Origin of the sequence: Pseudomonas sp. MWU13-2105, assembly GCF_023242315.1 — a bacterium.
Lineage (GTDB): Bacteria > Pseudomonadota > Gammaproteobacteria > Pseudomonadales > Pseudomonadaceae > Aquipseudomonas.
This window is the reverse complement of record NZ_JALLIY010000006.1, coordinates 285,663-369,992: the sequence shown is the minus strand read 5'-3', so window position 1 is coordinate 369,992 and position 84,330 is coordinate 285,663. Positions and strand designations below refer to the sequence as shown.

General features: G+C 60.8%; 83 protein-coding genes, 1 tRNA gene and 3 pseudogenes (1 of these 87 cut by a window edge). 50 read left to right on the top strand and 37 right to left on the bottom strand.

Features of this window, described 5'->3' with window-relative positions:
- From M5B96_RS11460 to M5B96_RS11400, 13 genes and pseudogenes are all read left to right on the top strand, one after another.
- Positions 1–104 (top strand): annotated as a pseudogene (locus tag M5B96_RS11460) (electron transfer flavoprotein subunit alpha/FixB family protein); the annotation flags it as partial.
- A gap of 184 nt (positions 105–288) precedes the next feature.
- Entirely contained in the window at positions 289–1,110 is an 822-nt protein-coding gene (locus M5B96_RS11455) for a substrate-binding periplasmic protein (RefSeq protein ID WP_248796813.1), read from the top strand.
- Positions 1,111–1,119: 9 nt separating this feature from the next.
- Positions 1,120–1,476, top strand: a complete 357-nt coding sequence (locus M5B96_RS11450) for a DUF4398 domain-containing protein (RefSeq protein WP_248796812.1) — start codon at positions 1,120–1,122, stop codon at positions 1,474–1,476.
- Complete coding sequence (locus M5B96_RS11445; RefSeq protein ID WP_248796811.1) at positions 1,473–2,288, top strand: OmpA family protein; 816 nt, start codon at positions 1,473–1,475, stop codon at positions 2,286–2,288. Before M5B96_RS11450 ends, M5B96_RS11445 begins: the two co-directional genes overlap by 4 nt.
- A gap of 319 nt (positions 2,289–2,607) precedes the next feature.
- A complete protein-coding gene (locus tag M5B96_RS11440) occupies positions 2,608–4,050 on the top strand; it encodes a PLP-dependent aminotransferase family protein (RefSeq protein ID WP_100940706.1) in 1,443 nt (480 codons plus the stop codon).
- Between the two features lie 103 nt (positions 4,051–4,153).
- Positions 4,154–4,672 (top strand): hypothetical protein, encoded by a 519-nt coding sequence (locus M5B96_RS11435; RefSeq protein ID WP_248796810.1) that lies wholly within the window; start codon positions 4,154–4,156, stop codon positions 4,670–4,672.
- 148 nt (positions 4,673–4,820) lie between these two features.
- The gene (locus M5B96_RS11430) at positions 4,821–5,075 is read left to right on the top strand and encodes a YkgJ family cysteine cluster protein (RefSeq protein ID WP_248796809.1); all 255 of its coding nucleotides are present in this window, start codon (positions 4,821–4,823) and stop codon (positions 5,073–5,075) included.
- A 43-nt stretch (positions 5,076–5,118) separates the two neighbouring features.
- On the top strand, positions 5,119–5,724 hold the full coding sequence (locus tag M5B96_RS11425) for an START domain-containing protein (protein ID WP_248796808.1): 606 nt from the start codon (positions 5,119–5,121) through the stop codon (positions 5,722–5,724).
- A gap of 219 nt (positions 5,725–5,943) precedes the next feature.
- Complete coding sequence (locus M5B96_RS11420) at positions 5,944–6,180, top strand: hypothetical protein (protein ID WP_248796807.1); 237 nt, start codon at positions 5,944–5,946, stop codon at positions 6,178–6,180.
- A gap of 199 nt (positions 6,181–6,379) precedes the next feature.
- Positions 6,380–6,718 (top strand): ribonuclease E inhibitor RraB, encoded by a 339-nt coding sequence (locus M5B96_RS11415; protein WP_100940701.1) that lies wholly within the window; start codon positions 6,380–6,382, stop codon positions 6,716–6,718.
- A gap of 279 nt (positions 6,719–6,997) precedes the next feature.
- Complete coding sequence (locus M5B96_RS11410; protein WP_248796806.1) at positions 6,998–8,407, top strand: circularly permuted type 2 ATP-grasp protein; 1,410 nt, start codon at positions 6,998–7,000, stop codon at positions 8,405–8,407.
- 11 nt (positions 8,408–8,418) lie between these two features.
- Positions 8,419–9,369 carry an alpha-E domain-containing protein gene (locus M5B96_RS11405; protein ID WP_100940699.1) on the top strand — a complete coding sequence of 317 codons (951 nt, stop codon included), beginning with the start codon at positions 8,419–8,421 and terminating at the stop codon, positions 9,367–9,369.
- Complete coding sequence (locus M5B96_RS11400; RefSeq protein WP_248796805.1) at positions 9,366–10,169, top strand: transglutaminase family protein; 804 nt, start codon at positions 9,366–9,368, stop codon at positions 10,167–10,169. Before M5B96_RS11405 ends, M5B96_RS11400 begins: the two co-directional genes overlap by 4 nt.
- Before the next feature lie 4 nt (positions 10,170–10,173).
- On the opposite strand, the gene M5B96_RS11395 is transcribed toward M5B96_RS11400, so the two are convergent.
- Complete coding sequence (locus M5B96_RS11395) at positions 10,174–10,974, bottom strand: cytochrome c (RefSeq protein ID WP_248796804.1); 801 nt, start codon at positions 10,972–10,974, stop codon at positions 10,174–10,176.
- A gap of 151 nt (positions 10,975–11,125) precedes the next feature.
- Entirely contained in the window at positions 11,126–11,248 is a 123-nt protein-coding gene (locus M5B96_RS32510; RefSeq protein WP_263859513.1) for a hypothetical protein, read from the bottom strand.
- Positions 11,249–11,877: 629 nt separating this feature from the next.
- On the opposite strand from M5B96_RS32510, the gene M5B96_RS11390 reads away from it, so the two are divergent.
- Positions 11,878–12,606, top strand: coding sequence for an amidotransferase (locus M5B96_RS11390; RefSeq protein WP_248796803.1), 729 nt, complete (start codon positions 11,878–11,880; stop codon positions 12,604–12,606).
- Positions 12,607–12,658: 52 nt separating this feature from the next.
- Here the strand turns inward: M5B96_RS11390 and M5B96_RS11385 are convergent, their stop codons facing one another.
- The 3 genes from M5B96_RS11385 to M5B96_RS11375 form a co-directional block, all read right to left on the bottom strand.
- Entirely contained in the window at positions 12,659–13,630 is a 972-nt protein-coding gene (locus M5B96_RS11385) for a magnesium and cobalt transport protein CorA (protein ID WP_248796802.1), read from the bottom strand.
- Between the two features lie 69 nt (positions 13,631–13,699).
- Positions 13,700–14,437, bottom strand: a complete 738-nt coding sequence (locus M5B96_RS11380; protein WP_248796801.1) for a lysophospholipid acyltransferase family protein — start codon at positions 14,435–14,437, stop codon at positions 13,700–13,702.
- Positions 14,438–14,560: 123 nt separating this feature from the next.
- Positions 14,561–15,250: a crotonase/enoyl-CoA hydratase family protein gene (locus M5B96_RS11375; protein ID WP_248796800.1), complete on the bottom strand. Its 690-nt coding sequence runs from the start codon at positions 15,248–15,250 to the stop codon at positions 14,561–14,563.
- Between the two features lie 319 nt (positions 15,251–15,569).
- Between M5B96_RS11375 and M5B96_RS11370 the strand changes: the two genes are divergently transcribed.
- Positions 15,570–15,659: transfer RNA gene (locus M5B96_RS11370), tRNA-Ser, on the top strand.
- 232 nt (positions 15,660–15,891) lie between these two features.
- On the opposite strand, the pseudogene M5B96_RS11365 reads toward M5B96_RS11370, so the two are convergent.
- A pseudogene (locus M5B96_RS11365) lies at positions 15,892–16,026 on the bottom strand (phage antirepressor protein); the annotation flags it as partial.
- 609 nt (positions 16,027–16,635) lie between these two features.
- Here M5B96_RS11365 and M5B96_RS11360 point away from each other — a divergent pair.
- Positions 16,636–18,558, top strand: coding sequence for a methyl-accepting chemotaxis protein (locus M5B96_RS11360; protein WP_248796799.1), 1,923 nt, complete (start codon positions 16,636–16,638; stop codon positions 18,556–18,558).
- Between the two features lie 178 nt (positions 18,559–18,736).
- Here the strand turns inward: M5B96_RS11360 and M5B96_RS11355 are convergent, their stop codons facing one another.
- A complete protein-coding gene (locus M5B96_RS11355) occupies positions 18,737–19,606 on the bottom strand; it encodes a DNA-binding response regulator (RefSeq protein WP_248796798.1) in 870 nt (289 codons plus the stop codon).
- Positions 19,607–20,021: 415 nt separating this feature from the next.
- Here M5B96_RS11355 and M5B96_RS11350 point away from each other — a divergent pair, with 415 nt between their 5' ends.
- The 12 genes from M5B96_RS11350 (at position 20,022) to M5B96_RS11295 (ending at position 30,297) form a co-directional block, all read left to right on the top strand.
- Positions 20,022–20,213 carry a Flp family type IVb pilin gene (locus M5B96_RS11350; protein ID WP_152737077.1) on the top strand — a complete coding sequence of 64 codons (192 nt, stop codon included), beginning with the start codon at positions 20,022–20,024 and terminating at the stop codon, positions 20,211–20,213.
- Positions 20,214–20,370: 157 nt separating this feature from the next.
- Positions 20,371–20,565, top strand: a complete 195-nt coding sequence (locus M5B96_RS11345) for a Flp family type IVb pilin (RefSeq protein ID WP_248796797.1) — start codon at positions 20,371–20,373, stop codon at positions 20,563–20,565.
- A gap of 28 nt (positions 20,566–20,593) precedes the next feature.
- Positions 20,594–21,124, top strand: coding sequence for a prepilin peptidase (locus M5B96_RS11340; protein WP_248796796.1), 531 nt, complete (start codon positions 20,594–20,596; stop codon positions 21,122–21,124).
- Between the two features lie 2 nt (positions 21,125–21,126).
- The gene (locus tag M5B96_RS11335; RefSeq protein WP_248796795.1) at positions 21,127–22,455 is read left to right on the top strand and encodes an AAA family ATPase; all 1,329 of its coding nucleotides are present in this window, start codon (positions 21,127–21,129) and stop codon (positions 22,453–22,455) included.
- 15 nt (positions 22,456–22,470) lie between these two features.
- Positions 22,471–23,277, top strand: a complete 807-nt coding sequence (gene cpaB, locus M5B96_RS11330) for a Flp pilus assembly protein CpaB (protein ID WP_248796794.1) — start codon at positions 22,471–22,473, stop codon at positions 23,275–23,277.
- A gap of 56 nt (positions 23,278–23,333) precedes the next feature.
- Positions 23,334–24,674, top strand: coding sequence for a TadE/TadG family type IV pilus assembly protein (locus tag M5B96_RS11325; protein WP_248796793.1), 1,341 nt, complete (start codon positions 23,334–23,336; stop codon positions 24,672–24,674).
- An 8-nt stretch (positions 24,675–24,682) separates the two neighbouring features.
- Positions 24,683–25,162 carry a TadE/TadG family type IV pilus assembly protein gene (locus M5B96_RS11320; protein WP_248796792.1) on the top strand — a complete coding sequence of 160 codons (480 nt, stop codon included), beginning with the start codon at positions 24,683–24,685 and terminating at the stop codon, positions 25,160–25,162.
- A complete protein-coding gene (locus M5B96_RS11315; protein WP_248796791.1) occupies positions 25,162–25,656 on the top strand; it encodes a TadE/TadG family type IV pilus assembly protein in 495 nt (164 codons plus the stop codon). Before M5B96_RS11320 ends, M5B96_RS11315 begins: the two co-directional genes overlap by 1 nt.
- Positions 25,650–26,870 carry an AAA family ATPase gene (locus M5B96_RS11310; RefSeq protein WP_248796790.1) on the top strand — a complete coding sequence of 407 codons (1,221 nt, stop codon included), beginning with the start codon at positions 25,650–25,652 and terminating at the stop codon, positions 26,868–26,870. The genes M5B96_RS11315 and M5B96_RS11310 overlap by 7 nt, the downstream gene beginning before the upstream one ends.
- 3 nt (positions 26,871–26,873) lie before the next feature.
- Positions 26,874–28,316, top strand: coding sequence for a CpaF family protein (locus M5B96_RS11305; RefSeq protein WP_248796789.1), 1,443 nt, complete (start codon positions 26,874–26,876; stop codon positions 28,314–28,316).
- A complete protein-coding gene (locus M5B96_RS11300) occupies positions 28,313–29,299 on the top strand; it encodes a type II secretion system F family protein (RefSeq protein WP_248796788.1) in 987 nt (328 codons plus the stop codon). Before M5B96_RS11305 ends, M5B96_RS11300 begins: the two co-directional genes overlap by 4 nt.
- A 29-nt stretch (positions 29,300–29,328) precedes the next feature.
- Positions 29,329–30,297, top strand: a complete 969-nt coding sequence (locus M5B96_RS11295; RefSeq protein WP_248796787.1) for a type II secretion system F family protein — start codon at positions 29,329–29,331, stop codon at positions 30,295–30,297.
- A 29-nt stretch (positions 30,298–30,326) separates the two neighbouring features.
- Here the strand turns inward: M5B96_RS11295 and M5B96_RS11290 are convergent, their stop codons facing one another.
- The 7 genes from M5B96_RS11290 to M5B96_RS11260 all read right to left on the bottom strand — a co-directional run bounded on the left by M5B96_RS11290 (position 30,327) and on the right by M5B96_RS11260 (position 40,299).
- Positions 30,327–30,593 carry a DUF3613 domain-containing protein gene (locus M5B96_RS11290; protein ID WP_248796786.1) on the bottom strand — a complete coding sequence of 89 codons (267 nt, stop codon included), beginning with the start codon at positions 30,591–30,593 and terminating at the stop codon, positions 30,327–30,329.
- A gap of 18 nt (positions 30,594–30,611) precedes the next feature.
- Positions 30,612–31,322, bottom strand: a complete 711-nt coding sequence (locus M5B96_RS11285) for a tetratricopeptide repeat protein (protein ID WP_248796785.1) — start codon at positions 31,320–31,322, stop codon at positions 30,612–30,614.
- Positions 31,323–31,446: 124 nt separating this feature from the next.
- Positions 31,447–32,688, bottom strand: coding sequence for a type II and III secretion system protein family protein (locus M5B96_RS11280; RefSeq protein WP_248796784.1), 1,242 nt, complete (start codon positions 32,686–32,688; stop codon positions 31,447–31,449).
- Positions 32,689–32,996: 308 nt separating this feature from the next.
- The gene (locus tag M5B96_RS11275) at positions 32,997–33,938 is read right to left on the bottom strand and encodes a diguanylate cyclase domain-containing protein (protein ID WP_248796783.1); all 942 of its coding nucleotides are present in this window, start codon (positions 33,936–33,938) and stop codon (positions 32,997–32,999) included.
- Between the two features lie 3 nt (positions 33,939–33,941).
- Complete coding sequence (locus tag M5B96_RS11270; RefSeq protein WP_248796782.1) at positions 33,942–37,997, bottom strand: response regulator; 4,056 nt, start codon at positions 37,995–37,997, stop codon at positions 33,942–33,944.
- A 610-nt stretch (positions 37,998–38,607) separates the two neighbouring features.
- Positions 38,608–39,567, bottom strand: coding sequence for an alpha/beta fold hydrolase (locus M5B96_RS11265; protein ID WP_248796781.1), 960 nt, complete (start codon positions 39,565–39,567; stop codon positions 38,608–38,610).
- A gap of 96 nt (positions 39,568–39,663) precedes the next feature.
- Positions 39,664–40,299, bottom strand: a complete 636-nt coding sequence (locus tag M5B96_RS11260) for a LysE family translocator (RefSeq protein WP_248796780.1) — start codon at positions 40,297–40,299, stop codon at positions 39,664–39,666.
- 115 nt (positions 40,300–40,414) lie between these two features.
- On the opposite strand from M5B96_RS11260, the gene M5B96_RS11255 reads away from it, so the two are divergent.
- On the top strand, positions 40,415–41,332 hold the full coding sequence (locus M5B96_RS11255) for a LysR substrate-binding domain-containing protein (RefSeq protein ID WP_248796779.1): 918 nt from the start codon (positions 40,415–40,417) through the stop codon (positions 41,330–41,332).
- A 17-nt stretch (positions 41,333–41,349) separates the two neighbouring features.
- Here the strand turns inward: M5B96_RS11255 and M5B96_RS11250 are convergent, their stop codons facing one another.
- A complete protein-coding gene (locus M5B96_RS11250) occupies positions 41,350–41,844 on the bottom strand; it encodes a DUF1543 domain-containing protein (RefSeq protein ID WP_248796778.1) in 495 nt (164 codons plus the stop codon).
- A 554-nt stretch (positions 41,845–42,398) separates the two neighbouring features.
- On the opposite strand from M5B96_RS11250, the gene M5B96_RS11245 reads away from it, so the two are divergent.
- Positions 42,399–42,686: a DUF1652 domain-containing protein gene (locus tag M5B96_RS11245; RefSeq protein WP_248796777.1), complete on the top strand. Its 288-nt coding sequence runs from the start codon at positions 42,399–42,401 to the stop codon at positions 42,684–42,686.
- A 51-nt stretch (positions 42,687–42,737) separates the two neighbouring features.
- Here the strand turns inward: M5B96_RS11245 and M5B96_RS11240 are convergent, their stop codons facing one another.
- Positions 42,738–43,103, bottom strand: coding sequence for a hypothetical protein (locus tag M5B96_RS11240; protein WP_248796776.1), 366 nt, complete (start codon positions 43,101–43,103; stop codon positions 42,738–42,740).
- A gap of 84 nt (positions 43,104–43,187) precedes the next feature.
- Complete coding sequence (locus M5B96_RS11235; RefSeq protein ID WP_248796775.1) at positions 43,188–43,487, bottom strand: DUF6388 family protein; 300 nt, start codon at positions 43,485–43,487, stop codon at positions 43,188–43,190.
- A 156-nt stretch (positions 43,488–43,643) separates the two neighbouring features.
- Between M5B96_RS11235 and M5B96_RS11230 the strand changes: the two genes are divergently transcribed.
- Entirely contained in the window at positions 43,644–44,345 is a 702-nt protein-coding gene (locus M5B96_RS11230) for an HAD-IA family hydrolase (protein ID WP_248796774.1), read from the top strand.
- A 12-nt stretch (positions 44,346–44,357) separates the two neighbouring features.
- On the opposite strand, the gene M5B96_RS11225 is transcribed toward M5B96_RS11230, so the two are convergent.
- Positions 44,358–45,560 carry an MFS transporter gene (locus tag M5B96_RS11225; RefSeq protein WP_248796773.1) on the bottom strand — a complete coding sequence of 401 codons (1,203 nt, stop codon included), beginning with the start codon at positions 45,558–45,560 and terminating at the stop codon, positions 44,358–44,360.
- A 105-nt stretch (positions 45,561–45,665) separates the two neighbouring features.
- Between M5B96_RS11225 and M5B96_RS11220 the strand changes: the two genes are divergently transcribed.
- Positions 45,666–46,556 (top strand): LysR family transcriptional regulator, encoded by an 891-nt coding sequence (locus tag M5B96_RS11220; RefSeq protein ID WP_248796772.1) that lies wholly within the window; start codon positions 45,666–45,668, stop codon positions 46,554–46,556.
- A 126-nt stretch (positions 46,557–46,682) separates the two neighbouring features.
- Here M5B96_RS11220 and M5B96_RS11215 read toward each other — a convergent pair whose 3' ends face one another.
- Positions 46,683–47,429 carry a 3-oxoacyl-ACP reductase family protein gene (locus tag M5B96_RS11215; protein ID WP_248796771.1) on the bottom strand — a complete coding sequence of 249 codons (747 nt, stop codon included), beginning with the start codon at positions 47,427–47,429 and terminating at the stop codon, positions 46,683–46,685.
- A gap of 138 nt (positions 47,430–47,567) precedes the next feature.
- On the opposite strand from M5B96_RS11215, the gene M5B96_RS11210 reads away from it, so the two are divergent.
- Positions 47,568–48,518, top strand: a complete 951-nt coding sequence (locus tag M5B96_RS11210) for a LysR family transcriptional regulator (RefSeq protein WP_248796770.1) — start codon at positions 47,568–47,570, stop codon at positions 48,516–48,518.
- A gap of 73 nt (positions 48,519–48,591) precedes the next feature.
- Positions 48,592–49,620, top strand: a complete 1,029-nt coding sequence (locus M5B96_RS11205) for an Ldh family oxidoreductase (RefSeq protein WP_248796769.1) — start codon at positions 48,592–48,594, stop codon at positions 49,618–49,620.
- Here the strand turns inward: M5B96_RS11205 and M5B96_RS11200 are convergent.
- From M5B96_RS11200 to M5B96_RS11185, 4 genes are all read right to left on the bottom strand, one after another.
- Positions 49,614–50,582, bottom strand: a complete 969-nt coding sequence (locus tag M5B96_RS11200; protein ID WP_248796768.1) for a hypothetical protein — start codon at positions 50,580–50,582, stop codon at positions 49,614–49,616. The genes M5B96_RS11205 and M5B96_RS11200 overlap by 7 nt on opposite strands.
- Entirely contained in the window at positions 50,579–54,826 is a 4,248-nt protein-coding gene (locus M5B96_RS11195; protein ID WP_248796767.1) for a hypothetical protein, read from the bottom strand. Before M5B96_RS11195 ends, M5B96_RS11200 begins: the two co-directional genes overlap by 4 nt.
- 163 nt (positions 54,827–54,989) lie before the next feature.
- Positions 54,990–60,185 carry a dermonecrotic toxin domain-containing protein gene (locus M5B96_RS11190; RefSeq protein WP_248796766.1) on the bottom strand — a complete coding sequence of 1,732 codons (5,196 nt, stop codon included), beginning with the start codon at positions 60,183–60,185 and terminating at the stop codon, positions 54,990–54,992.
- A 165-nt stretch (positions 60,186–60,350) separates the two neighbouring features.
- A complete protein-coding gene (locus tag M5B96_RS11185; RefSeq protein WP_248796765.1) occupies positions 60,351–60,671 on the bottom strand; it encodes a DUF883 family protein in 321 nt (106 codons plus the stop codon).
- 166 nt (positions 60,672–60,837) lie between these two features.
- Between M5B96_RS11185 and M5B96_RS11180 the strand changes: the two genes are divergently transcribed.
- Positions 60,838–61,092 (top strand): hypothetical protein, encoded by a 255-nt coding sequence (locus M5B96_RS11180; RefSeq protein ID WP_248796764.1) that lies wholly within the window; start codon positions 60,838–60,840, stop codon positions 61,090–61,092.
- 8 nt (positions 61,093–61,100) lie between these two features.
- Here the strand turns inward: M5B96_RS11180 and M5B96_RS11175 are convergent, their stop codons facing one another.
- Together M5B96_RS11175 and M5B96_RS11170 are read right to left on the bottom strand one after the other, a co-directional pair.
- The gene (locus tag M5B96_RS11175; protein ID WP_248796820.1) at positions 61,101–61,583 is read right to left on the bottom strand and encodes a GreA/GreB family elongation factor; all 483 of its coding nucleotides are present in this window, start codon (positions 61,581–61,583) and stop codon (positions 61,101–61,103) included.
- A gap of 14 nt (positions 61,584–61,597) precedes the next feature.
- Positions 61,598–62,017, bottom strand: a complete 420-nt coding sequence (locus M5B96_RS11170) for a hypothetical protein (protein WP_248796763.1) — start codon at positions 62,015–62,017, stop codon at positions 61,598–61,600.
- Between the two features lie 125 nt (positions 62,018–62,142).
- On the opposite strand from M5B96_RS11170, the gene earP reads away from it, so the two are divergent.
- Positions 62,143–63,276, top strand: coding sequence for an elongation factor P maturation arginine rhamnosyltransferase EarP (gene earP, locus M5B96_RS11165; protein ID WP_248796762.1), 1,134 nt, complete (start codon positions 62,143–62,145; stop codon positions 63,274–63,276).
- 48 nt (positions 63,277–63,324) lie between these two features.
- A complete protein-coding gene (locus M5B96_RS11160; RefSeq protein WP_100940667.1) occupies positions 63,325–63,894 on the top strand; it encodes an elongation factor P in 570 nt (189 codons plus the stop codon).
- A gap of 100 nt (positions 63,895–63,994) precedes the next feature.
- On the opposite strand, the gene M5B96_RS11155 is transcribed toward M5B96_RS11160, so the two are convergent.
- From M5B96_RS11155 to M5B96_RS11140, 4 genes are all read right to left on the bottom strand, one after another.
- Positions 63,995–65,005: an alpha/beta hydrolase gene (locus M5B96_RS11155; RefSeq protein ID WP_248796761.1), complete on the bottom strand. Its 1,011-nt coding sequence runs from the start codon at positions 65,003–65,005 to the stop codon at positions 63,995–63,997.
- 26 nt (positions 65,006–65,031) lie between these two features.
- Complete coding sequence (locus tag M5B96_RS11150; RefSeq protein WP_248796760.1) at positions 65,032–65,451, bottom strand: organic hydroperoxide resistance protein; 420 nt, start codon at positions 65,449–65,451, stop codon at positions 65,032–65,034.
- A 334-nt stretch (positions 65,452–65,785) separates the two neighbouring features.
- Positions 65,786–66,238: a MarR family winged helix-turn-helix transcriptional regulator gene (locus M5B96_RS11145; RefSeq protein ID WP_248796759.1), complete on the bottom strand. Its 453-nt coding sequence runs from the start codon at positions 66,236–66,238 to the stop codon at positions 65,786–65,788.
- A gap of 73 nt (positions 66,239–66,311) precedes the next feature.
- Entirely contained in the window at positions 66,312–67,268 is a 957-nt protein-coding gene (locus M5B96_RS11140; protein WP_248796758.1) for a LysR family transcriptional regulator, read from the bottom strand.
- Between the two features lie 104 nt (positions 67,269–67,372).
- Here M5B96_RS11140 and M5B96_RS11135 point away from each other — a divergent pair, with 104 nt between their 5' ends.
- Positions 67,373–68,122 (top strand): sulfite exporter TauE/SafE family protein, encoded by a 750-nt coding sequence (locus tag M5B96_RS11135; protein WP_248796757.1) that lies wholly within the window; start codon positions 67,373–67,375, stop codon positions 68,120–68,122.
- On the opposite strand, the gene M5B96_RS11130 is transcribed toward M5B96_RS11135, so the two are convergent.
- Positions 68,112–68,966, bottom strand: coding sequence for a LysR family transcriptional regulator (locus M5B96_RS11130; protein WP_177101648.1), 855 nt, complete (start codon positions 68,964–68,966; stop codon positions 68,112–68,114). The two genes, M5B96_RS11135 and M5B96_RS11130, sit on opposite strands and share 11 nt — an antisense overlap.
- Before the next feature lie 98 nt (positions 68,967–69,064).
- Here M5B96_RS11130 and M5B96_RS11125 point away from each other — a divergent pair, with 98 nt between their 5' ends.
- Entirely contained in the window at positions 69,065–69,292 is a 228-nt protein-coding gene (locus tag M5B96_RS11125) for a DUF1127 domain-containing protein (protein WP_248796756.1), read from the top strand.
- Between the two features lie 58 nt (positions 69,293–69,350).
- The gene (locus tag M5B96_RS11120; protein WP_248796755.1) at positions 69,351–70,562 is read left to right on the top strand and encodes a winged helix-turn-helix domain-containing protein; all 1,212 of its coding nucleotides are present in this window, start codon (positions 69,351–69,353) and stop codon (positions 70,560–70,562) included.
- Between the two features lie 83 nt (positions 70,563–70,645).
- On the opposite strand, the gene M5B96_RS11115 is transcribed toward M5B96_RS11120, so the two are convergent.
- Positions 70,646–71,992: a class II 3-deoxy-7-phosphoheptulonate synthase gene (locus M5B96_RS11115; RefSeq protein ID WP_248796754.1), complete on the bottom strand. Its 1,347-nt coding sequence runs from the start codon at positions 71,990–71,992 to the stop codon at positions 70,646–70,648.
- A gap of 110 nt (positions 71,993–72,102) precedes the next feature.
- Here M5B96_RS11115 and M5B96_RS11110 point away from each other — a divergent pair, with 110 nt between their 5' ends.
- Complete coding sequence (locus M5B96_RS11110) at positions 72,103–72,858, top strand: spermidine synthase (protein ID WP_103499669.1); 756 nt, start codon at positions 72,103–72,105, stop codon at positions 72,856–72,858.
- Positions 72,859–72,957: 99 nt separating this feature from the next.
- Here M5B96_RS11110 and M5B96_RS11105 read toward each other — a convergent pair whose 3' ends face one another.
- The 4 genes and pseudogenes from M5B96_RS11105 to M5B96_RS11090 form a co-directional block, all read right to left on the bottom strand.
- Positions 72,958–73,362 carry a lysozyme inhibitor LprI family protein gene (locus M5B96_RS11105; RefSeq protein WP_248796753.1) on the bottom strand — a complete coding sequence of 135 codons (405 nt, stop codon included), beginning with the start codon at positions 73,360–73,362 and terminating at the stop codon, positions 72,958–72,960.
- Positions 73,359–73,820 carry a hypothetical protein gene (locus M5B96_RS11100; RefSeq protein WP_248796752.1) on the bottom strand — a complete coding sequence of 154 codons (462 nt, stop codon included), beginning with the start codon at positions 73,818–73,820 and terminating at the stop codon, positions 73,359–73,361. The genes M5B96_RS11105 and M5B96_RS11100 overlap by 4 nt, the downstream gene beginning before the upstream one ends.
- A gap of 3 nt (positions 73,821–73,823) precedes the next feature.
- A complete protein-coding gene (locus M5B96_RS11095) occupies positions 73,824–74,495 on the bottom strand; it encodes a hypothetical protein (RefSeq protein WP_248796751.1) in 672 nt (223 codons plus the stop codon).
- 46 nt (positions 74,496–74,541) lie between these two features.
- A pseudogene (locus M5B96_RS11090) lies at positions 74,542–75,575 on the bottom strand (type VI secretion system Vgr family protein); the annotation flags it as partial.
- Positions 75,576–76,131: 556 nt separating this feature from the next.
- Between M5B96_RS11090 and M5B96_RS11085 the strand changes: the two are divergent.
- From M5B96_RS11085 to M5B96_RS11075, 3 genes are all read left to right on the top strand, one after another.
- On the top strand, positions 76,132–76,764 hold the full coding sequence (locus tag M5B96_RS11085; protein WP_248796750.1) for a hypothetical protein: 633 nt from the start codon (positions 76,132–76,134) through the stop codon (positions 76,762–76,764).
- A complete protein-coding gene (locus tag M5B96_RS11080) occupies positions 76,751–77,044 on the top strand; it encodes a hypothetical protein (RefSeq protein ID WP_248796749.1) in 294 nt (97 codons plus the stop codon). The genes M5B96_RS11085 and M5B96_RS11080 overlap by 14 nt, the downstream gene beginning before the upstream one ends.
- Positions 77,045–77,319: 275 nt before the next feature.
- Positions 77,320–78,087: a sulfite exporter TauE/SafE family protein gene (locus M5B96_RS11075; RefSeq protein WP_248796748.1), complete on the top strand. Its 768-nt coding sequence runs from the start codon at positions 77,320–77,322 to the stop codon at positions 78,085–78,087.
- 64 nt (positions 78,088–78,151) lie between these two features.
- Here M5B96_RS11075 and M5B96_RS11070 read toward each other — a convergent pair whose 3' ends face one another.
- Both M5B96_RS11070 and M5B96_RS11065 read right to left on the bottom strand, forming a co-directional pair.
- Positions 78,152–78,481, bottom strand: coding sequence for an EscU/YscU/HrcU family type III secretion system export apparatus switch protein (locus M5B96_RS11070; RefSeq protein ID WP_103499449.1), 330 nt, complete (start codon positions 78,479–78,481; stop codon positions 78,152–78,154).
- On the bottom strand, positions 78,478–80,049 hold the full coding sequence (locus M5B96_RS11065) for a flagellar hook-length control protein FliK (protein ID WP_248796747.1): 1,572 nt from the start codon (positions 80,047–80,049) through the stop codon (positions 78,478–78,480). Before M5B96_RS11065 ends, M5B96_RS11070 begins: the two co-directional genes overlap by 4 nt.
- Before the next feature lie 193 nt (positions 80,050–80,242).
- Here M5B96_RS11065 and ccmA point away from each other — a divergent pair, with 193 nt between their 5' ends.
- The 6 genes in view from ccmA to M5B96_RS11035 are tightly spaced (at most 45 nt apart) and all read left to right on the top strand, a layout consistent with a single transcriptional unit that may run on beyond the window.
- Positions 80,243–80,878, top strand: a complete 636-nt coding sequence (ccmA, locus tag M5B96_RS11060; RefSeq protein ID WP_248796746.1) for a cytochrome c biogenesis heme-transporting ATPase CcmA — start codon at positions 80,243–80,245, stop codon at positions 80,876–80,878.
- Complete coding sequence (gene ccmB / locus M5B96_RS11055) at positions 80,875–81,543, top strand: heme exporter protein CcmB (protein ID WP_248796745.1); 669 nt, start codon at positions 80,875–80,877, stop codon at positions 81,541–81,543. The genes ccmA and ccmB overlap by 4 nt, the downstream gene beginning before the upstream one ends.
- A 45-nt stretch (positions 81,544–81,588) precedes the next feature.
- A complete protein-coding gene (locus tag M5B96_RS11050) occupies positions 81,589–82,347 on the top strand; it encodes a heme ABC transporter permease (protein ID WP_177145196.1) in 759 nt (252 codons plus the stop codon).
- Positions 82,344–82,520, top strand: a complete 177-nt coding sequence (gene ccmD, locus M5B96_RS11045) for a heme exporter protein CcmD (RefSeq protein ID WP_248796744.1) — start codon at positions 82,344–82,346, stop codon at positions 82,518–82,520. Before M5B96_RS11050 ends, ccmD begins: the two co-directional genes overlap by 4 nt.
- Complete coding sequence (gene ccmE / locus M5B96_RS11040) at positions 82,517–82,972, top strand: cytochrome c maturation protein CcmE (protein WP_248796743.1); 456 nt, start codon at positions 82,517–82,519, stop codon at positions 82,970–82,972. The genes ccmD and ccmE overlap by 4 nt, the downstream gene beginning before the upstream one ends.
- 3 nt (positions 82,973–82,975) lie before the next feature.
- Positions 82,976–84,330 carry the 5' portion of a heme lyase CcmF/NrfE family subunit gene (locus tag M5B96_RS11035; RefSeq protein ID WP_248796742.1) on the top strand. The gene runs 619 nt beyond the window's last position, so the window shows 1,355 of its 1,974 coding nt (coding positions 1–1,355); it begins with the start codon at positions 82,976–82,978; the stop codon falls past the right edge of the window.

Sequence of the window (84,330 nt, the reverse complement as noted above, 5' to 3'; positions counted from 1 at the left end):
GATCTATCAACAAGGACGAAGAGGCGCCGATCTTCCAGGTCGCCGATTACGGCCTGGTGGCGGACTTGTTCGAGGCTGTGCCTGAGTTCGAGAAGCTGGTCTGATCCAGCGGCTTGGCTTATAAAAGAACCCGGCTATTTGGCCGGGTTTTTTTTGGCGAGTTATTTATCGAACGCTTCGTATCCCTTGTAGGAGCCAGCTTGCTGGCTCCCAGTGTCGAGCGATGCCAGGTGTTATCAGCGTGGCGTGTCTCGGCGCTGGATGAGTTTTGAGAGGGAGATTCGGATCATGGACAGGCTTCGCGCCGTTGCGCTGTCACTGCTGCTGGGCTTGCCCGTATTGGCCCCGCCGGCCCAGGCGCTGGGCAAGTGCGAGCGCCTGATCGTCACCGGCAGCCCGGATGCGCCGCCGTACCTGTGGCGCGATCCGCAGGACCCGGTGCACCTGATCGGCGCCAGCGCCGACCTGCTGCGCCAGGTGGCGGGGGAGTTGGGGCTCAAGGTCGAGGTGCTCTACGGCGGCAAGCGCTCCGAGGCCCAGGAGGAGGTGCGCAGCGGGCGCATGGACCTGCTGGTGGATGCGCCGATCACCCTCGACGAACTGGATTCGCTGGACTATATCCCCCCGGCACTGCTGCACAACGACTTCCTGGTCTGGACCCGCAAGGATTCGCCGCTGCTCTACAACAGCGCCGAGGACCTGTCCGGGCACGCCGGGGCGGTCTCGGAAAAGGCCCGGATGACCCAGCCGTTCAACGACTTCAGCAAGGCGCGCCTGACCCTGCAGCGCACGCCGGCCCTGACCCCGGCCTTGCACAAGCTGCTGCTGGGCGAGGTCGAATATGTGCTGGCCGGGCGTTATGCCGGCATGGTCACGGCCCAGGCCCTGGGCATGGCCAACGACCTCAAGGCCTATCCGCAACCGGTCGACCAGCCGGGACTGTTTCTCGCGGTTTCCCACAACTCGGCCTGCAATGACCCCTGGTTGCGCGGACAGTTGGCGAAAAAGATGACAGAATTGCCCGCCTCCGGCCTGACCGAAGCCGCGCTGCAGCGCAATCTGGAGCGTTGGAAGGCGCAATTGCAACCGGTCAGCGCCCCCAAACCGTAGGGATTTTTTGTGAGTATTCGACCTCTATTTGCGGCCCTGGCCGTGCTGGCGCTGGCGGGCTGCGCCACCGACCCGGCGCCGAACGAGCAGATGCGTCTGACCGAGCGCGCCATCGCCCAGGCCCATGCCGTCGGGGCCAATGCCAATGCTGTCCCGGAGCTGAAACAGGCCGAGGACAAGTTCCGCCGGGCCAAGGCCAATATGGCCGAACAGGCTTACCGTGGTGCCCGGCGCAAGTCCGAGCAGGCCGAGCTGGATGCACGCCTGGCCGAGGCGCGGGTGCTGACCGAGAAGAGCCAGGAGCAGGTCACCCTGCTCAACACCCGTATCACGCGCCTGCACAAGCAACTGGAGATGGCTCAATGATCTATTCGAGCGCGAGGGCGGGCGGCCTGTTGTTGCTGGCCTGTGTCGGCTTGTACGGTTGCGCCGGCCAGAACGATAGCGAGGCGGCCTTGCAGGCGGCATCGGCGAGCTTTCAGAAGGTCAAGGAAGACACCAATGTGTTGCGCTATGCGCCCAAGGACGTGATCCGCGCCGGTGAGTCGCTGGCCCGTGCCGAGCGCCTGTCCGGTTATTTGGGCAGCGCCGGTGACGTCGAGCATTACGCCTATCTGAGCGAGCGCTACGCCGATATCGCCCGTGAGCACACCGAGACTGCGTTGAACCAGGAGCGGGCGGCCAAGCTTGAGCTGGAGCGTCAGCGCCTGCAACTGGCGTTGCGCGAAAGCAAATTGCTCAGCGTGCAGCAGCAGGGCAAGTGGGTGGAGGAACAGATCGCCAGCCTGACCAGCAACCAGAAAGATCGCGGCCTGGTGATGACCCTCGGCGATGTACTGTTCGACACCGGTGAGGCGGAGCTGAAGAACTCGGCCAATCGCACGGTGCTCAAGCTGGTGCAGTTTCTCCAGCTCAATCCGCGGCGCGTGGTGCGCATCGAGGGCTATACCGACAGCACCGGTGATAGCGACGGTAACCTGAAGCTGTCCCGTGAGCGCGCGCAGTCGGTGGCCGATATGCTGGTTGACCTGGGGATCGACGAGAAGCGTATCCAGGTCGAGGGTTATGGCGACCAGTACCCGGTGGACGTGAATGCCAGCGAGCGCGGGCGGGCGCAGAACCGTCGGGTCGAGATTGTCTTTTCCGACGAGAAGGGCCGGCTGGGCGCGGCGCGCTGACGGCGGTCGGTCTCTAGCAAAAACCCGGCACCTTCAAAGGCGCCGGGTTTTTTATGGCCTCTACATCCTCGAAAACACCAGCAACCCGCTAGGAACCCGGCTTGCCGGCGATGGGGCCCCTGAGTCTTGCGCGCCATCGCCGACAAGCCGGGCTGTTACAGGAGATGCGGTGTTGGGGAGATCGTACGCGCCCATACAGTTTTACTTCTCCTGGCACTGTATTGTCGACTATTGTAGAAACTGTGCCAGTACACTTTTGAACTGTTCCGGTATTGTTGCCTCCAAGAATAAAAATGCCGTCGAAACCGAGTGCCGCTTCATGACCAATCTATTGCTCTACCAACGTATTGCTCAGCAGCTCGCCGAGGATATCCGGCGGGGGGTCTATCAGCCGGGCGAGCGCGTGCCCTCGGTGCGCAAGATGAGCTCGCAGCTCAATGTCAGCCACGCCACGGTGCTGCAGGCCTATGCCAACCTGGAAGACCAGGGGCTGATCCGTGCGCGTCCGCAATCGGGCTACTACGTGCACCAGACCCCGGCCCTGACCGCGCCCACGCCGGACATCGCCCGGGTCGAACGACCGGGTCTGGTGACCCGCAGCAGCATTATCCAGCAGGTGTTGGTCGAGTCCCGCCGTGAAGGTGTGTTTCCCTTCGGCGCGGCGGTGCCGTCGGTGGATTACCTGCCGGTGCGGGCGTTGCACCAGCAATTGGCCAAGGTCACGCGCTTCCACAGCCCGCGGGCCTTCAGCTACATGTTCAGTCCCGGTTTCGAGCCGTTGCGTCGCCAGGTGGCGATCCGCATGCGCGACGCCGGGGTGGTGATCGACCCCTCGGAAGTGGTGATCACCCACGGTTGCGTGGATGCCCTGCAAATGTCGCTGCGGGTGCTGACCCGGCCGGGCGACCTGATCGCCGCCGAGTCGCCGACCTACTACGGCTTGTTGCAACTGGCCGACCTGCTGGGCCTGAAAGTCATCGAGATTCCCAGCGACCCGTCCACCGGGATGAGCCTGGAAGCCCTGCAACTGGCGGCCAACCAATGGTCGATCAAGGCCCTGGTGCTGACCACGCGCCTGAGCAACCCGCTGGGCGGGACCATGCCGGAAGAACGGCAGAAGCAGTTGCTGCGCCTGGCCTCGGACTTCGATATCCAGATCGTCGAAGACGATATCTACGGCGAGCTGATGTTCGAGGTCGGCCGGACCAAGGCCCTCAAGGCCTATGACCGCCTGGACCGGGTGATCTACTGTTCGAGCTTTTCCAAGACCCTCTCGCCCGGCGTGCGCATCGGCTGGATGATCGCCGGCAAGTTCCAGCAGGAAATCCAGCGCTTGCAGACCTTCAGCACCCACTCGGCGTGCAGCGTGACGCAGATGGCGGTGGCGGCCTACCTGGAAAACGGTGGCTACGACCGGCACCTGCGCTATATCCGCCAGGAGTACCGCAAGAACCTCAGCGCCTTCCAGCTGGCGGTGCAGCAGTTCTTTCCGGAAGGGACGCAGATGACCCGACCTACCGGCGGTTTCATCCTGTGGGTCAGCCTGCCGGGGCGGGTCAACACCCAGGAGTTGCACGTGCGGGCACTGCAGCAGGGCATCAGTATTGCCCCGGGGCTGATCTTCAGTAACACCGAACAGTTCAATCACTGTATCCGGCTCAACTGCGGAATCCCCTGGAATCGCGAGGCCGAGCGGGCGTTGATGACCCTCGGCATGCTGGCCAGCCAGCTGTGCCAGGAAACGGCGGCCGGGCTTCTGTGACGGGCCGGGGACAAGCCTGGGCGGTCCTGGATGATCGCCCGCTTGTCAGGAGACGCTCAACAGGCGAGCATATGCCCCCCCCGTGGTCCGTGCCGTAGAGCCTATGAAAGCGACTCTTTCCATTCGTTTGCTGTTGATTTTCGTGCTGACAGGCGTGGCCTCGGGAGTTGCTGTGACGGCGCGGGCCCAGGACACAAACGTAGCCGCGACGACGGCGAAAAAGCCGCTCGGGAGCCCGGCCAGCAGCGTCAAGCTGGTGAAGAAAAAACACCCGCCGAGTAAACGGACAACTGCCCAGAAGGCGTCGCCGGGCAAGGCCAGGCAGCGTGCGCCGATGGCCGCCAAGGCCGTGCCGGCCAGTGACGCGCTGAACACCAGGCTGCCACTGCCCCAGCTGGATCTGAGCCTGCCCCAGGACATGGTCAAGCGCCTTGAGCCGCCAGGCACGGTACCCTTGTCGAAAAGTCGGCCGCTGTTGCCGCAACTGTTCGAAAAAGCCCCTGAACAGACACCTTTCCAGCTCAACGGGCGCTTGCTCAAGAATGAAATGGATCTACAGTTGCGTAACGAGGGGCGCAAGGAAGTCGACGGCGCGGCCCTGGATTTTGAATTCAAACAGTAAAACGGCCTGCCCGGCACGACGTTTCGTCGGTGACTGGGCGGTCATGGGCCTGATCCGTGAAAAACAATTGTGCGACCAATTTTAAACAGCCGTTTTAGCGGTTACTCTGTCCTCCACACACCTTTTCCCCTATCAGGAGCTTGTCGTCATGAAGTGCCGTGAGGGCTGTGGCGCTTGTTGCATCGCCCCTTCCATCAGTACGCCGATTCCAGGCATGCCCAACGGCAAGCCGGCGGGAGAACGTTGCGTGCAACTCTCGGTCGAAGGATTGTGCGATCTGTTTGGCAAACCCGAGCGGCCCGCGGTGTGCGGGGCTTTCCAGGCTGATCCCGAGGTTTGCGGCAGCAGCCGCGAAGAGGCGATCCGCCTGATCGGCTGGTGGGAGCAAATGACAGCGGCGTGAGGTGTGTTCAATGAACGGAACTTCAACAATAAGGAATAAAACAATGAGTTCGCTGCATCGAATGGCTGTAGTTTGTGGTTTGACTGTCCTGTTGAGCGGTACCGCCTACGCGGAGACCTGGGAAACGGCCAAGGACCAGGACGGTATCAAGGTCTCCCTGAGTGAGGTGTCCAACTCCAAGTACAAGGCCTACCGTGGTGTGACCCTGATCAAGGCGCCGGTGGCGAAGATCCAGGCGTTGCAGGAAGACGTGGTCGGCGCCTGTGCCTGGATTCACGAGTGCAAGTCGCAGAAGCTGTTGAAGAAAGAGGGGGACCTGAGCTGGACCTACACCCAGTTCAAGGCACCGTTCCCGGTTACCGATCGCGATTCCATCCTGCAGATCACCACCACCAAGGCCGCTGACGGCAGCCTGACCCGTGCGCTCAAGGAAGTGCCGACCTATCTGCCGGAAGAGAACGGTTATGTCCGTGTCGCCCAGGTGGACGGCTTCTGGAAGCTGGTGCCCAAGGATGGCGGCATGACCGAAGTGACTTACCAGGTGCATACCGAGCCAGGTGGCAGCGTGCCTTCGTGGTTGGCCAACAAGTTTGTGGTCGATGCACCGTTCAATACCCTCAAGGCCTTGAAGGAGCGCGCCGAGAAGTGAGGGGCTGATCTACTCGGCTTGTCAGACATTGTGGGAGCCGGATTTATCCGCGAAGAGGCCCTTGAGGTCGCAAAAAGCCTCGCGGGCAAGCACCGCTCCCACATCAGGTTATTGGGCGTTCTCCAGGGGCAATGCCTTTCACATCCGGTTGAACGATCACCCATGCTCTACAGTCCAGATACTGTAAGCCCCTTCCTGGGCTTTACCGAGGAGGCACCGATGAGCAAGTGGGCAGTTACCTTCGTCGACGATCATGGCGTGCAGGACACGGAGCACTTCGAATGTGCCGACGAGCCGGACCTGGAGCAGGCCGCGCGGTTGATTCGTGCCAAGCTGTTGCCGGTTCCCGCCACGCTGGACCTCAATGACCTGGAGGGCCGTACCCCGGAGCCGACGGTCAAGAGCCTGAAGGATCAGAACAGCATCCAGATCCTCAGTATCACGCCTTTACCCTGACCGCGTTTTTCCTCTGCACTGCCTCTGGCAGAGGCGATGTCATCGCGCTACTCTGCAAGGGAGATCAGCGAATGATTCGCTATAGGTCTGGTCTTGTCAGCTACATGCTTGTTTCCCGGTTGTCGTATCGCCAGTGCCGTTCGGTGTCTGGTTCGGGAGTACGGAAAGTCTATCCAACGCTTGCTGAGGAGGACGTTTCATGAGCACAGCCTATCAAGAAGACATCAGCAGCAACGTGCTGCGCCGCATGAAAGAAGGCGGTTTCGATTTCGCACGCATCCATCCCATCGAGTTCTATGCCGTTTTCCCGGACGAGGAGCGGGCGCGCAGGGCGGCAGGCAAATTTCGCGGTGAATCCTTGAATGCCCAGGTCAGTGTCCGCGACGACGGGGCCTGGTACCTGGAGCTGAGCAAGGTGATGTACGCCACCTATGGCGGTATCGGCGACTTCGAACAGAACTTCGGGGCGGTGGTCGAGCCCCTGGGCGGCACCATCGAAGGTTGGGGCGTCAAGCACCCGGTCCGGGCGCTCAATTGAGAGACTTCTTTCCACCAGCAGCGGCTGACCCCAGGGTCGGCCGTTTTTGTTCACACGCACAAAAAAGGACCGCCCGGGCAGGCGATCAAACTCTGGCTATGCTGGTGATAGGCCAAGCCTGCTTCGCAATGAGGCGCGGCTGATCGCATTGGGGCATTTACTGCACAGTGATGGTGCGGCGCAGCTTGGATGATTATCCAATCTGTTGATATTAAAGCGTTTATGCCGATGGCACGGGCCTTGCGAAGGCCCTTGTGACCGGGTGACAAGGAGCACGGCATGATCCGCACCTATTTTGACGAGATGTACGATGCCGGCGGCCAGGTCCGCCCGCATTACCGGGAGTTTGCTCGTTGGCTGGCCGATACTCCCGAGGAGTTATTGGCACAACGGCGACGTGAGGCCGATCTGCTGTTTCATCGCGCCGGGATTACCTTCACCCTTTATGGCGACGAACAGGGTACCGAACGCCTGATTCCATTCGACACCATTCCCCGCAGTATTCCCGCCAGTGAATGGCGCGTCGTGGAGCGCGGCTGCATCCAGCGGGTCAAGGCGTTGAACATGTTTCTCGCCGACCTCTACCACGAACAACGCATCATCAAGGCCGGGATCATCCCCGCCGAACAGGTCCTGGCCAACGAGCAGTACCAACTGGCCATGCAGGGCCTGAACCTGCACCGCGATATCTACTCGCACATTTCCGGGGTCGACCTGGTCCGTGATGGCGACGGCACCTACTACGTCCTGGAAGACAACCTGCGGACTCCCAGCGGTGTGAGCTACATGCTCGAAGACCGCAAGATGATGATGCGCCTGTTCCCCGAACTGTTCGCCGCCCAGCGCATCGCGCCCATCGACCATTACCCCAACCTGCTGCTCGACACGCTGAAAAGCTCCAGTCCGCTGGACAACCCGAGCGTGGTGGTACTGACGCCCGGCCGCTTCAACAGTGCGTTCTTCGAGCACGCGTTCCTGGCCCGGGAAATGGGCGTGGAACTGGTGGAGGGCGCGGACCTGTTCGTGCGTGACGACAAGGTTTTCATGCGTACCACCGACGGCCCGAAACAGGTGGATGTGATCTATCGTCGCCTCGACGATGCGTTCCTCGATCCGCTGGCCTTCAACCCCGACTCGATGCTCGGCGTGCCCGGCCTGTTGTCGTCCTACCGGTCCGGCAATGTGGTACTGGCCAATGCCATCGGCACCGGGGTGGCGGACGACAAGTCGGTGTACCCATTCGTCACCGACATGATCCGTTTTTACCTCGACGAAGAGCCGATTCTGCAGAACGTGCCGACCTGGCAATGTCGCAAGCCCGAGGAACTCTCCCACGTGCTGGCGCATCTACCGGAATTGGTGGTCAAGGAAACCCAGGGCTCGGGTGGCTACGGCATGCTGGTGGGACCGGCGGCGAGCGCGGCGGAAATCGAGAATTTCCGCGCTCGGCTCAAGGCCAAGCCGCATGCCTATATCGCCCAGCCGACGTTGTCCTTGTCGACCTGCCCGACCTTTGTCGAGAGCGGCATTGCCCCGCGCCATATCGATCTGCGTCCATTTGTCCTCTCCGGTCGTGAGACCCGCGTCGTGCCGGGCGGGCTGACCCGTGTCGCACTGCGCGAAGGCTCCCTGGTGGTGAACTCGTCCCAGGGCGGCGGCACCAAGGACACCTGGGTGGTCGAGGATTAAGGAAGCCTGACATGCTAAGTAGAACTGCCTCGGATTTGTATTGGATGTCGCGTTATCTGGAGCGCGTGGAAAACCTCGCGCGGATGCTCGACGTGAGTTATTCGTTGTCGTTGATGCCGCAGGACGGTCGCGGCGACGGCCTGCATGAAATGGCCATGCCATTGCTGATCACCGGCACCCTGGACGATTACCTGGAGCGTCATGGCGAGCTGCACGCCGACCGACTGCTGCACTTCTTCGCCCTGGACGCGGCCAACCCGGCGAGCATCTTCAGCTGCCTGCGGGCGGCGCGGGCCAGTGCCCACGCGGTGCGTGGGCGGATTACCGCGGATATGTGGGAAAACATCAACGCCACCTGGCTGGAGATTCGCGGCATTGCCGACCAGGGTTTGGGGCGCTATGGCATGAGCCGTTTCTGCGAGTGGATCAAGGAGCGTTCCCACCTGTTCCGCGGGGCGTCCTACGGCACCATCATGCGTAACGATGCCTTTCGCTTCATTCGCCTGGGCACCTTTATCGAACGGGCCGACAACACCCTGCGCCTGCTGGATGCGCGCTACGACATGGCCGGCGACCAGGCCGACGCAGTGAGCGACGGCACGGCCCACGCTTATTACCAGTGGAGTGCGTTGCTGCGGGCCTTGTCGTCGTTCGAGGCCTACACCGAGATCTACCGTGATGCCCCGGGCGCACGGCAGGTCGCCGAACTGCTGTTGTTGCGTGCCGATGTGCCGCGCTCATTGCGCGCCTGCACCGAAGAAATCGACCAGATCCTCGCCAGCCTGCCGGGTATCAACGGCCGGCCGGCCCAGCGCCTGGCCGCCGAGATGGATGCGCGGCTGCGCTACACCGGTATCGATGAGATCCTCGACGAAGGCCTGCACACCTGGCTGATCGAGTTCATTCCCCTGGTTGCCGAACTGGGCAACGCCATACACAGTTCCTACCTGGAGGCTGCATGAGACTTTCCATTAGCCACGAGACCACCTATCACTATGAGGATCAGGTGCGGGCGAGCATCCAGTATTTGCGTCTGACCCCTCACGACAGTGAGCGCCAACACGTACTCAGTTGGCAACTGACCCTGCCGCGTCCGGTGCGTGCGCAGCTCGACCCGTTCGGCAATATCCTTCATGTGCTGACCCTCGACGAGCCCCACGAAGCCATTATCATCGGCGCCCGCGGCCAGGTGGATATCGACGAGCAGCGCGAGGCCGAGCACGAGAGCCAGTCGGCCTTGCCGTTCCTGCGCATGACCCGCCTGACCGAGCCGGACGATGCCCTGCGTGGTTTCGCCGACAAGCAATGTCGCAAGCGCCGGGACCGCAGCGCGTTGATCGACCTGATGCACGCGCTGAACCAGCACATGGCCTACACGCCGGGTGCCACCGAGGTCGACACCAGCGCCGCCCAGGCCTTTGCCCGGCGGGCCGGGGTGTGCCAGGACCATACCCATGCGTTCCTGGCCTGCGCGCGCAGCCTGGGGATTCCGGCGCGTTATGTGTCGGGGTATCTGTACAGCGAGAACAGCGAGCACCTGGCCAGCCATGCCTGGGCCGAAGCCTGGCTGGACGACGCCTGGTACAGTTTCGATGTGACCAACCAGTTGTCCCGGCCGGAGCGCCATCTGAAGCTGGCCGTGGGCCTGGATTACCTCGACGCCTGCCCGGTGCGCGGGATGCGCCGGGGCGGCGGCTGTGAGCAGATGCACGCCAAGGTGCTGGTATCGCCGACGCCGATCCTGTCGGTGCAGCAGCAGTAAGGTCCTAGATCGGCTGTTTACGTTTGGCCATGTGCTTCAAGTACGCCAGCAACTGATCCAGTTCGCCATCCGGCAGCACCGCCGGGGCGAACGCCGGCATCTTCGCCTGCGGCCAGTGCCGCAGGCTCTGCGGGTCACGGATATAACGCTTGAGATAGCCGACGGCGAAGTATTCGGTGGGGTTGTAGGGCAGGTTCAGGTCCGGCCCGACCTGGGCATCGCCGGCGCCGTTGAGCCGATGGCAGGCCAGGCAGTTTTTCTGAAACAGCGCGAAGCCCTTGTTCACTGGATCGTTGGTCGCCAGCTTCGGGTCCGGGCGCAGGGCCGGGAAGCGTTCGGCCACAGGCGCCAGGCGCTTGATGCTCGCCATCTGATAGGGCCATTGTTCGGGGCTGATATGGCCCGCCTGTGGGTCTGTCCAGACCAGGTAAAAGGGGCCGGCACTGGGTTTGCCTTCAGCCAGTGGCGGCCAGGGCTTGGCCGGATCCTCGATCGCCAGCCAGGCCTGGGCGCCTTTGCGATTCAACAGCGGGGCGGCGGCCATCTCGGCGGCAAAACCATCCAGCGCCACCGCCTGCAGGTGATCGTCGGCCTTGATGCCTTCCAGCAGCAGCGCCATCGGCACCGCGCGATAGGTCATGTCGCGCTTGTAGGAGACATCATCCTTGACGCTGAGGTCCTGGGCCCGGCCCAGCAGTTCCTCGGTTTGCCAGGTCCGGCTGCCACTGCCCTGGGGCAGTTCCAGTTGCGCGGCGTAAAGGGTGGGGCAGAACAGCAGGGTCGTGAACAGTATCAGCGGCTTCATTCGCTAGGGGGACCTGTCGTGGCGGCCTCGTCGGCCGTGTTGTCGTCGTTTTCGAAGACCCAGCCCGGGGTGTCTTCGACATGGTCGAACGGCGCGTCGCGCAATTCTTCGTAGTTACCGCCGTGGACGATACCGAGGTGGTCATGCTTGATCAGCGTGTCTTCGGCGTCAGTGCTCCGTCGCGGATCTCGTCCACCGCGCGATTCACATCGATGATGCCTGCCCGGGCAGAACGGCTGATGAGCAGCGCGATAGTGACGATCCAGTGGCGCATGAGCCTCCCTCCATCGAGTCATGGCTCAAGATTGGCACACAAAACCGCACTTCGGTAGTGAACCGATGAAGGTCGCGGTGGGGGTGCCGGGAAACACGCCACGGGGCGTCTAGCCGATCACTTTGGTGAGGTTCGGCAGGATCAACAGTAATGTGGTGGCGATGACGATGAGACCGGCTTGACGGATTTTCGAATGCTTGAACATGGCTGACTGCCTTTTGTTGTTATTCCTGACGACGACTACTGACAACAATACTGATGCTTACATAGGGATGCCCCGGCAAAACCCGACGGCCATCACTACAGGCTTAACCTTAGAGCCCGCGTCACACTTGGCTTAGAACCATTTCGTATCAACTAATCAAAAAATCTTTTAAAGAAGGCATGAGGCATATCGCCAGCCGCTTAGCGGGCCTTTTGCTAGACACGTGCAAGGGTAAAAAGCGCCTGTCCCTTAGCAGACTACCGTTCGTCCGAGTCTGAGGATCAGGGCCGTTTGGTCGCCCGTTCGCCGGTTTGCCGGCAAGCTGAACCTCAGCTTGCGAGAGTGTCTTCTGTGCTTGCCTTGAACGCGGGTTTCAGGGCAGGCTCGGGTTTCACTTATTGCCTTTTTCGTGTCAGGTACTTTTATGTCGTTACACATCTGCATTCTGGAAACCGATGTCCTGCGCCCGGAACTGGTCGATCAATATCAGGGCTATGGGCAGATGTTCGAGCGCCTGTTCTCCCGTCAACCGATCGCGGCCGAGTTCAGTGTCTACAACGTGATGCAGGGCAACTATCCGAGTGACGAACTGAGCTTTGACGCCTACCTGGTGACCGGCAGCAAGGCCGACTCCTTTGGCAGCGATCCGTGGATCCAGGTTCTCAAGGCCTACCTGCTCGACCGCTACCAGCGTGGTGACAAGCTGTTGGGCATCTGTTTCGGCCATCAATTGCTGGCGCTGCTGCTGGGCGGCAAGACCGAGCGTGCGACCCAGGGCTGGGGCGTGGGCACCCATCAATACAAGATGGCCGCCAAGGCGCCGTGGATGAGCCCGGTGCGTGAAGAACTGACCCTGCTGATCAGCCACCAGGACCAGGTCACCGCGCTGCCGGAAAACGCCACGGTCATTGCCTCCAGCGATTTCTGTCCGTATGCGGCGTACCACATCAACGACCAGGTGCTGTGCTTCCAGGGGCATCCGGAATTTATCCACGACTACTCCCGGGCGTTGCTGGATATTCGCCAGGAGTTTCTCGGCGAGCAGATCTATTCCAGCGGCGTGGCCAGCCTGGTGCACGAGCACCACGGCACCACGGTTGCGGAATGGATGATGCGCTTCGTCGCGCATAAACCGGAGGCGGCATCGGCCTGAAGGGGCGAGGCTGGCGAGAGGATTTCCAGGAGCCTTGCCGGCCCCTGTGGGTTTATAGCCAGCCGGATCTCTTGAAGCTGGCCCACAACCCCGTGCAACCTACCGCGATAAATCCCAGCACGGTGAAATAGCCATAGTGCCAGCTCAGTTCCGGCATGTTCTGGAAGTTCATCCCGTAGATCCCGGCCACTGCCGTCGGAAACGCCAGGATTGCCGCCCAGGCGGCGAACTTGCGTTGCACCACGCTCTGGCGCGCGGCCTCCAGCAGTACACCGATCTCGATGGTCTGGCTGGCGATATCGCGTAGGGTCGCCAGGTCTTCCATCTGCCGGGTGACATGGATCTGCACGTCACGGAAATACGGGCGCATGTTCTTGTCGATAAACGGGAAGTCCAGGCGCGAGACCTCCTCGCTGATCTCCACCATCGGCGCCACATAGCGGCGCAGGCGCAACACATCACGGCGCAGGTAATGGATGCGTTGGATATCGCCCTCGTTCAGGGCGCTGGTGAGCACATTCTTTTCCAGCTCGTCGATTTCGGCGTGGATGGCTTCGGTGACGGGCTGGTAGCTCTCGGTGACGAAGTCGAGCAGGGCATACAGCACAAAGTCCTCACCGTGCTCGAGCAGCAGCGGCCGTGCTTCGCAGCGTTGTCGGACGTGGGCGTAGGACTTCGAGTGGCCGTTACGGCAGGTGATGATGTAGCCATTGCCGGCAAAGATGTGGGTTTCGATGAACTGCAGCTTGCCTTCGTTGCGTACCGGCGAATAAGTGACGATAAACAGCGCATCGCCGAAGCTTTCCAGCTTGGGCCGGCTGTGCTTTTCCAGGGCGTCTTCAATGGCCAGTTCGTGGAGATTGAACTGCTTTTGCAGGTTGGCCAGTTCCTCGGCGTTGGGTTCTTCCAGGCCTATCCAGACAAAGTGGTCCGGCTTGGCGGCCCAGGCACTGCCTTCATCGAGTGTGATATCCCGGACTTTCCTGCCGGCACTGTAAACCGCCGAGGCAACGACTCTACCCATAGTGCTGATCACTTCTTCTTTTTTGAGGGAGGGGCGGGGTACAGCTTATCTTGCCCCGCCTGTTCAGAGTCAGCAAACGCGCGGGAGTTCGGGGAAAAGTTGGTGATCCATGGCCGCGATGCAGGCGCGCATCTGCTCCCGGCATTCGGCCATCAGCCTGGGCATGTCGTCCAGCGTCAGCCCGGCGGTAGGAATCGCCGGCAGCGAGCGGATCAGGATCTTGCCGCTGCGCCAGCGGTTCAGGCGCATGTGCTTGATATAGCTGCTGACACACACCGGCACGATCGGCACCCCGGCGGCGATGGCCATCTGGAACGCGCCCTTCTTGAACGGCAGCAGCTCTTCACCCAGATTGCGCGTGCCTTCCGGGAAGACCCAGATCGAGGTGTCCTTGTGCTGCAGGGTCTCGGTGGTGCTCAACATGGAGCGCCGGGCCTTGTGGGCGTTGCCGCGGTCGATCAGCACATTGCCGGCCAGCCAGAACAGTTGGCCGAACAGCGGCACCCACTTCAGGCTTTTCTTGCCGATGCATACGGTGCGCCGTGGAACCACGTTGCCGAAGACGAACAGGTCATAGTTGGATTGATGATTGGCGACGATCACGCAGCTGTGTGGCTTGTCCGTCAACGCACCGACCTCGGCCTTGACCCGCAGGCGCAGGATGCACATCGCAGGCAAAGCATAAAGGCGGGCGCAGAGCCGGCTGTTGTCCGGATTGAAGGGACGACATAGCCCGAGCAACACACCCAGCACACCGGCCAGCACAAAATGCAGCCCCATCAACAACATACGTACCAGAAACAGCATCTACAGGGCCCGCCCGGACAAAAGGTGGCGCAGTGTACGGATGTGCACTGTTTTCGGCAATTGCCGTCTGTAGCCGGGAGATGGCGATGTTTTAGCGTATGTTTCCGCTTGCTGGCGCCAGGCTCAGCCCAAATGTTCCTGATCGAGAATGATCGCGTTATCCAGGGTCTCCAGCAGCGCCTTGCGCACTTTCAGCTTGGTGTTCTTGTGGGCGGTCATATTGATCTTCTTCAGCGCCTGTGCGGCGGCCAGTGCGGCGTCCTTCAGCGCATCGGCGGCCACCACCTTGTCGAGGAAGCCGGCGTCCACGGCATCCTGCGGATTGAACATCTCGCCATTGATCACCGAGCGGTGGAATGCCGAACGGCGCAGGCGATCGCGGGCCAGTTCGATCCCGGCGTGGTGCATGGTCATGCCGATCTGCACTTCATTCAGGCCGATGCTGAACGGCCCCTCGACGCCGATCCGGTAATCGGCCGAGAGCAACAGGAACGCACCCTTGGCAACCGCGTGCCCCGGGCAGGCGACGATCACCGGGAAGGGATGGGACAGCAGGCGGCGGGCGAGGGTGGAACCGGCGGTTACCAGGCTTACGGCTTCCTTGGGACCGGCGGTCATCACTTTCAGATCGTAGCCGCCGGACAGGATGCCGGGCTGGCCGGTGATGATGACGATGGCGCGGTCGGCGGTGGCCTGGTCCAGGGCGGCGTTGAACGCGGCAATCACGTCCGGGGAAATGGCATTGACCTTGCCATTGCTCAAGGTCAGGGTCGCGATACCGTCGTCGAGATGGTAAGAGATCAATTCACTCATGACGCAATTCCTTATATAGAAGTGGAGCAGACGTTACCCAGCCGCCGGGGTCAGGTAAAGCGCCGTGACTGACTGGTGAGTCAGGCTTTTCCGCCTTCGGGCCGGGCCGGTGGCTTGCGGTGGGCCTGCGGGGAGAGGATAGAGCGCTGCATGCTGGGCCGGAAATTGGCGGTTTTGCCTTGATTCGCGGGGCGGGTGGCTAGGGGAGTACGGCTGATCGACTTAAGCGCATGAAAATTCTGAAAAAAACCTTTGCCATCGGAAAAGCTTTCGACTACATTAGCGCGCCTCGACAGACTGAATAGGTTTGACGAGATACGGTGAAGTGTCCGAGTGGCTTAAGGAGCACGCCTGGAAAGTGTGTATACAGGAAACTGTATCGAGAGTTCGAATCTCTCCTTCACCGCCAAATTCGATGTACACAAAACCCCTGGTTTTCTTCGGAGAACCAGGGGTTTTGTGGTTTTTGGGTACATATTTTTTCTCCTCCATACTAGCAGACTGACCGCATGACCTGCCCAGTGTAGCGAACTAAGGCTAGGACCTTGATCGGGGATGCTTGTCTGGATATTTCTCAATGCAGGAACGACTTCATGCGTCAGCCATTGCCGCAGGTTTTGGTTTTCCGGGATGTGATGGTGACCCATCAAGGCGTAGACGCCCGACTCGCTGACCATCAGGGCTTCCTGGATTTTTCCGTGGTAGTTCAGCCAGAGCAAGCGGCGCTGATCGCTGTCGAGCTTGCGAGCCAGACGCTCGTGCAGTGGGCGGTCCATCAGGCGACCAAGGTCAGTCAGCCTGAACCAGGCTTGTGATTCCAGTATCAGGGCATGGATAAAACGGTTATGGCGGGTGAAACGAGTGGGTTCGAAGTGCTCGGTCATGACCAGGTGTGTGCTGTGCCATGTGCTGGACGAGGGGGAGTTGCAGGAGCGCAATGGCCTGTAACCAACCGGCGGACCCGCTGACGGACTCCGGGATTCCGGGGGCGCGTTGCACCTCTGCGAAACCTCGTTGGTGATGATGGCTTAGTGCTATTATCCGGCTCCGGTTCTGAGTATCCTGGGCAAAAGTCCTTATCCCAGCGGGGCTCGCCTTGCTCTCGACCTATCTGAGAGTGGTTTCTGAGTATCCCGAATAACGCGCCTCGGCAACTCCATCCGTATGGATCTGTATCCCCATTCGTCTGGATCTGTTCGGGACAAGTAACGGTTGCTGTTATCGCCACCAAACCAGATGTGGATAACATCGAGAAAAAACCAATAGAGATGTTCCTTCGGAGCAATATTGCGCCTGTACCTGCCATGGAAAAATCACCGGTGGTCCCCGGGAGCAGCTCCCTGTTACCCCGAAAACCAAAAACAGAATGCATTGTGGGGGATTGAATGAACAAATGGTTCGGCAATATCAGCGTCAACCTCAAGCTGGCCCTGGGCTTCGGCCTGGTATTGGCACTGACCACCGTCCTTGCCCTGACCGGCTGGAACAGCCTGGACAAGTTGATTTGGCGTAGTGATCGGATGGGCGATATCACCTTGCTAAATACCTTGCTGAACAAGGTGCGTGTGGCTCGCCTGCAGTACATGCTGAGTGGTGGCGATGAAGCTGCCGCACAGAACGTACAGACCAGCCTGGACGCATTCAGCGCCCAGGATCAAAAACTGACCCAGACCTTCAAGAACCCGGAGTTTGTGAAACTGCTTGGCGAACAGGCGGGCATTATCGGCAAATTCCAGCAGTCCCTGAATAAAATGCATGACGCCTATCGCGCCCGCAACAGTGCCCGGCAAACCTTCAGCGACAGCGGCGCGACGGCCTTGAAGCTGATTGATGCGGTCAGTGCTGGCGTGCTGCAAATACCCCCAGGCGACGCAGACCGTATCGAACGCTTCCAGGCCATCACCCAAACCAAGGACCAGTTCCTGCTCAGCCGTTTCGAAGTTCGCGGTTACATTGTCGATGGCACAGCGGATGCCGAGCGCAAGGCCATCAACCAATTGAATGAAACTGTTGATAGCCTGAAACAGCTTGGCGAACATTTCGGCTCGCCCCTGCCGGATGCACTGCGCCAGCTGGAAACCGCCCTGGGCAATTACCGAACCGCCTTCCTGGGCTACAAAACGGCCAGCGATGTCGTTACTCAGACGGGCAAGGAACTGGCCGATCAAGTGACCGAGATATCGGCTCGTAGCGAGGCCCTTTACCAGGGGCAGGTGGACAGTCGCAATAGCGAAGTCACCCAGACGCGCACGCTGCAATTGGGCTGCACCCTGTTGAGCTTGCTGTTCGGCATCCTGGCCGCCGTGATCATCACCCGCCAGATTACCCGGCCGATCCGCGAAACCCTCGGCGTCGTCGAACGTATTGCCGGTGGCGACCTCACGCACAACCAGGTGGTCACCCGCCGTGATGAACTGGGCGCGCTGCAACAAGGCATCCAGCTCATGGGCGAGACCCTGCGCAATCTGATCAGCGGTATTCGCGATGGTGTCACGCAGATCGCCAGTGCCGCCGAGGAACTGTCGGCCGTGACCGAACAGACCAGCATCGGGGCTAACAGTCAGAAGGTCGAGACCGATCAGGTCGCCACCGCCATGCACGAAATGAGCGCCACCGTGCAGGCCGTCGCGCGCAACGCCGAACAAGCCTCGCAAGCCGCCGCGGACGCCGACGGCCAAGCCCGTGAAGGTGACAAGGTGGTGGCCGAGGCCATCGCGCAGATCGAGCGCCTGGCGGCAGAGGTGCTGCGCTCCACCGAGGCCATGACCGTCCTGCAACAGGAAAGCAACAAGATCGGTAGCGTCATGGATGTGATCAAGGCCGTGGCCGAGCAGACCAACCTGTTGGCGCTCAATGCCGCCATTGAAGCTGCTCGCGCCGGTGAGGCCGGTCGTGGTTTCGCCGTGGTCGCCGACGAGGTGCGTAGCCTGGCCCAGCGCACGCAGAAATCTACCGAGGAAATCGAAGGGCTGGTCGCCGGCTTGCAGAGCGGTACCCAGCAGGTGGCCAACGTCATGAGCAACAGTCGTAGCCTGACCGATAACAGCGTCGCGCTGACGCGCAAGGCCGGTGTCTCACTGGGCAATATCACCCGCACGGTGTCTGACATCCAGTCGATGAACCAGCAGATCGCCGCCGCCGCCGAGCAACAAAGCAGCGTGGCCGATGAGATCAGCCGCAGCATCATCAATGTCCGCGACATTTCCGAGCAGACCGCCGCCGCCAGCGACGAAACCGCCGCCTCCAGCGTCGAGTTGGCACGCCTGGGCAACCAGTTGCAGATGATGGTCAGCCATTTCAAGGTTTGACGGAGCAAGGTGGCGTGGGGGACCGGCATATCCCAACAGCTAACCCACGCCTCGCTCAGCCCATGCCGCCGACTGACCGGATGACCCGCCCAGTGCAGTGAACCGCGGCGGGTTCCGGCCCGGCCTCGAGATTGTCCGTTCGCCAGGGCCTCGCCGATGTACAGGAATCGCAAACGTCTCAGCCGCCGAGACTCTGAACCAGGTTATCGAGCATTTCAATGGTCGCGGTGTCCTGCATCGGTTCCGCGACTACAGGCACCTCGCGCTGGCGCATCAGGCGGTATTCGCTGGGTGTGCAGTTGGCGAACTGCTTGAAGGCGCGGGCGAAGTAGGAAGGATCCTTGAAGCCGGCTTCATAGCCGATGCTGGTAATCGGCATCTGGCTGTTGTCGAGCAGTTCCTTGGCGAAGTTCATGCGCTTGTTCAAAATGTAATCCGTGAAGCCGAGCCCGTAGGCTTCCTTGAACAGGCGGCTGAAGCGAAAGGCGGTCATGCCGCAGCGCTGCGCCAGTTCCTTCTGGTCGATGCTGTCCCGAAAGTGCTGGTCGATATACAGCAGTACATTGCTGAGCGCCTGGTGTTTCTGGTGGCCCGGGGTCATCCGGATACTGCCCGGCAGGGTCGGGGAATGGTCGATCTGTAGTGTCTTGCGCTGGTCTTTGACATGGCGGCGCAGCTTGTGGAGCTGGACTACAGCGGCCAGGTAGCGATTCTTCTCGGAGACCGAAAGGGGCAACACCAGGTACTCCCAGACACAGGAACGCATGGCCCATACGGCCAGTTCTTCGGAGTGCTGCACGGTGAACATGGTGATCGGGATGGTGGGGGCGCTGCGTTTGGTCTCCAGCAGCATCCTCAGGCCTGGTGTGTCCGGGCGATCGTAATGGATGCAGATCATGTCGGCCTGCATCTGGCTGGAGAATACCGACTCTTTCGCCAGTTTACAGTCGCAGGCGTGCTCAAACTGCGTGATGAGCTCGCTTGTGGAGTGATCGTGGGTCCGATCGAACCACAGTAGTGATGGTTTCCTGGTCACGTTAGACGTCATGTGCTGGGCTCTGAGGTGCGTGCCGCCATCCACTGAGTAGTATTGTCAATTTGATATCATTTTTCAGACTGAATCATGCTAAGGAAATTTTGTTTTAGTTCTATATGAACCATATCTTGCCTGGTGGTCGGGGCCGGACAGTTGTTTATCGGCGTGTTGGCGTTGCACTCAGGATTAACCGTTCGTCGCTTGTGAATCACGGAAGTGCTATTGGCGAGCCACTTCTTGTTTCAACCTTTGCTTTCCCTTCCGCTGGGGCCAATAACCCGCTCATTGGCCATGCCCGCAAAAAAGTCCTAGCGATACGCAAAATCCTCCTAACCCTCTTGGTGTTGCCCTGACTAAGGTAGCCACAAGCAGTGCAAAAAGAGCTGCTTTCCCCGGAAGAGCAACTATCGAAAATGAGGTGTGCAAAATGACTCTGCAAACAATCAAAACTTCGGTAATGAAGTTCGCCAAAGATGAAAACGGCCTGACCATCGTGGAGTACGCAGTGGCTGGTGGGTTAATCACAGTGGCTGTTGCGGCTATATTCGTGAAGTTGGGTGGCGCGGTGAATACCCAAATTACAGCGCTGTGTGCCGCGGTCAAAGGTGCTGCCTGCTGACAGGCAATGGCCGTTGGCTGGCACGGCGATGCCCATGGAACAGGCGGCTGTTTTTATCTTTGCTGATGAGGCTGCCGGGCAACTTTATCAATGGGCTTCGCGTCACCTCTACCAACCTATGTTCTGAGCGGTTTTACTGCTGGAGTAGGAGAGAAACATGACTCTGCAAACAATAGGAACTTCACTGCGCAAGTTCGTCAAAGATGAGGATGGCCTGACCATTGTGGAATACGCGGTGGCGGGTGGGTTGATTACAGTCGCGGTGGCTGTCGCCTTCACACTACTTGGCGGCAGCGTGAATGCCAAGATCACGGCACTGTGCCAAATCGTCAATAGCAACCTTGCCTGCTGACGATTAATCCCTTGTAGGGAGAAGCCCCATGTCCACGGAAATGCTGATTTCGACTGTTTTGCTGATAGGACTGCTGGGCGTGGCGGTGGTGAGCGATCTGCTGCACCACCGTATTCCCAACACCCTGGTCCTGTTGGGACTTGCCTTGGGATTGGTCGGTCAGATGTATACAGGGGGGGTAAGCGGATTGGGCGACAGCCTGTCAGGCATCTTGATCTGTTTTGCGCTGTTCCTGCCCATGTACGCGCTCGGTGGCATGGCCGCTGGCGACGTCAAATTGATGGCCGTGGTCGGTAGTTTTTTACCCTTCCATTACGCGATATGGGCCGCGTTATTCAGCCTGATCGCCGGTGGCGTGTGCGGTTTTCTGATAGTGCTGGTTCGCGGTCAATTGTTTAAGACCCTGGGGCGCTATTGGCTGATTCTGAGGGCGCAGGCCTACCTGGCGCCGACTTCGGATGAAGTGGCCGGCAAGCCGTTCCCTTATTCGATTGCCATTTTGCTCGGTACTTTAAACACCGTCCATTGGCAACTCTTTGCCAATGGCTTGGGAGGTTAGTCATGCACGTCGTCGAGAGTGATGCCTACCACAGTGAGCGAGAAGCGGTGCAGCGACTGGCCCCCCAGCCGTGCACTATCAGCGAGACGGGCCTGACGGATAGTTTTCTCGGCGAGTTGGTGTGCAAGCACTTGTACGACGCCGGCGTGCTGGACATGTCGCGGCTGGTGGAACGCCTGGCGCTGACCGGTGCGGTCATGGAAGAGATCCTGGCGTTTCTACGCAAGGATGGGCGGGTCGAGGTGCTGGGTCAGCTGGGCGCACAAACGGGCGGGCAATCGCTGCGTTATGGCCTGACTGAGCGCGGTCGCGGTGCCGCTCGCGATGCCCTGTCGCGCAGCGGTTATATCGGTGCGGCACCGTTCCCGGTGAGCACCTATCGCTCCCTGCTCAAGATCCAGACCATTCACCACGGACACATCAATGCCCACGATATGCGCACGGCGCTGACCGGCATAGTGCTCTCCGAGGGGATGCTTGATCAACTCGGTGTGGCGTTGAACTCCGGGCGCGCGATCATGATTTATGGCCCCGCGGGTACCGGCAAGACCTATGTCAGCAGTCGCTTGATTCGCCTGTTTGCCGAAGCCATCTGGGTGCCCCAGGCCATCGTGATCAATGAGTCGGTGATCGAGATTTATGACCCTCAGGTGCATCAGCGCCTGGATGACCACGGTCAACAGAACAATCTGATGCTCAACGAGGGGATCGACCGTCGCCTGCTTTGCTGCAAACGCCCTATCGTCATCACCGGCGGTGAGTTGAGCATGGAGCAACTGGACGTCCGTTATGACCCCTTCACCCGCCAGTACCAGGCCGCCTTGCAGCTCAAGGCCAGCAATGGCCTGTTCATCATCGATGACATGGGCCGCCAGCGCATGGCGCCCGCCGAGCTGTTGAATCGCTGGATCGTCCCGATGGAGGAGAAGCGCGATTTCCTCAACCTCGGCGGCGGCCGGCATTGCGAGCTGCCGTTCGATCTGATTCTGGTGTTCTCCACCAACCTCAATCCCCTGGAGTTGGCCGACGAGGCCTTCCTGCGGCGGATTGGCTACAAGCTGCAATTCGGCTACCTGAAGCCCGATGAGTACGAACGGATCTGGCAGCAGGAGTCCGAGCGCCTGGGCATTCGCTATGACCCGACGCTGGTGCGTTATGCCCTGCAGAAACTTTACGCCGTTGAAGGCATGCCCCTGGTGCCTTGCCATCCCCGTGATCTCCTGAGCATGGCGCTCGATCGCCAGCGTTACCAGGGCGGTTCCGGACCACTGTCGCCGCAGGAACTGGAATGGGCCTGGCGCAACTACTTCGTCCAGCTCGACTTTCTTTGAGTAGGAGATACAGATATGAGCTCTCGTACCGCAACCCTGATTGGTATTTCCCTGGTCATGGGCCTGGGAGCCGCCTGGATGGCCAACTCCTGGCTGAGCGCACGGCTCAATGCCAGCCCGGATGATCACCTGCGCAGCGTGGTCGTCGCCACGGTCGAGATTCCTTTCGGGCAGATGGTCGAGGCCCAACAGGTCACGACCGTACGCATGCCCATGGACACGATCCCGGACGATGCCTTCGATTCCAGCGACAAGGCGGTGGGCAAGATCGCCACGTTCGACATTCTGCGCGGTGACATCGTGCGCGGTGCACGACTGAGCGAGCACTTGGGTGGCAGCACATTGGCTTCGCTGATTGCACCCGACAAACGCGCCATTTCGGTACGGGTGGACGATGTGGTCGGTGTCGGCGGGTTCCTGTTGCCAGGTAACCGGGTCGATGTGCTGGCAACCAAGCACGCCGATGGCAATGGCAACAATGCCGTGTCCAGGACCATCCTCGAGAACTTGCGAGTGTTGGCGGTGGATCAGACCGCGGGCACCGACAAGACGCAGCCGGTGGTGGTGCGTGCGGTAACACTGGAAATGACCGCCGCCGAGGCGGAATCCCTGGTCACGGCGCAGACCGAAGGAAAGTTGCAACTGGCCCTGCGCAATCCGCTGAACAGCGAGAAAAAGCCGACGACTGTCGCGCCAGTTGTGCAGACCGTCGCAATGGTCACTGAAACGGCGCCAAGACACGTGGTGCACCGCAGCAACGGTGGCGGCGGCACTATCACCGTTATCCGTGGCACCGAAGCCCATGTAGTCAACGTGCACTGACAGGACGTAATAGGTGCCTGGACCGCCAGGCGATGCTATCGGCAAGTGAGGGATTGATGATGTGTCCTCGAATTCAACAGCCGTTTTTGGTAACGCCCAGGCGCCAGCGGGGATCGGTGACCGTACTGATGGTGATTGCGTTGGCGGCGATCGGCATCATGGCGGCATTGGCGCTGGACGGCGGCCACCTGCTGCTGAACAAGACCCGCCTGCAAAATGCGGTGGACGCCGCGGCCCTGAGTGGCGCCAAAACCCTGAGTCAGGTCACCGGCGGTACCGGCATTGCCAGCACCACCCGCACTGCCGCGCTGAATACGCTGACGTTGAATGCCAATGCCACCGGTAACAGCGAATTGGCCACGGCCATCGGCGGCAGCGCCGGCAGCTTCGCGGTGGTGGAACTGGCCAACAGCGTCTATGGGCCGTTCTCCTATCCGGGGCCGGCGAATGCCACTTATGTCCGGGTAACGGTATCGAACTATCGCCTGAGCGGGTTTTTCTGGAGATTCGCCCAGCTATTCGGCGGTGGCGGCCTGGGCAGCAAGGCGGTGGCGGCGATGGCCACCGCTGGACCCAGCCCCACCAGCCCCTGTGATCTCGCACCGCTGATGGTCTGTGGTGACCCGACCAAGTACAGCCCGAGCACCGGTATGTTCTGGGGCTATCACTTCGGTGATTTGCAGGATATGAAAACGGCCTCTGGCACTTCGTCCGCGATTGGCCCAGGCAACTTTCAACTGCTCGATTTTGGGTCGGGTGGCAGTACGGTCAGGGATGACCTGGCCGGAGGCGGCTTGGAGTGTCCCAGCGTCGGAAAAAATGTCACGACCGCGCCGGGCAACAAGGTCGGCCCGACGGCCCAGGGTTTGAATACCCGTTTCGGTCAGTACAACGGACCGGTCAGCGCCACGGACTATCCGCCAGACCTGATCGTTAGCTACAGCACGCCCGTGATCACCTGGAACAGTGCAAACAACCGCGCGGAATACCAGGGCCAGCCCGTCATATCGAACAACGGCACGCTCACCGCTGGCGGCAAGGCGGTGCTTGGCTATAACGACTGGCTGGCGAGTTCGGCCGGGTGTGTCGCCGGCGTTGGCACGGGTTGCCAGAGCGGTGGGGTCTATGAGCGACGGATGCTGAAAGTCGTGATTGGCAACTGCACTGGGCAGAACAATGGCGCTACCTCGATTCCGGTCTTGGGCTTTGGCTGCTATTTCGTGGTGCAGCCGGCCGGTAGCACGGGAAGTACTTCGGAGATCTTTGGCCAGTTCGTCCAGGAGTGCGAAGGCGACAACGTACCAGGTCCCAATCCTTCGGGTGATTCCGGTCCGCAGATCATTCAGCTCTACAAAACCTATATCAATGGCAGCGGCACTCCGAGCAACGACTCGTAGGGGGCGTCATGGCACTTCATGCATTTAAACAAGCAAGGGGCCAACAAGGAGTGGCCTTGGTCGAATTCACTTTGCTCCTGCCGTTGCTGTTGCTGCTGTTACTGGCCCTCGGTGAGTTTGGCCGAATGCTGTTTCAGTACAACACCCTGCTACAGGCCAGCCGCGATGCCAGCCGTTACGTGGCCAGCCAGGCCTGGAACTCGACACTCGGCACCGTTGCGCTGAGCAGCACGCTGCTGACCCAAACGAAAAACGTGGCGGTCTATGGCGTGCCCGCCAGTACCGGGACCGCGGTGGTGTCGGGGCTGACGAGCGCAAATGTGGCGGTCTCCGCACTGGGCACCGACCATGTGCAGGTCACCATTACCTATACCTTCTGCCCGGTGATCGGCGCAGGCAATTGTACCGGCTCGATCAGAGGACTGTTTCCCACTCCGATTGCGCTGAGTATTCCGCTGGTCGCCACGACTGTCATGAGGGTTCTGTGATGAATTGCAGACAGATGCGCGGGGTATATGTGGTGGAGTTCGCCTTCATCGGCTTGCTGGTGTTCATTCTGTTGTTCGGCGTGCTGGAAATGGGCCGCCTGTACTTCACCGTGAATGCCCTTGATGAATCCGTGCGGCGCGGCGCGCGCCTGGCGGCGGTGTGCAATATCAGCGATCCGATCGTCTTGCAGCGGGCGATCTTCAATGCTGCGGGCAACACCGGTTCGAGCCCGCTGATCAGCAATCTGAACACCGGCAACCTGACGCTGACCTATCTGGACAGCAACGGTGCCGTGGTGGCCAACCCCACCGACACCACCAGTGCCACGGGCTTCCGTGCCATCCGTTATGTCCAACTGAGCCTGCAGGGCTACGTATTCAATATGTTCATTCCCGGGTTTGGCGTACCTATTACCTTGCCCACCTTCAGGGCGACCTTGCCACGCGAAGCCCTTGGGCATCATTCCGAATCAGGGGAGGTCACTCCATGCTGAATACAAAGGAAACTCCGTTAACCTTCGCGACCGGCAAACCCGGGCTGCGATTGCTGATCAGCAGCCGTGATGCCACGGCGTTGCGTGATCTGCAAAGCGTTTGCCAGCGCGTAGCGAGCCTGGAAGTGAGCACTCGCCTGGTGAGCAATGGGCATGTCGACCCGCTCTATGGTCTGGAACGGATGCCCGATCTGTTGTTGGTACGTGTCAGCCACTTGTGGCGTGAGGAACTGGCGGCACTGCTCGAGCGTCCGGCCCATGAGCGTCCGCCGCTGTTGGTATGCGGCTCGCTGAGTGATCAGGAGGGCATGCGCCTGGCGATGCAGGCCGGTGCTCGGGATGTCTTGCCGGAGCCGATCGTCGAGACGGAATTGGTGGCGGCCTTGAGTCGTCTGGTCGCGGAGGTCCGGGTCAGCAGTGGGGTCGAAGGCAAGCTGGTCGCCGTGATGAGCGCCAAGGGCGGCTCCGGCGCAACCTTGCTGGCCTGCAACCTGGCCCATCAGCTCAGTGTCAAGGGCGGCAATACCCTGTTGCTGGATATGGACCTGCAATTTGGCAGTGTGACGCATTACCTGGATGTAGCGCAGTCGCATAGCCATCTGGAGGTATTGCAGCAGGTCGAGGCAATGGACGGTGTCGCCTTACGCGGATTTTGCAGCCACTTCAGCCCGACCTTGCATGTGCTCGGTGGCCGGGCCGGCGAGCTGTACCTGCCGCAGGATGCCCAGTCCGAACAACTCGATACCTTGCTGCAGTTGGCCCGCTCAAGCTATGACTGGGTGGTGGTCGACCTGCCGCGACAGATCGACCACCTGACCAGCTCCGTGCTGGAGCAGGCGGATCGGGTCTATGTCGTGGTGCAACAGAGCGTCAGCCATCTTCGTGATGCCAGTTCCCTGTTGCGGATTCTTCGCGAAGACCTGGGCGTGCGTGGCGATCAATTGCAGGTGGTGGTCAATCGCTATGACAAAGCGGCAGCGATCAGTCTCAAGGACATCGGCGAGGCGCTGCGTTGCGCGAATCTGTTGCAATTGCCCAACGACTTCAATCTGGTCAGCCAGAGCCAGAACTCTGGCGTGCCGTTGGGGCTACAAGCACCGCGGGCTCCAATCACCGTCGCCATGCGCGAGATGACCGAGCAGTTGGCCGGTAACCGGATGACCGGGGACACAGGCTTGCTCAAACGCGCCTTCAACCGTTTTTTCAGGGGATAACCCATGATCAGCGACTTTCGTAACCGCTTGCGCAAACAGTCCGGCAAACCCGCCGTATCGTTGGTCGGGCAGCAGGGCGACGACCTGCTGGATCCCGCTGAGGCGTTGATGGCGTGGGAGCGTGCAGCGCCGGACATTCTTTATGAGACCAAGAGCCAGGTCACTCCGGTGGAGGCCGAGTGGCGGGAAAAGATCTATCAGCAATTGCTTAAAGTCATGGACCTGTCCTTGCTCGACTCGCTTGAGCCGGCCGAAGCGACCCGGCAGATTCGTGATATTTGCCAGCGTCTGCTGGATGAGCATTCGGCACCGGTGAGTTCGGTCAGCCGCCAGTTGATCATCAAGCAGATCACCGACGAGGTGCTCGGTCTTGGCCCGCTGGAGCCGTTGCTGGCGGATCAGAGCGTGTCCGATATCCTGGTCAACGGCCATGCCTCGGTCTATGTCGAGCGCTTCGGCAAGTTGCAGCGGACCGATGTGCGCTTTCGCGACGATCAGCATTTGCTGAACATCATCGACCGTATTGTTTCCAGCCTGGGACGGCGCATCGACGAGTCCTCGCCATTGGTGGATGCCCGGCTCAAGGATGGTTCGCGGGTCAACGCGATTATCCCGCCGCTGGCCATTGACGGACCGAGCATGTCGATCCGGCGCTTTGCCGTGGACTTGCTCAACACCGACAGCCTCATCCAGGTGGGAACCTTGACCCCGGCCATTGCTTTGCTGCTCAAGGCGATTGTGCGTGGACGCTTGAACGTATTGATCTCCGGCGGCACCGGTAGCGGCAAGACCACCATGCTCAATGTGCTGTCCAGCTTTATTCCGCAAAACGAGCGGATCGTCACCATTGAAGATTCGGCCGAGCTGCAGCTGCAGCAACCCCATGTGGTGCGTCTGGAAACCCGTCCTTCGAATATCGAGGGGCGTGGCGAGGTGAGCCAGCGCGAATTGGTGCGCAACAGTCTGCGGATGCGCCCGGACCGTATTGTCATCGGCGAAGTACGTGGCGCCGAGGCGCTGGACATGCTGACGGCGATGAACACCGGCCACGACGGCTCATTGACCACGATCCATGCCAATACCGCGCGCGATGCGTTGGGGCGGATCGAGAACATGGTATCGATGACCGGTGCGACTTTCCCGATCAAGGCCATGCGCCAACAGATTGCTTCGGCCATTGATGTGGTGATTCAGTTGGAGCGTCAGGAGGATGGCAAGCGGCGCCTGGTCAGCGTGCAGGAGATCAATGGCATGGAGGGCGAGATCATCACCATGACCGAGATTTTTTCGTTTGCGCGCAGTGGCATTGGCGAACACGGCGAAGTGCTCGGTGATTATCGGCCCAGCGGCATGATTCCGGCCTTTCGCGATGTGCTGGCCAAGCGTGGTATCGAGTTGCCGCTCGACCTGTTCAGGCCTGAATGGATGGAGGGACGGCAGTCATGAACGCTATATCCGGTGAATTCATTCTGATCTTTCTCGGCATGGTGTTTATCGCCGTCTTCCTCCTGGCCCAGGGGGTGACGGTGCCGGTGTTCGGTGAGGCGGGCAAGATGCGCAAGCGCATTCGCGGGCGCTTGCACGTGCTGGAGCAAGCCAACAATCTGCCGAATATGCAGACCGTGCTGCGGCAGAAATACCTGACCCGCTTGTCGCCACTGGAGGCCGGGCTTGAGCAACTGCCGTTCATGGCCGATCTGACACAGCTCATCGAGCAGTCCGGACATGAATATCGGGCCTATCGGGTGCTATTGCTCGGGATCGCCCTGGGAGTGGGGGGCGCAACCCTGGTCTGGTTGCTTGCGCCACCCTGGTGGGTGGTACTGGCGGTGGCTGTGGTGTTGGCCTCGCTGCCGTTGCTGAAAATCCTCCGTGACCGTAACAAACGCTTTGCGGCGTTCGAAGAGGGCTTGCCGGATGCGTTGGATGCCATGTGCCGGGCGCTACGTGCCGGGCATCCCTTCAACGAAACCCTGCGTCTGGTCGCCGAAGAGCACAAGGGGCCGGTGGCTCATGAGTTTGGCCTGACCTTTGCCGATATCAACTATGGCAATGATGTACGCCGGGCCATGCTCGGTCTGCTGGAACGTATGCCGAGCATGACGGTGATGATGCTGGTGACGTCGATTCTCATTCATCGCGAGACCGGCGGTAATCTGACCGAGGTGCTGGAGCGTTTGAGTCGGCTGATTCGCGGGCGCTTCCGCTTTCAGCGCAAGGTCAAGACCTTGTCGGCTGAAGGACGCATGTCGGCCTGGGTGCTGGTATCCATTCCTTTTGTACTGGCAACGGCGATCCTGGTCACGACCCCTAGTTATCTGCCGGTACTGACCAATGATCCGCTCGGCCATAAGCTGATCATCGGAGCTTTCTGCGCCATGTTGGTCGGGATTCTCTGGATCCGCAAAATCATCCGGATTCAGGTTTAAGCGGTTTTCGCTACGCGGAGGTGCAGGTCATGGACTATATACTCGGGTTGTTCAGTCGGGTGACGAGTAATGAGGCGCTGGCACGCCTGTTGTTCGTCAGTGCGATCGGTTTGAGTGCGGTGCTGGCGGTGGTTACCCTGATGCTCCTGTTGCTCGGTCTTCAGGATCCGATGCGGCGGCGTCTTGCGCTGATCAAGCGCGGGCATTTTGGCAGCGCGGCGGGAGCTGATGCGCCAGGTAATTTGCAACTGTTGCTGGAGCGGGTCGGTCAGCGCTTTGGTTCAACCGAAACTGCTCAGGCGTCGGCAACCCAGCTGCTGTTGATACACGCGGGGTATCGCTCGTCTTCGGCGGTGCAGATGTACTGGGCGGTGCGCTTGCTGCTGCCGCTGATATTGGTCGGTCTTGCGCTGCTGGTGTTACCCCTGATTCCCAAGCTTTCCCTGGCCCCGGGCATGCTGCTGTTGATCCTGGTAGCGGGTATCGGTTGGTTGGTACCTGGACTGTATGTCAGCAAGCGCAAGCAGTGGCGACAAGGCCGGCTGCGCGCGGCCTTTCCGGATGCGCTGGATCTGATGGTGGTCTGCGTCGAGTCGGGTCTGGCCTTGCCGACGACCATTGAGCGGGTGGCTGAAGAGATGTCGGTCAGTCAGGTCGAGCTGGCCGAGGAACTGGCCCTGGTCAATGCGCAAATCCGTGCCGGGATCAGCAGTACCGAGGCATTGAAGCAACTGGCCGTGCGTACCGGGCTGGAAGATGTGCAAGGCTTGGTCAGTCTGTTGGGGCAGAGCATCCGTTTCGGCACCAGCGTGGCCGACACCCTGCGCATCTATGCCGATGAGTTCCGTGACCGGCGTACGCAGGCGGCCGAAGAAATGGGCGCGAAAATCGGTACCAAGCTGATCTTCCCGCTGATTTTCTGTCTATGGCCGAGTTTCTTCCTGATCGCGATCGGCCCGGCCATGATCGGCGTGCTCAACGCTTTCGGGACGCCGTGAGGCAGGCGCGACCCAGCCACTGAGGTGGCTCATTTGCTGCTCATGTTTCCCGATGCCTTTTGATCAAAATGCTCGGGAATCGGATAGGTGAAGCTATTCAGCCAGCGCTGCATGGCCAGATCACGTTCGGTGGCCGAAACGCTTTGCAGTCGGGGCGAGGCCACCACGCCGCGAATCTGTAGTTGCATCCACTGTTCAGTGCCTTGTTGCGGCGCTGAAGAGGGACCCGGCTCAATCGCCCAGGCAGTCGTGGACAGGCAAGCCATGGACACTAGCAACAGCCTCTTGGTATTCATCTCGATTCCTCGTTTTTTCTACTTGATCGCATTGGTTGAGGCATCGACTACCTCGGCCGTGCGACTGCCCTCTGAAGCCAGTGCTTTGTTGCCTGGGGTCTTGAGTCTTGCCGCGCGAGTTTGAGCGTCGGTGACCTGTTTGGGGCTCAGATTGGCGCGGTTCGCCAGTTCGGCGGCCTGCTTCCAGTTATCCTGATAGATCAGCAGTGTCACCATATTCAATGCCGCCAGTGAATCGGACTGCTTGAGTTCCATGGCGGTCAGAAACTCGAAACGTGCTTCATTGATCCGTTGCTGATTGAGATAGACGACCCCCAGGTCATTGCGGATTTTTTCGTCGGTGGGGGCCATCTTCTTCGCCCGCTCAAGGTGCTCCATGGCGGCCGCGTTATCGTTCCTGGCCGCGGCAAGTTGGCCCAGGCCATGCTCGCCTTCAGCGGCCAGACAAGTGCCGAGCAGGCCCTGATACAACGGTTCGGCGTCGTTACGTCCGAGCAGGCGCAGTATCCGCGCCTTGCGCAGGCGAACCTGAACCAGGTTGTCAGGCAGCCCTTCCAGGTTCGCCAGGCTGGCATACAAACGGCCATCGTTGGTCATGTCGTCGGCCAGGTTCAGGCTCAACTGCTGATCCGAACTGGGACTGGCGCAGCTACTTGGTCGCGAGGACAGGCCATTGCTGGCACAACCCGCGAGCATCACTGTTGCCGCTATGGCTACGAGCGCTTTCATAGAGCCTCCTCCGGCTACAACAGGTTGAGCGCTTGGCCAATGGCAACCCATCTGGCCGGGGAGAAACGCTCAAGGTCATTGGCGTTACCGGTGATGGCGCGCCAGCTCGGGTTCAGTTTCGGGCTCATTGCGAGAGTCCCATGCGATTGTCGAAGTCGCCGCTATCGAGGAAGTACATGCGGTAGAAGTTCGGGTCGTAGTTGCGCAGTTGCTCGCCAGGCAACGATGGCAGTTGGGCATTGGCGGCCAGTGGCTGGACCAGGTGCGGGGTGACGATCATCAACAGTTCGCGCTCTTCACGGTTGATGGTGTTATTGCGGAAGAATGCGCCGAGAATCGGAATATCGCCCAACCCGGGAAACTTGTTCACCTGGGAGCTGTTGTTGGTGCTGATCAGGCCGCTGATGACGAAGCTTTCGCCGTCGGCCAGGGAAATGCTGGTGTCGGTACGTCGCACGGTCAGCGCCGGGACCACGGTACCGGCGATCTGCACGGCGTTGGTGAAGTCCAGCTCGCTCACTTCGGGAGCCACTTTCAGGGCAATGCGATTTTTCCCGATGATGGTTGGGGTCAGGGTCAGGCGGACACCGAACTCCTTGTACTCGATGGAGATGTTGTTGCTGGCTGAACTGGGCACCGGAATCGGTACTTCACCACCGGCAAGAAAGCTCGCGCTCTGGCCGCTGAGGGCCACCAGGCTTGGCCGTGCCAGGGTATAGGCAAAGCCACTGCCTTCCAGGGCATTGATCATCCCCAGCACATTGCCGCCGCCAAAGCCGATATTGAACGTGCCGTTATTCAGCGGGATGTTTGGCGCCAGGCTACCAATGCGCCCCGGGGTCACAGTGACCCCGGGCACAGTGCCCGGCGAGCCGAACAGAAAGTTGCCGCTTTTGCCGAAGATCGATGTGCTGGCTTCTTTCAATTTGGTACGACTGACTTCGACGAAGCGGATATCGGTTTGCACCTGGCTCGGCAGCAGCGGGTCTTCGGAAGGCATCGTCGACATACTGGTCAGTGCCGAAGTGGCTTTGCCCTTGACGAACACCATGCTTTGGCGCGGTGTCGGCGAACAGCTGGTCCAGACCATCAGGCTGGTGGTTCCCGGAGTGATGCCGGTGAGGATAAAGGCACTACCGCCGCTGGCTTGCACGTCGGCAATTTTCGGGTCGCCGACTGCCAGTTGGGTAATCGCGACCGGCATGCGCAGTTCATCCTGAAGTCCCTGGCCGACCTCGAACACGCTGGGCAGGCTGGCCAATTGCGAGCAGTTGCCCGCGGCGGCGTGAGCGGCGTCCATGCCAAGGACCAGCAGCAACAGGCCATGAGTCATTGTCTTGAGAGCGGGCAGGGTATGATCGTTCATAGCTACATCCTCGCCAAACAGGCCGTCTGTGGGGTGGCCCGGGGTACCCCAGGCCAGCCCAACTACCAATGGTTTGCGCAATATCCTCGATACCGCGCGCGACCAGACATCAGACGCTGGTCTGACTGCTCCGTTATCTGATCGTTGAGCTCTACATGGGTAATTCAAGCCGGTATGGCTTGTTCTTTGTTTGACGGTAGTTCAATCAAGGCAAAACGCCATAAAAGAAAGCCTTCAGTTTAAATGTGCGAGCGACAGCGCAATCTGATTGCCGAAGGAGTGCTCGACGATGCCTCGTCGATTGGCCATCACTCCTCCCGAACCGCACATACCCGTGCGCGCCCGGCACGCTTCGCTTCATAAAGCTGCACATCGGCCGCCGCCAACAGTGCCTCCGGAGCGCTACCGGGGGAAGGGCGCAAGGTCGCGACACCCGAGGAGGTCGTGATCACACGATCAACCTCCGAGCCGAGATGCTCGATATCCAGCGCCCGGATACGCTCCAGCATGGTCTCGGCGATCCTGATCGCATCTTCAAGTTTGGTTTTCGGCAGAATGCAGGCGAACTCTTCGCCGCCATACCTCGCTACCTTGTCATGCGGGCGTCGGAGCGACTCGGAAAGCGTTTTCGCAACCCGCTTCAGGCAGTTGTCCCCACTCTGATGGCCATAGCGGTCGTTGTAACGCTTGAAGTAATCGATATCCAGCAGAATGAGGGAGATGGGGGCTTGATCTCGCAAGCACTGGCGCCAATTGCTGAGCAAGTCATCATCGAACTTGCGTCGATTGCCCACTCCGGTCAAACCATCGAGAAAGGCATGCGCGCGCAATAGGTCACCCTGCAACTTCAAGGTCAGGTGCGTTTGGACCCGGGCGCGGACGATAACCGAGTTGATGGGTTTTATAATGAAGTCGACCGCGCCGAGCCCCAACGCAACGACCTCATCCGCGGCCTGGTTCTGCGCGGTAATGAAGATGATCGGTATCGTGCTGGTCAAGGGATCGGCCTTGAGGCGGCGGCACACCTCGTGACCATCGATATCCTCCATCACGACGTCGAGCAGAATCAGGTCCGGCAATTCGCTCCGGCCTATCTTGAGTGCCTGCTCGCCGTTGGCCGCCATGAAGATGTCACACTGGGCGGAAAACAGCTCGTACAGCACCCGGATATTGCTGGGTTGATCGTCCGCAATCAGAATCTTGGGGCGTCGATTTGTATGAAGTAGCCAATCTTCGAGAATTCGCTCCATGGGTCAGGCTTGCTCCAGCATTTCGTAGGCACTCAGTGCCGCGGCGGTGAAATCCAATGCCCTGACTTGTTTGATAAATGGATTGAATCTGGCCAGTCGTTCCGCTGGCGTTTGACTCAAGAGTGCTTCAGCTGCCGCAATGGCTTGCAGGTTCGAAGCATTCAGCAGCGTTAATATTTCGTTTAAATGCACTCGCCATTCAGTCAAAGGCAACGTCTCTGCAGTCGGTCCAGTCGGACCCGCCGGCTCGGCGAACTCCATCGTCAATTGTTCCAGGCAGGCCTGCATCAATTGCCGCAACTCGGCGCTGCACTTATTCACCAGAGGATCGAGGGTTGTCGACGCGGCATCAGCGTTCAGCGTCTGCTCAAGCTGGCCGGCTTTTCTTGAAAGCGCAAGGGCGCCTATGGTTCCGGCACTGCCTTTGATGGCATGCAGTACACCGGCAATGCCCGCTCGGCTGTTCTGTGCTATTTGCTCGTCCAGGTTCGCGAGTTGCTTTTCCGTCTCGGCACCAAAGATCTTCAGGACACTGCGTATCAAGTTCAGGTTTCCGTCCATTCGCTCGATGATCGAAGCACGCGCTTCAATGAGATTGTCCTGTTCCGTGACCGGATGATCGACGATTGGGGCCGGGGCCGGAGGCTCCTTTCCATCGAGTTGCGCGCGCAACACCGAAACCAGGTGCTCGATATCGATGGGTTTGCCGACATGCCCATTCATCCCCGCCTGCAAGCAGGCCTGCCGATCGGCGGCGGAGGCATTGGCGGTAATCGCAATGATGGGCAGCGTGCTGAAGCGCGGATTGGCTCGGATCCTCCGGGTCGCTTCATAGCCATCGATGTCAGGCATCTGCACATCCATCAGAACGGCATCGAAGACCTTGTTCCCGGTTATCACGCAACTGACCCCCTCAAAACCGCCTTCGGCCAATTGTACCGAGGCCCCCTCCGACTTCAGCAGTTCCTCGATGACCTGGCGGTTCAAGGCGTTGTCTTCCACCACCAGGAAGCTGAGGCCGGCAAGGCGCTTCGAGGGCTTGTGCTCGAACGCCGGAGTCTCGGGCGGCATGCTGATGCCCTGCAACGCCCGGAAAATGACCTCGGTCAGCTGCCTGGGGGTCACGGGCTTGGTAATGAACCCGGCGAAAGGTGCATCGCCTCGATCGTGGCTCTCGGCGAGTATTTCGCGCCCGTAGGCGGTGATCATGACGACCACCGGAGGCGGGACCCGTCCTTTCAGCTCGCGAATCAACTTGGCCGCGCTCATGCCATTCAGATCCGGCATGCGCCAATCCATCAGGACCACGTCATAGCGCTCTCCCTCGTGGACGGCGTCGCTGATCCTGCTCACGGCGTCAACCCCCGAGGAGACGAGGTCGGCCTGCCAGCCCAGGGCGGCCACCGTGCGCATCAGCAACTCGGCGGCAATCGGGTTGTCGTCGACCACCAGTACGCGCATCGACGGGTTGGCGGGCAGGGGGACGCTCCGGCTCGTTGTACCGCTGTCCACCTTCAACCAGACATCGAACCAGAACCGGCTGCCTACATCGGGACGGCTGTGCACCTGCAGGTCCCCGCCCATCAACTTGACCAGGCGCTTGCAGATGACCAGGCCCAGACCCGAACCGCCGAAGCGACGTGAGGTCGAGGTTTCGGCCTGGTTGAAGCCTTCAAAGATATGCTCCATCTGTTCGGCGCTGATGCCGATGCCGCTGTCCGTTACGGCAATTCGAACATGGACCGCCGAATCCGTGCGCTGCAGGAGCTCAAGGCTGACGATGACCTGCCCTTTCAAGGTGAATTTGAGGGCGTTGCCGGCGAGATTGATCAACACCTGCTGCAAACGCATGCTGTCGCCGATCAGGCCGCTGGGGAGCGCCGGATCGAGATCGAACAACACTTCGATATCCTTCTGGCCCTGGTTGCCGGCCAATACCACTCCCAGGTCCTGCATCAAGGGTTCGAAGTCGAATGGATGCGGATCCAGCTGCAGCTTGCCCGCCTCGATCTTTGAATAGTCGAGAATGTCATTGAGCAGGCCGAGCAACGACTGGGCGGCTGTCTGGGCCTTGCTCACATAGTCCCGCTGTCGCAAGTTCAGGGGCGTGAACTGCACCAGGTGCAGCATCCCCAGCACCGCGTTCATCGGCGTGCGGATTTCATGGCTCATGTTCGCCAGGAAGGAGGATTTGGCCGCGCTCGCCGCGTCGGCCTGCTCCTTGGCATGACGCAGGCTCACTTCCATCTCATGCTGGGCGGTCACGTCATGATTGATCCCGGTCATGAGCGTCGGTGTACCCTTGGCATCGCGTTCGACACGCACGCGTGTTTCCAGATGACGTACTCGTCCGTCGGGCAGTACGATCCGGAACGATGGCAGGCGCTGCTCGCGATCATCGATCACCGCGTTGAGTGCGGCGACGACGATATCCCGGTCATCCGGGTGAAACCGCGAGCGCCAGTGCTCGAAATTCAGGTCATGTTCGAGCAACGCCCGCGAGTAGCCATAGATCTCGAACATACGATCATTCCAATGCAACGTACCGTCGCAAAGGTTCCACGACCAGATGCCGAGCTCGGCGATATCGGCAGCCAGCAGGAGGTGGTCACGGGTCGCGGCCAGATCGCTACGATGTTTCTTCTGTTCGGTGATATCGGTCATGACGCAAACGAAGCAGCGTTCGTCGCTGCCTTTCATCGCGCTGGTGGAGGCATAGAGTGGAAAGGTCGAGCCATCCTTGCGCAAGCCCGCCAATTCCACGCTGCTACCGGTTTCACCGAAGTCCAGCCGCGAGAACTGTGCGGTGTAGTCGTTGTACGCCGCGAGGTGAGACTCCGGGACAAGCGTCCTGACATTGCGCCCGAGTATTTCCTCCACCTCATAGCCGAACTCCCGTTGGCCAGCCGGGTTGAGCGAGCGCACTTTGCCTGTGCCATCGACCGTGATAATGGGGTTGGCCGCTGTCTCCAGGATCGCCCGGGTGGTTTCCAGGCTCTCGGCAAGCTCCTTTTCGGTTCTGCTTTGCAGATTGACCTGGCGAATCAGGCGCAGACCGAAAATGACCAGTACGCAGACCAGCAGACCCACGCCCGCGGCATGCCACAGCGTATCCGACCACCAGGCGGCAAGGCTTTCGTCCCTCGAGAGCGCCGCGGCGACGAACAGCGGATAGTCATTCAGGCTGCGGAAGCTGTTGAGACGAACCACGCCGTCCTGGGCCGAGGCCGTGGAAAATGTACCACCCGCCGGCTGTAGGCTGTGCTCATGGAAAAGCCGGGTGCCGGTCATGTCGGCGCCGATGAGGCGTTCTTCGAATGGCCGCCGGACGGCCATGGCGCCGGAGTCAAACTCCAGGGCAACGGCGCCTTGCTGGCCGATGTCGAGGCGATTGTAGAACTGCGAGAAAAAATCGACATCGATCGTGGCGGCGGCGACACCGGCAAAGCTGCCGTCTGGATTGTCAATGCGCCGCGACACCGGAATGGTCCACTTTCCAGTAGAGCGGCTACGCAGCGGCGGCCATACCCGTACGCCTCGATCAGGGTGGGTTTGATGAAAGATGAAATATTCACGATCGGAGTTGTTATAGCTGCGCAAAGGCCCGGGTAATGAACTGACAAGCAGCGCGCCATCGCGGTCGAACAAATAGAGGCCATCAAGTTGCGCGAGCTCGCTGAGTCGCGCGCTGAAGAGCTGGTGCAGGCGCTCCAGTACTGGCGGCGCGGTGCCGTCGTGTTGGACGCGCTCGACAACCCCGCTCAATACCAGGTCGGCTTCCTTGATCGTGTCGTCGGCATGTTGCGACATCGCCCGTGCAAGGTTCGCGGTGGCGGTTGTCATCTCGTTCAGTTGAACCGTGCGCGCGTTGAAGCTGCGCCAGATATCGGAACCGACGAGCACTGCGCACATGATGAAAATGAACAGTGTCATTCGAGATGTGAGCGAGAATCGATGGGTCACGGTTGCATTCCCGAGCGCTGGATCAGCCATTGATAAGGCAGTCTGGATTAAACCTGGTGGTGCGGCAACTTGTCCTTCGGAAGAAATGCTGCCCATTCGAACGACGTTGTGCAAAGCCTAGACAGCCTGTTACTGAATGTATCGTCGTGTTGAAAAAGAATTCGGTGCAGCGCGATCAGGAGAATTCGAGCGAGTCTTCCTTTCCGTATTTTTTATATTGAATTCAATGGTTTGTATTTATATTTTGCGCTTTTTTGATGCGCTCGGATACCGGTTGGCTACAAGGTTATATATCTATGTATATACAAGAGTGTGCGGTAATCATCCGGACCTGAAGTGGATGTTGCCCCCTCAACCACAAGCAGGATCCGAGAGCAGCTGTGATGAAAACCAAGGTATTCCCGGATGGTATGTCGTGTTCGCGGCGCATGTGTTGCTGGCACTGATCTTTGGCGGGGCCTACTCCTTCGGGGCGTTTTTTTCGCAGATCCAGTCGAACTTCGCGGTAGGGCGTTTTTCCGTGGCATTGGTGTTTTCACTGACGGCCCTCATCTGTTACTCAGGAGCTGGGCCTTTTTCCGGACGGTCTCGCGGCCTCTGCCGCGAGCGCCGGAGATCCTGTGGCGAGCGGCGGCATGCGCCTGGCCGAAGCCGCGGCGCTGTTCGCCGTGTGTTTCGGCGTGGCCAATGGTGGTTGCATCTCCCTCTATCCGGCACCCTCGGCATAAACCCGCCCGAGAAAGTCGAGCATCGCCGCATTCACGGCCTCGGCTTTCTCGCTCTGTATCCAGTGCCCGCAATCCGCGATCACTTGTTGTTCCAGTTGCGGCACCAGCCCCGGCATGCGCTTGATCGTGTGTGCTTCCAGCACACCTACCGGGTCGCGATCGCCGATCAGGAACAACGTCGGTTGCCGGACCTGCGCCGCGGCCAGGAACTCCGTGCGCCGCCAGCTGCGTTCGAAATTGCGATACCAGTTCAGTGCGCCGCGAAAGCCCTGGCCGGCAAAAGTCTGCCGGTAGATCTGGTAATCCTCTGGCGCACACCAATCGGGCAGCTCCGCGGCCACGTCCACACCGTCAAACAAGCGCGCATCCGCCGCCTTGGTTTGCAGGAAGACCTCGGTGTCGCCCATGAACGCTCGCAAGGTCCGGTCGATATCCGCGTCCAGCTCGCGTTCGGCCACGCCCGGTTCCTGGAAATAGAGGATGTAGTTGAAGCGCTCGGCATAGTGCTCGCGCATCAGCTCGGTCGCCGGGCGCTTGGGGCGTCCGCCAAAGGGCACCGACAAGGTGACCAGCGCCTTGACCCGCTGCGGCTCCAGTAGCGCCAGGTGCCAGGCCACCGGCGCGCCCCAGTCGTGGCCGACGATGCAGGCTTGCTGGTGGCCGAAGGTATCCATGGCCGCCTGGATATCGGCGCAGAGGGTCAGCAGGTCATAGGCGCCGACATCGGCGGGAGCGCTGCTGCGCCCATAGCCGCGCATCTCCGGGACAAACACCCGATAACCCGTCCGCACCAGCGCCGGCACCTGTTTACGCCAGGAATGCCAGCACTCCGGGAAACCGTGGAGCAGCCACACCGGCCTGCCATCGAGCGGCCCCGAGATATGCACGCTCAGTTCGATCCCATTGACCGACAAGACCCGTTGTTCGAATTCGCTCATTCGCCGCACTCCCTGATCCAGGTAAAAGACCCTAGCAGAACGGCGGCGCGCCGCTAATCATCATTGATTGACCGAATTATGACTAAAATACGCGGTTCAATTCAGGCTCGCGAGTATTGCCCGGGCGGCGTACTGCACCCCGAATATCGCCATCAGCAGCAACAGGATGCCGGAAGCGAAGGTGATCTTCGCCTGGTGCCGGACCGCGAAGGCCTGGCGGGCGAGGAGGATGTAGAAGGTCATGACCGCCAGGTCGATCACCGCCCAGAGCACCGCGAGCAACGCCACGCTATGGCCGAAGGACGGCGTGACCTGGATGAACTGGGGGAAGAACGAGACGAAAAAAATGATCTCCTTGGGGTTGGAAATACCCACCAGGAATCCGTTGACGAACCCGGTGCGCCGTTCGTTCCTGATGGCTTGCAGACTATCGTCGACAGGTGCCGAGAGGGCTTCCTGGAGGCTTTTAACCCCCAGATAACCGATAAACAGGCAGCCGGCCAGGCTGACGAGATTGATCAGTTGCAGGTTGAGCGAAAGGCCGCCGCCGAGGATCAGCGCCGCGAGCAACGCCAACACCAGCGACGCCCCATTGGTCCCGAGCATCGTCCGCAATGCCCGGCCGCTGCCCGCGCCCAGGCTGGTGTTGACCAGCAGCGCGACCACCGGGCCGGGTGTCACGATCAGCAGGGAAATACTGAGCAGGTACAGCAGTAGCAAGGAGAGGTTCATCGGGAGGTGCCTGCACGGGAGAATCGAGTCCGCCAAGCCTGAGGGCGCGCCGCGTGTTTGAAAAATGGATAAATCTGTGCCTCACTATGATTATTAATCATAGTGAGGCGCAACCATGGCCGAACGTATCCCGCCGCTCTATGCCCTGCGTGCCTTCGAGGTGGCGGCTCGCTCCAGTTCGTTTACCCGCGCCGCCGAGGAGCTGTCGCTGACCCAGAGCGCCATCAGTCGGCATATTCGCAATCTGGAGGCGCTGTTCGGCTGTCAGCTGTTCGAGCGCAACGGTCCGAAACTGCAATTGACCGAAGCCGGGCAGCGCTTGGCCCATGGCTTGAAAACCGGGTTCAAGGTGATCGAGGAGGCCTGCCTGCCTTTTCGCGCGAATGCCGAGCAACTACGGCTGAAGGCGCCGTCCAGCCTGACCATGCGCTGGCTGTTGCAGTCACTGGAAAATCTCAAGCAGGTCAATCCCGACTTGCCGGTGCAACTGTCCAGTGTGTGGATGGATATCGACACCGTGGACCTCCACACCGAACCCTACGACTGTGCGATTCTGCTGGGCGACGGGCGTTTTGGGGCCCAGGTCGAGTGCTGCAAGCTCTTCGATGAATGGCTGATTCCGATTTGCTCGAGTCAGCTTCTGGGAGCGGGGCCGTGGAGTCTCGACACCCTGGAGCAGCACGAATTGATTCACTCATCGACGGACCGGCGCGACTGGCGGCGCTGGTTGGCGGGGATGGGCTGGGAAGGGCAGGCCAGGGTGGAGCGCGGCAAGCTGTTCAGTACCCTGGACCAGGGGATCTCGGCGGCGATGCGTGGGCATGGCGTCTCGATCGGTGACCTGTACCTGATCCTCGAGGATGTCCGTGGCGGTTTGCTTGGACTGCCATTCAAGACCGCCGTCGGTTCGGGAGAGGCCTACTACCTGGTCTGGCTGAAAAGCAGTCTGCGCAAGGAGCGCATCCTGGCCTTTCGCGACTTTCTCCTGGGCGACGTGCCTGAAATGGATATCCCGGGCATTGAGTTTCGTTAATCGGTCTCAACCGCTGTTCAGGGCAGGACAATATAGTCATTGCCCTGTACCACGCCGCGATTCGGACCTTCCACCAGCTCGATATAACGTCCGCCGACCTGATCGATGGGCAGGCAGTCGTCGATATCCAGCAGCGCATCGGTATGCGCCTGGGCCCAGCCTGCCAGCATCCGGCGCTTGCCCAGATGCTTGGCCTCGGCCTTGTCACGGGCCACCAGCAGCAGGTAATGGTGCGCTTCACCGAAGGCCCGGGCTTCGTAGCCGCCCAGGTTGATGAAATACAGGCGCGGTGAGCCGGGGGCGGGCGCCAGGTTGCTCAGTTGGACTTTCCAACCATCGACGCCATCGACCTGCATCCAGGCATCGATGTGCAGGCCAGCCGGGCTGCCGAACCACTCCTGGCGCAGTTGCGGGTAGGTGGCTTCCAGGCTGTCGGCCAGCGCAAAGACCACATCGTGCACTTCTATTTTCGCCCGCGGATGTTTTCCGCCGAGCAGGACGACCCAAAGCATGCCTGTTCCTTACTGTCTGTCCGCGGTCCCGGACGGGGTCTTTGATGTCTGGCAAACATGAAAATTGTTTCACGAAATGCTGGGCAAACAATGTCTATAGTGCTTGCGCTCGTTCAAAAGCTTCCCTTGCCCGCCCTCCCGCGGGCTTTTTTTTGTCCGGGAATTGACCGGGTCAGGTGGGCGCAAGGCGGCAGGATACCGGTTGTACCGGTCATCTGCTTGCGCGGAACTGAAAGCCTTTGCCAGGCAAGCCCAGCCCAAGCTGCACCTGGACCTGGCCAGGAAGCTGGAAATGACTCATCACAAGAGCAATTGAGCGAGTACCCGGGCGCCATCGGAAGGCTGGAGATAATGGCGTCGCTGTAAGCAATTGCGTACGCAAGTAAAAGCGATTGGTGGTGGCGACTAAGTGGCGTCAAATAGCTACGATGGTCGCCCGGGCCTCTATCGAAGGCCTGCGCCAGAAGCGCGAGGCTGCTGGCGTCGACAAGGACAGGAACGTACGGATTGCCTTGCGCGGTTACTTTTCCATCACTCTATAGGGACGTATTGATGTGATTTCCATTCTTGAACTGCGCAACATCATTGAACTCGGCTTTTTACCCCTTCGTTGCCAATGCACGGTGAGCCATGGCAGCTCACTGACGGTGAAGGTCTTCGACCCGGAAACGGGAAGGGTGGACTTGCTGGTGACCGGGATTTCCACGCTCAGCTTGATCAGCGCCAGGGCTATTTCCAACCTGGTGGGCGAATTGCGCACTGAGTTGGTGGCCAATCAACAGGCGTTTTTCATTGGCGGCAGCGGGGGGCAACTGGCGGGGCAAATGCCCGCCAAACTCTAGGGGCTCCTCAGGAGGACCGGCTCAAGGTTTTGAACCGCCCTTTCTCTCTGGTCATTTCTGTGGGGAGTCGCTGCCCAGGCCCGGAAGTTTGTTTTCGCTACCCGTACCGCCGGAGCCGCCTGGGGGGCTGCGAGTGGGATTGCCGATGGGGCCGTTGCCGTCGGTGTTGACGCCGCCTTGGCGCCCTGGGTCATTGCCCTGGATCCGGGGGTCGATGCCGCTCTCGGTACCGGGTGGCAGGGTGCCGTTGTTGATCAGCGGATTATTGCCTGGATTGATACCGCCCGGTGCCTGTGGCGGTTGCGGGCTCTCGAGCGGATCGGTCGGCCCGGTGCCGGTCTGGGCGGCGAAGCTTGTCAGGGACAGAGAGGACAGCAGCGCAGCCAGGGCCAGCTTGGCGATGGGGGACGGATTCATGGTGAGTCTCCTTGTCGATAAAGAGTCCTTGCCTGGTATTGGTCCCCAACCGTCGGCCCAAGTGCCGTTGGCGCGACGAGCGGCTCAGTCTTCGCTGATTTCGTTGAACGAGCAGTACTCCTCCCAGTCCATGCCCAGGGCCTCGGCCACTTCGCGGTGGACTTCCAGACGCATGGCCTTGAGCTCCTCAGGGGTTTCGGCCACCAACTGCAGGGTCAGTTCCCAGGGTTCGAGCCCCTGGTTTTCGGCTTCGTCCTCGAAGGCCCATTGGAACTGTTGCTGCTGTTCCTTCGGGCTCAGGTCGCGGGTTTCTTCGCGCAGGTGCGGGTGGGCGTCGAGGAACTTGGCGAGGGCGGCCTCGTTTCGGGATTCTTTGGCGATCATGCTGGCGTCTCTGTTGGATGGCCGGGCGGCAAGCCGTCGGCGGGCCCGCGGGCCTGGAAAATACTGCGGCCATGCTAGCGACTTCACTCGCGGATGGAAAGAATCGCCCGGCTCTGCGACGCTAGCAGGCTTTCAACCCTGTATACGGCGGATACGATGAGCGCAGCACTCTCTACCCTGGGCCCGGTAAAGGCGGTGATTTTCGATATGGACGGTTTGCTGCTCGACACCGAGGGCATTTACTCCGAAGTGACGCAGTTGATCGTCGGTCGTTATGGGCGGACCTTCGGCTGGGATCACAAGCAGAACATCATCGGCCGTGGCGCTGGCGACCTGGCCCGCTACGTGGTCGAGGCCATGGAACTGCCGCTGAGCCCGCAGGAGTTCCTGGCGGTGCGCGAGCCGCTGATGCGCGAGCGTTTTCCCAAGGCCGGTTCCATGTCTGGCGCCGAGGCGCTGGTCCGGCATCTGTCGGCCCACGGGATTCCGATTGCGGTGGGCACCAGTTCCTCGCGAGGCTCGTTCGAGTTGAAGACCACCTTGCACCGGGAGTGGTTTGCGCTGTTCGATACCATTGTCACCGCCGACGATCCGGAAGTCGGCGAAGCCAAGCCGGCCCCGGATATTTTCCTGCTGGCGGCCAGGCGCCTGGGGGTGGCCGCCGAGGACTGCCTGGTGTTCGAGGACTCGCCGTTCGGCGTGACGGCGGCCAAGGCGGCGGGGATGTATGCGGTGGCGGTGCCCGATCCGGCGATGGCGGCGGAGAAATACCACCATGCGGATCGGATTGTGCAGTCGCTCAAGCATTTCCCGCTGGCCCCGGTAGGGTTACCGGCGATTGACTGGGACGTTGTTTGACGGCGTTGTCTTTCAGGCGGCCGACACCGACAGTCCGCTGCGGCGCTGCACCACCACCCAGATCCCCAGCGCCAGGGCGGAAATCAAAGCGCCGGCAGTGACGATGCCGTTCCAGCCATGGGGCCCGTACAGCTGTGCCCCAAGCAGCGAACCCAGCGCGCCGCCGATGAAGTAGCAGGTGATATAGCCGGCATTCAGGCGATTGCGCGCCTGGGGCCGGATCTTGAACACGGCGTTCTGGTTGCTGACGTGAATCAGTTGCACGGCGAAGTCCAGCACCAGCACGCCAATCAGCAAGGCCGCCAGCGAATGCCCGGCAAAGCCCAGCGGCAGCCATGACAACAGCAACGCCAGCAGGCCGAGGGTGGTGGCGAGTTCGCCCTTGCCGCGATCGGCCATGCGTCCCCCCAGGTTGGCCGCCATGGCCCCGACGGCGCCAGCCAGGCCGAACAGGCCGATGACCCCATCCGAATAACCATAGGGCGGGCTTGCCAGCAGGAAGGCCAGGGGCGTCCAGAACAACGCGAACAGGCAGAAGGTCAACAGGCCCATGACCGCGCGTAGCCGCAGCACCGGCTCCTCGACGAACAGGCGGAACACCGAGCCGAGCAGGGCCGGGTAGCTCAGCCCGGCATGCTGGTGATTTTCCGGCAGGGCGCGTAGCAAGGCAAAAGCACAGATGAACATCAGGCCGGCGGCCAGCAGGTAGATGCTGCGCCAGTCGCCAATGTCAGACAGCAGGCCCGCCGCCGTGCGCGCCAGGAGAATGCCCAGCAGCAAGCCGCTCATCAGCGTGCCGACCACCCGCCCGCGCTGTTCCGGCGCGGTCAGGCTGGCGGCCATCGGCACCAGTACCTGGGCCACCACCGAGAACAGGCCGGCCAGCGCGGTGCCGAACAGCAGCCAGGGCAGGCTCGGCGAGAACGCGCTGATCAACAGGCCGAGGGCGCTGAGCAGGGTCATGATGAAAATCAGCCGGCGTTGTTCGAACAGGTCCCCCAGCGGCACCAGCAACAACAACCCGGCGCCGTAGCTCAGTTGCGCGGTGATAACGATGGTGCCGGCGGTGCCGGTGCTCAGGCCGAGGTGCTGGGCAATGGTGTGTAGCAGCGGCTGGGCGTAATAGTTACTGGCAACCGCGAGGCCGGTGGCGATCGACATCAGCAGGATCAGGGCAGAACTCAAAGGTTTGTGTGTAACGTTGGTGTCGGACATTGACTGTCTCTGAGTAGGAATTAGATGCACGAATTATCTGGAATGTCCTAGCATGACGCCAATGCATTGTTTTCATTCTATCCATCTTGAAACGAGATAGCGGCGATGAACCTCAAGCAGATTGAATATGCCCTGGCGGTGGCGGACGAGGGCAGCTTCACCCGCGCGGCCGAGCGCTGCCATGTGGTGCAGTCGGCCCTCAGTCATCAGATCGCCCGTCTGGAAGAGGATCTTGGCGCGTCGCTGTTCGAGCGCAGTTCGCGCAAGGTGCGCCTGACCGCGGCCGGCGAGGCCTTTGTGCGCAGTGCACGCCCGGCGCTGGAGGCGACCCGACGGATTGTCGCCGAAGTGGCGGCGGCTTCCGGGGAGGTGCGTGGCAGCCTGTCCATCGGCAAGATCTCGTCCCTGACCGAAGTCGACCTGGTGGGCTTGCTCGCGCGTTTCCACGGACTTTATCCACAGGTGGATATTCACCTGAACATGAGCAAGAGCGAGACGCTGATGCTCGATGTGCATGAGCGGCGGCTGGACCTGGCGTTTATCGGTCTGTGGCCCGGACAAAAGATCGAGGGCCTGGCGCAGCGTTTGCTGGCGGAGGAAGAGTTGGTGGCGGTGCTGCCGCCCGGGCATCCGTTGAGCCGTTTCGAGCGTCTGCCGCTGGCGGAGCTGGAGAACCAGCCGCTGGTGGATTTCCAGGCCGGCACGGCGGGGCGCCGTCAGACCGATGAGGCCTTCGCCGCGGCGGGCTTGCGCCATCGGGTGCAGTTCGAGGCGGGCAATGTGATGCTGGTGGGGGAGTTCGTGCGTCGGGGGCTGGCGTTGGGCTTGGTGCCGAAGAAGATCGCCGAGGGCTTCGAGGGCGTGGTGACGCTGCCGGTGTCCGACGCGCCGTCGCGTCACCTGTACGCGGTGTGGTCGCATACGCCGACGCCTGCGGCCGCGGCATTTCTGCTGTTGCTGGAGCAGGCGTTGGCCGGGCGGGATGCCGTGTCGTGAGGGAGAGTGCTATCGCGAGCAAGCTCGGCTCCCACGGTTTGCGGATCGAACCGGAGTTCTGTGCACGACCGCAGTCCTGTGGGAGCCGAGCGTGCTCGCGAAGGCGTCAGTTCGGACAACCGCGCCTCAGGCGCTGAACCCGCCATCGATGGTCAGGCTGGCCCCGGTGATGTAGCCGGCTTCCGGCCCGGCCAGGTAGGCGACGAAGCTGGCGATTTCCTCGACCCGGCCATAACGGCCACCGGCCATGAGGCTGATCAGGCTCCCGGCGAAATCGCTGTCGGCCGGGTTCATGTCGGTGTCCACCGGACCGGGTTGCACGTTGTTGACGGTGATGCCCCGTGGCCCGAGATCCCGTGCCAGGCCCTTGGTCAGGCCCACCAGCGCGGATTTGCTCATGGCGTACGGGGCGCCCCCGGCGAACGGCATGCGCTCGGCGTTGGTGCTGCCGATGTTGATCACCCGACCGCCTTCGCCCATGTGCCGGGCGGCTTCCTGGGTGGCGATAAAGACGCTGCGCACATTCACCGCCAGGGTCCGGTCGAAGTCTTCCAGCTTGAACTCGTCAAGCGGTGCCATGGCCAGCACGCCGGCGTTGTTGACCAGGATATCGAGTCGGCCAAAGGTTTCGACGGTGTTGCTGACCGCATGGCGGATGGCCTCGGCGTCGGCGCTGTCGGCCTTGATCGCCAGGGCCTTGCCGCCGCCGGCAAGCACGCTGTCCTGCAACTCCTTGGCCTTGGCCTCGGAACTGACGTAGGTGAAGGCCACGGCCGCGCCCTGGGCCGCCAGGCGTTTGACGATGGCCGCGCCGATGCCGCGCGAGCCGCCCTGGACCAGGGCCACTTTGCCGTTGAGATTTTGTTCAGTCATGTCGTTCTCCAAAGTTCAAGGCCGGGGATGGGAAGACAGCGGGCCTTGTTGTTGGAGCCGAGTATCGACCGCGGATTACTGGCTGTGTAGACGGTAATCGTTACACTCTGTGTAAACCAAAAGTTTAGAGTGACGCTTATGGAAACCTTCAGCAGCATCGAGTGTTTTGTCCGCAGCGCCGAAGTCGGCAGCTTCGCCGAAGCGGCGCGGCGCCTGAGCCTGACCCCGGCGGCGGTCGGCAAGAGCGTCGCCAAACTGGAGGCGCGACTCGGTGTCCGCCTGTTCCAGCGCAGCACCCGCAGCCTGCGGCTGACCGAAGCCGGGCAATTGTTCCTCGGCGAAGTCAGTGCCAGCCTGCACACCATCCAGAATGCCGTTGCCAACCTGGCCAGCGTCGAGGGCCGTCCGGCCGGAACGCTCAAGGTCAGCATGGGCACGGTATTCGGGCGTCTCTATGTGGTGCCGCTGCTCGCTGAGTTCCTGCGGCGTTTCCCGGACATCCGCCCGGACTGGCATTTTGATAACCGCCAGGTCGACCTGATCGGCCAGGGTTTCGACGCGGCCATTGGTGGTGGTTTCGAACTGCCCCTGGGCGTGGTGGCCCGCAAGCTGACGGTGGCCCATCGGGTGCTGGTGGCGTCGGCGGATTATCTGGCGCGCCAGGCGGCCGTGAGCACGCCCGAGGATTTGCACCGCTGCGACGGCATCCTGATCCGTTCACCACAGACCGGGCGGGTGCGTTCCTGGCAATTGAGCGGTCGCGACGGCGAACATCAACCCTTGGGCCTCGGCGCGCGGATGACCATGAGCGACTCGGAAGCCGCCTGCGCGGTGGCGGCCCAGGGCCTGGGCGTGGCGCTGGTGAGCATGCCGTTCGCGGTGCCCTGGTTGCAGGCCGGGACCCTGCAGCGGGTGCTGCCCGACTGGTACGTCGACGACGGTCATATTTCGATTTACTACGCCGAGCACAAATTGCTCCCGGGCAAGACCCGGGCCTTTGTCGACTTCATCCTCGAGCAGTTCGCCGAGCAGCAGTTGGGTCAACGCTTCGATGCCCTGTTTGACAAGCGGTCCCTCGCCGCCGGATAGTCTGGACGCCTGCCCAAGCACTACTTTTCTCTCTATCCATCGAATAACAAATGAATCGGAATCGGAGCTTCGGATGTCTGTACCCAGCGAGACGGCTACTCAAACGATTTCCTACAGTGATCTGGTGGCATTGCTTGCCCAGATTTTCCAGCGCCATGGCACCTCGGCGGAAGTCGCCCGGGTCCTGGCCGAGAACTGCGCCAGCGCTGAGCGCGACGGTGCCCACAGTCACGGTATATTCCGGATTCCCGGTTATGTCTCCACGCTTGCCAGCGGCTGGGTGGATGGCAAGGCGATCCCGCGGGTCGAGGATGTAGCTTCCGGCTTTGTCCGGGTCGATGCCGCCAACGGTTTCGCCCAGCCGGCTCTTGCCGCCGCCCGCGCGTTGTTGCTGGAAAAGGCCCGCAGTGCCGGGATTGCCGTGCTGGCAATCCGCAACTCCCATCACTTCGCCGCGCTCTGGCCGGATGTCGAGCCTTTCGCCTATCAGGGGCTGGTGGCCCTGAGCGTGGTCAACAGCATGACTTGCGTGGTGCCCCATGGTGCCGAGCGCCCGCTGTTCGGCACCAACCCGATCGCCTTTGCCGCGCCGCGCGCTGGCGGCGATCCGATCGTATTCGATCTGGCCACCAGCGCCATGGCCCATGGCGATGTGCAAATTGCCGCCCGCGAGGGCCGCAGCCTGCCGCCCGGCATCGGCGTGGACCGCGCCGGCCAGCCGACCTGCGACCCCAAGGCGATCCTCGATGGCGGCGCGCTGCTGCCGTTCGGCGGCCACAAGGGGTCGGCGTTGTCGATGATGGTCGAGTTGCTGGCGGCGGCCCTGACCGGCGGGAATTTTTCCTTCGAGTTCGACTGGTCGAAACATCCCGGTGCCAAGACCCCCTGGACCGGGCAGTTGATCATTGTCATCGACCCCGCCAAGTCGGCGGGGCAGGACTTCGCCGAGCGCGCCCGGACACTGGTCGAGCAGATGCAGGGGGTTGGCCTGCAACGCCTGCCGGGGGACCGGCGTCACCAGCAGCGGGCCGAGTCGCTGCGCGACGGGATCGTGCTGGCCGGGCACGATCTGCAACAGTTGCGCGACCTGGCCGCTCAATGAGCCTTGCCGCCCGGGCTGGGCTGGATCCCGGGCATACGCTTGGCCTCCGTCCGTGGCATCGGATGGTACTCGGGCGGTCTTCCCAGGTGAGCGAGCAACAATGTCAGGGAGTCTGCGTTGTCCAGCATGACATCGACTCTCTTGTTCTCATCCGAGACAAAAATCCGCCGGGCTTCATCCAGGCTCCGGGCGCCGGTGAGTAGCAACAGACGTTGTAAATGCTTTCCCGCCACATCATGCCAGTGCCGGTCGTCATCGTGGGATTCCTTGAACAGTTCGTTATCGGGGGTGCTACTGGAGAAGGAGTGCTCCTGGACCCGCTCCAGGGCGTCGTGGCGCAGCCTTCCCACCAGCGTGCTGGTATCCAGCAGATCCACGAACGGCCGGCTTGAGTCCAGATAACTGAAGTCGAGCGTGTCGAGGACCAGGTGGCTGACTTCATGCAGCAGGACCGCCGCCATGTTGTGCCCCAGCATGTCGAAGGTCCGCGGGCGCAGGGGCAGGTAGGCCTGGAAGCCGGGGTCGAAAAAACGCTCGGTCAAATAGATTCTCCTGGCCGTTTCGTTGGGCAAGGTGAACGCCTGGACGCGCTGCTCCGGATACAGGGCCGAACCCACGACATAACGTAACGAGTTCTCGGGGTTGAGCGATGGCTTGAGCAGCTCCCCGAGCAACATGTGGGCGCGGAACTTGATTTTCCTGATCATGCTTTCACTCACTACTGAGGTATCGAAGAACTTTTCCACGAAGAGGCGGCGTTTTCGATCCAGCGCGGTGTCGGAAAAAAGTCGGTCCATGTTCCTCATGGCTGCAGTCAGATAGCCCACCGCTTGTTCGTGACCATGGCGGATCAGGCGGGCCCGGTTGGGGTAGAGCAGACGGATACTGTCAATCCCGACCGCCTGTACGCGCATTTCCTCGCGGATCGCCTTTCGGTTCGCGCAATAATTGAACAGTGTCATTGCGAAAGGTCCTCGATGCAGTGTCCCTGCAGGGCGAATGACCACTGTTTATGCCGGTTCTGTTGTAGCCAGGGGCCCCGGGCGTTGTCCTTGACGATGCGCCAGCGCCGGTCGTCTTCCTGGACCTGGAAGACTTTTCCGCCGACCGCGGCAAAGCTGTTGCCGGTTACCGTGTCCTTGTACAGGCCGGCGGCCAGGTCCAGGGTCATGTCCTCCAAGGCCACCTCATGGGCTTCGTGGCCGAGGAGCATGGCTTTTTGTCCGGGCGTCAGGCGACTGTCGCCCCAGGCCGGCGCGGGAAAGGGCGACTCGATGATCGTTTCGGTTTCTGTCTGCGCGCCGCCGGCAAGGCTCGTTTGGCTCCAGCCCCGGCGCGCCACGGCCAGTTGCGCCAGGCTGCTGACGAACTCCTCGATGGCCTCGCCCCACCGGCCCTGCCAGGCCTTTTGTGTCGCATCCTTGAGCTGCGGCAGGGTCTGCCAGATGAGCAGTGGCAAGCGCAAGCGCCCGAGCATGAACATTGCGCCCTGCTGCAGGCCACCTTTGAGCCAGGACAAGACGTTGCTCCAGGCCGGCTGCTGGTCTTGCACGCTCTGCCGACCGAGCATGTTCCCGAGCAGCGCCGTTGTGTCCTGGTAGAGGCGCTGGAAGAGATTGCCGCGCAACGGATTGTCGCTGATCCCCAGGGCCGCGCGTTGTGCGCCGAATACCCGTTGCGCGTAATGCGCGCGCCGTTCGTGGGCGAGCCTGTCGAGGACCCGTTGTTGCAGGCTGTCCGAGTGCTTGAGGTCGGCAAGCAGGGCGGCATCGTCGGTGTATTCCTGGAAAGTTGGCTGCGGGCCTTGTGGTGTGAAGAGGATGCGTGGGCCGCGCTCGCCGGGTTTGGGGCCAATCAGGTAGAACCCGGCCACGGGGTCGGCTGGTGCCTGGGTGCCGCTGATCAACGCCAGCGGCCGGAGGTCGATGCTCTGTCCGTTCAAGGGTTTCCTCGCCAGGCCGTCCGGCATCGCCAGCAGGTGCTTGATATAGCCGTGGGCGGTGGCGGACAGTGTGTTGCGAATCACCTGGGTGAAGGCGTGCAGCAGGCTTTGCCAGAAAAAATGTTTGCTGAAGGCCGGACGGCGTCGTGCGCTGTCGGACAGATAGGAGGCCAGCAGGTTCGCATAGTGGCTGCCAACGGCAGCCTCTTTCACCAGGGTCTTGAGACGCTCGTTGCTCAGTTCCCGGGGCAGCGGGCCCGTCGGCGTACCGACGACAATCGAGCTTTGGTCGATGTCGTCGAAGTGCCGCAGGGCGAAGTCGGTCAGTGATTCACGGATGAACATGGCGGCATTCTTTGGCTTCAGCGAGACACTGACCTTGTCCGGGTCCAGCTGTGTCGCTGGAAAGTCCCTGGAAAGCAGGCTCATGACCTTGGTCCGGGCGTTGTCGCGGATATCGGGAATGTCCTGGTGATAATCCGCTGTTGTCGCGGCGTCCTGGCGATAGCGATCGAGCAGGCTTGCCAGGGCGAACTGACGGCTGTCGGTGGTGCTGGCCAACCAGGCAGGCAGTGCCAGGTGCAGCGCGGCGTTTTCCGCGGCCTGGATGGCTTTTTCGAGGGGGGGCACCGTCGCGTGGGTCTCGAGGCAGGACTGCAGATGCTGGTGAAAGTGTTCGCCCGCGTAGGATGAGGCCGCCGCGTGGGCCAGATCGCCCAGCGCCTTGTCGATCAGCGAGTGTTGTCGATTGCCGCGAAAGCCGTTTTGAATGAGTTCAAAGCCCAGGGCGGGATAGGCCCGATGATTGTCGTGAGGGTTTGGCGGGAGGGCTGGAATCGCCGCTCGTTCGTTTCTGGCGATCTGTTCCAGCAGTGCCAGGCGGTCCAGGGGGTCATGCAAGCGCCGTTGCAGTTCGACTTCGGCGGCGTGAAACGAGGGGAAGGCTTCCGCGCCCTGGACCGGGGTCCAGAGCAGCACGCTGCCGGAGTGTTCGCTGTTCAGGCCGCCGCGTTCGGTGAGCAGGAAGCAGTTGTGCAGTTTGACCGGCGTTGCCGCGGCGTCGGTGCCGAGGGTGAGTGCGAAGGCATCCGGAATGAAACCGCGCAAGCCGGGACGCTGGTCCCGTCGCGGGCTGTCGAGAACAGTGTCGAGCAGCTCCAGGTCGGTTTCGTTCAAGTCGCCCCGTAGCACCTTGAACTGTACTTCACGGCGCAAGCCGCTGCCCACCGCCTCGCTCAAGGACTCGGACAGCGCGCCGTAGACGCTGCGCTGTTGGCGCAGGTAGCGTCCGAGAAAGTCCGCCAGGGTCTTGTCGACGAGCGTATTGAGCAGTGGCATGTCCAGGTTGGACACTCGCGACCAGCTACCGTCACTGTTCTTGCTGAACAGGCCGACATTGCTCGCCGCGGTCAATACGCCGGTGTGCGTGGTCAGGCGCGCCAGGAAATGCTCCACGATGCTCTGCGAGCTGCTGGGCACCTGGGTTGTATCGCCGAGTACGGGAAGGGCGGAGGGATAGTGATTGATGTAAAGGTTGTCGGCTGACAGGTTGCCTCTATGGGCCAGCTTCAGTTCCCTGGACAGTTCGCTTTGGATGAAGGTCATGAGGGTCGGGCGCTTGTCCAGCCCCTCGGCGAGGCGGGTCTTGAGCGCGTTCAGCGTTTTCAGCTGGTAGCGGACGGTCTCCAGGGTCGGCTGCAGTGTGCGCCGCAGGAGCGGTTCGACGGCTTTCTCGCTGGGCGAGAGGTCCAGGCGGTGGCTCCAGCGACCCAGGGGCGTGAGTGCCGCCAGGCTCGGGTCGATCAAGGCTCGAACATCCAATGCGCGCTCGAACGCCGCGAAAAGTGCCAGCGCGCCGTTGCTGGCGCGATAGCGCTCGAACACGTATTTCACATTATCCCATTGTTTGGCGACGATGCTGTCGAGCTGCTCCTTGAACACCGACAGGCCGCCCGGTAGCAGTGCGACGCCGGTGATTTCCGAGGTCTTCAAGTCAGCGCGTTCGCGCAGTGACAGGCCATGGCGCAGCTCATCGCCTTGATTGGGGGCCTGGAGTCGTGCCTTGAGCGAGGCCAGCAGGGCCGGCTCGCTTTCGAAGGTCTGCAATCGACCGGCGGCGTAGAGGAAGAGCGCTGGATGTTGCTGGCGGTCGCTGCGCGCGACAAAGGCATTGGCCAGTACGGACGAGCGTTCGCGGGTTTTCACCGCCAGGGCATAGACCGTCAGATCCCGCAGTCGTGTGGTCTCCAGGGGGTAAAGCCCGCACAGGGAGTAGAAGTCCTCGGGACTGAGCGCATTCCAGTCCTGTTCCTGCCGGAGCAGTTCGGCTCGAAAGCGTGTGCCCATGGCATCGATAAACAGGTCCTGGCGGGGCTGCCCGTTGTCGAGGGACTCTTTCCAGAAGGTTTGCAGGGCGCTTTCCAGGTAATTGTTCAACTGGCCGGAGAGACTCGCAATGGTCCTTTCCCAGGTCGCGGTATCCGTCACCGGGGAGGTATAACCGGGTGCGATGAATTCGCGGGTCTGTCCTGTGGGCCAACCGCCGTGGTTGTAGCATTCCAGCAAGGCCTCGCTGAGCATCCGGGTCGAGACCTGCCGCAGTGGAAGCGGGGGCGTGGGGCCGTCCGAAGTCGGCGGTGCATGGCTGATGACCCGCAGGGCCGTCAGGCTGACCTGGGCGAAACGCTTGCCCAGTGTGCTTTCGAGCAGTTGGTTGAGCAGGGACGTGAGCGTGGGCAACCCGAGCAATTCGTCATGCAGGTTCTTCAGGGTGTATTCCAGGTAGCTTTCGATGGATTGCCGCCGATCGGTCAGGACGATGCCCCGGATCGGCTCCGAGACCAGGGTGGGCGGCGGCTCATAACGGATAGTGGTCTTGATCCTCATGGCGACGAAGCGCAGCAGTTCGTCACGTTGCGGGGCCAGGTCCAAGCGCTCGCGCAGTTTCTTGAACACTTGTTCGCGGTTGTCGAAACGCTCCAGGCCGAACGCCGGGGTACAGAGGAACGCCGGGTGCCAGGAGGGGCCACTGACCAGAAAGGCCCCGGCCAGCTCGGCCGCCGGAGAGCCTTGCGCCATGATGAACAGTTTATCGACGAACATCGGCGGATCGAGTGCCTGGCGCGCATCCTGGCTGGCCAGGAACAGGTTGCGCAGCCAGTTGCGGTCGGCGTTCTGGATATTCAGTGATTGTTCCAGTTTGCTGGGGCTGTCGCGCAGCTCCATGGCCTGGGACAGGTAATAGACAGGGGATGGGGCAGACATGTTCTGTGCCTTCGTTCGTGGTGCCGAGGGGCGATTTTGCCGGGCTCGTGAAGGACAGAAACGCTACAGGGGTGGACTCGACGGGTTGCGTTAGATAGTGCTGGAGCCTGTGGGGCTCCAGCCTGAGTGACAGGGGCGCGGTGTTTGGATCTGGGGATCGGGGTCAGGCCGGCGGACCGCTGAAAATCGGATAGAACTCCAGGGGCCGTCCCAGGTAGCTGAAGAGCAGGGCCAGGGAATCGGCGTTGGCCAGAATGACATCGATTCTTCGGGCGTCGTCGTAGAGGAATTCCCAGCGCGCATCGTCGAGGTTGGTGGTCCTGGTCAGTTTCAGCACCCGTCGGTACGGTTCGCCGTTGATGTCTTCCCAGGTACCGTTGACCTCGTCCAGAACCTTGAACAACTCCCTGCTGGGCGTGTGCTGTGACAGTGCCGTTTCCTGAAGCTCTTTCAAGCCCATTTGGCGTTCACGCCCTGGTGTGGTGGAGTTGTCGATCAGATCGTAGAAGGGGCGGAAGGCGTCCAGGTAGGCGATATCGACGGTATCGAAGACGACGTGGCTGAACTCATGGATCAGAATACAGGCCATGTTATGCAGCACGGTGTTGAAGGTTCTCGGCCTGATGGGTTCATAGTCTTGCAGGCCGGGCTCGAAAAACAGTTCATTCAGATAGATCTTCTGGGCCCGGTCGCAGAGCACCACGAAAGCCGCGCACAACCGTTCCGGTTGCCTGGCCGCCCCGACGACATAGAGCTTCGAGAGGTAGGGGGAGCGGGCGGGTGACAGCAGCTCCATGAGCAATTTATCCAGCATGCCGGCGATTCTCTGCTTCAGGCTCTGGCTGATGCTTCTCAGCCCGAGGAATTCCTTGAGGTAAAGATGTCGCTGTTTGTCCAGCCGGGTATTGGCCGCAAGCGACTTCAAGCGTTGCCGGGCGTTTTCCAGATAGGTGACGGCCAGGGCGTGGGCCTGCCTTAGCTGCCGGGCCTTGTCCGGATAGAGCTGCGTGATTGCCTGCATGCCCACGGCCTGTACCTTCACTTCGGTGCGCACGGTCTGTCGGGCGCTGATGCGATTGACCAGCCGATTGATAGGCCCGCCACCGAGCAAGCGGCCTTTGAGGTCCATGTCCCACAGGTTTTGCGCGTCCTTCCTGAGCCACGGTCCGTTTTCCTGATCGCCGACGATCCGCCAGCGTCCATCCTCGGCCTGGACCCGGAACACTCGTCCGCGCACGCAGGCGTAGTGCTGCTGGCTGGCCGAGTCGGTGTAGATCTGCAGAGACGGATCATGCTCCAGATCGTTCAAGGCGATGTCATGGACTTCATGGCTCAGCAAACGGCTTTGCTGTTCCTGGGTCAGAGCCATGTCGCCCCAATCGGGCTGTGCTGGGAAGGGCGCTGTGAGCGGGGTTGGCGGAGCTCCTGGCGGTTCGGTTGGCTTCTTGCCGGGTGTCTCGGTTGGCTTCAGGCGGCCGTCGAGGGCGCTTGAGAGCGGAGCTTTTCGTGACAGCGCCACTTGCGTCAGGGCGCCGATGAATTCCTCCATCGCCAGGTGCCAGTGACCCTGCCAGGCATTGTCCGCGGCGTCCTTGAACTGCGGCAGGGTTTGCCAGATCAGCCAGGGTATGCGCAAGCGGCCGAGCATGAATCGGGCGCCCTGGTGGAGTGGGTTGCCGAGCATGGCGACCACTGTGCCCCATGCCGTGTGTTGCCCCTTGATGTGCTGCAACCCCAGCTGTGTTTTCAGCAGGGCAGTCATGTCGTTGTACAGTCGGTGCAGGAAATTGCCCTTGATAATGTTCCAGGTGACGCTGACGGCCTGGAGGCTGAATAGCTGTTCGGTGTAGTACTGGCGCACGCTACTGGAAATCCTGTCGAGCACCAGCTGCTGCAAGGCCCCGGGACGGCCGAGTTCGTTGATGAAGGTCGGTTCGTTGGGGTACTCCCGGAAGGCGGCGTGCTCGTCGTACGGGCTGTAGAGCACGAGGGGGCCCTGGGTATCGGGTCGTCCGATCAGGTACAGACCCAGGGCCGTGTCCGCGACCTTTTGGGCCCGGCGCAGCAGTTCCAGTGGACGCACGACAATCTTGCTGCCCGCGAACAAGGTACGGGCGACACCGTCGGGCATGCCCAGCACATGTTTGATAAAGCCGTGGGCCTGGGCCGACAATGATTTGCGCAAGTACTGGCGTAGCGCATGTTCAAGGCTTTGCCAGATCAGGTGCGGGTTGAACAGCGCTTGACGCTCGGGGACCCGGCTCTCACCGTGGGACAGATGCGAGTCCAGCAGCGCCGCGTAATGCGTGCCGATGTCCGCCTCCTTGATCAGGCTGTTCAAGTGCGTGACCGTCAAGTCCTCCGGGAGGGCGCTGGTCTGCGAGAGGGTGATCGCGGCGTTGTCGATTTCGTCGCGATGCAGCAGCGCGTAGTCGCTCAGCGCCAGCAGTCTGGCGTTCTTTGCGTCCGGGGTCAGTACCGACAGCTGCACGGCGTCCCGGTTCAAGCGCAGCGAGGGAAAGTCGCGGATCAGCAGACCGTGGATTTTTGTCCAGGCAAAGTGCCCTATGCAGGGGATGCCGTGATGATAGTCCAGGGGCTCGTCGATACGCTGCCGATACTGGTCCAGCAGGGTGCCCAGGGCCAGTTGTGCCTCGCTGTCGGCACTTGCCAGCCAGGCCGGCAGTGCTGCACTGAAAGCGCTGTTCTGCGCGGCTTCCATGGCCTTTTCCAGGGGCGCCACCGAGGCGTGCTGGCGCAGGCAGGATTCAAGCTGATGTTGCAGGCTGGCGGCCGGCAGCGGTGACGTGCTGGCCAGGGCAATATCGCCCAGTGCCTTGTCGACCACGGAGTGGACGCGGTCGCTGAGGAAGTTGTTCCTGATGCGCTCGAAGCCGATCCTCATGCCGTGGTGCGGGCTGCTCGTCGAGCGCAGTGCGAGGGGACGGTCCGCGGCCAGGTTTTCCAACAGCCAAGAGCGTTGGTCCGGGGTCTGCAGGCGTCGATTGAGTTCGCTCTCGGCGCTGTGCAGTGACTCGAATGCTTCGAGTCCGGTGGCCGGTGTCCACACCAGTGCGCTTCCCGAATTGAGCGGATCCAGCCCACCCCGCTCGGTGATCAGAAAGCAATTGAACAACTTGTGCGCCAGCGATTGCTCATCGATTATCAGCGTGAGGCCGAAGGCATCCGCAATGAAGCCCCGCAAGCCTTTGCGCCCTGGGCTGTCAGGGCTGTCGAGGAGACTTTCGAGCAGTTCCCGGGCGCTGTCCTCCAGGGTGCCGGCGAGCACCCGTTGCTGTGCTTCGTAACGCAGTCCCTTTTCCAGGGCTTCGCTGATCAGTGCGCTGATTGTTGTATAGATCGAGCGCTGCTCGTGCAGAAAGCGTGGCTGGAAGCCCAGTTGCGCGGCCTCGACGAGTTGATTGGCGGTGGCACTGTCCAGGTTGGCGATCCTTGACCAACTGCCGTCCTGGCCGTGGCCGAACAGTCCGCTGTCCGGGGCTTGCGCCAGTGGCGGGGCCAAGCCGACCGAGCGCTCCAGAAAATATTCGACCAGGGAGATCGAGGTGATGGGCTGGGGGGCCTGCTGCTCGGTCCAGTCGCTTTCGAACTGGTTGATGTAAACCGTCGACGGCTCCAGTTCGGCTCGCTTCATCTTGATCAACTCATGCCGCAGCGCGCTTTGCGCGAATGCCATGAGACCGGGACGTCCGGTCAGTTCGGTGTTGAGCCGGGTTTTCAGTATCTCGAGCTCGCGCCACTGCTCTTTGGCGTGGGCTCGTGCGCTGCCCAGTGATCCGGGAAGGGGCGATGGCCGGGGCTGATCGTCCGTCGACAGGTCGAGGCGGATACTCCAGTCTCCGCGGGAATTGATCGACTGCAGTTTGCTGTTGATCATCTGACGTACGTCCAGGGCAACCTCCAGCGCCGCCGCGAGATTCAGTTGCCCTTTGCTCCGGCTGTGGCGGGTCAGTACGTAATCGATGTTTTCCAGTTGCTTGGCGATGATCGCCTCCAGCCGGTTTGCGAAGACTGGCTGGGTGAGGGGCCCCAGTTGTGTGGTCTGCGCGGGGAACTGCCGCAGATCGGTGAGTTCGCTCAGCGACAGTGTTTCTGCCAGTTCGTCACGGCGTTCGACAGCGTGCAACTCCTGCAGGAGATAGTGGTTCAGGGCGTCCAGGCCATTGAGTTCGAGCAGTTGGCCGCAGTTGTAGACAAACAGTGAGCCGGTGACGGATCGGTCGCTGACCAGGAACGCATTGGCGAGGGCGGCCTGGGAGGGCTTGCTGGTGGTGTAGCCCAGGCTCTTGATGTGGGTTCGCTGCAGCCGTGTTGACCGGTAGGGATAGAGAGCGGCCAGCCAGTAGTGGGTCCTGGGACCGATGCTGTCCCATTGCAATTGCTTGAACAGTTCGGTGCGCCAGCAGGTGCCCATGACCTCGGCAAAAAAACACCGGCGTGAGTAGCCGTTGCCCATCTTGCCGTTCCAGTAGCTTTCCAGCTCGCTTTGCAAGCGTGTCTTCAGGCTGCCGGAGATTTTCGTGATGGCATTTTCCCAATGCTCGATATCCGCCGACACCGCGTTGTAGTCGGGGGCGACGAAGACGCGGCGCTGGTCGGCGGGCCAGGCCCCGGCGCGATAGTGCGCCAGTATCGCCTCGCTCAACGAGTGAGGCGCGGCGGGCGGGCGTTTCGGTTCGCCGGCGTCAGCCCTGTGGTCTCGGCTGGCGTTGGCATGGCTGAGCATTTTGACGGTTGCCAGGTTGACGTTGGCAAAGCGACGCCCCAGTTCATCGCTGAGCATTTTGTCGAGCAGCGCGGCCAGGCCGGGCAACTTGAGCAATTCCTCGTTCAAAGCCTGCAGGTTGTGTTTTTCATGGAAGTCGATCGAGCGGCGCCGGTCGAGGAACACCGCGCCCTCGATAGGTTCGGTCTTGAGCTTGAGGTCAGCGTCGAACTTGAGGTTGATCTTGATATCGAGCGCGACGAAGCGCAGCAACTCGTCGCGCTGTGCCTCGCTGGCCAGGCGGTCGAGCACGGCGTCGATGGCTCCGGTTCGTGTTTCGAAATGTTCCAGGCCCCGGCTCGGACTGTAGAGATACGAGCAGTCCTGCGTGCGCGGACTCATCAGGAAGGCCCCCGCCAGATCCACGAGCGCCACCCCGTATGGGCAGAGGATGATTTTTTCGACAAGCATCGGGTCGTTGAGCGCCTGGCGGGCGGTCTGGTTGGGGAGCAGGACGTTTCTCAACCAGATGCGATCGGCCTGGGTGATCTTCAGGGCTTTTTCCCGTGCATTGGGCGCGTCGCGCTGTTCCAGGGCTTCGGAGAACTCGTAGGGAAATGAATCGAGGGTCATGGTTTTGCCTTCGTGCGTACTGACGAACCGCTGGGCGCTGGCGGGCCAGGCTTCGCGGGGAATGGCAAAAACGCTATCGAGTGGCGCGGGACTGGGGTGGTAGATAGAGCTTCGGGAAGGGTGTCCCTTGTCGCTGCGACAAGGGACCGTTCGAACGGCGGTCGATCAGTGGCGACGGCCCAGCAGCAGGCCGACCACCAGGCCGAAACCGGCGGAAATCGCCACGGTCTGCCAGGGGTGCCCGCCGATATAGGTTTCGGTCGCCTCGACCACCGGCTGGGTGCTTTCACGCACATGGGCCACGGAGTTCAGTGCCTGCTTGAGCTTCTGGCGGACCTGGGCGCGCAGGCTCGCGCTTTCCTCGCCCACCAGCGAGGCGCTTTCCTCAAGCAGCTTTTCCGAGTCCTGGATCAGTGCTTGCAGTTCGCTGAAGGCCTGGTCCTTGATCTGGTCCTCGGCGACTTGTACGGCGGATTTACGGGCCATGGTGATCTTCCTTTCAGGTGAATGACGGGATGAATAATCTGAGTCGATTGTGCCAGTGAAAGTTGCAAGTTTTTCAGCCATGGTCCAGGGGCGGGCCAAAATCCTCGGCAGGATATTTCCACTGGCGGTGTAAGATATGCCTCTATTTACACCGCAGGATTTTCCAATGAGCTTCAATCTGGCTAACAAGCCCCTGGCCGAGCGTGCCGCCCTCGAGGACGAGAAGTCCCGGCTGTTCGACCTCTGGCAGAGCAACCTGGGCAAGGCCAAGGGCGAGGCCGCGCGCCTGTTCGGCGAGCGCGCCAAGCGCAAGGGCAAGTGGGCGGAGTGGGTGCGCGCGGAACTCGACACCCTGTCGCCGCCGGAATACACCAGCATGGTGCGCAGTGAGGTCAATCGCTTGATGGCGGCGGCCAAGTAGGCGCGGGCTCACTCGACCCGGATGATGCTGTAGCGCTGGGTCACGCCGCTGACCTGGATCGTCAGCTCGTCACCGTCCTGCTTGCCCAGCAGGGCCCCGCCCAGGGGCGAGCGCGGGCTGATCACGCTGATCAACCGGCCGGCTGCCTCGACCTTGAGCCCGGCGGCATCGGGCGCCAGGAACAGCCATTGTTCGCTGCCATTCCCGGCCTCGAGTGCCAGCAGGGCGCCCAACTGGATGCCGGCCTGCTCGTCATAAGGACGCAGGACCAGTTCCCGGCAGCGCTTGAGGGCCTGGCGGATCTCCTCCATGCGCCGGGCCTGGCCGGTGGCCAGGTACGAGGCCTCCAGGCCCAGGGTGTCGTATTTGTTCTCGGCGACGTTTTCCTCGTCGGTCGCGGTTTCGTAGGCGGTTTGTGCCGCGCGCTGCAGGACGTCGAGATCGATCTCCAGCAGTTCCAGGAGCCGTTGATGTACGGCGTGCTTGCCCATCACGCTGATATCGCTCAATTGCAGAACTGCAGCACGTTGGCGCGGCTCTTGTCCGTGGGCGCGGTCTGGTCCTGTTGCAGCCAGAACTGGCACTTGGGGTTGGACAGGTTGCGGTAGCTGCCGCGGGCCTGTTCCAGGCGCTGCTGTTCTTCGTTTTTGTAGAGGTTCTGTTTGTACTGCTCGAACATCTGCGTCGAATCGCCACCGCTTTGTGGCGCGGTGGTGCTGCTGACGGCCGGAGCCGGCTTGCCCAGTTGGCGGGCGGCCTCGGCCAGCGGCGCCAGGGGCTGCGGGACAAAGATCCGTGCCAGCAGCCAGGCCGTCAGGGCCAGGGCCATGACCCCGAGCCAGATGCCCAGGGCGATACTGGCGGTCAATTGCAGTGGGTTGAGGGTGATATAAATGGAGCGACGCGCTTGTCGGCGGTAAGGCATGGTGACCTCCTGGCAGGGCGATTCGGAGCAAAGTGGCATTGTCGCATGAAGATTAATCGACATCGGCTCTTCTGCGCGCACGGATTTATGCGGACAATCGGCGCTTTTGCCAAGCGGAGCCGGGAATGAAGGCAACCTGGGATATTTTTTGTACGGTTGTGGATAACTTCGGCGATATCGGCGTGACCTGGCGCCTGGCCCGACAGTTGGCCGCCGAACATGACTGTGCGGTGCGGCTGTGGGTCGATGATCTGCGGGCCTTCGAGCATCTGTGCTCGGCGATCGATGTCGGTCGCGAGCGGCAGTCACAGCGTGGGGTCGAGGTCTGCCGTTGGTCGACGCCCTGGTCGCCGGTGCCGGCGGCCGATGTGGTGATCGGCGCCTTTGCCTGCGCCTTGCCCCATGAGTACATGGAAGCCATGGCGGCCCGAGACAAGGCGCCGTTATGGCTCAATCTCGACTACCTGAGCGCCGAGGACTGGATTGTCGGCTGCCACGGGTTGCCGTCGGTCAAATTCAAGCAGGTGCAGAAGTTCTTCTTTTTTCCCGGTTTCCAAGCCGGAACCGGTGGCCTGCTGCGTGAAGCCGGGCTGCTGGAGCGGCGCCGGGCCTTTGTCGAGGATCCGCGGGCGCGAGGCGATTTCCTGCGCGGACTCGGCGTCGAACCGACGGATGGTGCACGACTTATCTCGCTGTTCGCCTACGAGAACCCCGGGCTGGCCGGCTGGCTCGATGTCCTGGCGGCCGATGCCCGGCCGACGCAGTTGCTGGTGCCGGTGGGGCGCGTCCTGGCCGATGTGCAGCGCTGGCTGGGGACCGAGGAGCTGCTGGCCGGCGCCCGTGCAGTGCGTGGCCGCCTGACGGTGCAGGTGTTGCCGTTCGTCCCCCAGGAGGATTACGACCTGCTGCTGTGGAGCTGCGACTTCAACGCGGTGCGCGGCGAGGACTCCTTCGTCCGTGCGCAATGGGCCGGGCGGCCGTTGCTCTGGCACATCTATCGCCAGGAGGATGACGTTCACCTGGACAAGCTGGAGGCCTTTCTCGGGCTGTACACCCAGGGCTTGTCAGCACAGGCCAAGGCGGCGTTCGAGGGCTGGTGGCGGGCCTGGAATACGGTGGGCGACATGGCGTCGGCCTGGAAAACGCTGCTGGAGAACGAGCGGGAGCTGGCCGAGCACGCCGAGCGCTGGTGTCTGGAACAGGGTTCGCGGACCGATCTTGCCACGGCGCTGGTGAAGCTTTACCTAAATTGGATATGATATGCGGCCTAGATTTATGTACATCCCATCCAAATTCGGATATTCGCAATGAAAACTGGTAAAGAACTGAAACCCGGGACCGTGATCCGTCTCGAAAACGATCCTTGGCTGGTTCAGAAAGCTGAATTCACCAAGTCCGGTCGTAACAGCGCAATCATGAAGACCAAGCTGAAGAACCTGCTGACCGGTTACAAGACCGAGATCGTCTACAGCGCCGATGACAAACTGGACGACGTGATCCTCGACCGCAAGGAAGCGACCCTGTCCTTCATCAGCGGCGACTCCTACACGTTCATGGACACCTCCGACTACACCATGTACGAGCTGAACGCCGAAGACATCGAGGCTGTTCTGCCATTCGTGGAAGAAGGCATGACCGACGTCTGTGAAGCCGTGTTCTTCGAAGACCGCCTGGTTTCCGTAGAACTGCCGACCACCATCGTGCGTCAGGTTGACTACACCGAAGGTTCCGCTCGCGGCGACACTTCCGGCAAGGTGATGAAGCCTGCCAAGCTGAAGAACGGTACCGAGCTGTCGGTAGCTGACTTCATCGAAATCGGCGACATGATCGAGATCGATACCCGTGAAGGCGGTTCCTACAAAGGCCGTGCTAAATAAGCACTGCTTTTCGCCACACGTACAAAAAAGCCCGGGCATATCCCGGGCTTTTTTGTGTCTGTTTGTTTCTGGGAAGTCACCGCGAGCCCCTGGAGCCGGCTTATTTCAGGTGTTCCTTCAGCTCTTGCGACGCCTGCAGCATGGCCGAACGCACTTCCGGTACCTGGCTGACCACATTGAGCAAGCCGAAGTCGTGGATCATGCCGTTGTAGCGCACGCTGGTCACGGGTACACCGGCTTCATCCAGCTTGCGCCCGTAGGCCTCGCCTTCGTCCCGCAGCACGTCGGCCCCGGCGGTCTGGATCAACGCGGGCGGCAGGCCCTTGAGCTGATCCGTGGTCGCGCGCAGTGGCGAGGCATGGATCTCGCCGCGTTGCTTGGCATCGGTGGTGTAGTTGTCCCAGAACCATTTCATCATGTTCTTGCTGAGGAAGTGCCCCTCGGCATACTGGTTGTAGGACGCGGTTTCGAAACTGGCATCGGTCACCGGCCACAACAACAGCTGGAACTTGATCGCCGGCGTACCCTTGTCCTTGGCCATCAGGCTGACCACCGCGGCCATGTTGCCGCCGACGCTGTTGCCGGCCACGGCCAGGCGCTTGCCGTCGAGATTGATCTCCTTGCCGTGCTCCGCGACCCATTTGGTCGCGGCGTAGGCTTGGTTGATCGCCACCGGGTAGTGGGCTTCCGGGGACGGCGTGTAGTTGACGAACACCGCCGCCGCGCCCGACCCGACCACCAGGTCACGCACCAGGCGCTCGTGGGTCGGAAAGTCCCCTAGGACCCAGCCGCCACCGTGGAAGAACATGAACACCGGCAGCGTGCCCTTGACCCCGGCCGGACGGACGATGGTCAGCTCCAGCGGCTTGCCGTCGACCTGGATGGTCTTCTGGCTGACATCGGCACGCGGCAGGTTCAGCTTGACCCCCGACTGCGCACCGGACAGCACGGCACGGGCTTCTGTCGGCGTCATCTGTTCCATCGGCTTGCCGCCGCCGCTGTTCAAGGCATTGAGGAACGCCTGGGTGTTGTGCTCGACATCGCCGGCGAAGGCGCTCTGGACGGACAGCGCGAGCAGGGTACCGGTCAGGACTTTGCTGAAAGTGTTCATGTTCGGATCCTTGAGTGACGAGATGGTTAGACGCTGACGTGCAGGCGGACGTCGACGTTGCCACGGGTGGCGTTGGAGTACGGGCAGACCTGGTGGGCGGCGTCGACCAGGCTCTGAGCTTCGGCTTGTTCCAGGCCCGGCAGGCTGATGTGCAGGTCGATGTCCAGGCCGAAACCACCGGGGATCTGGCCGATGCCGACATGGGCGGTGATCGCGGCGTCGGCCGGGATCTGCCGTTTGCTCTGGCTGGCGACGAATTTCAGGGCACCGATGAAGCAGGCCGAGTAACCGGCGGCGAACAGTTGTTCCGGGTTGGTCGCCGCGCCGCCGGCACCGCCGAGTTCTTTCGGGGTGGCGAGCTTGACGTCGAGGATCCGGTCGCTGGAAACCGCACGGCCGTCACGGCCACCGGTGGAGGTTGCGATTGCGGTATAGAGAGTTTGCATGATGAGCCTCGTCGTTTCAGGTTTGTGTTATGTGCGCTAATTGTTTGCGCGTTAACTAAGTGCGAGATAAATGTATCCCGCAAATATATTGCGCGCAAGATAAATTTTCAAAAAAGACTGGCTTCGGTTTTTTGGGGCTGGATCAGGGAGGGAGACTAACGGTAACCGCGAGGGGGGGGCGGCGAGCCGGATCGCTCTTGCGGCTAGGAGCGATCCGGCTTTTCTGTAGGAGCCGGCTTGCCCGCGAAGCTTTTAGCAGTCTCAAGGACCTCTTCGCGAGCAAGCTCTGCTCCCACAAGGACCGTGTTCTGCCTTAACTGATCGGGCATTAGGGTCAGAGGCTGTCTTGCAGATGGCCGCGCAGGGCCACCAACTCGGCCTGAAGGGCGCGCAGGCGTTCCAGGGAATCGCCGCTGGCGGCAAGAATGCACTGCGGGATGCCCCGCGCTTGCTCGCGCAAGGCCCGGCCCTGTTCGGTCAATTCGACGATGACCACGCGCTCGTCCTCCTTGCTTCGGGTCCGGCTCAGCAGTCCCTCGCTTTCGAGGCGCTTGAGCAGGGGCGTCAGGGAGCCCGGGTCGGTCAGCAGGCGCGTGCTGATCTCGCCCACGGTCAGGCCGTCCTTTTCCCAGAGCACGATCATCGCCAGGTATTGCGGGTAGGTCAGGTTGAGGGCCTGGAGCAGGGGTTTGTAGACCTTGGTCATCAACAACGAGGTGGAGTGCAGGGCAAAGCACACCTGGTTGTCCAGGAGCAGGTCGTCACAGTTGTCGCGGTTGCTGGTCATCACTAAAGCCTTGTGCGTTACGTTCGATGAATCTAGCGGTCGAATCTTTAATGCGCCAGAGAATTTTCCCGGCCTAGTGTCGTCCCAGGCCGCTTTGCAGGGCCAGGTCCCAGGGTGGTACGGGGCTGAAGCGCCCCTTGAGGAACTCCAGCAGCAAGCGGCTGCGGGAGTTGGCCGGTTGTTCCAGGCGCAGGGCATAGACGCCGGAGCTTTCCGGCGCCGGCAGGCCGTTTTCGCAGAACAGCGGCAGCAGTTCACCGCGCAGCAGGTATTCGCTGACCAGCCAGGTCGGCAGATGGGCGATGCCCAGGCCGGCCAGCGCCCCGGACAGCAGTGCCTCGGCATTGTTCGAGGACATGCGGACACGTTGTGGACGGTGCAGTTGCATCTGTCCGCCCTGTACGAAGCGCCAGGCCATGAACGGGGCCAGCGCGTCCCAGTCCAGGCCGTCATGGGTACTCAACTCGCTTGGGTGAGTCGGCGTGCCGCGATTTTTCAGATAGGCGGGGCTGGCGCAGGCGATCCGTACGATGCTCGCCAGGGGCGTGGCCACCAGACGGGTATCGGCCATTTGTCCGGCGCGCAGCACCAGGTCGACCTTGCCCAGGTTGGAGCCCTGCATGTCGACGAAGCTGTCGATCAGGTGCAATTGCACATCCAGGCCCGGGTAACCGGTGAGGAAGTCGGCAATGGCCGGTGCCAGGTGACGACGACCGAAAGCCGCCGGCGCGTCGACCCGGATCAACCCCTCGGGGGCGTTGCTCAGGGACACTGCTTCGGCCCGGGCCAGGCGCAGTTCGGCGACGATCCGCCGCGCCCGCTCGGCGAATGCCAGGCCGGCGGGCGTGGCCCGTACCGCATGGGTGCTGCGAATGAACAGGCGGCTGCCGACCGAATTTTCCAGGCTGTCGATCCGCCGGGCCACGGCGGATGGGGTCAACGGGTAGAGGCGGGAGGCAGCGGAAAAGCTGCCGGTTTCCAGCACATCGAGAAACAGGCCGAGTTGATCGGTCAGCGTCGTGGGATTCATGGTGATTTGCTTGTGCGAGATTGGCATAGCCATTGTGCGTTGCTGTGCGTTTCCACGCTAGAGCGGACTGCGTAGCATGAAGCCCATTGAGCGGGGAGACAGCTGTGATCGAATTGATTGAGTACCTGGTGCTGGGCGTGGTGATGGGCGGGGTGGGCGGGATCTTCGGCATTGGCGGCGGGATGATCGCGATTCCGGTGCTGGGCATCCTGTTCGGCCTTGACCAGCAGTTGGCCCAGGGCACGGCATTGGTGATGGTGGTGCCCAACGTGGTGCTGGCCTTGCATCGCTATAACCAGCGCAATCGTATCGAGTTGCGTCATGCGCTGCCGCTGGTGCTGATGAGTTTCTGTTTTGCCTGGTTCGGCGCCTTGTGCGCGGTGGGGCTGGATCCGCGCAGCATGCGCCTGGGTTTTGTCGGCTTTCTCCTGGCGCTGGCGCTGTTCTATCTGGTACGCCTGTTCATGGCGCCCGCCGTGGTCTCGGCGCAGATGCGCCACCCCTGGCCATGGCTGGGCGTGCTGGGCGCGGCGTCCGGCACCATGGGCGGGTTGTTCGGGGTCGGTGGGGCGGTGGTGGCTACGCCGTTTCTGACCAATGTCTTCGGCACTTCGCAGGTGGTGGCCCAGGGCCTGTCGTTGGCCCTGGCATTGCCCAGCACCAGTGTCACCCTGATGACCTACGCGGTGCATGACGAAGTGGACTGGCGCATGGGCATCCCCATGGCCATCGGCGGTCTGATGAGTATCAGTTGGGGCGTGAAAGTAGCCTACGCCTTGCCCGAGAAAGTCCTGCGCGGCCTGTTCTGCGCTTATCTGGTGCTCGGCGCGCTACTGCTCGGCTTTAAAGTTTGAAACCTTCGACGATGTGCTCGGCCAGGCATTCGGTGATCGGCGAGGGTTTGTTCAGGTTGCGCACCAGCATGATGTTGAGCAAGGGCAGTTGGGGCAAGTCTTCGGCTTCGCCAAGAATCCGCCAGTCCTGGGGAATCAGGCTTTCCAGCTGGGCGGTCATCGCCAGGCCGGCGTTGACCACCGCCATGATCGTCGACAGGCTCGGGCAGTTGTAGGCCAGGCGATAGTCCCGGCCACGGGCGTCCAGGGCATTGCAGGCCCATTGGGTACAGAAGCAATCGATACCGTCCATGGCCAATGGCAGGGGCGTTTGTTCGTGATTGGCGGAACATTGGGCTTCGGCCCAGACCAGCCGTTCCTGGCGCAGCAACTGGCCGAGTTCATTGCCCGGTTTGCGGGTGACGATGGTCAGGTCCAGGTCGTGGCGTTGCAGTAGTTGCGTGGACGATTCGCAGTTCACTTCGATCTTGACCAACGGATAGAACTGCGCGAAGTGCGAGAGGATGCCCGGCAGGAAACGCATCACGTAGTCGTCGGGCACGCCGATCCGCACCATGCCGACCATATGCGGCTCGCGCAGGGTGTTGAACACTTCGCTGTGCAGTTTCAGGATGCGCCGGGCATACCCGAGCAGTACCTGGCCTTCGGCGGTCAGTCGCACCTGGCGTCCGTCGCGTTCGAACAACTGGCGCTTGAGCACATCCTCTTCCAGGCGCTTCATCTGCATGCTGACGGCTGATTGTGTGCGGTTGACCAACTCGCCAGCCTTGGTAAAGCCGCCCTGATCGGCAATCGCGACAAAGGTGCGCAGAACGTCGGTGTCGATGCTCGGGTAGCTGGACAATTCATCAATCTCCGAGATGTATTGCATAAGAAACATTCGTTGGATTGATCTTAGCTCCAGGCACAGACTTCAGTCATCCCCAACTGGAGGGCAGGATGATGAAAGGTCAAAAAGGTTATCTGTTGATCGATGCTGGCGCGCGTTCGGCGCTGTCGCCGCGGGCCTTGTGGCAACGGCTTGTCCGTTGGCACGAGGTGTCACGCGAGCGCCAGGTGCTGGCGGCATTGAGTGACGATGCGCTCAAGGACATGGGCCTCAGTCGCGCCGATGTCGAACAGGAAACCCATCGGCACTTCTGGAGCGATCCGCTGGGCAAGGGGCGTTGATGGCGCTACACAAGCAGGGGGCGACTGCGGTAGCTTGCGGGTTCACAAGGAGGCGTGCATGCCCGCAGACCTGTCGTTTTCATTGAAACAAGCCCGCCGCCTGGCACTCGCCGCCCAGGGGTTCCAGGGGCGTAGAGCCTCGGCGTCGATCAAGCCGGTGCAGGTCAATCGGCTGATCGAGCGCCTGGGTGTGGTGCAGATCGATTCAGTCAATGCCTTGGTGCGTTCGCACTATCTGCCGCTGTTCTCGCGTTTGGGCAACTATGCCCCTGACCTGCTCGACCAGGCCGCCTGGAGCCAGGGGCGGCGGCGTACCTTGTTTGAATACTGGGGGCACGAAGCGTCATTGCTGCCGATGTCGTTGTATCCGCTGATGCGCTGGCGCATGCAGCGGGCGTCCCGTGGCGAGGGGATCTATCAGCAGATGGCGCGTTTCGGACGCGAGGAGCAGGCGACCATTCGTCGGGTGCTGGCGTTGGTCGAAGAGCGCGGCGCGTTGGGCGCGGGCAGTCTGTCGAGCCGTGAGGAAAAGGCCGGGCCCTGGTGGGATTGGAGTGCCGAGAAGCATGCGCTGGAATGGTTGTTCGCCGCCGGTGAAGTGACGGTGGCCGGGCGTCGGGGATTTGAACGGCTCTATGACCTGCCGGAACGGGTGATTCCCGCGGCGCTGCTTGCACAGCCGCAGCTCGATGAGGCCGAGGCCCAGCGCGGCTTGTTGCGCCAGGCCGCGGCGGCGCTCGGGGTGGCGACGGAGAAAGACCTGCGCGACTACTTTCGCCTGGACCCTGGCGATAGCCGTGCGCGCTTGGCGGAGTTGGTCGAGGCGGGTGAGTTGCAGGTGGGCGAGGTGCAGGGCTGGCGCCAGCCGGTGTACTGCCTGCCGGACATCAAGGTGCCGCGCCGGGTCGAGGCCAGCGCGTTGTTGTCGCCGTTCGATTCGCTGATCTGGGAGCGCAGCCGCACCGAGCGGTTGTTTGATTTCCGTTATCGGTTGGAGATCTACACGCCGCAGCATAAGCGGGTGTATGGCTATTACGTGTTGCCGTTTTTGCACAACGAACGGATTGCCGCGCGGGTAGACCTGCGTGCGGAGCGGGCGCTTGGGCGGTTGGCGGTGCATGCCGTGCATGAGGAAGAACAGGGGCTGGATGAGGTAGGGATGGCGGTGTTGGCCGTCAGTTTGCGGCAGTTGGCCGATTGGCTGGGGTTGGCGGATATTCAGCTCAATTGCCAGCGGGTCAGTGCGCAGCGGTTGCGGGGATTGCTGTAAACGTTGGTATGGCGGTGTCTGGAGGGGCCTCTTCGCCGCACCGCCGCGAAGAGGCCCTCACAGGCAACAAAAAGCCTACTGACTCAACGCCGCACCTGCTTCAACGTCTCGGCAATCAAAAACGCCAGCTCCAGCGACTGATCGGCGTTCATCCGCGGATCGCAATGGGTGTGATAACGATCCGACAACCCATCCTCGGTAATCGGCCGCGCCCCACCGATGCACTCGGTGACGTTCTGCCCGGTCATCTCGATATGAATCCCGCCCGCGTAGCTGCCTTCGGCCTGGTGCACCTGGAAGAACTGCTTGACCTCGCTGAGAATCTGCGCGAAATCCCGGGTCTTGTAGCCGCTGCTGGCCTTGATGGTGTTGCCGTGCATCGGGTCGGAACTCCACAGCACCTGCTTGCCTTCGCTTTCCACGGCGCGGATCAGTTGCGGCAGGTGATCGCCGACCTTGTTCGCGCCCATGCGCACGATCAGGTTCAAGCGGCCGGGATCGTTGTCCGGGTTGAGGATATCGATCAGGCGGATCAGGTCGTCGGTGTTCATGCTCGGGCCGACCTTGACTCCGATCGGGTTGTGCACCCCGCGCAGGAACTCGACATGGGCGCCGTCGAGCTGGCGGGTACGGTCGCCGATCCAGAGCATATGGGCCGAGCAGTCGTAATAGTCGTTGGTCAGGCTGTCGCGGCGCACGAAGGCTTCTTCGTAGTTCAGCAGCAGTGCCTCATGGGCGGTGAAAAAGCTGGTTTCGCGCAATTGCGGCGAGCTGTCCATGCCACAGGCACGCATGAACGCCAGGGTTTCATCGATACGGTCGGCCAGTTGGCTGTACTTCTCGGCCAGGGCCGAGTTGGCGATGAAGTCCAGGTTCCACTTGTGCACCTGGTGCAGGTCGGCAAAGCCGCCCTGGGCGAAAGCGCGCAGCAGGTTCAGGGTCGCGGTGGCCTGATGGTAAGACTGCAGCAGGCGGTCCGGGTCCGGCACGCGGCTTTTTTCATCGAAGCCGATGCCGTTGACGATATCGCCACGGTAGGCCGGCAGGGTCACGCCGTTGATGGTTTCGTCGTTGGCCGAACGCGGTTTGGCGAACTGGCCGGCCATGCGCCCGACCTTGACCACCGGGCAGCCGGCGGCAAAGGTCATGACAATGGCCATTTGCAGCAGCACCTTGAAGGTGTCGCGAATTTTCGCCGCCGAGAACTCGGCGAAGCTCTCGGCGCAATCGCCGCCCTGAAGCAGGAAGGCACGGCCCTGGGTGACTTCGGCGAACTGACGACGCAGTTCACGGGCCTCACCGGCAAACACCAGCGGCGGATAACTGGCCAGGCTTTGCTCGACTCGCAGCAGGTGCGCCGCGTCCGGGTACTGGGGTTGTTGCTGGATCGGCAGGGCACGCCAGCTATCGGGGCTCCAGGGTTGGCTCATCATGAACTCGAGGATTGACGGGGGGAGGCCCATGTTAGCAGCAATTAGTGCGTGACCTGCTCTGTCGGCATGGCTGACAATTGCGCTTTTCCCGCTTGCAAGGATATGAAATGGCTGAGGAGCGCGTGGAGCGTCTGCTCGCCGAAGTGCACGATGCCTTCGGCATGATTCGAGTCCTTGAAGTGGACGATTACCGCTTTCTCGAATTTGGCGATGCCATTGAGCAGAGCTGCGTGTTCACCGCCGATCCCAGTTGGCTGGAATACGACTACACCCGGGCCATGCTGATCGGGGCCTTGTGCCATGAGGAACCGGAAAGCGCGCTGTTCCTGGGACTGGGGGCCGGTACCCTGACCCAGGCCTGCCTGCGGTTTCTGCCGCTGGAGGATGTCGAGGCCATCGAGCTGCGCCCGGACGTGCCGCGCCTGGCCATCGAGTACCTGGGGCTGGATGACGATCCACGCCTGTATATCCGCGTCGGCGATGCGTTGGAACTGCTGGAGAGTGCTGAGTCGGCGGACCTGATCTTCGTCGACCTGTATACCGATGTCGGTCCCGGTGTCGGCCATCTGGCCTGGAGCTTTCTGGAAAACTGTCAGAAGAAACTCAATCCTGGCGGCTGGCTGGTGATCAACCAATGGGCCACCGATGACGGCAAACCCTTGGGCGCGGCGTTGTTGCGCGGGCTGTATCACCGACACTACTGGGAGCTGCCGGTGAAGGAGGGCAATGTCATCCTGATCGTGCCGGCGGACCTCGACCAGGAACTGGACCTGCGCGGGTTGCAGAGCCGGGCCGATGAACTGGCGCCGCGTCTGGGGTATTCGTTGCAGACCTTGATCGGTGAGATTCGGCCGGCGACCTAGGTGGAAGGCGGGTGTGCGGATCGCGAGCAAGCTTGCGTTGGCCGCGCATTGCCACAATCGGCGATGGCGGAAGCTTCTTCTTGCCAGCTTCCGCCAGGGTCAGGGTTGTGTTTGGTCCAGGTAGGCTGATCGCTCCCGACTCATTTTTGTGATGCGGTTGTTGGTGAGCGTTTCATGGACAGGAGAGGACGGGTCCGCTAAAAAGGATTCAAGCTCACAATTCGCATCACGTAACGTTATCCAGGCGCGCTGGGAATTTCTGAGTTTTGAAAGGTAACGCTCTCCCACTTCGGGATCAGGGGCGTATTGCTCTTTGATTCGAATGATCAGTTTTTTATAGATTTCGTTAAGTGTTTTGTCCGTACTTTCTTTTTTTGATTTTGCACAAGCGTCAATCTGTGCGCAGGCGATGATGTTTTCGCAATCAAGTGCGTAGGCGCCACCTGCGATCGACCACAAAGTAGCAGGGAGTAAAAAATCAGGTTTTTTTTTAGTAATGTTCATTGCTGGTACTTTCTCAAATAGTTCGTTCGCTGCCGGCTCGGCTCGTATTGGCTGATTGCGGGTGTGTTTTCTATATAATTTATCAGTTCGGAAAAGTTGTTTTTCATCCCGGCTTTCATCGGGTTGGGGCCAGCGGTAAAACCTTGGTAAACGAAGTCGACAAGAATATCCCTGATGATGGGGTGAAGCGATTCCCACGGCTGCCGTGCGGCTAGGTTCTCTGTCAATTTATTGTAGTTGGCTATCGCTCTATCGATGTAAAACGGGTAAATCAAGTCAAAGAGGGCCTGCTCTTGTTGATGTGTGATATCTCCTATCGATGTTCGGTAATTATTGACGAATTGAGCTGCCTGGCTGCCCTTTAGGCCAGCCGCCTCGGCGAGTCTGGATGCCTGGACATGGGGGATGCCTGCCGCAAGCATATGATTATGAATTTCAGACTGGCTTCTTGTTCCCATATCCTAATCGCGGCCTATCGTTACTCCCGATAGGTCATTTCCGGGCCAATGGATATGGCGGCTGTAATAAGGAGAGCCCGGAATATCATTGGTCATGACAGTTGTGCCCCGCGGTAGGACAGCGAGGATTACTCCATGGTCTGGATGATCTTTCGGGGCGGCCCGGATTCTCAACCCGAGTGTTTTGTCCTGTGCACTGTCCTTGACCCGATAAACACCCCCGCCCCAGAACGTGGGACGGCGCAACCCCGAGCTGGCCAGGTAGCCCACCCAATCCAGCAGGTGCATGTACAGGCTGTAAACAGTCAATGTGGGCGCGGGAGGTGCATAGGAGATGCCTGTCAACGGTGGTGGTTGCAACCGATGTCTGACCAGCACAAAACTGCTGGAAAACACCGCCGGGCGCCCCTCGAAACTCGAAGCCGGATAGCGTTCATCAATGCGATAGGCGATCACCTCGCCATCGGCCAAACAAGAGATCTCGCGCTTATCCGAGATCAGGCCCGTGGCTTCATCGAAATGAATGCCTCCGTGCCAAAGCCCTCGCCGTCCCAATGGGTAGTAACCGCCTTCGGCCTTTGCCAAGGCCTTGACGTCACGGTGAGGATCATAAGGGGCCTGATTTCCGTCCTTTAAGGGAAATGACCAGTTTTCAGTCCTGAATATCTCTGTCATCGCGGCACACTCGTCGGCGAATTCCTGTCCGGGTTAAGGGGGGGGCTCAGTCGGAGAAACCTGTATCGAGCGCCAGTTCTTTCTGGCGTTGTTCCGGCACTCCGTCGACGACGGCTGTTTCAAGGCGCAACGGCGGCAGCGCCTGTTCCACCGCTCCCGGCAGCAACGGCCCCTTGATCTGTGGCCCCGAGCCTATACCCGCGTCCTCGTTCGCCTCGGGTCGGTTCAAAGTGATGCCGTTGGCGTCGAGCTTGATGAAGTGCGCGCCGACCTTGAGGGTGAGTTGCTCCCCCGCGTCGATCACCACCTTGTCCCCGGCCCGCAGGTGGATCTCCTGCCCGGCCTCGATGAAGTAACCCAGCCCGGCCTTTACCTGTTGGCTGCCACCGACCAACAGGCTGTCATCGCCTTTTACCTCGACGCGGCGGTCCTGGTGAACGGTGTGGTGTTCCTCGGCCTTGAGCTCGCAGTAGCTGTTGGCTTCCACGCTCTCATGTCGTTCATGGCCGACCGTGACCGAGAGATTGCGCCCGATGTGTTGTTGCCAATCGCGCTGGGCATGCAGGTAGATCTGCTCTTCGCCCTTGCGGTCTTCGATGCGCAGTTCATTACTGCCGCCACCGCCAGGGCTGCTGCGGCTCTTGAACACGCTGCGGGTCTTGTGCGCCGGCAACGGGTAGGTCGGCGGATGGCGCTGATTGGGCAGGCAGCCGGTGATCAGCGGTTGGTCGGGATCACCTTCAAGAAAGGTCACCAGCACTTCCATGCCGACGCGGGGCAAGGTCACGGCGCCATGACCGGGCCCGGCCCAGCTGGAGGCTACCCTAGCCAGCAACTGCTTTGGGCACCGGTTTCGTCCGAGCGGTCCCAGTGGAACTTCACCTTCCCCCGGCCATATTCGTCGCAGTGGATTTCTTCGCCGGGCGGGCCGGTGACGATGGCGCTCTGGGTATTGAGCCGACGGGATTTGCGCGCTTGCAGCGGTGGACGGAAGAACATCTCCCAGGGGGTGGCGAGAAAGGTATTACGGTAGCCCTGGCGGAAATCGCTGTCGGCACGGCTTTGGTTCGCTGCCAATGTGCCTCCTGCAAGGGGAAAGCACGAAGTGTGGACCCGTCGGTGGTGGTGTTGAATGCTGGAAAGCAAAATCAGAATCAGGCTACAAGCTCTTGTATTGAAGGGCTGTAGGGGGATGTAGGGATAAGGGAAAAATTTTTGCGGGAAGGCGGGTCTGCAAAGGTGAAAACAGGCTTCCGCTCAACATATTTATTGCCGTCTTGATACATGGGGTGATTTTTGGGTGGGAGGAAGAAACGACCATTCAATTGTTGCAATTGGTTTCGGAGTAAATATGTCTGGATGACAGTCGGTCCTACAGGGAAAACGCAATATAGAACGGTTGCTTTGAACTGCGTGCTGCGCGTGTTGTATGAAATATCTTACGTGTCGGTATTTTCAGGGTTGGTTAAACTCCTTGGGGGGCGCACTTGTCTCATGTTGAAGTGTTGACATGATTGAGGGTGTCTATTTAGATTTAAATTGTCCAGTGCGCGTTCGGACAAAGTAAACATTGTAGAGGCGTTTTATTCGGAGCGGACTGATTGCCGGTTAAGACCTCAAAAATAAAGGCGAAATCATGAGTCCAACATCATTGCAAAGTCACTTCGAGATATTTGAACAAGACAAATCGATGCAGCAGTTTGGTGAGATTTTTATTGAGGCGTTAACCCGTCATCTCGGAAATTTAAAAATACCAGGTAGAGCTATATTCGACAATTTTCGGAGGGGCCCCCTGTTCGCGCAGGTCGATCAAATAGCTGAGATTCAGAATGCAATGCACGAAGTACTTTGCCATCCGACCACTCAAGAAGCTCAGACTTACGCCGAAAATACATTTAAAGCCTTTCTCAGAAAAAACAAGACAGACACAGGTGTTTTGAAATTTTTCAATGGATGGAATGAAACCCACAAAACAACGAGCTTAGTCTCTGCCAAAATTATCATGCGTTTATCTGCGGATGCTCTATCCGTATCTGCCGAAAAGCGAGCTGGATACCATAAGGTTATGGCACACATGCATGAGGTTGCGAAAGATGATTTCGGCCTTGGGCACAAGGGGCATGATGGCATGTACGGTTATATGACGGAGGCCTTTGGAGCTCCTGGCTGGGTAGAAAGTCAGTATAAAGTTGATGAGTGTGAAGAGTTCTCTGTATTCCTCTACGCTACTGGCGTAGCGGAACATAAATCCCCCCTTGAATTCTATTGAACATAAACAATCCATCATGGATGCTATGATGGTTTCCATCGCTTCAGAGCTTTGGAGCGGGCGAGAATATAATTTCATCGCTCAATACATTGAGAAAAAACTTATTTCTTTCAATCCCTTGTTGAGTCGCAACGTTCAAAATCTGCGAAATGCAAAAGGATATGTATTGGGTCATGCTGGAGAAGTAGAAAGCAAGCACGGCCTACATGCTTTGGCAGCAGCACAAACTTATGGTCGAACGGTAGACCTGAAATTTGAGGTTGATCGCCTAAAAAAATAATGCTCGATTACAATCAGCGTGTCGGAAAAGCATTCAATTTTTTTGCATGCGGCTTTGATCTCGACAAGTCAGTGATACTCATCTTGGATTCTCGTATGTCCAAGCCTCCAGGGCCTTCTCAGGCAGCTTTAAGCATGCTATATGTTAGTCGGTATAATATACTCCGATTGATCTTCTATGATCGTATAGTAAGTTGGTCGGAGTCTCTGAATATCCGCTGGGTCGAATTTAATAATACCTGGTTTAAGAATGCAAATCCTGGCAGGATATTTTATATGGATTTTGAGCACGCCTTAATTGCGTTGGGTTTTTTTGCTTTTTGCGGTGGCTTGATTGATGCGGCCGTTGGAGGCGGCGGACTTGTACAGCTACCCGCACTTTTACACGCTTTACCTCAATACAGTTTGGCTACGGTTTTTGGAACCAACAAGCTGGCGGTTTTAGCGGGTAATTTTTCTTCCATATTCACCTATCTCAAAAGAATAAAAATCATATGGAAGCTTATGCTTCCGATTATGATTTCAGCTTTTGTATTTTCCTTCTTTGGCGCCCTCTCTGTTTCGCTCGTTCCCAAGAGGCTCATGGAGTATGTTGCTTTCTTTGTTTTGATCGTGATGGCTACTTATACTTTTGTAAAAAAGGACTTGGGTCGGGTCAGTTCCAATATTCAAGTCGGAAAGAAAGAAACTTTGCTAGGGTTTTTTTGGGGTGGGTTAATCGGGTTTTATGATGGCGTGTTCGGACCCGGTAGCGGCAGCCTTCTGCTTTTTGTTTTTGTAAGGTGTTTTGGATTCGATTTTCTAAATGCATCCGCTTCAGCAAAGTTGGTTAATTTAGGAACATTTAGCGCGGCGCTAATATTTTTTATCCCGTCTGGTAACGTTTTATGGACCCTGGGTGGAGTCGTTGCCGCCTGCAATATTGCAGGCTCTATCACTGGGGCTTTTTTAGCGCTGCGTTATGGAAGTGGCTTTATTCGGATATTCTTTTTGATTTTACTTGTGTTTCTCATTGGCAGGATGGGGGTGTCCATATTCTTATAAATCAAACCGTTTGTCAGTGAACGACAAAAAACAGGTTGTCGCCTTTACCCAATCCAATTCTGAATCAGTAATCCTCCCCTCGCTCGGTAATATCCTTCTCCACAGGGGGCGCATTGGGATCCTGGCCAACCGGAAATTTCCCCTTGAGATTCCAGGCAAAGGCGATGATCTCGGCGATGGTCCGGTACAACTCCTCCGGAATACTGTCGCCCAACTCCATCCGCGCCAGCAGTTTCACCAGTTCGGCATTCTCGTAGATCGGCACTTCATAGTCGCGGGCCAGCTTCAGGATGGCTTCGGCCAGCTCCTCGTCGCCCTTGGCGGTGAGGGTCGGGGCTTGCTGGCCGTCGTACTTGAGGGCGATGGCCTGGCGTGGAGTGTTGGGATTCTTCATGCGGTTTCGTCGACCCAGCGTTGGTCCAGTCGGGTTTGCTTGCCCTGGGGGGGCGTGCCCTGATGGCAATCGAGGTCGCTGACATTCAGGCCCGAGGCCCGCAGGCGTTCACGCAACTCGCCCAGCTGGCTGGCGATCAGGCTGGCGGTGTAGGGACGTTCGGCCCATAACTGGCTGGACAGGCTGCCCCGCACCAACTGTGCCTGGACTTGCAGCGGCCCCAGCGGTTCCAGGTCAAAGGCCAGCTCCACTCGCCACAGTTGTTCCTTCTGCTCGCGCTTTTCGCGTTTTTCCTGCTCGTGTGTCGGCTCCTTTTCCTCATGCTGGATCTTGATCTGCAAAGGCACGATGTCCTGTAGGTTGCGCATGGGGATTTCCAGTTGCCAGGTGGTCTGCAGATTGCCCTCAGGGGTGCGCCCGGTCTGTTCCAGGCTGGAAAGCTGATGGCTTTGCAGGCGCGAAACGGCGGCCGCGGCCAGGCGCAGGAGGCCTTCCAGGTCGCCATCGTCGGTGAGGCTTTGCAGCAGGCGCGAGGGCAGGGGAAAACTGATCGGCTGGGTCGGTTCGCCGACCTGGCCGAGGGTGCCCAGGGCACTGCGGACGAAACCCGGTAGGGCGCGCGCGAGCAGGCTGGCGGTGATTGCGGGATCGAAGCTCGGGCTGCCGGGCAATTGCGGCATGATCTGGGCGATCAGGCGCAGCAGGTTGCTCTTGAGGTCGGGTGTCAGCGCCGGGTTCTGCCCTTGCAACAGATTGGCTTCGAGGAACAGTCCGCTGTTTTGCAGGGCCTGGGCCAGGCCCTTGGGGTTGCTCAACTGGTTGATGTCGGGCAGGTCCGCCAGCAGGGTGTTGATGGCCGCGCGCAGGTCGGCGGGCAGGTCGGCGTTCCGGGGCAGGTTCTGCAGGGTACTGATCAGGCTGTCCAGCGAACCTTGCCGACCTTGTTGGGTAATCAGTTGCTGGGCCACCGCCAGTTGGTCCTGGCGGGCGGCCAGTGGCACCAGGCTCAGGCTCTGCGCGCCCTGCACCAAGGCGCTCAGCAGGCTGCCGATGCGCAGTGGCTGCGGGCTGTCGAGGGTCAGGGTGGTACCGCTCAGGGCCGTATTGAGCAGAGTCACCAACGAGCGATAGACCGCCGGCTGTCCGGGTGTCTGTGGCAGTAACTGGGCGGTCATGACCTTGCCTTGCAGCAAGGTGCCGACCGGCAGTTGTGTGGTATCCAGGCGGGTCAGGGCGGCGATACTGGCACTCAGCGCCTGCTGTACGGTGATCGCCAGGTTGCCGGGCGACGGTTGGGTCACCGCGACACTGGTGCCTTCTGGCAGCGGTTGGTTGCTGCTGGCCTGTACGGTGGTCTGGCGACCGTTGTCGGTGGTGACCTTGAGCAGTAACTGGAAGGTCTGGTCGGTCTGCTTGAGGGAGAGGACTTCGGCTTGGGCGCTTTGCCCGGGAGCGATCAGGCCGGCGAGCGGCGGTGTCAGTTGCAGCAGTTCGCTGGCCAGCAGCATCGGACGGCTGTTGGCCGGGATCAACTGGGGCAGGGGGAGGATGGTGAGTTCGCCTGTCATCGGGTCGCAGCCTGTCGAAATAGCCCTCTTTGGAGTAGGGCATCGCATGTATAATGCGGTCTATCTCCGAAGTGTGTCCAAAATAGCGCAAAAATTGACACAGCTCTGTAGGTCGAGCTGCAAAAGCATTTATTCTGCTTCACTTTAACGGCTGCGCCCGTGTCGACTTGAACTGTAAAAAGGCCTCGATTATTTGACCAGCCCTCTTCTAGAAGCCTTGGCGCTCGCCTGTGAACGGGACGGGCGGCTGCTCTTCGAGCACCTCCAATTGCAGCTGCGTCCTGGCGACCTGTTGCAGATCAGCGGCCCCAACGGCAGTGGCAAGACCAGTCTGTTGCGCCTGCTGGCGGGCCTGATGCAGCCGACCGCCGGGGAAGTACAGCTTAACGGGCAACCGCTGAATGCCCAGCGCAGCGAGCTGGCGCGGACGCTGTTGTGGATCGGTCATGCCGCCGGGATCAAGGACCTGCTGACCGCCGAAGAGAACCTCAGTTGGCTCTGTGCCCTGCATCGGCCGGCCGGCCGCGAGGCGATCTGGCAGGCCCTGGCGGCAGTCGGGCTGCGCGGTTTCGAGGACGTTTCCTGCCATACCCTGTCCGCCGGCCAGCAGCGCCGCGTGGCCCTGGCCCGTTTGTACCTGGACAGCCCGCCGCTGTGGATTCTCGACGAACCGTTCACCGCCCTGGACAAGCAAGGCGTCGCCCAGCTCGAAGAACACCTGGCCGGCCATTGCGAACGCGGCGGCATGGTCGTGCTGACCACCCACCACAGCCTGGCCCGCGTGCCGGCCGGTTATCGCGATCTCGACCTGGGGCGGTGGGCCGCATGAGTGTCTTCGGCTTGTTGTTCGCCCGTGAGGCACGCCTGTTGTTTCGTCGTCCGGCGGAGCTGGCCAATCCGCTGGTGTTCTTCGCCATTGTGATCGCGTTGTTCCCGTTGGCGGTCGGTCCCGAGACAAATATGTTGCAAACCTTGTCTCCGGGCCTGCTCTGGGTGGCGGCCCTGTTGTCCGTCCTGCTCTCGCTGGACGGGCTTTTCCGCAGTGATTTCGAGGACGGTTCGCTGGAACAGTGGGTCCTTTCGTCGCACCCCCTGGCGCTTCTGGTTTTGGCCAAGGTACTGGCACACTGGGTTTTTTCCGGCCTGGCCCTGGTCCTGCTCGCGCCTTTGCTGGCGTTGATGCTCGGATTACCGAGTGCCTGCTTGCCGGTGCTGTTGTTATCGCTACTCTTGGGTACGCCGGTACTGAGTCTGCTCGGTGCGGTAGGGGCGGCCCTGACGGTGGGATTGAAGCGTGGTGGCCTGTTACTGGCGCTGTTGATCCTGCCGCTGTACATCCCGGTACTGATTCTCGGCAGCGGGGCCTTGCAGGCCGCGTTGCAGGGCATGCCGGCCACGGGTTACCTGCTCTGGCTGGGCAGCCTGGCCGCCCTGGCGGTGACCCTGACACCTTTTGCAATAGCGGCTGGCCTGAAGATCAGCGTCGGCGAATAATGAGGTCTGGTCCGTTGATGACCAGCGAAGACCCTTGGATGTACCGTGATGAACTGGACTTGGTTTCATAAGCTGGGCTCGCCCAAATGGTTCTATGGCATCAGCGGGCGCCTGTTGCCCTGGCTGAGCGTGGCCGCCGTACTGCTGATCGGTACCGGGGTGGTCTGGGGCCTGGCCTTCGCGCCGCCGGACTACCAGCAGGGCAACAGCTTTCGCATCATCTACATCCACGTGCCGGCAGCCATGCTGGCCCAGTCCTGCTATGTGATGCTGGCGGTCTGTGGTGTGGTGGGGCTGGTGTGGAAGATGAAACTGGCCGACGTCGCGTTGCAATGCGCCGCGCCCATCGGTGCCTGGATGACCGCCGTGGCGCTGCTCACCGGGGCCATCTGGGGCAAGCCGACCTGGGGCGCATGGTGGGTCTGGGATGCGCGCCTGACCTCGATGCTGATCCTGCTGTTCCTCTATTTCGGCCTGATCGCCCTGGGCAACGCCATCACCAATCGCGACAGCGCCGCCAAGGCCTGCGCGGTGCTGGCGATTGTCGGGGTGATCAATATCCCGATCATCAAATACTCGGTGGAGTGGTGGAGCACCCTGCACCAGGGCTCGACCTTCAGCCTGACCGAAAAACCGGCGATGCCGGCTGAGATGTGGCTGCCGCTGTTGCTGACGGTGCTGGGTTTCTATTGTTTCTTCGGCGCCGTGGTATTGCTGCGCATGCGCCTTGAAGTGCTCAAGCGCGAAGCACGGGCCAGTTGGGTCAAGGCCGAAGTCCTCAACGAGTTGGGGGTGGCGCGATGAGTTTTGCCACTTTCGGCGATTTTCTCGCCATGGGTCATCACGGCCTGTATGTCTGGTCGGCCTATGGCATCTGCCTGGCCGTGCTGGTCCTGAACGTCGCGGCGCCGATCCTGGCCCGGCGGCGTTACCTGCAACAAGAGGCGCGTCGTCTGCGCCGGGAGAATGCCAAGTGAACCCGCTGCGCAAAAAGCGCCTGATCATCATCCTCGCCATCCTGGTCGGCGTCGGCGCCGCCGTGGGCCTGGCCTTGAGTGCGCTGCAGGAAAACATCAACCTGTTCTACACTCCGACCCAGATCGCCAATGGCGAAGCGCCCCACGGCACACGGATTCGCGCCGGCGGCATGGTCGAGAAAGGCTCGTTGCAACGTTCCGGCGATTCGCTGGACGTGACGTTCGTGGTCACCGATTTCAACAAGTCCGTCACCATTACCTATCGCGGCATCCTCCCGGACCTGTTCCGCGAAGGGCAGGGCATCGTTGCCCTGGGCAAGCTGAATGCCGCCGGTGTGGTGGTGGCCGATGAAGTGCTGGCCAAGCACGATGAGAAATACATGCCGCCGGAAGTCACCAAGGCGTTGAAGGACAGCGGTCAATCCGCCCCGACGCAAGCCAAGGAGGGTTGATCAATGATTCCTGAGTTGGGCCATCTGGCCATGATCCTCGCGTTGTGCTTTGCCCTGGTGCAAGCCAGCGTCCCGCTGTTCGGCGCCTGGCGCGGCGACCGCCTGTGGATGAGCCTGGCGCGGCCGGCGGCCTGGGGGCAGTTCGCCTTCCTGGTGTTCGCCTTCGGGGTGCTGACCTACGCCTTCATGACCGATGATTTTTCCGTCAGTTATGTTGCCAACAACTCCAACAGCGCCTTGCCCTGGTACTTCAAGTTCAGTGCCGTGTGGGGCGCCCACGAAGGTTCGTTGCTGCTCTGGGCGCTGATCCTCGGTGGCTGGACCTTTGCCGTCTCGGTCTTTTCCCGGCAACTGCCGCAGGTGATGCTGGCCAGGGTGCTGGCGGTGATGGGGATGATCAGCACCGGCTTCCTGCTGTTCCTGATCCTCACCTCCAACCCGTTCTCGCGGATCCTGCCGCAGATCCCGGCGGACGGTCGCGACCTCAACCCGTTGTTGCAGGACGTCGGCCTGATCGTTCACCCGCCGATGCTCTACATGGGCTATGTCGGCTTCTCGGTGGCCTTCGCCTTCGCCATCGCCGCCTTGCTCGGCGGCCGTCTCGACGCCGCCTGGGCGCGCTGGTCGCGGCCCTGGACCATTGTCGCCTGGGCGTTCCTGGGGGTCGGTATCACCCTCGGCTCCTGGTGGGCCTACTACGAACTCGGCTGGGGCGGCTGGTGGTTTTGGGACCCGGTGGAAAACGCCTCGTTCATGCCCTGGCTGGTGGGCACGGCGCTGATCCACTCCCTGGCGGTCACGGAAAAACGCGGGGTGTTCAAGAGCTGGACCGTGCTCCTGGCCATTGCGGCGTTTTCCCTGAGCCTGCTGGGGACCTTCCTGGTGCGTTCCGGGGTGTTGACCTCGGTGCATGCCTTTGCCTCCGACCCGGCGCGCGGGGTGTTCATCCTGATCTTCCTGCTGTTCGTGGTCGGTGGATCGCTGACCCTGTTCGCCCTGCGCGCGCCCGTGGTGAAAAGCCATGTCGGCTTCGACCTGTGGTCGCGGGAAACCCTGCTGCTGGGTAACAACCTGGTGCTGGTGGTGGCGGCCTCGATGATCCTGCTGGGCACCTTGTATCCGCTGGTGCTTGATGCCCTCAGTGGCGCCAAGCTGTCGGTCGGCCCGCCGTACTTCAATGCCTTGTTCATCCCGCTGATGGCGCTGCTGATGGTGGTGATGGCGGTCGGCGTGCTGGTGCGCTGGAAAGACACCCCGGTGAAATGGCTGGTGGGCATGCTGACCCCGGTGTTGCTGGGTAGCGTTGCCCTGGCGGTGGTGGCCGGGCTGGTCTATGGCGATTTCAACTGGGCGGTGCT

What these genes read in the sequence shown, in the direction of transcription:
- M5B96_RS11455 (WP_248796813.1), top strand. Translation starts at nt 289, where the DNA reads ATGGACAGGCTTCGCGCCGTTGCGCTGTCACTGCTGCTGGGCTTGCCC.
- M5B96_RS11445 (WP_248796811.1), top strand. Translation starts at nt 1,473, where the DNA reads ATGATCTATTCGAGCGCGAGGGCGGGCGGCCTGTTGTTGCTGGCCTGT.
- M5B96_RS11440 (WP_100940706.1), top strand. Translation starts at nt 2,608, where the DNA reads ATGACCAATCTATTGCTCTACCAACGTATTGCTCAGCAGCTCGCCGAG.
- M5B96_RS11435 (WP_248796810.1), top strand. Translation starts at nt 4,154, where the DNA reads ATGAAAGCGACTCTTTCCATTCGTTTGCTGTTGATTTTCGTGCTGACA.
- M5B96_RS11430 (WP_248796809.1), top strand. Translation starts at nt 4,821, where the DNA reads ATGAAGTGCCGTGAGGGCTGTGGCGCTTGTTGCATCGCCCCTTCCATC.
- M5B96_RS11425 (WP_248796808.1), top strand. Translation starts at nt 5,119, where the DNA reads ATGAGTTCGCTGCATCGAATGGCTGTAGTTTGTGGTTTGACTGTCCTG.
- M5B96_RS11420 (WP_248796807.1), top strand. Translation starts at nt 5,944, where the DNA reads ATGAGCAAGTGGGCAGTTACCTTCGTCGACGATCATGGCGTGCAGGAC.
- M5B96_RS11415 (WP_100940701.1), top strand. Translation starts at nt 6,380, where the DNA reads ATGAGCACAGCCTATCAAGAAGACATCAGCAGCAACGTGCTGCGCCGC.
- M5B96_RS11410 (WP_248796806.1), top strand. Translation starts at nt 6,998, where the DNA reads ATGATCCGCACCTATTTTGACGAGATGTACGATGCCGGCGGCCAGGTC.
- M5B96_RS11405 (WP_100940699.1), top strand. Translation starts at nt 8,419, where the DNA reads ATGCTAAGTAGAACTGCCTCGGATTTGTATTGGATGTCGCGTTATCTG.
- M5B96_RS11400 (WP_248796805.1), top strand. Translation starts at nt 9,366, where the DNA reads ATGAGACTTTCCATTAGCCACGAGACCACCTATCACTATGAGGATCAG.
- M5B96_RS11395 (WP_248796804.1), bottom strand. Translation starts at nt 10,974, where the DNA reads ATGAAGCCGCTGATACTGTTCACGACCCTGCTGTTCTGCCCCACCCTT.
- M5B96_RS32510 (WP_263859513.1), bottom strand. Translation starts at nt 11,248, where the DNA reads ATGCGCCACTGGATCGTCACTATCGCGCTGCTCATCAGCCGTTCTGCC.
- M5B96_RS11390 (WP_248796803.1), top strand. Translation starts at nt 11,878, where the DNA reads ATGTCGTTACACATCTGCATTCTGGAAACCGATGTCCTGCGCCCGGAA.
- M5B96_RS11385 (WP_248796802.1), bottom strand. Translation starts at nt 13,630, where the DNA reads ATGGGTAGAGTCGTTGCCTCGGCGGTTTACAGTGCCGGCAGGAAAGTC.
- M5B96_RS11380 (WP_248796801.1), bottom strand. Translation starts at nt 14,437, where the DNA reads ATGCTGTTTCTGGTACGTATGTTGTTGATGGGGCTGCATTTTGTGCTG.
- M5B96_RS11375 (WP_248796800.1), bottom strand. Translation starts at nt 15,250, where the DNA reads ATGAGTGAATTGATCTCTTACCATCTCGACGACGGTATCGCGACCCTG.
- M5B96_RS11360 (WP_248796799.1), top strand. Translation starts at nt 16,636, where the DNA reads ATGAACAAATGGTTCGGCAATATCAGCGTCAACCTCAAGCTGGCCCTG.
- M5B96_RS11355 (WP_248796798.1), bottom strand. Translation starts at nt 19,606, where the DNA reads ATGACGTCTAACGTGACCAGGAAACCATCACTACTGTGGTTCGATCGG.
- M5B96_RS11350 (WP_152737077.1), top strand. Translation starts at nt 20,022, where the DNA reads ATGACTCTGCAAACAATCAAAACTTCGGTAATGAAGTTCGCCAAAGAT.
- M5B96_RS11345 (WP_248796797.1), top strand. Translation starts at nt 20,371, where the DNA reads ATGACTCTGCAAACAATAGGAACTTCACTGCGCAAGTTCGTCAAAGAT.
- M5B96_RS11340 (WP_248796796.1), top strand. Translation starts at nt 20,594, where the DNA reads ATGTCCACGGAAATGCTGATTTCGACTGTTTTGCTGATAGGACTGCTG.
- M5B96_RS11335 (WP_248796795.1), top strand. Translation starts at nt 21,127, where the DNA reads ATGCACGTCGTCGAGAGTGATGCCTACCACAGTGAGCGAGAAGCGGTG.
- cpaB (WP_248796794.1), top strand. Translation starts at nt 22,471, where the DNA reads ATGAGCTCTCGTACCGCAACCCTGATTGGTATTTCCCTGGTCATGGGC.
- M5B96_RS11325 (WP_248796793.1), top strand. Translation starts at nt 23,334, where the DNA reads ATGATGTGTCCTCGAATTCAACAGCCGTTTTTGGTAACGCCCAGGCGC.
- M5B96_RS11320 (WP_248796792.1), top strand. Translation starts at nt 24,683, where the DNA reads ATGGCACTTCATGCATTTAAACAAGCAAGGGGCCAACAAGGAGTGGCC.
- M5B96_RS11315 (WP_248796791.1), top strand. Translation starts at nt 25,162, where the DNA reads ATGAATTGCAGACAGATGCGCGGGGTATATGTGGTGGAGTTCGCCTTC.
- M5B96_RS11310 (WP_248796790.1), top strand. Translation starts at nt 25,650, where the DNA reads ATGCTGAATACAAAGGAAACTCCGTTAACCTTCGCGACCGGCAAACCC.
- M5B96_RS11305 (WP_248796789.1), top strand. Translation starts at nt 26,874, where the DNA reads ATGATCAGCGACTTTCGTAACCGCTTGCGCAAACAGTCCGGCAAACCC.
- M5B96_RS11300 (WP_248796788.1), top strand. Translation starts at nt 28,313, where the DNA reads ATGAACGCTATATCCGGTGAATTCATTCTGATCTTTCTCGGCATGGTG.
- M5B96_RS11295 (WP_248796787.1), top strand. Translation starts at nt 29,329, where the DNA reads ATGGACTATATACTCGGGTTGTTCAGTCGGGTGACGAGTAATGAGGCG.
- M5B96_RS11290 (WP_248796786.1), bottom strand. Translation starts at nt 30,593, where the DNA reads ATGAATACCAAGAGGCTGTTGCTAGTGTCCATGGCTTGCCTGTCCACG.
- M5B96_RS11285 (WP_248796785.1), bottom strand. Translation starts at nt 31,322, where the DNA reads ATGAAAGCGCTCGTAGCCATAGCGGCAACAGTGATGCTCGCGGGTTGT.
- M5B96_RS11280 (WP_248796784.1), bottom strand. Translation starts at nt 32,688, where the DNA reads ATGAACGATCATACCCTGCCCGCTCTCAAGACAATGACTCATGGCCTG.
- M5B96_RS11275 (WP_248796783.1), bottom strand. Translation starts at nt 33,938, where the DNA reads ATGGAGCGAATTCTCGAAGATTGGCTACTTCATACAAATCGACGCCCC.
- M5B96_RS11270 (WP_248796782.1), bottom strand. Translation starts at nt 37,997, where the DNA reads ATGGGCAGCATTTCTTCCGAAGGACAAGTTGCCGCACCACCAGGTTTA.
- M5B96_RS11265 (WP_248796781.1), bottom strand. Translation starts at nt 39,567, where the DNA reads ATGAGCGAATTCGAACAACGGGTCTTGTCGGTCAATGGGATCGAACTG.
- M5B96_RS11260 (WP_248796780.1), bottom strand. Translation starts at nt 40,299, where the DNA reads ATGAACCTCTCCTTGCTACTGCTGTACCTGCTCAGTATTTCCCTGCTG.
- M5B96_RS11255 (WP_248796779.1), top strand. Translation starts at nt 40,415, where the DNA reads ATGGCCGAACGTATCCCGCCGCTCTATGCCCTGCGTGCCTTCGAGGTG.
- M5B96_RS11250 (WP_248796778.1), bottom strand. Translation starts at nt 41,844, where the DNA reads ATGCTTTGGGTCGTCCTGCTCGGCGGAAAACATCCGCGGGCGAAAATA.
- M5B96_RS11240 (WP_248796776.1), bottom strand. Translation starts at nt 43,103, where the DNA reads ATGAATCCGTCCCCCATCGCCAAGCTGGCCCTGGCTGCGCTGCTGTCC.
- M5B96_RS11235 (WP_248796775.1), bottom strand. Translation starts at nt 43,487, where the DNA reads ATGATCGCCAAAGAATCCCGAAACGAGGCCGCCCTCGCCAAGTTCCTC.
- M5B96_RS11230 (WP_248796774.1), top strand. Translation starts at nt 43,644, where the DNA reads ATGAGCGCAGCACTCTCTACCCTGGGCCCGGTAAAGGCGGTGATTTTC.
- M5B96_RS11225 (WP_248796773.1), bottom strand. Translation starts at nt 45,560, where the DNA reads ATGTCCGACACCAACGTTACACACAAACCTTTGAGTTCTGCCCTGATC.
- M5B96_RS11220 (WP_248796772.1), top strand. Translation starts at nt 45,666, where the DNA reads ATGAACCTCAAGCAGATTGAATATGCCCTGGCGGTGGCGGACGAGGGC.
- M5B96_RS11215 (WP_248796771.1), bottom strand. Translation starts at nt 47,429, where the DNA reads ATGACTGAACAAAATCTCAACGGCAAAGTGGCCCTGGTCCAGGGCGGC.
- M5B96_RS11210 (WP_248796770.1), top strand. Translation starts at nt 47,568, where the DNA reads ATGGAAACCTTCAGCAGCATCGAGTGTTTTGTCCGCAGCGCCGAAGTC.
- M5B96_RS11205 (WP_248796769.1), top strand. Translation starts at nt 48,592, where the DNA reads ATGTCTGTACCCAGCGAGACGGCTACTCAAACGATTTCCTACAGTGAT.
- M5B96_RS11200 (WP_248796768.1), bottom strand. Translation starts at nt 50,582, where the DNA reads ATGACACTGTTCAATTATTGCGCGAACCGAAAGGCGATCCGCGAGGAA.
- M5B96_RS11195 (WP_248796767.1), bottom strand. Translation starts at nt 54,826, where the DNA reads ATGTCTGCCCCATCCCCTGTCTATTACCTGTCCCAGGCCATGGAGCTG.
- M5B96_RS11190 (WP_248796766.1), bottom strand. Translation starts at nt 60,185, where the DNA reads ATGACCCTCGATTCATTTCCCTACGAGTTCTCCGAAGCCCTGGAACAG.
- M5B96_RS11185 (WP_248796765.1), bottom strand. Translation starts at nt 60,671, where the DNA reads ATGGCCCGTAAATCCGCCGTACAAGTCGCCGAGGACCAGATCAAGGAC.
- M5B96_RS11180 (WP_248796764.1), top strand. Translation starts at nt 60,838, where the DNA reads ATGAGCTTCAATCTGGCTAACAAGCCCCTGGCCGAGCGTGCCGCCCTC.
- M5B96_RS11175 (WP_248796820.1), bottom strand. Translation starts at nt 61,583, where the DNA reads ATGGGCAAGCACGCCGTACATCAACGGCTCCTGGAACTGCTGGAGATC.
- M5B96_RS11170 (WP_248796763.1), bottom strand. Translation starts at nt 62,017, where the DNA reads ATGCCTTACCGCCGACAAGCGCGTCGCTCCATTTATATCACCCTCAAC.
- earP (WP_248796762.1), top strand. Translation starts at nt 62,143, where the DNA reads ATGAAGGCAACCTGGGATATTTTTTGTACGGTTGTGGATAACTTCGGC.
- M5B96_RS11160 (WP_100940667.1), top strand. Translation starts at nt 63,325, where the DNA reads ATGAAAACTGGTAAAGAACTGAAACCCGGGACCGTGATCCGTCTCGAA.
- M5B96_RS11155 (WP_248796761.1), bottom strand. Translation starts at nt 65,005, where the DNA reads ATGAACACTTTCAGCAAAGTCCTGACCGGTACCCTGCTCGCGCTGTCC.
- M5B96_RS11150 (WP_248796760.1), bottom strand. Translation starts at nt 65,451, where the DNA reads ATGCAAACTCTCTATACCGCAATCGCAACCTCCACCGGTGGCCGTGAC.
- M5B96_RS11145 (WP_248796759.1), bottom strand. Translation starts at nt 66,238, where the DNA reads ATGACCAGCAACCGCGACAACTGTGACGACCTGCTCCTGGACAACCAG.
- M5B96_RS11140 (WP_248796758.1), bottom strand. Translation starts at nt 67,268, where the DNA reads ATGAATCCCACGACGCTGACCGATCAACTCGGCCTGTTTCTCGATGTG.
- M5B96_RS11125 (WP_248796756.1), top strand. Translation starts at nt 69,065, where the DNA reads ATGAAAGGTCAAAAAGGTTATCTGTTGATCGATGCTGGCGCGCGTTCG.
- M5B96_RS11120 (WP_248796755.1), top strand. Translation starts at nt 69,351, where the DNA reads ATGCCCGCAGACCTGTCGTTTTCATTGAAACAAGCCCGCCGCCTGGCA.
- M5B96_RS11115 (WP_248796754.1), bottom strand. Translation starts at nt 71,992, where the DNA reads ATGAGCCAACCCTGGAGCCCCGATAGCTGGCGTGCCCTGCCGATCCAG.
- M5B96_RS11110 (WP_103499669.1), top strand. Translation starts at nt 72,103, where the DNA reads ATGGCTGAGGAGCGCGTGGAGCGTCTGCTCGCCGAAGTGCACGATGCC.
- M5B96_RS11105 (WP_248796753.1), bottom strand. Translation starts at nt 73,362, where the DNA reads ATGAACATTACTAAAAAAAAACCTGATTTTTTACTCCCTGCTACTTTG.
- M5B96_RS11100 (WP_248796752.1), bottom strand. Translation starts at nt 73,820, where the DNA reads ATGGGAACAAGAAGCCAGTCTGAAATTCATAATCATATGCTTGCGGCA.
- M5B96_RS11095 (WP_248796751.1), bottom strand. Translation starts at nt 74,495, where the DNA reads ATGACAGAGATATTCAGGACTGAAAACTGGTCATTTCCCTTAAAGGAC.
- M5B96_RS11085 (WP_248796750.1), top strand. Translation starts at nt 76,132, where the DNA reads ATGAGTCCAACATCATTGCAAAGTCACTTCGAGATATTTGAACAAGAC.
- M5B96_RS11075 (WP_248796748.1), top strand. Translation starts at nt 77,320, where the DNA reads ATGGATTTTGAGCACGCCTTAATTGCGTTGGGTTTTTTTGCTTTTTGC.
- M5B96_RS11070 (WP_103499449.1), bottom strand. Translation starts at nt 78,481, where the DNA reads ATGAAGAATCCCAACACTCCACGCCAGGCCATCGCCCTCAAGTACGAC.
- M5B96_RS11065 (WP_248796747.1), bottom strand. Translation starts at nt 80,049, where the DNA reads ATGACAGGCGAACTCACCATCCTCCCCCTGCCCCAGTTGATCCCGGCC.
- ccmB (WP_248796745.1), top strand. Translation starts at nt 80,875, where the DNA reads ATGAGTGTCTTCGGCTTGTTGTTCGCCCGTGAGGCACGCCTGTTGTTT.
- ccmD (WP_248796744.1), top strand. Translation starts at nt 82,344, where the DNA reads ATGAGTTTTGCCACTTTCGGCGATTTTCTCGCCATGGGTCATCACGGC.